The organism is Geodermatophilus sp. SYSU D00703 (genome assembly GCF_054050155.1).
Window position 1 is genome coordinate 1 of record NZ_JBJGYU010000014.1, and the last position, 111,856, is coordinate 111,856.

At 75.2% G+C, this 111,856-nt stretch carries 116 protein-coding genes, 3 tRNA genes, 1 rRNA gene and 1 pseudogene (1 of these 121 cut by a window edge); 28 read left to right on the forward strand and 93 right to left on the reverse strand.

Features of this window, described 5'->3' with window-relative positions; all coding sequences use genetic code 11:
• The 9 genes from ACI782_RS14610 to ACI782_RS14650 all read right to left on the reverse strand — a co-directional run.
• Positions 1–75: ribosomal RNA gene (locus tag ACI782_RS14610) — 16S ribosomal RNA — on the reverse strand; the annotation flags it as partial.
• Between the two features lie 447 nt (positions 76–522).
• Positions 523–1,272 (reverse strand): 4-hydroxy-tetrahydrodipicolinate reductase, encoded by a 750-nt coding sequence (gene dapB, locus ACI782_RS14615; protein WP_456910394.1) that lies wholly within the window; start codon positions 1,270–1,272, stop codon positions 523–525.
• Between the two features lie 108 nt (positions 1,273–1,380).
• Positions 1,381–1,749: a VanZ family protein gene (locus ACI782_RS14620; protein WP_456910396.1), complete on the reverse strand. Its 369-nt coding sequence runs from the start codon at positions 1,747–1,749 to the stop codon at positions 1,381–1,383.
• On the reverse strand, positions 1,749–3,128 hold the full coding sequence (locus ACI782_RS14625; protein WP_456910398.1) for a M16 family metallopeptidase: 1,380 nt from the start codon (positions 3,126–3,128) through the stop codon (positions 1,749–1,751). Before ACI782_RS14625 ends, ACI782_RS14620 begins: the two co-directional genes overlap by 1 nt.
• Positions 3,125–5,401 (reverse strand): polyribonucleotide nucleotidyltransferase, encoded by a 2,277-nt coding sequence (locus tag ACI782_RS14630; RefSeq protein WP_456910400.1) that lies wholly within the window; start codon positions 5,399–5,401, stop codon positions 3,125–3,127. The genes ACI782_RS14625 and ACI782_RS14630 overlap by 4 nt, the downstream gene beginning before the upstream one ends.
• 243 nt (positions 5,402–5,644) lie before the next feature.
• Complete coding sequence (rpsO, locus tag ACI782_RS14635; protein WP_456910401.1) at positions 5,645–5,914, reverse strand: 30S ribosomal protein S15; 270 nt, start codon at positions 5,912–5,914, stop codon at positions 5,645–5,647.
• 222 nt (positions 5,915–6,136) lie between these two features.
• Positions 6,137–7,120 (reverse strand): bifunctional riboflavin kinase/FAD synthetase, encoded by a 984-nt coding sequence (locus ACI782_RS14640; protein ID WP_456910403.1) that lies wholly within the window; start codon positions 7,118–7,120, stop codon positions 6,137–6,139.
• Positions 7,121–7,123: 3 nt separating this feature from the next.
• On the reverse strand, positions 7,124–8,263 hold the full coding sequence (locus tag ACI782_RS14645) for a branched-chain amino acid aminotransferase (protein ID WP_456910405.1): 1,140 nt from the start codon (positions 8,261–8,263) through the stop codon (positions 7,124–7,126).
• Between the two features lie 118 nt (positions 8,264–8,381).
• Positions 8,382–8,711 carry an antibiotic biosynthesis monooxygenase family protein gene (locus ACI782_RS14650; protein ID WP_456910407.1) on the reverse strand — a complete coding sequence of 110 codons (330 nt, stop codon included), beginning with the start codon at positions 8,709–8,711 and terminating at the stop codon, positions 8,382–8,384.
• A 50-nt stretch (positions 8,712–8,761) separates the two neighbouring features.
• Between ACI782_RS14650 and larB the strand changes: the two genes are divergently transcribed.
• Positions 8,762–9,436 carry a nickel pincer cofactor biosynthesis protein LarB gene (larB, locus tag ACI782_RS14655; protein WP_456910409.1) on the forward strand — a complete coding sequence of 225 codons (675 nt, stop codon included), beginning with the start codon at positions 8,762–8,764 and terminating at the stop codon, positions 9,434–9,436.
• On the opposite strand, the gene larE is transcribed toward larB, so the two are convergent.
• Positions 9,427–10,287, reverse strand: coding sequence for an ATP-dependent sacrificial sulfur transferase LarE (gene larE / locus ACI782_RS14660; RefSeq protein ID WP_456910411.1), 861 nt, complete (start codon positions 10,285–10,287; stop codon positions 9,427–9,429). The two genes, larB and larE, sit on opposite strands and share 10 nt — an antisense overlap.
• Before the next feature lie 30 nt (positions 10,288–10,317).
• Here larE and ACI782_RS14665 point away from each other — a divergent pair, with 30 nt between their 5' ends.
• A complete protein-coding gene (locus ACI782_RS14665; RefSeq protein WP_456910413.1) occupies positions 10,318–11,130 on the forward strand; it encodes a hypothetical protein in 813 nt (270 codons plus the stop codon).
• 1 nt (position 11,131) lies between these two features.
• Here ACI782_RS14665 and truB read toward each other — a convergent pair whose 3' ends face one another.
• The 11 genes and pseudogenes from truB to rimP all read right to left on the reverse strand — a co-directional run bounded on the left by truB (position 11,132) and on the right by rimP (position 21,030).
• Entirely contained in the window at positions 11,132–12,067 is a 936-nt protein-coding gene (truB, locus tag ACI782_RS14670) for a tRNA pseudouridine(55) synthase TruB (RefSeq protein WP_456910415.1), read from the reverse strand.
• A 65-nt stretch (positions 12,068–12,132) separates the two neighbouring features.
• On the reverse strand, positions 12,133–13,386 hold the full coding sequence (locus ACI782_RS14675; protein WP_456910417.1) for an MATE family efflux transporter: 1,254 nt from the start codon (positions 13,384–13,386) through the stop codon (positions 12,133–12,135).
• 161 nt (positions 13,387–13,547) lie between these two features.
• Positions 13,548–14,549, reverse strand: a complete 1,002-nt coding sequence (locus ACI782_RS14680) for a DHH family phosphoesterase (protein WP_456910419.1) — start codon at positions 14,547–14,549, stop codon at positions 13,548–13,550.
• A complete protein-coding gene (locus ACI782_RS14685; RefSeq protein WP_456910421.1) occupies positions 14,546–14,788 on the reverse strand; it encodes a hypothetical protein in 243 nt (80 codons plus the stop codon). Before ACI782_RS14685 ends, ACI782_RS14680 begins: the two co-directional genes overlap by 4 nt.
• On the reverse strand, positions 14,785–15,288 hold the full coding sequence (gene rbfA, locus ACI782_RS14690; RefSeq protein WP_456910423.1) for a 30S ribosome-binding factor RbfA: 504 nt from the start codon (positions 15,286–15,288) through the stop codon (positions 14,785–14,787). The genes ACI782_RS14685 and rbfA overlap by 4 nt, the downstream gene beginning before the upstream one ends.
• A 122-nt stretch (positions 15,289–15,410) precedes the next feature.
• Positions 15,411–15,707 carry a DUF503 domain-containing protein gene (locus ACI782_RS14695; protein WP_456910425.1) on the reverse strand — a complete coding sequence of 99 codons (297 nt, stop codon included), beginning with the start codon at positions 15,705–15,707 and terminating at the stop codon, positions 15,411–15,413.
• 136 nt (positions 15,708–15,843) lie between these two features.
• Complete coding sequence (gene infB, locus ACI782_RS14700) at positions 15,844–17,676, reverse strand: translation initiation factor IF-2 (RefSeq protein ID WP_456910606.1); 1,833 nt, start codon at positions 17,674–17,676, stop codon at positions 15,844–15,846.
• 1,020 nt (positions 17,677–18,696) lie between these two features.
• Positions 18,697–18,837 (reverse strand): annotated as a pseudogene (locus tag ACI782_RS14705) (translation initiation factor IF-2 N-terminal domain-containing protein); the annotation flags it as partial.
• A gap of 74 nt (positions 18,838–18,911) precedes the next feature.
• Complete coding sequence (locus tag ACI782_RS14710) at positions 18,912–19,301, reverse strand: YlxR family protein (RefSeq protein ID WP_456910427.1); 390 nt, start codon at positions 19,299–19,301, stop codon at positions 18,912–18,914.
• An 8-nt stretch (positions 19,302–19,309) separates the two neighbouring features.
• Positions 19,310–20,449, reverse strand: a complete 1,140-nt coding sequence (gene nusA / locus ACI782_RS14715) for a transcription termination factor NusA (protein ID WP_456910429.1) — start codon at positions 20,447–20,449, stop codon at positions 19,310–19,312.
• Positions 20,446–21,030: a ribosome maturation factor RimP gene (rimP, locus tag ACI782_RS14720; protein ID WP_456910431.1), complete on the reverse strand. Its 585-nt coding sequence runs from the start codon at positions 21,028–21,030 to the stop codon at positions 20,446–20,448. The genes nusA and rimP overlap by 4 nt, the downstream gene beginning before the upstream one ends.
• Before the next feature lie 218 nt (positions 21,031–21,248).
• On the opposite strand from rimP, the gene ACI782_RS14725 reads away from it, so the two are divergent.
• Both ACI782_RS14725 and ACI782_RS14730 read left to right on the forward strand, forming a co-directional pair.
• Positions 21,249–21,761, forward strand: a complete 513-nt coding sequence (locus ACI782_RS14725) for a hypothetical protein (RefSeq protein ID WP_456910433.1) — start codon at positions 21,249–21,251, stop codon at positions 21,759–21,761.
• 27 nt (positions 21,762–21,788) lie between these two features.
• Positions 21,789–22,250: a ferritin-like domain-containing protein gene (locus ACI782_RS14730; protein WP_456910435.1), complete on the forward strand. Its 462-nt coding sequence runs from the start codon at positions 21,789–21,791 to the stop codon at positions 22,248–22,250.
• 21 nt (positions 22,251–22,271) lie between these two features.
• Here the strand turns inward: ACI782_RS14730 and ACI782_RS14735 are convergent, their stop codons facing one another.
• On the reverse strand, positions 22,272–23,108 hold the full coding sequence (locus ACI782_RS14735) for a DUF899 family protein (protein WP_456910436.1): 837 nt from the start codon (positions 23,106–23,108) through the stop codon (positions 22,272–22,274).
• 254 nt (positions 23,109–23,362) lie between these two features.
• Between ACI782_RS14735 and ACI782_RS14740 the strand changes: the two genes are divergently transcribed.
• Complete coding sequence (locus ACI782_RS14740; protein WP_456910438.1) at positions 23,363–24,004, forward strand: hemerythrin domain-containing protein; 642 nt, start codon at positions 23,363–23,365, stop codon at positions 24,002–24,004.
• On the opposite strand, the gene ACI782_RS14745 is transcribed toward ACI782_RS14740, so the two are convergent.
• From ACI782_RS14745 to dxr, 5 genes are all read right to left on the reverse strand, one after another.
• On the reverse strand, positions 23,893–25,761 hold the full coding sequence (locus tag ACI782_RS14745; RefSeq protein WP_456910440.1) for a penicillin-binding transpeptidase domain-containing protein: 1,869 nt from the start codon (positions 25,759–25,761) through the stop codon (positions 23,893–23,895). The genes ACI782_RS14740 and ACI782_RS14745 overlap by 112 nt on opposite strands.
• A gap of 89 nt (positions 25,762–25,850) precedes the next feature.
• Entirely contained in the window at positions 25,851–26,702 is an 852-nt protein-coding gene (locus ACI782_RS14750) for a GNAT family N-acetyltransferase (RefSeq protein WP_456910442.1), read from the reverse strand.
• A gap of 9 nt (positions 26,703–26,711) precedes the next feature.
• Entirely contained in the window at positions 26,712–27,884 is a 1,173-nt protein-coding gene (gene ispG / locus ACI782_RS14755) for a flavodoxin-dependent (E)-4-hydroxy-3-methylbut-2-enyl-diphosphate synthase (protein ID WP_456910444.1), read from the reverse strand.
• Between the two features lie 60 nt (positions 27,885–27,944).
• Entirely contained in the window at positions 27,945–29,312 is a 1,368-nt protein-coding gene (locus ACI782_RS14760) for a M50 family metallopeptidase (RefSeq protein WP_456910608.1), read from the reverse strand.
• 1 nt (position 29,313) lies between these two features.
• Positions 29,314–30,510 (reverse strand): 1-deoxy-D-xylulose-5-phosphate reductoisomerase, encoded by a 1,197-nt coding sequence (gene dxr, locus ACI782_RS14765; protein ID WP_456910446.1) that lies wholly within the window; start codon positions 30,508–30,510, stop codon positions 29,314–29,316.
• Positions 30,511–30,587: 77 nt separating this feature from the next.
• Here dxr and ACI782_RS14770 point away from each other — a divergent pair, with 77 nt between their 5' ends.
• Positions 30,588–30,914: a DUF2631 domain-containing protein gene (locus ACI782_RS14770; protein ID WP_456910448.1), complete on the forward strand. Its 327-nt coding sequence runs from the start codon at positions 30,588–30,590 to the stop codon at positions 30,912–30,914.
• A 53-nt stretch (positions 30,915–30,967) separates the two neighbouring features.
• Here the strand turns inward: ACI782_RS14770 and ACI782_RS14775 are convergent, their stop codons facing one another.
• Positions 30,968–31,696: a VIT1/CCC1 transporter family protein gene (locus tag ACI782_RS14775; RefSeq protein ID WP_456910450.1), complete on the reverse strand. Its 729-nt coding sequence runs from the start codon at positions 31,694–31,696 to the stop codon at positions 30,968–30,970.
• A complete protein-coding gene (gene rlmN, locus ACI782_RS14780; RefSeq protein ID WP_456910452.1) occupies positions 31,693–32,919 on the reverse strand; it encodes a 23S rRNA (adenine(2503)-C(2))-methyltransferase RlmN in 1,227 nt (408 codons plus the stop codon). The genes ACI782_RS14775 and rlmN overlap by 4 nt, the downstream gene beginning before the upstream one ends.
• Positions 32,920–32,952: 33 nt before the next feature.
• Here rlmN and ACI782_RS14785 point away from each other — a divergent pair, with 33 nt between their 5' ends.
• The 3 genes from ACI782_RS14785 (at position 32,953) to ACI782_RS14795 (ending at position 35,595) form a co-directional block, all read left to right on the forward strand.
• Positions 32,953–33,600, forward strand: a complete 648-nt coding sequence (locus ACI782_RS14785; protein ID WP_456910454.1) for a TrmH family RNA methyltransferase — start codon at positions 32,953–32,955, stop codon at positions 33,598–33,600.
• A gap of 136 nt (positions 33,601–33,736) precedes the next feature.
• On the forward strand, positions 33,737–34,513 hold the full coding sequence (locus ACI782_RS14790) for a polyphosphate kinase 2 family protein (protein ID WP_456910456.1): 777 nt from the start codon (positions 33,737–33,739) through the stop codon (positions 34,511–34,513).
• Positions 34,510–35,595 (forward strand): GNAT family N-acetyltransferase, encoded by a 1,086-nt coding sequence (locus ACI782_RS14795; protein WP_456910458.1) that lies wholly within the window; start codon positions 34,510–34,512, stop codon positions 35,593–35,595. The genes ACI782_RS14790 and ACI782_RS14795 overlap by 4 nt, the downstream gene beginning before the upstream one ends.
• Positions 35,596–35,603: 8 nt before the next feature.
• Here the strand turns inward: ACI782_RS14795 and ACI782_RS14800 are convergent, their stop codons facing one another.
• From ACI782_RS14800 to rpsB, 5 genes are all read right to left on the reverse strand, one after another.
• The gene (locus ACI782_RS14800) at positions 35,604–36,644 is read right to left on the reverse strand and encodes a phosphatidate cytidylyltransferase (protein WP_456910460.1); all 1,041 of its coding nucleotides are present in this window, start codon (positions 36,642–36,644) and stop codon (positions 35,604–35,606) included.
• 22 nt (positions 36,645–36,666) lie between these two features.
• Positions 36,667–37,224 carry a ribosome recycling factor gene (gene frr / locus ACI782_RS14805; protein ID WP_456910462.1) on the reverse strand — a complete coding sequence of 186 codons (558 nt, stop codon included), beginning with the start codon at positions 37,222–37,224 and terminating at the stop codon, positions 36,667–36,669.
• A gap of 73 nt (positions 37,225–37,297) precedes the next feature.
• Positions 37,298–38,083, reverse strand: a complete 786-nt coding sequence (gene pyrH / locus ACI782_RS14810; protein WP_456910464.1) for a UMP kinase — start codon at positions 38,081–38,083, stop codon at positions 37,298–37,300.
• Positions 38,084–38,281: 198 nt separating this feature from the next.
• Positions 38,282–39,097, reverse strand: a complete 816-nt coding sequence (tsf, locus tag ACI782_RS14815; protein WP_456910466.1) for a translation elongation factor Ts — start codon at positions 39,095–39,097, stop codon at positions 38,282–38,284.
• Positions 39,098–39,214: 117 nt separating this feature from the next.
• Positions 39,215–40,141: a 30S ribosomal protein S2 gene (gene rpsB, locus ACI782_RS14820; RefSeq protein WP_456910468.1), complete on the reverse strand. Its 927-nt coding sequence runs from the start codon at positions 40,139–40,141 to the stop codon at positions 39,215–39,217.
• Between the two features lie 309 nt (positions 40,142–40,450).
• Here rpsB and ACI782_RS14825 point away from each other — a divergent pair, with 309 nt between their 5' ends.
• Positions 40,451–40,945 (forward strand): M23 family metallopeptidase, encoded by a 495-nt coding sequence (locus ACI782_RS14825; RefSeq protein WP_456910470.1) that lies wholly within the window; start codon positions 40,451–40,453, stop codon positions 40,943–40,945.
• 10 nt (positions 40,946–40,955) lie between these two features.
• Here ACI782_RS14825 and ACI782_RS14830 read toward each other — a convergent pair whose 3' ends face one another.
• From ACI782_RS14830 to rpsP, 16 genes are all read right to left on the reverse strand, one after another.
• Positions 40,956–41,405: a thiol-disulfide oxidoreductase DCC family protein gene (locus ACI782_RS14830; RefSeq protein WP_456910472.1), complete on the reverse strand. Its 450-nt coding sequence runs from the start codon at positions 41,403–41,405 to the stop codon at positions 40,956–40,958.
• A gap of 121 nt (positions 41,406–41,526) precedes the next feature.
• On the reverse strand, positions 41,527–42,327 hold the full coding sequence (whiG, locus tag ACI782_RS14835; RefSeq protein WP_456910474.1) for an RNA polymerase sigma factor WhiG: 801 nt from the start codon (positions 42,325–42,327) through the stop codon (positions 41,527–41,529).
• A 110-nt stretch (positions 42,328–42,437) separates the two neighbouring features.
• Positions 42,438–43,373 carry a tyrosine-type recombinase/integrase gene (locus tag ACI782_RS14840; protein WP_456910476.1) on the reverse strand — a complete coding sequence of 312 codons (936 nt, stop codon included), beginning with the start codon at positions 43,371–43,373 and terminating at the stop codon, positions 42,438–42,440.
• Between the two features lie 105 nt (positions 43,374–43,478).
• The gene (gene dprA / locus ACI782_RS14845) at positions 43,479–44,741 is read right to left on the reverse strand and encodes a DNA-processing protein DprA (RefSeq protein ID WP_456910478.1); all 1,263 of its coding nucleotides are present in this window, start codon (positions 44,739–44,741) and stop codon (positions 43,479–43,481) included.
• Positions 44,738–46,258, reverse strand: a complete 1,521-nt coding sequence (locus ACI782_RS14850; protein ID WP_456910480.1) for a YifB family Mg chelatase-like AAA ATPase — start codon at positions 46,256–46,258, stop codon at positions 44,738–44,740. Before ACI782_RS14850 ends, dprA begins: the two co-directional genes overlap by 4 nt.
• Positions 46,255–46,614, reverse strand: a complete 360-nt coding sequence (locus ACI782_RS14855; RefSeq protein WP_456910482.1) for a YraN family protein — start codon at positions 46,612–46,614, stop codon at positions 46,255–46,257. Before ACI782_RS14855 ends, ACI782_RS14850 begins: the two co-directional genes overlap by 4 nt.
• 132 nt (positions 46,615–46,746) lie before the next feature.
• Entirely contained in the window at positions 46,747–47,067 is a 321-nt protein-coding gene (locus ACI782_RS14860; protein ID WP_012949990.1) for a DUF2469 domain-containing protein, read from the reverse strand.
• Positions 47,064–47,840, reverse strand: coding sequence for a ribonuclease HII (locus tag ACI782_RS14865; RefSeq protein WP_456910483.1), 777 nt, complete (start codon positions 47,838–47,840; stop codon positions 47,064–47,066). Before ACI782_RS14865 ends, ACI782_RS14860 begins: the two co-directional genes overlap by 4 nt.
• Positions 47,841–48,179: 339 nt before the next feature.
• Entirely contained in the window at positions 48,180–48,884 is a 705-nt protein-coding gene (locus ACI782_RS14870; RefSeq protein ID WP_456910484.1) for a LuxR C-terminal-related transcriptional regulator, read from the reverse strand.
• Between the two features lie 261 nt (positions 48,885–49,145).
• Positions 49,146–50,087 (reverse strand): signal peptidase I, encoded by a 942-nt coding sequence (gene lepB, locus ACI782_RS14875; protein WP_456910486.1) that lies wholly within the window; start codon positions 50,085–50,087, stop codon positions 49,146–49,148.
• Between the two features lie 66 nt (positions 50,088–50,153).
• The gene (rplS, locus tag ACI782_RS14880) at positions 50,154–50,510 is read right to left on the reverse strand and encodes a 50S ribosomal protein L19 (RefSeq protein ID WP_456910488.1); all 357 of its coding nucleotides are present in this window, start codon (positions 50,508–50,510) and stop codon (positions 50,154–50,156) included.
• Positions 50,511–50,653: 143 nt separating this feature from the next.
• Positions 50,654–51,154 carry an NUDIX hydrolase gene (locus ACI782_RS14885; RefSeq protein ID WP_456910490.1) on the reverse strand — a complete coding sequence of 167 codons (501 nt, stop codon included), beginning with the start codon at positions 51,152–51,154 and terminating at the stop codon, positions 50,654–50,656.
• Positions 51,147–51,917: a tRNA (guanosine(37)-N1)-methyltransferase TrmD gene (gene trmD, locus ACI782_RS14890; RefSeq protein ID WP_456910492.1), complete on the reverse strand. Its 771-nt coding sequence runs from the start codon at positions 51,915–51,917 to the stop codon at positions 51,147–51,149. The genes ACI782_RS14885 and trmD overlap by 8 nt, the downstream gene beginning before the upstream one ends.
• Positions 51,914–52,447, reverse strand: a complete 534-nt coding sequence (gene rimM / locus ACI782_RS14895) for a ribosome maturation factor RimM (protein WP_456910494.1) — start codon at positions 52,445–52,447, stop codon at positions 51,914–51,916. The genes trmD and rimM overlap by 4 nt, the downstream gene beginning before the upstream one ends.
• 27 nt (positions 52,448–52,474) lie before the next feature.
• On the reverse strand, positions 52,475–52,711 hold the full coding sequence (locus tag ACI782_RS14900) for an RNA-binding protein (RefSeq protein WP_456910496.1): 237 nt from the start codon (positions 52,709–52,711) through the stop codon (positions 52,475–52,477).
• Positions 52,712–52,714: 3 nt separating this feature from the next.
• On the reverse strand, positions 52,715–53,164 hold the full coding sequence (rpsP, locus tag ACI782_RS14905) for a 30S ribosomal protein S16 (RefSeq protein WP_456910498.1): 450 nt from the start codon (positions 53,162–53,164) through the stop codon (positions 52,715–52,717).
• A gap of 158 nt (positions 53,165–53,322) precedes the next feature.
• On the opposite strand from rpsP, the gene ACI782_RS14910 reads away from it, so the two are divergent.
• A complete protein-coding gene (locus ACI782_RS14910) occupies positions 53,323–53,730 on the forward strand; it encodes a VOC family protein (protein ID WP_456910500.1) in 408 nt (135 codons plus the stop codon).
• A gap of 72 nt (positions 53,731–53,802) precedes the next feature.
• Here ACI782_RS14910 and ACI782_RS14915 read toward each other — a convergent pair whose 3' ends face one another.
• A complete protein-coding gene (locus ACI782_RS14915) occupies positions 53,803–55,551 on the reverse strand; it encodes a proline--tRNA ligase (RefSeq protein ID WP_456910502.1) in 1,749 nt (582 codons plus the stop codon).
• Between the two features lie 193 nt (positions 55,552–55,744).
• Positions 55,745–56,380 (reverse strand): hypothetical protein, encoded by a 636-nt coding sequence (locus ACI782_RS14920; RefSeq protein ID WP_456910504.1) that lies wholly within the window; start codon positions 56,378–56,380, stop codon positions 55,745–55,747.
• Between the two features lie 120 nt (positions 56,381–56,500).
• On the opposite strand from ACI782_RS14920, the gene ACI782_RS14925 reads away from it, so the two are divergent.
• Both ACI782_RS14925 and ACI782_RS14930 read left to right on the forward strand, forming a co-directional pair.
• Positions 56,501–57,187 carry a response regulator transcription factor gene (locus ACI782_RS14925; protein WP_456910506.1) on the forward strand — a complete coding sequence of 229 codons (687 nt, stop codon included), beginning with the start codon at positions 56,501–56,503 and terminating at the stop codon, positions 57,185–57,187.
• Complete coding sequence (locus ACI782_RS14930; RefSeq protein WP_456910508.1) at positions 57,184–58,437, forward strand: HAMP domain-containing sensor histidine kinase; 1,254 nt, start codon at positions 57,184–57,186, stop codon at positions 58,435–58,437. The genes ACI782_RS14925 and ACI782_RS14930 overlap by 4 nt, the downstream gene beginning before the upstream one ends.
• Here the strand turns inward: ACI782_RS14930 and ACI782_RS14935 are convergent.
• From ACI782_RS14935 to ACI782_RS14960, 6 genes are all read right to left on the reverse strand, one after another.
• Positions 58,431–59,513 (reverse strand): amidohydrolase family protein, encoded by a 1,083-nt coding sequence (locus ACI782_RS14935; RefSeq protein ID WP_456910510.1) that lies wholly within the window; start codon positions 59,511–59,513, stop codon positions 58,431–58,433. The two genes, ACI782_RS14930 and ACI782_RS14935, sit on opposite strands and share 7 nt — an antisense overlap.
• Before the next feature lie 19 nt (positions 59,514–59,532).
• Positions 59,533–61,116: a signal recognition particle protein gene (gene ffh, locus ACI782_RS14940; RefSeq protein ID WP_456910512.1), complete on the reverse strand. Its 1,584-nt coding sequence runs from the start codon at positions 61,114–61,116 to the stop codon at positions 59,533–59,535.
• 192 nt (positions 61,117–61,308) lie between these two features.
• Complete coding sequence (locus ACI782_RS14945; RefSeq protein ID WP_456910514.1) at positions 61,309–61,527, reverse strand: hypothetical protein; 219 nt, start codon at positions 61,525–61,527, stop codon at positions 61,309–61,311.
• 84 nt (positions 61,528–61,611) lie between these two features.
• Positions 61,612–63,975 (reverse strand): [protein-PII] uridylyltransferase, encoded by a 2,364-nt coding sequence (locus ACI782_RS14950; protein WP_456910516.1) that lies wholly within the window; start codon positions 63,973–63,975, stop codon positions 61,612–61,614.
• A 143-nt stretch (positions 63,976–64,118) separates the two neighbouring features.
• Positions 64,119–64,457 (reverse strand): P-II family nitrogen regulator, encoded by a 339-nt coding sequence (locus ACI782_RS14955; RefSeq protein WP_456910518.1) that lies wholly within the window; start codon positions 64,455–64,457, stop codon positions 64,119–64,121.
• Entirely contained in the window at positions 64,454–65,839 is a 1,386-nt protein-coding gene (locus ACI782_RS14960; RefSeq protein WP_456910520.1) for an ammonium transporter, read from the reverse strand. Before ACI782_RS14960 ends, ACI782_RS14955 begins: the two co-directional genes overlap by 4 nt.
• Before the next feature lie 343 nt (positions 65,840–66,182).
• Here ACI782_RS14960 and ACI782_RS14965 point away from each other — a divergent pair, with 343 nt between their 5' ends.
• The 4 genes from ACI782_RS14965 to ACI782_RS14980 all read left to right on the forward strand — a co-directional run bounded on the left by ACI782_RS14965 (position 66,183) and on the right by ACI782_RS14980 (position 68,811).
• Positions 66,183–66,884: an energy-coupling factor ABC transporter permease gene (locus ACI782_RS14965; protein ID WP_456910522.1), complete on the forward strand. Its 702-nt coding sequence runs from the start codon at positions 66,183–66,185 to the stop codon at positions 66,882–66,884.
• Entirely contained in the window at positions 66,881–67,207 is a 327-nt protein-coding gene (locus ACI782_RS14970; protein WP_456910524.1) for a PDGLE domain-containing protein, read from the forward strand. The genes ACI782_RS14965 and ACI782_RS14970 overlap by 4 nt, the downstream gene beginning before the upstream one ends.
• Position 67,208: 1 nt before the next feature.
• Positions 67,209–67,991 (forward strand): cobalt ECF transporter T component CbiQ, encoded by a 783-nt coding sequence (cbiQ, locus tag ACI782_RS14975; RefSeq protein ID WP_456910525.1) that lies wholly within the window; start codon positions 67,209–67,211, stop codon positions 67,989–67,991.
• Between the two features lie 73 nt (positions 67,992–68,064).
• Positions 68,065–68,811: an energy-coupling factor ABC transporter ATP-binding protein gene (locus ACI782_RS14980; RefSeq protein WP_456910527.1), complete on the forward strand. Its 747-nt coding sequence runs from the start codon at positions 68,065–68,067 to the stop codon at positions 68,809–68,811.
• A 31-nt stretch (positions 68,812–68,842) separates the two neighbouring features.
• On the opposite strand, the gene ACI782_RS14985 is transcribed toward ACI782_RS14980, so the two are convergent.
• The 3 genes from ACI782_RS14985 to ftsY form a co-directional block, all read right to left on the reverse strand.
• The gene (locus ACI782_RS14985) at positions 68,843–68,998 is read right to left on the reverse strand and encodes a hypothetical protein (protein ID WP_456910529.1); all 156 of its coding nucleotides are present in this window, start codon (positions 68,996–68,998) and stop codon (positions 68,843–68,845) included.
• 1 nt (position 68,999) lies between these two features.
• The gene (locus ACI782_RS14990; RefSeq protein ID WP_456910530.1) at positions 69,000–70,088 is read right to left on the reverse strand and encodes a glycosyltransferase; all 1,089 of its coding nucleotides are present in this window, start codon (positions 70,086–70,088) and stop codon (positions 69,000–69,002) included.
• A gap of 540 nt (positions 70,089–70,628) precedes the next feature.
• Positions 70,629–71,849: a signal recognition particle-docking protein FtsY gene (ftsY, locus tag ACI782_RS14995; protein WP_456910531.1), complete on the reverse strand. Its 1,221-nt coding sequence runs from the start codon at positions 71,847–71,849 to the stop codon at positions 70,629–70,631.
• Between the two features lie 72 nt (positions 71,850–71,921).
• Between ftsY and ACI782_RS15000 the strand changes: the two genes are divergently transcribed.
• Together ACI782_RS15000 and ACI782_RS15005 are read left to right on the forward strand one after the other, a co-directional pair.
• On the forward strand, positions 71,922–73,601 hold the full coding sequence (locus ACI782_RS15000) for an alkaline phosphatase D family protein (protein WP_456910532.1): 1,680 nt from the start codon (positions 71,922–71,924) through the stop codon (positions 73,599–73,601).
• Positions 73,602–73,605: 4 nt separating this feature from the next.
• Positions 73,606–74,409, forward strand: coding sequence for an endonuclease/exonuclease/phosphatase family protein (locus ACI782_RS15005; RefSeq protein ID WP_456910533.1), 804 nt, complete (start codon positions 73,606–73,608; stop codon positions 74,407–74,409).
• A gap of 62 nt (positions 74,410–74,471) precedes the next feature.
• Here ACI782_RS15005 and smc read toward each other — a convergent pair whose 3' ends face one another.
• The 12 genes from smc to ACI782_RS15065 form a co-directional block, all read right to left on the reverse strand.
• On the reverse strand, positions 74,472–78,044 hold the full coding sequence (smc, locus tag ACI782_RS15010) for a chromosome segregation protein SMC (protein WP_456910534.1): 3,573 nt from the start codon (positions 78,042–78,044) through the stop codon (positions 74,472–74,474).
• Between the two features lie 77 nt (positions 78,045–78,121).
• A complete protein-coding gene (locus ACI782_RS15015) occupies positions 78,122–78,313 on the reverse strand; it encodes a hypothetical protein (RefSeq protein ID WP_456910535.1) in 192 nt (63 codons plus the stop codon).
• 148 nt (positions 78,314–78,461) lie between these two features.
• Positions 78,462–78,731, reverse strand: coding sequence for an acylphosphatase (locus tag ACI782_RS15020; protein ID WP_456910536.1), 270 nt, complete (start codon positions 78,729–78,731; stop codon positions 78,462–78,464).
• Positions 78,728–79,642: a bifunctional DNA-formamidopyrimidine glycosylase/DNA-(apurinic or apyrimidinic site) lyase gene (gene mutM, locus ACI782_RS15025; RefSeq protein ID WP_456910538.1), complete on the reverse strand. Its 915-nt coding sequence runs from the start codon at positions 79,640–79,642 to the stop codon at positions 78,728–78,730. The genes ACI782_RS15020 and mutM overlap by 4 nt, the downstream gene beginning before the upstream one ends.
• Positions 79,643–79,648: 6 nt before the next feature.
• The gene (rnc, locus tag ACI782_RS15030) at positions 79,649–80,404 is read right to left on the reverse strand and encodes a ribonuclease III (RefSeq protein WP_456910540.1); all 756 of its coding nucleotides are present in this window, start codon (positions 80,402–80,404) and stop codon (positions 79,649–79,651) included.
• Positions 80,405–80,466: 62 nt separating this feature from the next.
• On the reverse strand, positions 80,467–80,646 hold the full coding sequence (gene rpmF, locus ACI782_RS15035) for a 50S ribosomal protein L32 (RefSeq protein WP_456910542.1): 180 nt from the start codon (positions 80,644–80,646) through the stop codon (positions 80,467–80,469).
• Between the two features lie 3 nt (positions 80,647–80,649).
• Positions 80,650–81,222, reverse strand: coding sequence for a YceD family protein (locus ACI782_RS15040; RefSeq protein WP_456910544.1), 573 nt, complete (start codon positions 81,220–81,222; stop codon positions 80,650–80,652).
• Between the two features lie 249 nt (positions 81,223–81,471).
• On the reverse strand, positions 81,472–82,161 hold the full coding sequence (locus ACI782_RS15045) for a hypothetical protein (protein ID WP_456910546.1): 690 nt from the start codon (positions 82,159–82,161) through the stop codon (positions 81,472–81,474).
• Entirely contained in the window at positions 82,158–82,643 is a 486-nt protein-coding gene (gene coaD, locus ACI782_RS15050) for a pantetheine-phosphate adenylyltransferase (RefSeq protein WP_456910548.1), read from the reverse strand. The genes ACI782_RS15045 and coaD overlap by 4 nt, the downstream gene beginning before the upstream one ends.
• Positions 82,640–83,194 carry a 16S rRNA (guanine(966)-N(2))-methyltransferase RsmD gene (rsmD, locus tag ACI782_RS15055; RefSeq protein WP_456910550.1) on the reverse strand — a complete coding sequence of 185 codons (555 nt, stop codon included), beginning with the start codon at positions 83,192–83,194 and terminating at the stop codon, positions 82,640–82,642. Before rsmD ends, coaD begins: the two co-directional genes overlap by 4 nt.
• A 151-nt stretch (positions 83,195–83,345) precedes the next feature.
• Positions 83,346–85,532: an ATP-dependent DNA helicase RecG gene (gene recG / locus ACI782_RS15060; RefSeq protein WP_456910552.1), complete on the reverse strand. Its 2,187-nt coding sequence runs from the start codon at positions 85,530–85,532 to the stop codon at positions 83,346–83,348.
• On the reverse strand, positions 85,532–87,133 hold the full coding sequence (locus tag ACI782_RS15065; RefSeq protein ID WP_456910554.1) for a DAK2 domain-containing protein: 1,602 nt from the start codon (positions 87,131–87,133) through the stop codon (positions 85,532–85,534). The genes recG and ACI782_RS15065 overlap by 1 nt, the downstream gene beginning before the upstream one ends.
• Positions 87,134–87,334: 201 nt before the next feature.
• Here ACI782_RS15065 and rpmB point away from each other — a divergent pair, with 201 nt between their 5' ends.
• Positions 87,335–87,517, forward strand: a complete 183-nt coding sequence (rpmB, locus tag ACI782_RS15070; protein WP_446423268.1) for a 50S ribosomal protein L28 — start codon at positions 87,335–87,337, stop codon at positions 87,515–87,517.
• Between the two features lie 197 nt (positions 87,518–87,714).
• Here the strand turns inward: rpmB and ACI782_RS15075 are convergent, their stop codons facing one another.
• Genes ACI782_RS15075 through ACI782_RS15085 form a run of 3 tightly spaced genes read right to left on the reverse strand, consistent with a single transcriptional unit; the run spans position 87,715 to position 89,853 of the window.
• A complete protein-coding gene (locus ACI782_RS15075; protein WP_456910556.1) occupies positions 87,715–88,335 on the reverse strand; it encodes a cytidylate kinase-like family protein in 621 nt (206 codons plus the stop codon).
• Complete coding sequence (locus ACI782_RS15080) at positions 88,323–88,829, reverse strand: GNAT family N-acetyltransferase (RefSeq protein ID WP_456910558.1); 507 nt, start codon at positions 88,827–88,829, stop codon at positions 88,323–88,325. The genes ACI782_RS15075 and ACI782_RS15080 overlap by 13 nt, the downstream gene beginning before the upstream one ends.
• Entirely contained in the window at positions 88,813–89,853 is a 1,041-nt protein-coding gene (locus ACI782_RS15085; protein ID WP_456910559.1) for a thiamine-phosphate kinase, read from the reverse strand. The genes ACI782_RS15080 and ACI782_RS15085 overlap by 17 nt, the downstream gene beginning before the upstream one ends.
• A 92-nt stretch (positions 89,854–89,945) precedes the next feature.
• On the opposite strand from ACI782_RS15085, the gene ACI782_RS15090 reads away from it, so the two are divergent.
• Together ACI782_RS15090 and ACI782_RS15095 are read left to right on the forward strand one after the other, a co-directional pair.
• Entirely contained in the window at positions 89,946–90,179 is a 234-nt protein-coding gene (locus ACI782_RS15090) for an Lrp/AsnC ligand binding domain-containing protein (protein WP_456850141.1), read from the forward strand.
• 92 nt (positions 90,180–90,271) lie between these two features.
• The gene (locus ACI782_RS15095) at positions 90,272–90,790 is read left to right on the forward strand and encodes a DUF3515 domain-containing protein (protein WP_456910561.1); all 519 of its coding nucleotides are present in this window, start codon (positions 90,272–90,274) and stop codon (positions 90,788–90,790) included.
• Positions 90,791–90,794: 4 nt separating this feature from the next.
• On the opposite strand, the gene ACI782_RS15100 is transcribed toward ACI782_RS15095, so the two are convergent.
• Both ACI782_RS15100 and ACI782_RS15105 read right to left on the reverse strand, forming a co-directional pair.
• Positions 90,795–91,475, reverse strand: coding sequence for a hypothetical protein (locus tag ACI782_RS15100; RefSeq protein ID WP_456910563.1), 681 nt, complete (start codon positions 91,473–91,475; stop codon positions 90,795–90,797).
• Positions 91,472–92,623, reverse strand: a complete 1,152-nt coding sequence (locus ACI782_RS15105) for a D-alanine--D-alanine ligase family protein (RefSeq protein ID WP_456910564.1) — start codon at positions 92,621–92,623, stop codon at positions 91,472–91,474. Before ACI782_RS15105 ends, ACI782_RS15100 begins: the two co-directional genes overlap by 4 nt.
• A gap of 99 nt (positions 92,624–92,722) precedes the next feature.
• Here ACI782_RS15105 and ACI782_RS15110 point away from each other — a divergent pair, with 99 nt between their 5' ends.
• Positions 92,723–93,529: a CDP-alcohol phosphatidyltransferase family protein gene (locus ACI782_RS15110; protein WP_456910566.1), complete on the forward strand. Its 807-nt coding sequence runs from the start codon at positions 92,723–92,725 to the stop codon at positions 93,527–93,529.
• 34 nt (positions 93,530–93,563) lie between these two features.
• Here ACI782_RS15110 and ACI782_RS15115 read toward each other — a convergent pair whose 3' ends face one another.
• The 4 genes from ACI782_RS15115 to ACI782_RS15130 form a co-directional block, all read right to left on the reverse strand.
• Positions 93,564–95,222 (reverse strand): TIGR03767 family metallophosphoesterase, encoded by a 1,659-nt coding sequence (locus ACI782_RS15115; protein ID WP_456910568.1) that lies wholly within the window; start codon positions 95,220–95,222, stop codon positions 93,564–93,566.
• Positions 95,219–96,352, reverse strand: coding sequence for a cystathionine gamma-lyase (locus ACI782_RS15120; protein ID WP_456910570.1), 1,134 nt, complete (start codon positions 96,350–96,352; stop codon positions 95,219–95,221). Before ACI782_RS15120 ends, ACI782_RS15115 begins: the two co-directional genes overlap by 4 nt.
• An 86-nt stretch (positions 96,353–96,438) precedes the next feature.
• The gene (locus ACI782_RS15125; protein ID WP_456910572.1) at positions 96,439–97,434 is read right to left on the reverse strand and encodes an NAD(P)H-dependent glycerol-3-phosphate dehydrogenase; all 996 of its coding nucleotides are present in this window, start codon (positions 97,432–97,434) and stop codon (positions 96,439–96,441) included.
• Entirely contained in the window at positions 97,431–98,240 is an 810-nt protein-coding gene (locus ACI782_RS15130) for a lysophospholipid acyltransferase family protein (RefSeq protein WP_456910574.1), read from the reverse strand. The genes ACI782_RS15125 and ACI782_RS15130 overlap by 4 nt, the downstream gene beginning before the upstream one ends.
• A gap of 140 nt (positions 98,241–98,380) precedes the next feature.
• On the opposite strand from ACI782_RS15130, the gene cofC reads away from it, so the two are divergent.
• From cofC to ACI782_RS15145, 3 genes are read left to right on the forward strand one after another with little or no spacing between them, the layout of a single operon-like run.
• The gene (gene cofC, locus ACI782_RS15135; protein WP_456910576.1) at positions 98,381–99,028 is read left to right on the forward strand and encodes a 2-phospho-L-lactate guanylyltransferase; all 648 of its coding nucleotides are present in this window, start codon (positions 98,381–98,383) and stop codon (positions 99,026–99,028) included.
• A 40-nt stretch (positions 99,029–99,068) separates the two neighbouring features.
• Positions 99,069–101,138 (forward strand): RNA degradosome polyphosphate kinase, encoded by a 2,070-nt coding sequence (locus tag ACI782_RS15140; protein WP_456910578.1) that lies wholly within the window; start codon positions 99,069–99,071, stop codon positions 101,136–101,138.
• Positions 101,138–102,043, forward strand: a complete 906-nt coding sequence (locus ACI782_RS15145) for an NUDIX hydrolase (RefSeq protein WP_456910580.1) — start codon at positions 101,138–101,140, stop codon at positions 102,041–102,043. Before ACI782_RS15140 ends, ACI782_RS15145 begins: the two co-directional genes overlap by 1 nt.
• An 82-nt stretch (positions 102,044–102,125) precedes the next feature.
• Here the strand turns inward: ACI782_RS15145 and leuD are convergent, their stop codons facing one another.
• Both leuD and leuC read right to left on the reverse strand, forming a co-directional pair.
• On the reverse strand, positions 102,126–102,725 hold the full coding sequence (gene leuD, locus ACI782_RS15150; protein ID WP_456910582.1) for a 3-isopropylmalate dehydratase small subunit: 600 nt from the start codon (positions 102,723–102,725) through the stop codon (positions 102,126–102,128).
• A 5-nt stretch (positions 102,726–102,730) separates the two neighbouring features.
• Positions 102,731–104,158, reverse strand: coding sequence for a 3-isopropylmalate dehydratase large subunit (gene leuC / locus ACI782_RS15155; protein ID WP_456910584.1), 1,428 nt, complete (start codon positions 104,156–104,158; stop codon positions 102,731–102,733).
• 98 nt (positions 104,159–104,256) lie between these two features.
• On the opposite strand from leuC, the gene ACI782_RS15160 reads away from it, so the two are divergent.
• Both ACI782_RS15160 and ACI782_RS15165 read left to right on the forward strand, forming a co-directional pair.
• Positions 104,257–104,934, forward strand: a complete 678-nt coding sequence (locus tag ACI782_RS15160) for an IclR family transcriptional regulator (protein ID WP_456910586.1) — start codon at positions 104,257–104,259, stop codon at positions 104,932–104,934.
• Positions 104,935–104,976: 42 nt separating this feature from the next.
• Entirely contained in the window at positions 104,977–106,083 is a 1,107-nt protein-coding gene (locus ACI782_RS15165; RefSeq protein ID WP_456910588.1) for a sulfite oxidase, read from the forward strand.
• Here ACI782_RS15165 and ACI782_RS15170 read toward each other — a convergent pair whose 3' ends face one another.
• The 9 genes from ACI782_RS15170 to ACI782_RS15210 form a co-directional block, all read right to left on the reverse strand.
• Positions 106,084–106,233: a hypothetical protein gene (locus tag ACI782_RS15170; protein WP_456910590.1), complete on the reverse strand. Its 150-nt coding sequence runs from the start codon at positions 106,231–106,233 to the stop codon at positions 106,084–106,086.
• Positions 106,234–106,265: 32 nt separating this feature from the next.
• Positions 106,266–107,423, reverse strand: coding sequence for a galactokinase (galK, locus tag ACI782_RS15175; RefSeq protein ID WP_456910592.1), 1,158 nt, complete (start codon positions 107,421–107,423; stop codon positions 106,266–106,268).
• On the reverse strand, positions 107,420–108,514 hold the full coding sequence (galT, locus tag ACI782_RS15180) for a galactose-1-phosphate uridylyltransferase (protein WP_456910594.1): 1,095 nt from the start codon (positions 108,512–108,514) through the stop codon (positions 107,420–107,422). Before galT ends, galK begins: the two co-directional genes overlap by 4 nt.
• A 136-nt stretch (positions 108,515–108,650) precedes the next feature.
• Positions 108,651–108,723, reverse strand: a tRNA-Glu gene (locus ACI782_RS15185).
• A 115-nt stretch (positions 108,724–108,838) separates the two neighbouring features.
• Positions 108,839–108,911: transfer RNA gene (locus ACI782_RS15190), tRNA-Glu, on the reverse strand.
• Between the two features lie 33 nt (positions 108,912–108,944).
• Positions 108,945–109,016 (reverse strand) — tRNA-Gln (locus tag ACI782_RS15195).
• Complete coding sequence (locus ACI782_RS15200; RefSeq protein WP_456910596.1) at positions 109,002–110,261, reverse strand: CPBP family glutamic-type intramembrane protease; 1,260 nt, start codon at positions 110,259–110,261, stop codon at positions 109,002–109,004. Before ACI782_RS15200 ends, ACI782_RS15195 begins: the two co-directional genes overlap by 15 nt.
• A 10-nt stretch (positions 110,262–110,271) precedes the next feature.
• Positions 110,272–111,759 carry a glutamate--tRNA ligase gene (gene gltX / locus ACI782_RS15205; protein ID WP_456910598.1) on the reverse strand — a complete coding sequence of 496 codons (1,488 nt, stop codon included), beginning with the start codon at positions 111,757–111,759 and terminating at the stop codon, positions 110,272–110,274.
• Positions 111,756–111,856, reverse strand: partial view of a fumarylacetoacetate hydrolase family protein gene (locus tag ACI782_RS15210; RefSeq protein ID WP_456910600.1) — the final stretch only. It continues 712 nt past the right edge of the window; the window shows 101 of its 813 coding nt (coding positions 713–813); the start codon falls outside the window, past its right edge; the stop codon is at positions 111,756–111,758. Before ACI782_RS15210 ends, gltX begins: the two co-directional genes overlap by 4 nt.

Sequence of the window (111,856 nt, forward strand, 5' to 3'; positions counted from 1 at the left end):
AGTTCACCGTTCGACTTGCATGTGTTAAGCACGCCGCCAGCGTTCGTCCTGAGCCAGGATCAAACTCTCCGTAGATGAATTCGATACCAGGCGAAAGGACCGAGAGTTGGCACTCTCCATGTCCATCAACCCAAAGAAACCCACAAAGGGGTTGTTACTTGGCACTGACTTTCGGCACGCTGTTGAGTTCTCAAGGAGCGGACGCGCAGGAAACCCGGCCTCACGGGCCCTCGCTCCTGGCGGCTTTTCCTACGTTACGCCGTGCACGGCTCGCTGTCACACCCGGGGGTCTGACCAGCGGCTCCCGGGTCTCGGACCCGGTCTCGCTCGGCGCAGAGAGAAAGTTACGCGGCGTGGAGGGCCGCGTCAAACCGAGGTGGCGCTCCGGAGTGCCCGAGAGGCTGTCCCAGAACGCCTCTGACAGCGAATGTGCAGGTCAGGCGCGTGCCACCGTCCCCCGAATGCGAGGCAGGTCACTCTCCGTGACGCCACATCCGTCCCACCGGGGGGCCTCCGAGGCGCTCAGAGCCCGAGGAACCCCTCGATCCCGACGGTGAGCCCGGGACGCCGGCTGATCTCCCGGACCGCCAGGAGCACGCCCGGCATGAACGACGCCCGGTCGTAGGAGTCGTGGCGGAGGGTCAGGGTCTCCCCCGCCGCGCCCATGAGCACCTCCTGGTGCGCGACCAGACCCGTCAGGCGCACGGCGTGCACGGGGACGCCCTCGACGGCGGCTCCCCGAGCGCCGGGGAGGGAGTCGGTGGTCGCGTCCGGCGCGGGCGGCAGACTCGCCGCGCGCCGGGCGGCGGCGACCAGCCGGGCGGTGCGGACGGCGGTACCCGAGGGCGCGTCGACCTTGTTGGGGTGGTGCAGTTCGACCACCTCGACCGACGGGAAGAAGCGCGCGGCCTCCTGGGCGAAGCGCATGAGGAGCACCGCGCCGATGCCGAAGTTCGGCGCGATGACGACGCCGAGATGGGGCTTGGGCTCCAGCCACTCGGCGACGGTGGCGAGCCGCGCCTCGTCGAATCCGGTCGTGCCGACGACGCAGTGGATGTCGTTGTCGATGCAGAACCGGATGTTGTCCATGACGACGTCCGGGCGGGTGAAGTCGACCGCCACTCGGGCGCCGGTGTTGGCGAGGTCGAACAGCCAACTCCCGGAGTCGACCATCGCCACCAGCTCGAGGTCTTCCGCGGCGTTCACCGCCTTGACCACCTCCGTGCCCATGCGGCCACGGGCACCCAGGACGCCGACGGCGAGGCGGGGCACTCCCGCCTCCTCCTGATCGGGCGAGGTCTGCTGCTCGGACGGAGGGCTGCTCGTGGTCACCGGGTCAGGCTTCCGGGCACCGACTCCGGATGCAAGGCAGCCCGCAGGTCAGGGGCGGGAGCGACGGGCCTGGCGCGCCCACAGGAGCACGCCCAGCAGCACACCGGCGGCGTCGGCCAGCCAGTCGGCGACCGACGCGGAACGCTCGAGCGGCGAGAGCCCCTGGACGACCTCGCTCGCGGCGGCGTACAGCAGGAGCCCCACCGTGAGCGCGCCGGCCCGGACACCGGCCCACCGCCCGGTCAGCGCGAGCGCGGCGAAGAGCATCAGGTGCACGAGCTTGTCGACGCCGGGCGGCACCAGGGGCACGTCGTCCGCAGGGGCGAAGAGCACGGCCAGCGACACCAGGACGGTGACGGCGAACGCGCCGCGCGACAGCGCGCCGTGGACGGCGAGCGCGGGGTGCGGACGGCGCATCAGAGCCGGTCGAGATCGGACTCGCGGTAGGGCCCGACCACCGCCAGGCACGTCTCCCGGGACAGCAGCTCCGCCGCCACCTCGCGCACCTGGCCCTCGTCGACGGCGTCCAGCCGGGCGAGCACCTCCCGCACCGGCAGGTACTCCCCGTAGGACAGCTCGCTCTTGCCCAGCCGGCTCATCCGGGAGCCGGTGTCCTCCAGGCCCAGGACCAGGCCGCCCTTGAGCTGCCCCCGGCCGCGGGCGACCTCCTCGGCCGTGAGCCCCTCCGCGGCGACCCGGGCGAGCTCCTCCCGCACCAGGCGCAGCACCTCCGGGACCCGCTTGGGCGAGCAGCCGGCGTAGACGGAGAACGACCCCGTTCCCGCGTAGTGGGTCAGGGACGAGCCGACGCTGTAGACCAGCCCGCGCTTCTCGCGGATCTCCTGGAACAGCCGCGAGCTCATCCCCCCGCCCACGGCGGTCTCCATGACCGCCGCCGCGTAGCGCCGCTCGTCGAGCCGACCGAGGCCGACCGAGCCGAGCAACAGGTGGGTCTGCTCGGTCTTCCGCCGGATCAGGCCGGTCGGCCGGGCGGGTCGGGTGCCGGCGCCCTCGTCGCCGCGCCGCAGGGGCGCGGGCCGGCCGGGCCCGGACAATCGGGGCCCGAAGGCCGCCGTCACCAGGTCGAGCACCTGCCGGTGGTCGACCCGGCCCGCGGCGGTGACCACGATGGAGGGGACGACGTAGCGCCGCCGGTACCAGCCGTCGACGTCGTCCCGCGTCAGGGACTCGATCGACTGGACCGTGCCCAGCACCGAGCGGCCGAGGGCGGTACCCCCGAACAGCGTCTCGGCGAACAGGTCGTGCACGGCGTCGGAGGGCTCGTCGTCGCGCATGGCGATCTCCTCGAGCACCACCGTGCGCTCGGACTCCAGGTCTGCCGCCGTGTTGAGCGCGTCGGTCACCAGGTCGCCGAGCAGCGTGACCGCCAGCGGCAGGTCGCTGGCGAGCACGTTCGCGTAGTAGCAGGTGTGCTCCTTGGCGGTGAAAGCGTTCATCTCACCACCGACGGCGTCCATCGCCGTCGCGATCTCCAGCGCGGTGCGGCTCCGGGTCCCCTTGAAGAGCAGGTGCTCGAGGAAGTGCGAGGAGCCGGCGACGTCGTCGGTCTCGTCGCGCGCCCCGACGCCGACCCAGATGCCGACGGTCGCCGACAGCACCCCTGGCATCACCTCGGTGAGGACCCGCAGGCCGCCGGGCAGCTCGGTGCGCTCCACCCGCCCGCCGAACTCGTCGACGTCGAGGACGACGGTCTCCCCCACACCGGCCGGGGCCGGGACGGACGTCAGCGCGTCCGTCCCGGCCCCGGTCAGAGCCTGCTCGCTGTCCGTGGTCATGCCTCCGAGGGAGTCACGGCCTCGGCGACGTCCGCGGGAGCGGTGTCACCGGAGTCCGCGCTCTCGGCGGCGACCGGCACGAGGCTGATCTTGCCGCGGGCGTCGATGTCGGTGATCTCGACCTGCAGCTTGTCGCCGACGTTCACCACGTCCTCGACCTTGCCGATCCGCTTGCCGCCACCGAGCTTGCTGATGTGGACCAGGCCGTCCTTGCCCGGGAGCAGGGAGACGAAGGCGCCGAACGGCGTGGTCTTCACGACCGTGCCGAGGAAGCGCTCGCCGACCTTGGGCATCTGCGGGTTGGCGATGGCGTTGATGCGGTCCACCGCCGCCGAGGCCGAGGGACCGTCGGAGGCGCCGACGTAGATCGTGCCGTCGTCCTCGATGGTGATGTCGGCGCCGGTCTCGTCCTGGATCGCGTTGATCATCTGACCCTTGGGGCCGATGACCGCGCCGATCTTGTCGACCGGGATGCGCACCGTGGTCACCCGCGGGGCGTGCGGGCTCATCTCGTCGGGGCCGTCGATGGCCTCGTTCATGACGTCGAGGATGTGCAGCCGGGCGGCGCGGGCCTGGGTCAGCGCCTGGGCCAGCACGTCGGACGGGATGCCGTCGAGCTTGGTGTCCAGCTGCAGCGCGGTGACGAAGTCCCGCGTGCCGGCGACCTTGAAGTCCATGTCACCGAACGCGTCCTCGGCGCCGAGGATGTCGGTCAGCGCGACGTACTCGGTCTTGCCGTCCACCTCGTCGGAGACCAGACCCATGGCGATGCCGGCGACCGGCGCCTTCAGCGGCACACCGGCGTTGAGCAGCGCCAGGGTCGAGGCGCACACCGAGCCCATGGACGTCGAGCCGTTGGAGCCCAGCGCCTCCGACACCTGCCGGATGGCGTAGGGGAACTCCTCGCGGTTCGGCAGCACCGGCAGCAGCGCCCGCTCGGCGAGCGCGCCGTGGCCGATCTCCCGGCGCTTCGGCGAGCCCACGCGGCCGGTCTCGCCGGTGGAGTACGGCGGGAAGTTGTAGTTGTGCATGTACCGCTTGCGCGTCTCGGGCGAGAGCGTGTCCAGCTGCTGCTCCATGCGCAGCATGTTGAGCGTGGTGATGCCCAGGATCTGGGTCTCGCCGCGCTCGAACAGCGCCGAGCCGTGCACGCGGGGCACGACCTCGACCTCGGCCGACAGCGGCCGGATGTCGGTGACGCCGCGGCCGTCGATGCGGACCTTGTCGCGCAGGATGCGCTGGCGGACGACCTTCTTGGTGACGGCGCGGAAGGCGGCCGAGATCTCCTTCTCGCGGCCCTCGAACTGGCCGGAGAGGGCGGCGACCGTCTCGTCCTTGAGCGCGTCGGTGGCGTCGTTGCGCTCCTGCTTGCCCGGGATCGCCTGGACCTCGGTGAGCCGGCCCAGCGCGGCGGACTCGACGGCGGCGTAGACGTCGTCCTGGTAGTCGAGGAACCGCGGGAACTCGGCGACCGGCTTGGCGGCCTTCTCGGCCAGCGCGCTCTGCGCCTCGCACAGCGCCTTGATGAACGGCTTGGCCGCCTCGAGACCCTGGGCGACGACCTCCTCGGTCGGGGCGGTGGCGCCGCCAGCGACGAGCTGGATGGTCTGCTCGGTCGCCTCGGCCTCGACCATCATGATCGCGACGTCGCCGTCCGGGAGCACCCGGCCGGCCACGACCATGTCGAACACGGCCTCCTCGAGCTGGGCGTGGGTCGGGAAGGCGACCCACTGGCCGTTGATCAGGGCCACGCGGGTGCCCCCGACCGGGCCGGAGAACGGCAGGCCCGACAGCTGGGTGGAGGCCGAGGCGCCGTTGATCGCCAGCACGTCGTAGAGGTGGTCGGGGTCCAGCGACAGGACCGTGATGACGACCTGGACCTCGTTGCGCAGGCCCTTGGCGAAGGTCGGGCGCAGCGGGCGGTCGATCAGCCGGCAGGTGAGGATCGCGTCCTCGGAGGGACGGCCCTCCCGGCGGAAGAACGAGCCGGGGATGCGCCCGGCCGCGTACATGCGCTCCTCGACGTCCACCGTCAGCGGGAAGAAGTCGAAGTGCTCCTTGGGCTGGCGGCTGGCCGTGGTGGCCGACAGCAGCATCGTGTCGCCCATGCTGACGACGACCGAACCGGCGGCCTGCTTGGCCAGGCGGCCGGTCTCGAAGGTGATGCTGCGGGTGCCGTAGGTGCCGTTGTCGATGACCGCGGTGGCGGTGGTGACGCCGTCCTCGGGGTCGAACTCGGCAGCGGTGCTGCTCTGGGTGGTGGGTGCGGACACTGCGTCCTCTTCCTACGTCGCATGCGGCGACGTCCTCTTGTGGCGCCCTGCGCCGAACTGCGCCCGGGTGACCGGTCTTCGATCGAAGCCCGCGGGAGACGTTCCCCTCCGGAGAGGGAGCCATGCCCGGGGGCCACTACCGAGGACCGACCAACTGCGGGGTCGGCGCAGGGGGCCGGGGACCCGTGGGGCGGGTGCCCCACGAGAGAGGGGACCGTCCCGGTGGGACGGCCCCCTCCGGGGTCAGCGGCGCAGACCGAGCCGCTCGATGAGCGAGCGGTAGCGGTTGATGTCGGTCTTGGCCAGGTAGTTCAGCAGCCGGCGACGACGGCCGACCAGCAGGAGCAGGCCCCGCCGGCTGTGGTGGTCGTGCTTGTGCTGCTTGAGGTGCTCGGTCAGGTCGCTGATCCGGCGGGTCAGCATCGCGACCTGGACCTCGGGCGAGCCCGTGTCCTTCTCGACCGTCGCGTACTCGGTCATGATCTGCTTCTTCGTCGCGCTGTCGAGCGCCATGGACGGCCTCCTGGGGCAGGTCGCGTGTGGCCCCCGGTCTGGGTCACGGGGGCAGCCTTCACACACGTCGGGGAACCCGACGTCGCCCCAAGGTTACACACCGCCTCGGGAGGGTCCCCGGGAGCGGGGGGCCGGAGGCTCCCCCGAGCAGGGACGGGGGTCTGGGGCTCAGCTCGCCTGGGACGGCACCTGGCGGCGGTCGTCGTCCGGAGGACGACCGTGTCAGAGCCCCAGGACCTCGCGGGTCCGGGCGACGTCGCGGTCCATCGCCGCCACCAGCTCGGCCACGTCGGCGAACGCCGTCATCGGCCGCAACCGCTGGACGAACTCGACGCCGACGTGCTCCCCGTAGAGGTCGCCCTCGAAGTCGAGCAGGTACGCCTCGACGGTGCGGCGGGTGCCCTGGAAGGTCGGGTTGGTGCCGACCGAGATGGCCGCCGGCGAGCTGCTGACCGTCGTCCCGCTGCGGGGGTCCCGGATGACCAGCGCCCCGGCGTACACGCCGTCGGCGGGGATGGCGGTGTACGGCGGGGACTCCACGTTCGCCGTCGGGTAGCCGAGGTCGCGGCCGCGCCGGTCGCCCCGGACGACGACCCCCTCGACGCGGTGCGGGCGCCCCAGCGCCCGGGCCGCCGAGACCATGTCCCCCGCCGCCACACAGGCGCGGATGTAGGTGGAGGAGATGGTGATCTCGTCGCCGTCCGCGCCGGTGCCGGGGCCGGGCGACATCGTGACGTTGGCCAGCGGCACGCCCTCCACCGTGAAGCCGAACCGCCGTCCCTCCTGGGTGAGGGTCGTGACGGTGCCCGCCGCCCGGTGGCCGTAGGTGAAGTTCTCCCCCACGACCACCGAGGCCACGTGCAGGTGCTCGACGAGGACCGTGTGCGTGAACGACTCCGGCGTCAGCCGCATGAAGTCCGGGGTGAACGGCAGCACGCACATGGCGTCCACCCCGAGACCGGCCACCAGCTCGGCCTTGCGGTCCATCGAGGTGAGGATGGCCGGGTGCGAGCCGGGGCGCACCACCTCCGACGGGTGCGGGTCGAAGGTGACCAGCAGGCAGGGCCGGTCCATGGCGCGGGCGCGGGCCACGACGGTGCCGATCAGCAGCTGGTGCCCGCGGTGGACACCGTCGTACATCCCGATGGTGACCACCGTGCGGCCGAGGTCACCCGGGGTGGCCTCCAGCCCCCGCCACCGGAGCACGGGTCAGGCGACCCGGTGCAGCCAGCCGTGGGTGTCCGCCACCCGGCCGTGCTGGATGTCGAGCAGGTGCTCGCGCAGCCGCATCGTCAGCGGGCCGGGCTTGCCGTCGCCGACGGTGAAGTCCCCGGTGCGCGCCTTCACCTCGCCGACCGGCGTGATGACGGCGGCGGTGCCGCACGCGAAGGTCTCGGTGACCGTGCCGTCGGCCACGCCGGAGCGCCACTCGTCGACGCTGAACTTCCGCTCGGTGACGCGGTGGCCCATCTCCCGGGCGACGGTGATCAGCGAGTCGCGGGTGATGCCCGGCAGCAGGGTGCCGGTCAGCTCCGGGGTCACCAGCTCGGCGTCGTCCCCCTCGCCGAGGACGAAGAACAGGTTCATCCCGCCCATCTCCTCGACGTAGCGCTTCTCCACGGCGTCGAGCCACACGACCTGGTCGCAGCCGGCGTCGATCGCCTGCTCCTGGGCCAGCAGGCTGGCGGCGTAGTTGCCGGCGCACTTCACGTCGCCGGTGCCGCCGGGGGCGGCGCGGATGTAGTCCTCGGAGAGGTAGACCGACACCGGGTGGACGCCGCGCGGGAAGTAGGCGCCGGCCGGGCTGGCGATCACCAGGAACATGTACTCGTGCGCCGGCCGCACGCCCAGGAACGGCTCGGTGGCCAGCTGGTACGGGCGCAGGTAGAGCGTCTGGTCCGGCCCCGTGGGCACCCAGTCGCGGTCGGCGTCGACGAGCGCGTCGACGGCGGCGAGGAAGGCCTCCTCCGGCACCGGCGGCATGGCCAGCCGCTTGGCGCCCCGGACGAACCGGGCGGCGTTGGCCTCGGGGCGGAACGTGGCGACGCTGCCGTCGGGCTGCGCGTAGGCCTTGAGCCCCTCGAAGATCGACTGGGCGTAGTGCAGCGCCGCCGTGGCCGGGTCCATCTGCAGCGGCGCGTAGGCGGTGAGCCGGGCGTCGTACCAGCCCTGCCGGGCACGCCAACGAGCGACGAACATCGAGTCGGTGAAGTACCGGCCGAAGCCGGGGTCGGCCAGGAGCTCGGCGCGCTCGGCCGCCGGGCGCCGCCGCACGTCCTCCACGACCACCGGCACGCCGTCGGTGAAGACCCGGGAGGAGGTGCGGCTGTCGGCGAGCGTGTCGGTCATGGCTCCCACCTTGCGGCGTGCAGGGATACAGAGGGGCCCGGCGGCAGCCGGACCCGCCCGCTCACCCTAGCCCCGCCGCCGCGGGGGCCGACGACGACCGTCCCCGGCCCCGCTCCGCTCAGGCCTGGCCTGCGTTCGGTCCGGCGGACTCGATGACCTCGTAGCTCCACAGGTGGGAGGAGTCGGCCGCGGCCGGTGCCAGGTCGGAGCCGCCACCGGAGTGCGCGCGGGCGAAGTCCTGCCCGGACTCCCACTCCCGGTAGGCCTCCTCGCTGCTCCACCGCGTGTAGACCAGGTACTGGTCGGTGCCCTCTTGGGGGCGCAGCAGCTCGAACCACTCGAAGCCGGGGGTGTCCTCCACCGCTCCGGCCCGGCCGCGGAACCGCTCCTCGAAGCGCTCCTGCTTGTCCTTCGGCACGCTGATGGCGTTGATCTTCACGACGCTCATGCGCTCCCCCTTCCCGGCGCGGCCGACGGCCAATCCCCCATGCTGGCCGCGTGGACCAGCAGCGCACCGCCGACCTCGGCTTCGCCCGGCTCGACCTCGACCGGGCCGCCCGGACCGGCACCCCCGAGGTCGTCTACGCCGCCGGCAAGACGCCGGAGCAGACGGTGGCCTGCCTGGCGGCGCTGCGCGACGGCGGCGCGCCGATGGCGTTCGCCACGCGGGTGGACGACGCCACCGCGGCCGCGGTGCGCGAGCGGTGGCCGGACGCCACGGTCGACCCCGGCTCGCGCACCGTCGTCGTCGGGGAGCCGCCGGCGCCGGTCGGGCAGGTCCTCGTCCTCACCGCGGGCACGTCGGACGGGCCGGTGGCCGCCGAGGTGGCCGCGACCCTGGCCGCCTGCGGAGTGGGCTGCCGCCGGGTCGACGACGTCGGCGTGGCCGGCGTGCACCGCGTGCTGGCGGTGGCGCCGGACGTCGCCGCGGCCGACGCGGTGGTCGTCGTCGCCGGGATGGACGGCGCGCTGCCGAGCGTCGTCGCGGGGCTGACCGATCGGCTGGTGGTCGCGGTGCCGACGTCGGTCGGCTACGGGGCGGCCTTCGAGGGGCTGGCCGCCCTGCTGACGATGCTCACCGCCTGCGCGCCGGGCGTGCTGGTGGTCAACATCGACAACGGCTTCGGCGCGGGGGTGGCCGCCGCGCGGATCGTCCGCTCGGCTCAGCGGTAGCGGACGGGGTCGGGCAGCAGCTCGTTCATCGACCCGGACCGGAACCCGCGGGGGTCGACCTCCACCCGGGCGAAGCCGGTCACCGCGGCGAGCACGTCCGGCCGGGCGGTCAGCGAGGGGACGGCGGCGCCGTCGACCTCCACCCGCGCGACGTCGTCCCCCATGTCGCGCACCCGCAGGTCACGCACGGTCAGCCCGGCGGCGGCCAGCCCGGCCCGCAGCGACGCCTCGGCCGACTCCACGCGGGCCAGCCGCTCCGCCGACACCGGGACGCCGTACGCGATCCGGCTGGCCAGGCAGGCCGCCGCCGGCTTGTCGGCCAGGGGCAGGCCCCAGCGGCGGGCCGCCGCGCGGACGTCGTCCTTGGTCAGGCCGGCGCGGGCCAGGGGCGCCCAGGCGCCGCGCTGGGCGGCCGCGCGGATGCCGGGACGGAAGCCGGCCCGCAGGTCGTCGGCGTTGGTGCCGGTGACCACGTCGACGACGCCGAGCCGGGCGGCCAGCGGCACGAGGACGTCGACCAGCTCGGTCTTGCAGAAGGCGCAGCGGTCGCCCCCGTTGGCGCGGTAGCCCTCGCGCGAGAGCTCGTCGGTGCGGGGCAGCTCGTGCCGCACGCCGAGGGACGCCGCGAACGCCAGCGCCCCCTCGCGCTCGGCGGTGGGCAGGCTCGGCGAGACGGCGGTCGCGGCGACCACCCGGCCGGGGCCGAGCGCGCGCACGGCGGCGGCCAGCAGCGTTCCGGAGTCGACCCCGCCGGAGAAGGCCACGACGACGCCGGGCAGCGGTCGGAGCAGGGCGTCGAGGAGGTCGAGCCGCCCGTCGAGGTCCGCATGCGGTGGGATGGCGCCGGCCATGGGGCCGAGGCTGCCACACCGGGAGGGGCGATGACCGCGCTGGCGCTGCTCGCCGCCGTCACGGCGATGCTGGCCAACAGCGGAACCTCGCTGCTGGAGGCCGCGGGCGCTCAGCGGGCGCGGACCGGCTCGCCGGTGTGGCGGCAGCCGCGCTACCTCGCCGGGCTGGCCTGCGACGGCCTGGGCCGGCTGCTGTCGGTCGTGGCCCTGCGGGCGCTGCCGGTCTTCGCCGTGCAGTCGGTGCTCGCCGGCACGGTCGCGGTGACCCCCGTCGCCGCCCACGGCGGGGACCCGCGCCGGCTGGGCCGGCGAGAGCGGGCCGCGGTGGCCGCCGTGCTCACCGGCCTGGTGCTGGTCGCCGGCAGCGCCGCGCCGGGGCGGGCCGACCGCCTACCGGCTGCGGCCGTGCCCGTGCTGCTGACGGCGACGGCGGTCCTGCTGGTGGCGCTGCCGGTCGTGCTGCGCGGCGGCCGGCCGCTGCTGATGACGGTGCTGGCGGGGCTCGCCTTCGGCGCGCTGTCCCTCTGCGTGCGGGCGCTGCACGTCGCCTCGTCGGTGTGGAGGTCGCTGCGCGACCTGCTCGGCGAGCCCCTGGCCTACGCCGTCCTCGTGCTGGGCGCCACGGGGACGGTACTGCTGGCGCGGGCGATGCGGCGCGGCCGGGTGGACACGGTCGTCGGCGTCCTCGCCGTCACCGAGGTGCCCGTGCCCGGGCTGGTCGGCCTGGTGCTGCTGGGCGACCGGGTGCGGCCGGGATGGGCGCCCGTGCTCGCCGTGGGCCGGGCGCTCACCCTCGCCGGCGTGGTGCTGCTGGCCCGGGCGCCGGTGCGGACCCGCGCCTGAGTCAGCCCGGTGGGAAGCCCACGGCGACGCGCGCGGTCGGGCCGGCGTCCTCGACCAGGGCGACCAGCCGACCCTCGCCGTCCACCGCGGCGTGCAGGCCGGCCAGGCCGGTCGCGGCGATCCGCTGCCCGAAGGACAGCGCCCGCGCCTCCTCGGGGGTGAGGAGCCGCTCCGGGAAGACCGTGCGGGCGGCCTCTGTGAGGGCCAGCACACCCGGGCCGCCGCCGGCAACCAGCGCGGCGGCGGCGTCCTCCACCGGCGCCGCCTGCGCGACGTCGAACGGCCCGGAGGCGGTGCGGCGCAGCGCGGTGAGGTGACCACCGACGCCGAGGGCGACCCCGGCGTCGCGGGCGATCGCCCGGACGTACGTGCCGGCGGTGCACGCGACGGTCACCTCGGCGTCGACCAGGTCGGGCGTGGGCCGGACTACCCGGTGGACGTCGAGCCGGTGCACGGTGACCGCCCGCGGCTCGAGCACGACCTCCTCGCCGGCGCGCACGCGGTCGTAGGAGCGGCGCCCGGCGACCTTGACCGCGCTCACCGAGGAGGGCACCTGCCGCAGCGGCCCGGTCTGCGCCGCCAGGGCGGCCCGGACCGCGGCGTCGTCCAGGTGCGCGGCCGACGTCGTGGTGAGCACCGCGCCCTCGCGGTCGTCGGTCACCGTGGTCTTCCCGAAGCGCATCGTCGCCTCGTAGGTCTTGTCGTGCCCGCCGACGTACCCGAGCAGGCGGGTGGCCGAGCCGACCCCCAGGACGAGCAGCCCGGTCGCCATGGGGTCGAGGGTGCCCGCGTGCCCCACCCGGCGGACCGACAGCGCCCGGCGGGCCCGCGCGACGACGTCGTGCGAGGTCATCCCGCCCGGCTTGTCGACCAGCAGCAGAGCGGGCAGGACGTCGGCGTCGGAACGGCGGCGGCCCTGCTTCGCTCCACTCCGCACTCGCTCCGCTCCTCGGTCGCTGGCGCTCCCTGCGGTGCTCGCTCGCGCGTCGTCGTCGCTGTAGCTCACGCCGCCACCGTCTCAGGTGCCTCCAGCCACCGGTTCCCCGCCACCCGCACCAGGACCGCGACCAGGCGCAGGGCGATGAACAGGGTGAGGCCGGTCCACACGCCGGCCAGCCCCCAGCCGAGCGGGAGGGCGAGCAGGGACAGCGGGAGGAAGCCGACGAGAGCCGACCCGATGGTGACCGTGCGCAGGTAGCCGACGTCCCCGGAGCCCATGAGCACGCCGTCGAGCGCGAAGACGACGCCGGCCAGCGGCTGCAGGGCGGCGAGGAGCAGCCAGGCGACGGTGGCCTGCTCCTCCACCGCGGGGTCGTCGGTGAACAGGGGCAGGGCGACCGGGCGCAGCGTCGCCAGGAGGACCCCGACGACGACGCCGGTGCCCAGGCCCCACAGCGTGACGCGGCGGGCGGTGGCGCGGGCGTCGTCGGGGCGGCCGGCACCGAGGGCCTGGCCGACGAGGGTCTGGGCGGCGATGGCGTAGGCGTCCAGCACGAGGGCGAGGAAGAAGAACAGCTGGATGGCGATCTGGTGCGCGGCCAGCTCCGCGGTGCCGGCCCGGGCGACGACCCCGGTGGCGACGAGGAAGGCGATCTGCAGGACCGCGGCGCGCAGCAGCAGGTCGCGGCCGATGACCATCTGGGCCCGGATGGCCCGCGGGCGGGGTCGCCACGGCACCGCCTCGCGCAGCAGCGCCCGGACGAACAGCGCGGCCGACAGCGCCTGCCCGGTCACGTTGGCGACGGCGGACCCGGCGAGCCCGAGTCCGGCCGGGTGCACCAGCAGCGGGCAGAGCACCAGGCTCAGCGAGCTCCCGGCGAGCACGTAGTACATCGGCCGCCGCAGCTCCTGCACGCCGCGCAGCCAGCCGTTGCCGGCGAGCGACACCAGCAGCAGCGGCGCGCCGAGGGAGGCGATGCGCAGCCAGGTCTCCCCCGCGGCGGCGACCGGGCCCGCGCCGCCGGCCAGGGCGCGGGTCAGCGGGCCGGCCAGCAGCTGGAAGAGCGCCAGCACCGCCAGGCCGAGGGCCAGCGCCAGCCAGGTCGCCTGCACGCCCTCGCCGACCGCGCCGTCCCGGTCCCCCGCACCGGCCCGCCGGGCAGCCCGGGCGGTGGTGCCGTAGGCGAGGAAGTTCAGCAGCGCGGCGGCCCAGGCCAGCAGGCCCCCGCCGACGGCCAGCCCGCCCAGCGCCACCGTGCCGAGGTTGCCCACGACCGCGGTGTCGACGAGCAGGTACAGCGGCTCGGCGGCCAGCACGACGAGCGCCGGCGCCGCCAGCGCCAGGACACCGGGAGCCCTCGCAGGAGCGCGGTCGCCGTGGCGCGGGGGCCGGGGGCTCCCCGACGCGGTAGCCAGGTCCGGCTCAGCGGCGCCGGGGGACGCCTCGTGGCCGCGGTGCGGTCCGCAGGACCGCGATGTCATGGTGCGAGCTGGGTGCGGATGCGGGTGACGGTCGTCTCACGGTCCTCGTACGAGGTGAAGCCCGCCGCGGCACGGTGCCCACCGCCGCCGAGCGCCATCGCCACGCGGGCGACGTCCGTGGCACCGCGCGAGCGCAGCGACACCGACCACGAGCCGTCGTCCTGCCCCTTGAGCACGCAGGCCACGTCGGCCTCCTCGGTGGAGCGGACGACGTCCACCAGCGCCTCCAGCTGCTCCCCCGGCAGGCCGTGCTCGGCGGCCTCGGCGGTGCTCGACCAGGTCCACACGAGACCGGCGCCGACCTCGGGCTCGAGCACCGCCCGGCCGGTGACCACCGAGAGCAGGCCGAGCCAGCCGAACGGCGCGGTGTCGAACAGCCGCTGGCTGATCGACGCGTGGTCGATGCCGGTCGCGAGCAGCCGGGCGGCGAGGTCGTGGGTGTCGGGGCGGGTGTTGCCGAAGCGGAAGGAACCGGTGTCGGCGGCCAGCCCGGCGTAGAGGCAGGTGGCCAGGCGCTCGTCGAGGGCGACGCCCAGGCCGTCGAGCAGGTCGGCGACCAGGACCACGGTGGCCGGCGCCGCGGGGTCGACCACCTGCACGTCGCCGAAGCCGGGGTTGCTCGCGTGGTGGTCGACCACCACGGAGGTCGAGGCCCGTTCCAGCAGCGGGGCCAGCTCTCCCAGCCGGCCCGGGGAGGCGGCGTCGAGGCTGACGAACACGTCCGGTGAGGCGGGGACGGCGTCCGAGGGCACGAGCCCCTCGGCGCCGGGCAGCCAGGCCAGCGACGCCGGTAGGACGAACGGGTGCGGGAAGGTGGCCAGCACCCGCGCCCCGCGGCGGCGCAGCCCGTCGGCGAGGGCCAGCGTGCTCCCGAGCGCGTCGGCGTCGGGCTGCACGTGGCCGGAGACCACCACGGTGGCCCGGGCGTCGGCGGCCTCGGCCAGGACGGCGGCCGCGCGGCCGGTCAGGCCGGTACCCCTGGGGAGGGAGACCGTCATGCGTCCGGGCCGGGATCGGCCACCGGCGGGGCGTTCTCCTCCTCGGAGACGTCGCCGCCACCGACCGGGAACTGCGTCCCGTCGTCCGGCTGGTCGGCGGCGATGCTCGGCGCCTCGCCGATCTCGCCGCGCTTGCCGCCCTGCGTGGGGTCGCCGGCGTCCGGCTCGGGGCGGCCGCCCAGCACGGAGCGGCCCTGTCCCTCGTCGGGCAGGTGCGGGTCGGGGTCGTTCTCACTCACAGCGAGCTCCTCGTCCGGGTCGGGGCCTCGGCACCGTCATCGGCAGTCCCGGGCTCGACCGTGTCCTCGTCCTCGTCGTCCTCCGCGGGCCGGCGGTAGGGGTCGGCGTCCCCGGCGTAGGCGGCGCCCTCCCGCATCCGGGCGAGCTCGGCGTCGGCGTGCCGGACCCGCTCCAGCGCCGCGTCGAGCTCCCGGGCGGTGTCCGGGACGTGGTCGGCGACGAAGGTCAACGTCGGCACGAACTTGATGCCGGTCTGCTTCCCGACCGTGGACCGCAGCACGCCGGTCGCCGAGGTCAGCGCCTTCGCGGAGTCCTCGACCTGGGTCGGGTCGCCGTACACCGTGTAGAAGACCGTCGCCTCGCGCAGGTCGCTGGTCACCCGGGCGTCGGTGATGGTGACCATGCCCAACCGGGGGTCCTTGATCTGCGTCTCGATCGCGGCGGAGACGATCTGTCGGATGCGCACCGCGAGCTTGCGGGCGCGGGCCGGATCGGCCATCGGACCTCCTGGTGCAGGGCGCCCCTGGTTGCCGGGCGCGGGTCGTACGGGACACAGGCCCCGGTGGCCCCCTGCAGGGCCCCGCCGCGAGCCTGCGAGCGGCGGGGGCAGAGGGTCCTCTCTCAGTCGTCCGAGTCGGAGAACAGCTGTCGGTGCGTCGAGAGCAGCGTCACCTCCGGCCGCTCGGCCAGCAACCGCTCGCAGGCGTCGAGCACGTCGGTCACCTGGCCGGCGTCGGCCGCCACCGTGGCCACGCCCACCTGCACGCGGCGGTGCAGGTCCTGGTCGCCCACCTCGGCGGCGGCCACGGCGAAGCGCCGCCGCAGCTCGGCCACGATCGGCCGGACGACGGCGCGCTTGCCCTTGAGCGAGTGGACGTCGCCCAGCAGCAGGTCGGCGTTCAGCGACCCGGTGAACACCGTTGGAGGACTCCCTTCCACCCACTCCTCGCACGCTCGCCGTGGGACCCGGGAGGGGACCTCCGTCCTGCTGCGGGGGCGGCGGACCGCTCCGCGGGCCCGGACGGGGTGCCCGGGCCCGCGGAGTGGGATCCGCCTACTCGCGCGGCTTCTCGCGCATCTCGAAGGTCTCGATGACGTCCTCGACCTTGATGTCGTTGAACGCGCCGAGGCCGATACCGCACTCGAAGCCCTCGCGGACCTCGGTCACGTCGTCCTTGAACCGGCGCAGCGACTCGACGGTGAGGTTGTCGGCGATGACCACGCCGTCGCGGATCAGCCGGGCCTTCGAGTTCCGGTTGATCGTGCCGCTGCGGACGATGGAGCCCGCGACGTTGCCGATCCGCGGCACCCGGAAGACCTCGCGGACCTCCGCCGTGCCGAGCTGGACCTCCTCGTACTCGGGCTTGAGCATGCCCTTGAGGGCCGCCTCGATCTCCTCGATCGCCTGGTAGATGACCGAGTAGTACCGGACGTCGATGCCCTCGCGGTTGGCGAGCTCGGTGGCCTGGCCCTCGGCCCGGACGTTGAAGCCCAGGACGATGACGTCGTCGGCCAGCGCCAGGTCGATGTCGCTCTTGGTGATCGCCCCGACGCCGCGGTGGATGACCCGCAGCGAGACGTCGTCGCTCACCTCGATCTTCATCAGGGCCTCCTCGAGCGCCTCCACGGTGCCCGAGTTGTCGCCCTTGATGATCAGGTTGAGCTGGCGGTTCTCCTTGAGCGCCGCGTCGAGGTCCTCCAGGCTGATCCGCTTGCGCATCTGCGCGTTCTGCGCGTTGCGGATACGGGCCTGGCGGCGGTCGGCGATCTGCCGGGCCACCCGGTCCTCCTCGACGACGAGGAAGGTGTCACCGGCACGCGGCACGGAGGTGAGGCCGACGACCTGCACGGGGCGGGCCGGCAGCGCCTCCTTGAGCTTGTTGCCGTACTCGTCGAGCAGCGACCGGACCCGCCCGTAGGCGTCGCCGGCCACGATCGAGTCGCCGGTCCTGAGCGTGCCGCGCTGGACCAGCACCGTGGCGACGGGGCCACGGCCCTTGTCCAGCTTGCCCTCGATGACCACACCCTGCGGGTCCTGCTCGGTGTTGGCGCGCAGGTCCAGCGAGGCGTCGGCGGTCAGCAGGATCGCCGCGAGCAGGTCGTCGATGCCCTGACGGGTGGTCGCGGAGACGTCGACGAACATCGTGTCGCCGCCGTACTCCTCGGCCACCAGCCCGTACTCGGTGAGCTGCTGGCGGATCTTGCTGGGGTTGGCCCCCTCCTTGTCGATCTTGTTGACCGCGACGACGATCGGCACGTCGGCGGCCTGGGCGTGGTTGAGCGCCTCGACCGTCTGCGGCATGACGCCGTCGTCGGCCGCCACGACCAGGACGACGATGTCGGTCACCTTCGCCCCACGGGCACGCATCGCGGTGAACGACTCGTGACCCGGGGTGTCGATGAAGGTGATCGGCCGCTCCTCGCCCTCCAGCTCGGTGACGACCTGGTAGGCGCCGATGTGCTGGGTGATGCCGCCGGCCTCCCGGGCCACCACGTTGGTGTTGCGGATGGCGTCCAGCAGCTTGGTCTTGCCGTGGTCGACGTGACCCATCACGGTGACGACCGGCGGGCGGGCCTCCCAGTCCTCCTCGTCACCCTCGTCGCCGAAGGTGAGGTCGAAGGACTCGAGGAGCTCGCGGTCCTCGTCCTCGGGGCTGACGACCTGGATGTTCCAACCGATCTCGGCGCCGAGCAGCTGCAGCGTCTCGTCGTTGACCGACTGGGTCGCGGTGACCATCTCGCCCAGGTGGAACAGGGCGGTGACCAGGGCGGCCGGCTGGGCGCCGATCTTCTCGGCGAGGTCGGTCAGCGAGGCGCCGCGCGGCAGACGGACGACCTGCCCGTTGCCCCGCGGCAGGCTGACGCCGCCCATGCTGGGCGCCGCCATCTGGTCGAACTCCTGGCGCCGCTGCTTCTTGCTCTTGCGCCCGCGGACGGGACCGCGCCCGCCGGGACGGCCGAAGGCACCCGCGGTACCGGCACCGGAGCCACCACGGCCGCGGCCGCGGCCACCGCCGCCGCCACCACCGCCGCCGCCGGGACGGAAACCACCGCCGGCGGGAGCACCGCCGCCGCCACCGCCGGGACGGAAGCCGCCGCCACCGCCACCGGGGCCACCGCCGGGGCGGCCACGGCCGGCGCCACCGGGCCCACCCGGTCGGCCGGCACCGGCCGGCCGCGGCGGCATCATGCCGGGCGAGGGCCGCGGCGGCATCATGCCCGGGTTCGGGCGCGGACCGCCGGGACCGGCCGCCGGACGCGGACCACCGGCACCGGGAGCCGGGCGGGGACCGCCGGGACCGGCCGCGGGACGTGGACCACCCGCACCGGGGCCCGGGCGGGGACCGCCGGGACCGGGGCGCGGACCGGCGCCGGGACCGGGACGCGGCCCGCCACCGGCCGGCGCCGGGCGCGGAGCGCTGCTGAAGGGGTTGTTGCCCGGCCGCGGAGCCGGACGGGGGCCCGGACGCGCACCGGCACCCGGGGCACCCGGACGGGGCGCACCGGGACGCGGCGCGCCGGGAGCGGCTCCGCCGGCCGGGGCGGGACGCGGACCCGGCCGCGGGCCGCTGGGCGCGGCGGGCGGCTGCTGGGCCGGCGCGCTCGCCGCCGGGGCCTCGGGTGCGGTCGGCCGCGGGCCGGGGGTGGGAGCGCCGGGACGCGGCGCACCCGGACGGGGGCCCGGGCTGGGCGCACCGGGGGCGCGGGTCACCGGGGCCGGGGCGGCGGGAGCCTGCGGGGCCGGAGCAGCCGGCGCCGCCGGAGAGGCCGGGGCCGGCGCCGGCGCGACCGGAGCGGACGGCGCCGCGGCGGCCGGGGCCGACGGGCCCGGACGGGGTGCGGGCTTGGGGGCGGGGGCGGCCGAGCCGCCACCGTTGCCGCCGGAACCGGCGACGAACGCCTCGCGCAGCCGCCGGGCCACGGGGGCCTCGACGGTGGAGGACGCGGACTTCACGAACTCGCCCTGCTCCTTGAGCTTCGCGAGCACGGTCTTGCTGTCGACACCGAACTCCTTGGCGAGTTCGTGTACGCGGGCTTTGCCTGGCACGGATCTCCTCTTGTGAGGCCGGCGGCTGGCCCGCTCGACCTCGTCGTCAGTACTGCATGGTCATCGTGGGGACTTCACGGCTTGCTCATCCGACGACGTCCTGACTCGACTGCGGACCGGCCGGTTGCCGGTCCGTCTGTGTTGTTGCGGTTGTCGTTCGTACTCCCGCCCGCCTCGGCTCCGCTCCCCGGGAGCGCCGCGGACGGCGCACCGAGGACGTGGACCCGGAGCGGACCGGCCTCCACCGGGGTGCTGCAGCGCAGCGCCCGGACGAAGGCCCGGCGTCGTTCCGCTGCGCGCAGGCACTCCGGTGTGGGGTGCAGTGACGCTCCCCGGCCGGGGAGCCTCCGTCGCGGATCGGGGACGAGGGCCCCGTCCGAGACGACGACACGCAGCAGGTCTGTGGCCGGAGCGCGTTTCCGGCAGCCCACACAGGTGCGCACCGGGATCGACGTTTCGGCCACCCTGCACTCTAGCGCGCGGCGGGCCCCGGGTGTTCCGCACTCCGGGAGTTGCCCGGTCGTCCGGGGCGTGATCCACCTCCCGATGCGCCGGGACGCCCGCCAGGCCGCCCCGCCGGGGCACCCGAGCGCAGCGGCGCACGCCCCTCCCCCGGCGAGGGCGCGGCGTCGTCCTCGGGCTGGGCGTCGCTGCGGATGTCGATGCGGCAGCCGGTCAGCCGGGCGGCCAGGCGGGCGTTCTGCCCCTCCTTGCCGATGGCCAGCGACAGCTGGAAGTCGGGCACCACCACGCGCACCGCCTTGGCGTGCGCGTCGACGACGCGGGCGCTGCTCACCCGGGCGGGGCTCAGCGCGGAGGCGACGAAGGTGGCGGGGTCGTCCGACCAGTCGACGATGTCGATCTTCTCGCCGTGCAGCTCGCTCATCACGTTGCGGACCCGCTGCCCCATCGGGCCGATGCAGGCGCCCTTGGCGTTGAGCCCCGGCACCTTGGTGCGGACGGCGATCTTCGAGCGGTGCCCGGCCTCGCGCGCCACCGCGACGATCTCGACGCTGCCGTCGGCGATCTCGGGCACCTCGAGGGCGAACAGCTTGCGGACCAGGTTCGGGTGGGTGCGCGAGACGGTGACCTGCGGGCCGCGGAAGGTGCGGGCCACCGACACCACGTAGGCCTTGACGCGGCTGCCGTGCGGATAGCTCTCGCCGGGCACCTGCTCGGCGGGCGGGAGGACGGCCTCCACCTTGCCGATGTCGATGAGGACCGTGCCCTGCACGTTGCGGCGGTCGTGCGCCTGCACGATGCCGCTGACGATGTCGCCCTCCTTGCCGGCGTACTCGCCGAAGGTCTGCTCGTGCTCCGCGTCGCGCAGCCGCTGGACGATGACCTGCTTGGCGGTGCTGGCCGCGATCCGGCCGAAGTCCCCGGGGGTGTCGTCCCACTCCCGGACGACCTCACCGTCGGGCCCCAGCTCCTGGGCCAGCACGGCCACCTCGCCGCTCTTGCGGTCCACGTGCACCCGCACGTGCTTGGCCGCGCCGTCGGCGTGCCGGTACGCCGTCACGAGCGCCGTCTCGATCGCCTCGATGACGGTGTCGGCCGGGATGCCCTTCTCCCGCTCGACCGCCTTCAGGGCGGTCACGTCGATGTTCACTGTCCTCCTCCGTCGTCGTCCGCGGGATCCGGCTGCGCGTCCGTCTCGGCCTGCGGCTCGGGATCGGGCCGGCCGAACTCGACCTGCACCCGTCCGGTACCCAGCTCCTGCCACGGCACGTGCCGCTGGGTCGGGGGCCGCTTCTTCGCCCCCGGCTTGCCCTTCGCCTCGACCGCGAGCGAGACGCCGCTGTCGCCGACCGCCAGGACCCGGGCGGTGACCTGCTCGACCGCCCCCTGCGGGCCCACGCCCACGGTCACCAGCCGGCCGGTGTTGCGCCGCCAGTGCCGCACCTCGGTGAGCGGCCGGTCCACCCCGGGGCTGGTCACCTCCAGCACGTACGGCGCGCTGCCGAACTCGCCGTCGTGGTCGTCGAGGGCCGTGGACACCGCCCGGCTCACCTCGGCGATGTCGTCGAGGGTGACGCCCTCGTCCCGGTCGACCACCACCCGGACGACGCTGCGCCGGCCGGCGGGGGTGACCACCAGCTCCTCCAGGTCGTACCCGGCGGCCTCGACCACCGGCCCGATGAGCCCGGCCAGCCGGGTGGCGACGGGGCTGGTGCGAGAAGCGGCGGACACGGGCTCCCTCCCTCTCCTGGCTCGGTCGGCGCACCTGCGCGGCGGGCCCTCCTCCGGGAGGGGGCTCGTGCGGGCGACGGCGCGCACGCCGTCGGAGCCCGGTACCGGGCGAAGGGCCAGGTTACCGCCCGGCGGCGGACCCGGAGACCCGGCGCCGGACGGGACCCGCCCACCGGTGCTGCCCGCGCCCGCCGGGCACCCCTGCGAGGATGGAGCCGATGTCCCCGTCCTCTCCCCCCGCCCCTCGGGGCCTCTCCCGGCGCGCCTTCCTGGCGGCCTCGGCGGGCCTGGCACTGGCCGCCGCGGGGTGCACCGGCGGGTCGGACGACCCGGCGGTGGACGCCGAGCGGGCCGACCGGCTCGCGGCGCAGGTCCCCGTCCAGGAGGCCGTGGTCGCCGCCTACGCCGCGGCCACCGCCGCGGACGCCGTGCTCGCCGGTGAGCTGGGCACGCTCGCCAGGCAGGCCACCGAGCAGCTGGACCGGCTGCGCGCCGCGGCGCCGTCGGCGACGTCCTCGGCCGCCGCGTCGTCCTCCCGCGCTCCGGCGTCCGCCTCCGCCGCGGCCCCCGCACCGCCGCCGGGCGCCGACGTCCGCGGCTGGCTCCGCGACCAGGTGGCGGCCGCCGCCGGCTCGCACGCCGACGCGAGCGTCGACCAGAGCGGTGCCGCGGCAGCGCTGCTGGGCTCGATCGCCGCCGGGCTGCTGGGCCACGAGGCGGCGCTGGCGTGACCGGCGTCCACCCGAGAGGGACCGCACATGGCTGACGACGGCGTCCTCGACGAGGGCACCGAGACGACCGCGCTGCGCGAGGCGCTGGCCGCGGAGCACGCCGCCGTCTGGGGCTACGGCACCGTCGGTGCGGGCCTGGCCCCGCAGTCGCGGAGCCGGGCCACCGACTCGGAGAACGCCCACCGCGACGTCCGCGACCGGCTCGCCGCCCTGCTGGAGGAGCGCGGCGACGAGCCCGTCCCCGCGGAGGCGGGCTACGCGCTGCCGTTCCCGGTCCTCTCCGCGGTCGACGCCGCGGCGCTCGCCGTCGTCCTCGAGGACGGCGTCGCCGCGGCCTGGGTGCGCGTGCTCGACCAGGCCGTGCAGTCGTCGGTGCGGCGGCTGGCCGCCGACGAGCTCGGCGCCGCGGAGGTGCGCGCGGTCGGCTGGCGCGGTCAGGCCGGCCGGGCGGAGCTGACCTCCGCGTTCCCAGGGCTGCCGGAGGACTGACCGCCCCGCCACCTGACCTCGTCAGTGGGCGTCGCCGCGCCGGCCGAGGGTCTCCACGGGGGTCGCGCCGGGCCGGGTCCACTGCGGCACGGGCCGGCTGGTCGGGCCCCAGCCGGCGTTCCCGTTCGCGTCCGAGCGCCAGTACCAGCAGATCGGCGCGCCGTGCCCCCCGACCGGCGCCCCGACGTCGGGGGCCTCGGGCCAGCCCTCGGGGTCGTCCTCCCACGCCTCGCGGCGGCCGTAGGGCGTCATGTCGAGCAGGCCGAGGGACCCGTCGGCCGGCTCGTTGCCACGGCCGGTCGTGGAGTAGGTGAGGAACACGCGGTCACCGTCGCGCAGGTAGCAGACGATGTGCCCCTCCTCCGCGGCGATCGGCGCCTCCACGCCCCGCACGGAGTACCAGGGCTGGGTGTACCCCATGAACTCGACGAAGGGGGCCACCTCGTCCCACGGGCCCGAGGTCAGGACGGCGAACGAGACACCCCGGGCGTTGAGGTAGACGGCGTCCCTCATGTGCCAGAGGTTGAACGTGCAGCCCTCGCACTGCCCCTGGTGCGGCGCGCCGTCGTACCACATGGAGTGGTAGACCACGAGCTCGTCGCGGCCCTGGAACAGGTCCCGGAACGGGACGGGGCCGTCGCGACCGACCACCTCGACGGTCCCGTCGAGCTCCACCATCGGCAGCCGGCGGCGGGCCGCGGCCAGGGCGTCGCCCTCGCGGGTGTGGGCCTTCTCGCGGACCAGGAGCTCGTCCCGGGCGGCCTGCCAGGTGGCCCGGTCGACGACGGGCGGGCGGCCGTGCAGCGCGGTGGTCGGGTGGTCCGGCGTGGTGGTCGGGTGGTCCGGCGTGGTCGTCATGGTGTCCTCCGCGGGATCTCGTGCCGGACGGCGTCGTCCGTCGTCCGACGACGGTCACCAGGAGGGACCCGCGACCCGGCCGGAACTCATCGCGGCGGAGGGGCCTCGGCCGGGCCGGCACGGACCGCGTCCGGTCTGCGGAGCGCTCCGACACCGCTCGCCAGCGGACTGCAAGCCGGCTGCAAGCGGCGGGCGCGACGGTGGCGCGGCGCCGGAGCGAGTGCCCGGCCCCGCCTCCCAGGAGAGACCCCGCGATGAGCACGCCCACCGCCGCCCGCCCCCGCACCCAGCTGGACCTGCCCGGCCAGGCCGCCGTGGCGGACGGCCCCCACGACCTCGGCGGCATGTACGTCATGCACCACGCGTTCCGCCGCGACCTGGACCGCTTCGCCACCGCCGTCCGGCGGACGCCGCTGGAGGACCGCGCCGCCTGGCGGGCGCTGGCCGCCCGCTGGGAGCGGTTCGGCACGACGCTGCACCACCACCACACGATCGAGGACACGGCCATCTGGCCGCAGCTGCTGGCGCACGTGGACGCCGCGAGCGACGCCGCCGCGCGCGCGACGCTGGAGGCCATGGAGGTCGAGCACGAGCAGATCGACCCGCTGCTCGACGCCTGCGGCACCGGGTTCACGGCGCTGGCCTTCGTGCCGGACGCCGCCACCCGGGACCGGTTGGCCGACCGGGTGGCCGCCGCCCGCGACTGCCTCGCCGAGCACCGAGCGCACGAGGAGACCGGGGCGCTCCCGCTGGTCCAGCAGCACCTGTTGGGCCCCTGCCGGCGTCAGAGTCCGCCGAGGAAGGCGTCGGTCACCCCGACGGCGGCGCTGCTGGACTGCCCGCCCTCGACCAGGACGGCGAAGGCGATGTCGCCCTGCGGCCCGGCCAGCTGGTAGCCCATGAACCAGCCGTGCGCGTCCGGCGGGGTGTTGCTGCCGAACTCGGCGGTGCCGGTCTTGCCGTACACCTCACCGCGGTCGCCCAGGGCGGTGGCCGTCCCCGACAGCACGACCTCGCGCATCATCGGGCGCAGCGCGTCGAGCACCGGGGCGTCGGGGCCGGCCGGGGCGGGGCCGGCCGGCTCGGCGCCCACGACCTCCACGGGCGCCGCCGGGGTGCCGCTGGCCACGCCGGCGGCGACCAGCGCCAGCTGCGCGGGGCTCATCAGCACCTCTCCCTGACCGATGGCGTCGGCCGCCTTGGTCGTCCCGGTGCTGTCGGCCGGGACGCTGCCGCTGAAGACGTCGACCGGCAGCTGCCAGTCGGTCCCGACCCCGTACGCGGCGGCCGCGGTGGCCAGGGCGTCGTCGGGCAGTTGCAGCGCCTGCTCCATGAAGGTGGTGTTGCAGGACCGCGCGAACGCCTCGGTGAACGGCACCGTGCCCAGGTCGAACTGGTCCTGGTTCTCGAACTCGCGGCCCTCGACGCCGAAGGTGCCCGGGCAGGGCACCGGCGTCTCCGGCGTGAGTCCCTTGCCCAGCAGCGCGGTCGCGGTGATCGTCTTCATGCTCGAGCCCGGCGGGAACCGGCCGGCCAGCGCGTTGCCCGCGGCGGCGGCCTCGTTGGAGGAGACGGCCAGGATCTCGCCCGTGCCGGGCCGGACGACGACGAGGTGGGTGGGCAGGGACTGGCCCGCGACGGCGGCGTCCGCGGCGGTCTGGACGGCCGGCACCAGCGGCGTCTGCACGGGCTCGCCGGGGACCGGGTCGACCGCGTCGAGCTCCCGCCCGGTGTCCCCCGTGCTCTCGTCGGTGCTGGCCGCCGAGACGGTGAAGCCCGGCGTGCCGGTCAGCTGCTCCTGGAAGGCGCGCTGCAGGCCGGAGAGCCCCAGCTGGTCTCCCGCGGCGTACACCGGGGCGCCGTCCTGCTCGGTCTCCTCCAGCACCTCGGCGGTGGCCGCGCCGACCCGTCCCAGCAGCGCGGAGGCGAACCGCGAGCTCGGGGCCAGCAGCCGGGTCTCGGGGGGGAACACCGCGCCCGGGAGGTCGAAGACCTCCCCGCGGATCGCCTCGAAGTCCGGCCGACGCAGGGTGATCACCGGGACGAACTGCCCGGGCTGCGCGGCCTGGACGTCGGCGACGACCTCCTCGGCGGCGATGCCGGTGGCCGCGGACAGCGCCGCGGCCAGGGCCGGCAGGTCAGTGACCTGGCCCGGGTCGACGCCGACGTTGACCACCTCGGTCGGCGTGAACAGCGGCCGGCCGTCCGCGTCGGTGATCGCCGCCCGCTCGGGCAGCTCCCGCTGCAGGACCAGGTGCTGCCCCTCCCCCAGCTCCGGGTGGACCAGGGCGGGCTCGGCGACGACGTCCCAGCCCTCGTCGGCCTCGCGCAGGGTCAGGGTCGCCGGGTAGCTCCAGTCGGGTGCGGCGGCGAGGTCCCAGGTGGCGGTCCAGTCGACGGTGGCGGTGCCGTCCTCGACGGTGACCGTGCCGAGTTCCGGGGTGAGGGCGGCGTCGGGCAGGTCCGCCGCGGTCTGCTCGAGCAGCGCACCGGCCGCGTCGGGATCGGTCGTGGCGCCGGCGGCGGCGGCGGTGTCCCCGGCGGCCCAGTCCTCGAGGAAGGCCTCGGCCGCGGCCCGGACGTCGTCCTCGGCGTTGCCCGAGCAGGCCGCCAGCACCGGAACGGCGAGCAGCGTCAGCGTGGTCCCCAGCACCGCTCCACGACGAGTACGCACGGGGACACAGCGTTCCAGACGCCCGCGTCCGGTCCGCGGCGGCACTCCGTGACCACCGGGCAGGGCGGTCAGAAGAGGACGCTGGCGTACTGCCCGACCTCCCGGAACCCCACCCGGGCGTACGCGGCGCGGGCGGGGGCGTTGTAGTCGTTGACGTAGAGGCTGACCACCGGGGCGATCGCCGTGCGGGCGTACTCGACCACCGCGGCGGTGCCTGCGGTGCCGATGCCGCGTCCCCGGTGGGCAGAGGCCACCCACACGCCCTGGACCTGGCAGACCGTCCGCGACACCGCGCCGATCTCGGCCTTGAACAGGACCTCGCCGTCCTCGATCCAGGCCAGCGACTGCCCGGCGCGGACCAGGTCGGCGACCCGTGCGCGGTAGCCGGCGCCGCCGTCGACCCGCAGCGGGCTGACCCCCACCTCCTCGGTGAACATGGCCACCGCGGCCGGCAGCAGGACCTCGAGCTCCGCGGGGCGCACCGGCCGCACGCGGGGCTCGGGCGTCACCGCCGGCGGCCCCTCGATGGCCATGAGCGGCTGCCGGGGGCGGTGGTCACGGGGCGGTCCCCAGGACGGCTGCAGCAGCTCCCACAGGGGGTCGACGGCGGCCGCCGGCCCCACGATCGTCGAGCACCGCCGGCCGGCCCGCCGGGCCCGCTCGGCGAAGGCGGCCGCCGCGGCCCGCTCCGCGCCGGGCAGGGCGAACGGGATGAGGTTGGCCCCGGCCAGGCAGACCGCATCCAGGGTGCGGCCGGCCCCGAAGCCCCACAGCGGGGCGCCCAGCGCCCGGGCGGCGGTGCCGGCGACCTCGACCCGCCCGGCGATGACGCACGCGGCCACGGGGTCGGTCCCCAGCAGGCGTCGGACGGCCGGCTCGTCGGTCTCGTCGAGGACCCGGGCGGTCGGGGTGCGCAGCACCTGCGTCGGTCAGCTGACGGTGACGACGGGGCCTGCGGGGACGCCGTCCTCCGCCTGCTCGCCGGCAGGCATCTGGGCGGCCAGGTGCATGGCCTCCTCGATGAGCGTCTCGACGATCTGCGACTCGGGCACGGTCTTGATGACCTCGCCCTTGACGAAGATCTGCCCCTTGCCGTTGCCGGAGGCGACCCCGAGGTCGGCCTCGCGGGCCTCCCCCGGGCCGTTGACGACGCAGCCCATGACCGCCACGCGCAGCGGCACCTCCAGCCCGTCGAGCCCGGCGGTGACCTCGTCGGCCAGCCGGTAGACGTCGACCTGGGCCCGGCCGCAGGACGGGCAGCTCACGATCTCCAGGCCCCGCTGGCGCAGGTTGAGCGACTCGAGGATCTGGGTGCCGACCTTGACCTCCTCCACCGGCGGGGCGGAGAGGGAGACGCGGATGGTGTCGCCGATGCCCTTGCTGAGCAGGGCGCCGAAGGCGACGGCGGACTTGATCGTGCCCTGGAAGGCCGGCCCGGCCTCGGTGACGCCGAGGTGCAGCGGGTAGTCGCACTGCGCGGCGAGCAGCTCGTAGGCCCGCACCATGACGACCGGGTCGTTGTGCTTGACCGAGATCTTGATGTCGCGGAAGCCGTGCTCCTCGAACAGCGAGCACTCCCACAGCGCCGACTCCACCAGCGCCTCGGGGGTGGCCTTGCCGTACTTGGCGAGCAGCCGCTTGTCCAGCGAGCCGGCGTTCACGCCGATCCGGATGGGGATGCCGGCGTCAGCGGCGGCCTTGGCGATCTCGCCGACCTTGTCGTCGAACTTCTTGATGTTGCCGGGGTTCACGCGGACGGCGGCGCAGCCGGCGTCGATCGCGGCGAACACGTAGCGCGGCTGGAAGTGGATGTCGGCGATCACCGGGATCTGCGACTTCGCCGCGATCGCCGGCAGCGCCTCGGCGTCGTCGGTGTCGGGGACGGCGACCCGCACGATCTGGCAGCCGGCGGCGGTGAGCTCGGCGATCTGCTGCAGCGTGGCGTTGATGTCGGCGGTCTTGGTCGTCGTCATCGACTGCACGCTGACGGGGAAGTCGCTGCCGACCCCGACGCCGCCGACGTCGAGCTGGCGGGTCTGCCGCCGGGGGGCGAGGACGGGCGGGGGCGCAGCGGGCATGCCGAGACTGACGGGGGTCGCCATGACACCCAGTATCGCCCGGCGTGCACCGTGGTGCCGCCGCCGCGGCTGTGACCCGCGCCGTTACTGCAGCGTGATGGGGTTGACGATGTCGGCCACGAGCAGCAGCCCCGAGAGCACGATGAACAACCCCGCCACGACGTAGGCCACGGGCATGAGCCGGGCGATGTCGAACGGTCCGGGGTCGGGGCGTCCGCGCAGCCGGGCGACGGTCGCCCGGGCCTTCTCGTAGAGCGCGCCGGCGATGTGCCCGCCGTCCAGGGGGTAGATCGGCAGCAGGTTGAACAGGAACAGCACCAGGTTGACGCTGGCCAGCAGGCTCAGGAAGAAGCTGACCTTCTCCGCGCCGGAGAACTCCTGGATGGCGAAGACCTCACCGGAGATCCGGCCGACGCCGACGACGCCGATCGGCCCGTTCTCGTCGCGCTCCTCGCCGAGGAAGGCCGCCCGGAACAGCTGTGGGACCCTCTCGGGGATCTCGACCAGCCGCTCCACCGAGTTGACGACGATCTGGCCGAAGTAGCCGGGGACGGCGCTCCACGACTGGCGGGCCAGCTCCACGGTCGGCGAGACCCCGAGGTAGCCGGCGGTCGTGGTCTCCTCGCTGCCGGCCTCGACGTAGACGGTGTTGGCGATCGGGGTGACGGTGAGGTCGCGCCGCTCGCCGTCCCGCTCGATGGTCAGCGCCAGCTCCTGGCCGGGGTGGCTGCGGATCGCCTCCTGCACCGCCGTCCAGCTGTCGTAGGCCGTGCGGTCCAGCTGCTGGCCGCCGATGGCCACGATCGTGTCGCCCGGGCGCAGGCCCGCGGCGGCCGCGGGGCTCTGCTGCGGCTCCGCGCAGCCGCTCGCGCCGGCCTCGCACAGCTGCCCGTCGGCGGTGATCGGGACCGAGCACGGGTCCTCGGCGGTGGCGCTGGCGGCCCCGGCGGGCAGCACGCAGGCCGGCACGTCGCGCACCGTCGTCGTCAGCACGCTGGTGCCCACGGCGGTCAGCGTGACCGTGAAGAAGACGACCGCCAGGACCAGGTTGTGGAACGGCCCGGCGAACATGACGATGACCCGCTGCCACCAGGGCTTGGCGTAGAACACCCGCCCGGCGTCGCTGGGGCGGACGTCGTTGAGCGCCTGGCCGCGGACCTCGGCGATGAAGCTGCGCATCCGGGTGGCGCGCTTGCTCTCGCCCTCCTCGGCCGGCGGGATCATCCCGACGATCCGGATGTAGCCACCGAGCGGGACGGCCTTGATGCCGTACTCGGTCTCGCCGCGGCGCCGCGAGAACACCGTCGGACCGAAGCCGACCATGAACTGCGGCACCCGCATGCCGAACCTGCGGGCCCAGTGGAAGTGGCCGTACTCGTGGAAGCCGATGGAGAACAGCAGGCCGATCGCGAACGCGACGATCCCGAGGACGGTCAGGAGGAACCCGCTCAGCTCAGCCTCCGGCGATGACTCCCCGGGCGTGCTCCCGGGCCCACTTCTCCGCCGCCAGGACGTCGTCGACGGTGGTGGGGGCGCCGAGGTCCGGCGCGTCGTCGAGGGTACGCGCGACGAGGTCGACGATGCCCCGGAACGACAGGCGACCCGCCAGGAACGCGGCGACCGCCTCCTCGTTGGCCGCGTTGTACAGCGCCGGGACCACGCCACCCGCCTCCCCCGCCGACCGGGCCAGCGCCACGGCGGGGAACGCCTCGTCGTCCAGCGGCGCGAACTCCCAGGTGCTGGCCGTCGCCCAGTCCAGCGCCGGCTGCACGTGCGGCAGCCGGTCGGGCCAGGCCAGCGCGAGCGCGATCGGCAGCCGCATGTCCGGCGGGCTGGCCTGCGCGATGGTGGCGCCGTCGGCGAAGGTCACCATCGAGTGCACGATCGACTGCGGGTGCACGACGACGTCGACGTCGGCGTAGGGGACGTCGAAGAGCAGGTGCGCCTCGATCAGCTCGAGGCCCTTGTTGACCAGCGTCGCGGAGTTGATCGTGACGACCGGCCCCATGTTCCACGTCGGGTGGGCCAGCGCCTGCTCCACGGTGACGCCGTCGAGCTCGGCGGCGCTGCGGCCGCGGAACGGCCCGCCGCTGGCGGTGAGCACCAGCCGGGCGACCTCGCTGCGGGCGCCGCCGCGCAGGCACTGCGCCAGCGCCGAGTGCTCGGAGTCCACCGGCACCAGCTGGCCCGGCGCCGCGGCCGCGGTCACCAGCGCCCCGCCGGCCACCAGCGACTCCTTGTTGGCCAGCGCGACGGTCCGCCCGGCGGCGAGCGCGGCGAGGGTGGGACCCAGGCCGATGGAGCCGGTGATCCCGTTGAGGACGACGTCGGCGGGCCGGGCGGCGAGCTCCTCGGCCGCGCGCGGTCCGGCGAGGATCTCGGGGAGGGCGAACCGGCCGGTCGACCAGCCGCGCTGGGAGGCGGCGGCGTAGAAGGCCAGCTGGAGGTCCTGGGCGGCGGTGGCCCGCGCGACCGCGACCGTGCGGACGCCGAGGGTGAGGGCCTGCTCGGCCAGCAGTCCGACGTCCCCGCCCCCGGCGGCCAGCCCGGTGATCCGCAGCCGGTCGGGGTTCTGCTCGGCCACGGCGATCGCCTGCCGGCCGATCGAGCCGGTGGACCCGAGCACGGTCACCTCGCGCAGGTCGCTCACAGGTGCATCCTCCCCGAGGTCGGCGCGCCGCCCTCCCTCGGGCGGTGCGCGGGAGACCCTCCTGCCAGAATGGGCCCGTGAGCGAGCAGACCCACCGCGAGCGCATCGCGACGGACCACCCCGCGACCGAGCGGGTCAACCAGCCCGGGCGCGAGGAGGCGGTCGTCCGCCACGACGCACACGCGGTCGAGCACGAGCGGCCGGAGGAGTGGGGCTGGCACGGCGAGACCGGCCGCGCCGGCCGGATCGCCTCGTGGGTCGCGATCCTGTTCCTGGCGGCCTACCTGATCGGCAACCACGAGGGCCGGATGGAGGACTACTGGCTCGTCGCGCTGGTCGCGATCATGATCATCATCAAGGTGATGGACTACTTCCGCCGGAAGAACGCCTGGCGCAGCCAGTAGGGGGAACCCGTCCTTCTCACGCCTCGCGCGGTCGGCGCGAGCCTCGAGCCGACTCAGGAGACGGTGACGCCGATCGCCACGCCGATCGCGTAGGTGATCCCGGCGGCCAGCGCCCCGAAGAGGAACTGGCGCGCGGCGGCGGACCACCACGGCCGCGGGGTGAAGCGGGAGGACAGGGCCCCGGCGGAGGCCAGCCCGATCCCGCCGCACAGCAGCGCCACCCACAGCAGCGAGGCGCCGAACAGGTACGGCAGCAGCGGCACCGCTGCGCCGGTCGCGAAGGTGAGGAACGACGAGACCGCCGCCGTCCTCGGCGAGGGCTTCTCCTCGGGGTTGAGCCCGATCTCGGCGACGACGTGCAACCGCAGCGCGACGTCGGGGTCCCGGTGCAGTTGGACGGCGACACGCTGCGCGAGGTCGGCGTCGACGCCGCGCACCCGCAGCATCTGCACGAGCTCGGCCAGTTCCCCACGGGGGTTGCGCTCCATCTCGCGGCGCTCCTTGGCGACCTCGAGGTCGAGCTGCTCGTTCTGCGTCTTCACGGAGGTGTACTCGCCCAGCGCCATGGAGATGGCGCCGGCCACCAGGCTGGCCGTCCCGGCGAGCACGATGGCCCGCGGTGCCGCCCCGCCGCCGCCGACGCCGGCGACGAGCGCGGTGTTGGTCACCAGCCCGTCCATGGCGCCGAAGACGGCCGCCCGCAGCCAGCCGCCGGAGACGTCGGCGTGGATGTGCTCGTGGGCCTCCGCCGACGGCGCCGTCGGCTCGGCCCGGTCGCTCACTCGTCCGCCTCGTCCGCCTCGGCGCCCAGCTCGACCGGCGGCTCCAGCGACGGCTGCGGCACCGCGACACTCGGGACGCCGAGAAGGACCCCGTTCTCCTCATCCCTCGCACGCTCGGGACGGGGCCTCAGATCCGCCGCGGCCAGCTGGCCGCAGGCGCCGTCGATGTCCTGCCCGCGGGTGTCGCGGACCGTCGTCGGCACGCCGGCGGCACGCAGCCGCCGGACGAACTCCCGCTGCGCCGGCAGGGGGCTCGCGTCCCACGGGCTGCCCGGCGTCGGGTTGAGCGGGATGAGGTTGACGTGCGCGCGGCGCCCGGCGAGCAGCCGGCCGAGCAGGTCGGCCCGCTCCGGCTGGTCGTTGACGTCGCGGATGAGGGCGTACTCGACCGAGTACCGGCGGCCGGTGCGCTCGGCGTAGGCGTCGGCGGCGGCGACGACCTCCTGGACCTTCCAGCGGGTGTTGATCGGCACGAGGGTGTCGCGCAGCTCGTCGTCCGGTGCGTGCAGGCTGACCGCCAGGGTGACGTGCAGGCCCTCCTCGGTGAGCCGCCGGATCGCCGGGACGACGCCCACGGTCGAGACGGTCACCGAGCGCTGCGAGAGCCCCAGCCCGTGCGGCGCCGGCGTCACCAGGGCGTCGACGGTCTTGCGCACCCGCGCGTAGTTGGCCAGCGGCTCCCCCATGCCCATGAAGACGACGTTGGACAGCCGCCCGGGCCCGCCGGGGACCTCCCCGCTCGCCATCGCCGCGGCGGCCGCGACGGCCTGGCCGATGATCTCGGCGGCGGACAGGTTGCGGGTGAGCCCGCTCTGACCGGTCGCGCAGAAGGGGCAGGCCATGCCGCAGCCGGCCTGGCTGGAGATGCAGACGGTGGCGCGGTCCGGGTAGCGCATGAGCACGCTCTCGACCAGCGCGCCGTCGTGCAGCCGCCACAGCGTCTTGCGGGTGCGCCCGCCGTCGGCGGACTGGTGGCGCACCGGCGTGAGCAGCCCCGGCAGCAGCGCGCCGGTGAGCGACTCGCGGACGGCGGCGGGCAGGTCAGTCATCTGCGCCGGGTCGGTGACGCCCCGGTAGAAGTGCCGGGACAGCTGGTCGGCGCGGAAGGCCGGCTGGCCGAGCTCGGTCACCGCCGCGCGCGCCTCCTCGCGGGTGAGGTCGGCGAGGTGGCGGGGCGGCTTGCCCCGGCGGGGGGCGTCGAAGACCAGGGGCAGGGCAGTCATGGCGTCCTCCATGGTCCCACTAGCGTCGGCCGGGTGACCGAGGCCGAGAGGGAACTCACCCCCGTCGACGGCGTGGGGGTCGGCCCGTGGGAGGGGCCCTGGCCCGAGGACCCGCGCTACGACCCCGAGCTGCTGGCCGGCGGCGACCGCCGCAACGTCGTCGACCGGTACCGGTACTGGACCGTCGAGGCGATCGTCGCCGACCTCGACCAGCGCCGGCACCCCTTCCACGTGGCCATCGAGAACTGGAAGCACGACCTCAACATCGGGACCGTCGTCCGGACGGCGAACGCCTTCCTCGCCGAGGCCGTGCACGTGGTCGGACGGCGTCGCTGGAACCGGCGGGGGGCGATGGTGACCGACCGCTACCAGCACGTGCGGCACCACCCCGACGTGACAGCGCTCGCCACGTGGGCGCGGGCGGAGGGGCTGCCGCTGTTGGCCGTCGACAACCTGCCCGGGGCGCGGCCGCTGGAGACCGAGCCGCTCCCCCGCGCCTGCGTCCTGCTCTTCGGCCAGGAGGGCAGCGGGCTGACCGACGAGGCGCGCGCGGCCGCGGACGGGGTGCTGTCGATCGCGCAGTTCGGCTCCACCCGCTCGATCAACGCCGGCGTCGCCGCCGGGATCGCGATGCACGCCTGGATCCGGCTGCACGCGATGACATCGTCATCCTCCGGATGACACCGCGGCCGGGTGCCGTCCCCGGCCGCCGCTGAGCCCACCCGGCCGCTCGTCGGGGGCCCTCCGGGCCCACTCCTCCCGCCCACCTGCCACCTCGTCTCGTGCCGCACCGGCGCTGTCGTGCCAGGCTCCGGCCATGAGCCGTCTCGCGGAGGTCGACCTCGACGCCCGTCTGTCCAAGGGCGACGCCAAGGAGCAGCTCGCCCAGGCCCAGCGGCGGCTGGTGCACCTGCGCCTGCTGCTCGGCGGGCAGATCGGCATGGGCGACCTCGGCCCCCCGCTGTGCGTGCTCTTCGAGGGGTGGGACGCCTCGGGCAAGGGCGGCGCGATCAAGCGCCTGGTGGAGCCGCTCGACCCCCGGCACGTCCGGGTGGCGCAGTTCGCCGCGCCCAGCCACGACGAGAAGCGGCACCACTTCCTGTGGCGGTTCTGGCCGGTGCTGCCCGGCTGGGGCGGCATGGCCGTCCTGGACCGCACCTGGTACGGCCGCGTCCTCGTCGAACGGGTGGAGGGGTTCGCCACCGAGGAGCAGTGGCGCCGGGCCTACGCCGAGATCGTCGACCTGGAGACCACGCTGGCCGCCGAGGGGATGGTCCTGGTCAAGTTCTGGATGCACGTCTCCCCCGACGAGCAGCTGCGCCGCTTCGAGTCCCGCCGCGACGACCCCTACCGCGCCTGGAAGCTCACCGACGAGGACTGGCGCAACCGCGAGAAGCGGCCGGCCTACGAGGCCGCCGTCGAGGAGATGCTCCAGCGCACCGACCACCCCGGCGGCCCGTGGCACGTCGTCCCCGCCGACGACAAGCGCACTGCCCGGGTCGCGGTGGTCCGCACCGTGTGCGAGGCGGTCGAGGCGGCACTGGCCGAGCACGGCATCGACCCCGACCCGCCGCTCGACGGTCCCGGCTGGTGACCGTCCTCCTCCACCTGACCGAGGCCGCGGCGTGGCGTGCCGCCCTGGACGCCGGTGCCCTGCGCCCGCCGTCGCTGGCCGACGCCGGCTGCGTCCACCTGTCGACTCCCGAGCAGGTGCACCTGCCCGCGCAGCGGCTGTTCCCGGGCCGCCGCGACCTGGTGCTGCTCGCCGTCGACCCCGCGCGCCTGGCCGACCCCCTGCGCTGGGAACCGGGGCACCCCGAGGACCCGCCCGGCACGCGCTTCCCCCACCTCTACGGACCCCTGCCGACGTCGGCCGTGGTGGCGGTCGTGCCGTGGCGGCCGCCGGCCGAGCCGGTGTTGCCGACGCCGGACGACGCGCTCGGCCGCGCCGTGGCGCTGCAGACCTCCCTGGCGGTCCGCCGGGCTCCCGAGGTGCGCGACGTGCCCGGCGGGGTGCTGGTGGCCGATCCGCGCTATCCCCACTCCCGCGACGACAACACCCTGCTCCTGACCGCGCCGGTGGACGCCGCGGCCGTCGAGCGGGCGGCCTTCGAGTCCGGGTTGCCCATCCCCGCCGCCGTCCTGCGCTGGCCCGACGCGGGGAGCGTCGCCGCCGAGCTGGCCGGCCGCGGCTGGGAGGTCTCCGAGCTGCTGGTCATGGGCCGCCCGGCCGCCCCCCTGGACGGTGGCGCCCGGGCCGAGGTGGTGGACCAGCGGGAGCTGCACGAGCTCTGGGACCGGTCCTGGCGACGCGACCTGCCCGCCCTGCCGGAGCTCGACGAGGTCGTCGCCCAGCTCGTCGGGCGTGAGCACCGCACCGGGGCGGTGGTGGCGGTGACCGACGTCGCGGTCCGCGAGGAGGGACACCTGGTGGCCGCCGGTCAGTTGCGGGTCGACGGCGCGACGGCCGCGATCGAGTCGGTGATGACCGAGCCGCACGCCCGCGGCCGCGGGTACGGCGACGCCGTCCTGGCCCGGCTGGTCACGCTGGCCGCCGAGGCCGGCTGCGACCTCGTCGTCCTGGAGGCGCACGCCGGGGACTGGCCGCGGCACTGGTACGCCCGCCGCGGGTTCGCCGTGCTCGGGTCCACCTGGGACGTCGGCCGCGGCGGCTGAGCGCGGGCTCAGACGGGGGCGACCCAGGACAGCAGCAGGTAGGCGACCGCGGCCGAGGGCAGCAGGGAGTCCAGCCGGTCCATGATGCCGCCGTGGCCGGGCAGCAGCGTGCCCATGTCCTTGATGCCGAGGTCCCGCTTGATCAGCGACTCCCCCAGGTCGCCGACCGTGGCCGTGACCGCCAATGCCGCGCCGAACAGCACGCCGCCCCACCAGGGGCCGTCGAGGGCCAGGGTGACGATCGGCGTCGCGATCACCACGCAGGCGAGGATCGACCCCGCCATCCCCTCCCAGGACTTCTTCGGGCTGACCGACGGCGCCATGGGGTGCTTGCCGATCAGCACCCCGGCCGCGAAGCCGCCGACGTCGTTGCCGACCACTGTGGCGATGAACGCCAGCACCCGCGCCACGCCGTCGTCGGGCACGAGCAGCAGGACGGCGAACCCGGCCAGCAGCGGCACGTAGGCGGCGACCAGGACGCCGGCGGAGGCGTCCCGGAGGTAGCCCTCGGGGCCGTCGCCGAGCCGCCACAGCAGGACGGCGAGGACGGTCAGCAGGAACCCGACGACCAGCCCCGCCGCGCCGCGGGTCCACGCCAGCCCCAGCATCGCCACCGCGCCGACGACCACGGGGGGCAGCGGCGCGCGGGCCCCGCCGGCCTCCACGGCGCGGGTGAGCTCGACGATCCCGACCAGGATCGCCGCGACGAGGACCAGCAGGAACGCCGGTCGGTAGACCAGCAGCGAGCCGACGATGACCGCGCCGAGCCCGACGCCGACGCCGACGGCGGCCACCATGTCCCGGCCGGCCCGGCCCTGCTTCCGCGCCGGGGCGGCGGGAGCGTCGGGGTCCGGTGCGTCAGGGGCCGGCGCGCCGGGGTCCGGAGCCGGACCCGGGGCGCCCGCCGCCGGGGCCTCTACGGTCGCCGGCTCGGCGACCGGCACCTGCGCCGTCCGCCTCTCGCGGGCCGGGCGAGGCTGCGGCGGCGCGGGCGGGGTGGGGCGCGGGCCGGCGACGGGGATCGGCCCGGTGTCGGGGTCGGGTGTCATGAGCGGGAGGACCCGGGCGAGCTCAGACCTCGAGCAGCTCGCCCTCCTTGTGCTTGACCGCCTCGTCGATCGAGTGCACGTGCTTGGCGGTGAGGTCGTCGAGCTCCTTCTCCGCGCGGCGCACCTCGTCCTCGCCCGCCTCGCCGTCCTTGGCGATGCGGTCGAGCTCCTCCTTGCTGCGTCGCCGGATGTTGCGGATGGCGACCTTCGCGTCCTCACCCTTGGACCGGGCCATCTTGACCAGGTCGCGGCGGCGCTCCTCGGTCAGCTGCGGGAAGACCACGCGGATGATCTGGCCGTCGTTGGTCGGGTTGACGCCCAGGTCGCTGTCGCGGATGGCCTTCTCGATGGCCGACAGCTGCCCGTTGTCGTAGGGCTTGATGACCGCCATCCGCGCCTCGGGCACGGTGATCGACGACATCTGCGGCACCGGGGTCGGCGCGCCGTAGTAGTCGACCAGGATCTTGTTGAACATCGCCGGCGCGGCCCGTCCGGTGCGCACCGAGCCGAGGTCCTCCCGCGCGACCGACAGGGCCTTGTCCATCCGCTCCTCGGCATCGAGCAGGGTGTCGTCGATCACGGGTCTCTCCTCCTGGGGCGGCGTGTGCTGCATCGCCGGTGTCACGGGGGTCTGCTGGCTGGGTGTGCGCCGGTCAGGCCGGGTCGCTGATCAGCGTCCCGATCTTCTCACCTGCGACGGCACGGGCGATGTTGCCGTCACGCAGCAGGTTGAAGACGACGATCGGCATGCGGTTGTCCATGCACAGGCTGATCGCGGTCGCGTCGGCCACCTTCAGCTGCTTGGCCAGCACCGTCGCGTAGTCGAGGTGGTGGTACATGACCGCCTCGGGGTTGGTGCGCGGGTCGTCGTCGTAGACGCCGTCCACCCCGTTCTTGGCCATCAGCAGCACCTGGCAGCCGATCTCGAGCGCCCGCTGCGCGGCCACCGTGTCGGTCGAGAAGTACGGCATGCCGGCCCCGGCGCCGAAGATGACCAGCCGGCCCTTCTCCAGGTGGCGGACCGCCTTGCGGGGGATGTAGGGCTCGGCGACCTGTCCCATGGTGATCGCGGTCTGGACCCGCGTCTCCAGGCCCACCTGCTCGCAGAAGGCCTGCAGCGCCAGGCAGTTCATGACGGTGCCGAGCATGCCCATGTAGTCGGCGTGCCGGCGGTCCATGCCCGCCTGCGACAGCTCGGCGCCGCGGAAGAAGTTGCCGCCGCCCATGACGACGGCCACCTGGGTGCCGCCGTGGACGACCTTGGCGAGCTGCTCGGCGATGCTCTGCACGGTGGCCGAGTCGACGCCCACCTTGCCGTTGCCCATGGCCTCGCCGGAGAGCTTCAGCAGGACCCGCTTGTAGCCCGTGTCGTCGGCGGGCTCGAAGGCGGAGGGGGCGGACAGCGGCACGGTGTCGTTCGGCGCGGCGGTGTCGGTCAACGGTTCATCCCTCGCTCGGCGGCGTTCCCCTGATCCTGCCGCATCGGCTCAGCGGCTCTCTCTCGGGCAGGGGTACCCACGGTGCCACCCCGGACAGACCACTGGCCCCGTCCCGGGGTCGGGACGGGGCCAGTGGGAGAGGACGCTCCTGCCCTCCGCCGCTCGCGTGCTCGCGGCGGGACCCTGCAGGAGGGCCGGCTAGGCCTGGCCGACCTCGAAGCGGGCGAACCGCTCAACGGTCAGGTCGGCCTCGTCGAGGATCTGCTTCACCGTGCGCTTGGGCTCGGTGATCGACGGCTGCTCGAGCAGGACGAAGTCCTTGTAGAAGGCGTTGACGCGGCCCTCGACGATCTTGACGATCGCCTGCTCCGGCTTGCCCTCCTCCTTGGCGGTCTGCTCGGCCACGCGGCGCTCGGTCTCGACCGTCTCGGCGGGGACCTCGTCGCGGGACAGGAAGCGCGGGCGCGCGGCGGCGATGTGCATCGCCAGGCTGCGGGCGGCGTCCTCGCTGCCACCGGAGTACTGCACGGCGACACCGATGGCCGGCGGCAGGTCGGTGGCCCGCTTGTGCAGGTAGGTGGAGGTGGTGCCCTCGAAGACGGCGAACCGGCTCAGGACGAGCTTCTCGCCGATGCGGGCGGACTCGCCCTCGACGAGCGCGGCGACGGTCTGGCCGTCGACCTCGGTGGCCAGCAGCGCCTCGACGTCGGCCGGCTTGTGCTCCAGGACGATGTCCAGCAGCCGCTCGGCGAGCTTGACGAAGTCGGCGTTCTTGGCGACGAAGTCGGTCTCGCAGTCGAGCTCGAGCAGCGCGCCGTCCTTGCTGACGACGACACCGTTGGTCGTCGAGCGCTCGAGGCGCTTGCCGACGTCCTTGGCGCCCTTGATGCGGAGGAGCTCGACGGCCTTGTCGTAGTCGCCCTCGGCCTCGGTCAGCGCCTTCTTGCAGTCCATCATCCCGGCGCCGGTCGCGTCGCGGAGACGCTTGACGTCGGCAGCGGTGAAGTCAGCCATGTCACTTCCCTCTGGGGTCTGGGTGGCGGTGGTGCGGAGAGTCAGTGAGGTGCCGGACGGCAGGCCCCGTCCCGGGTCTCACCCCGAGCGTGCGAGAGGTGAGGGACGGGTCCTTCCTCAGCCGTTCTGGGCGCCCTGCGTGCCGGTGGCGGTGTCGCCGGTGGCGGGCACGCCCTCGACCGGGGCGACGTCGCCGGCGGTGACCGTGGGCGCGGCGGCCGGGGTCTCGGGCAGCTCGGTGGCCGCGGCCTCACCCTGCTGGCCGGTGAGCAGCTCGCGCTCCCAGTCGGCCAGCGGCTCGTCGCCGCCGATGACCTGCTCGCCGCCGTCCGCACGACCGGCGTTGGCCTGCGCGGCCGAGCGGGCCATGAGGCCCTCGGCGACGGCGTCGGCGACGACGCGGGTCAGCACGGTGATGCTGCGGATGGCGTCGTCGTTGCCCGGGATCTTGTAGTCGACCTCGTCGGGGTCGCAGTTGGTGTCGAGGATCGCGACGACCGGGATGTTGAGCTTGCGGGCCTCGCCGACGGCGATGTGCTCCTTCTTGGTGTCCACGATCCAGATGGCGCTGGGCACCTTCTGCATGTCGCGGATACCGCCGAGGCTGCGCTCCAGCTTGGCCTTCTCGCGGGTCAGGCCCAGCTGCTCCTTCTTGGACAGGCCGGCCATCACGCCGGTCTGCTCCATGTCCTCGAGCTCCTTGAGGCGCTGCAGCCGCTTGTGGACGGTCGAGAAGTTGGTGAGCATGCCGCCCAGCCAGCGCTGGTTGACGTAGGGCATGCCGACGCGCCGCGCCTGCTCGGCGACGACCTCCTGCGCCTGGCGCTTGGTGCCGACGAACAGGATCGTCCCGCCGTGCGCGACCGTCTGCTTGACGAACTCGTAGGCGTTGTCGATGTACCCGAGCGTCTGCTGCAGGTCGATGATGTAGATGCCGTTGCGCTCGGTGAAGATGAACCGCTTCATCTTCGGGTTCCAGCGACGGGTCTGGTGCCCGAAGTGGACGCCGCTGTCGAGCAGCTGCTTCATGCTGACGACTGCCATGGCCGCAGCCCTTCTGTCGCGCGCGGTCGCCCGGCGGCCGCGCTCCTCGGTTGTCGCGGGCACCGGGTGGTGCGCCGCCCTGGCGTCCACGGGCGCCACACCACCCCGCGGGGACTCCCACGGGGACCGAGGTGGCGACCGACCCACTGGCTGCAGCGGGTGCGAGGACGCGCGAAGTCGACCCGCGTCGAGGCGGATCGCGCCCCACAGCATACGCCTCGCGCGGAGGCGCCTTCCCCAGCAGCCGGGACCGTCCACAGCCCGCCGTCGCACCGCCCGTGCGCGCCGCTCCGGGCGCAGGCTCCCGCCGTGCGCCGCCTCGCCCTCCTGCTGCTCGCCGTGGCCCTCGTGGTCGGCCCCGCTCCCGCCCTCGCCGAGCCGTCGCCTCCTCCGTCCCCCGCGCTGTGGGTGCGGCCCCTCGACGGCGCGGCAACGCGGCCGTTCGAGCCGCCGCCGGGCCCGTACGCCGCCGGTCACCGGGGCGTGGACCTCGCCGGGGGGTCGGGCTCGGTCGTCCTGGCCGCCGGGGACGGCGTCGTGGCGTTCGCCGGGGTGGTCGCCGGCCGGCCGGTGGTGAGCGTCGACCACCCCGGCGGCCTGCGGACGACGTACGAGCCGGTCGCGGCGACCGTCGGCGCGGGCCAGGCGGTGGCCCGGGGCTCGCCGCTGGGCACGCTGGCCGCGGGGCACGCCGGCTGCCCGGTCGCCGCGTGCCTGCACTGGGGGCTGCGCCGCGGCGAGACCTACCTGGACCCGATGGGGCTGCTGGAGCCGCCGGAGGTGCGGCTGCTGCCGCTCGGGTGACCGGCCGCGGTCACGGGGCCGGGTTGCTGCCGTCGCGCCGCGGCCGGTCGGCCTCCGGCTGCGGGACGGCGCAGGCCGCGGTGCCGCCCGGCAGCCGCATGCGGTTGGCCGCGACCAGCCGGTAGACGCCCCGGGCCAGCCAGGACAGCGGGGGCACGCGCAGGGCGACCCCGATCAGGGCCCACGGTCCGCCGGCCGCCCGGAGGGCCTCGGCCACGGCACGGGCACCCCCGGACACCCGGCCGGACCGGGACACCCAGAGGACCTCGCGCCGCGCACGCGCCGGGGTGACGCCGATCGCCGCCAGGTCCGTGGTCTGCCACGGGGTCACCGCGGCGTCCCGCGGCAGGAGGCGGCGGGCCACCTCGGCGGCGCGGGTGCAGAAGCCGCAGTCGCCGTCGTAGACGAGGGCCGGCGCGGGCACGGGGTGCGTCAGGCCATCACTGCGGCGCGACTCCATGCCCTGGGAAGCTCCTCGCTGCGATGCTCCCCGGGCCGTCGTCACGCGACTGCCATGACGTGGCTCCGCGCCCGGGTCCGCTCCTCGCTCGTTCCTCGCTGCGATGCTCCCCGGGCTGGCGTCACGCGATGTCGGCGAGCTTGGTCCGCAGGTGCAGCACCGCCTTCGTGTGCAGCTGGCAGATGCGGCTCTCGGTGACCCCGAGCACGCGGCCGATGTCGGCCAGGGTCAGGCCCTCGAAGTAGTACAGGCTGACCACGACCTTCTCCCGCTCGGGCAGCTGCTCCACGGCCCGCGCGAGGAGCTGGCGGGCCTCGCCGTGCTCGGCCATCGCCTGCGGGTCCAGGGCGCTGGGGTCCTGCAGCGTGTCGACCAGCCGCGGCGCGCCGCCCTCGTCGTCCGAGAGCAGCTCGTCGAGGGCCACGACGTTGACCAGGGAGAGCTGGCCGAGGAACTTGCGGACCTCCTCGACGTCCATGTCCATCTCGGCGGCCACCTCCTCGTCGGTGGGGCTGCGCCGCAGGCGGCTCTCCAGCGTCGCGACGGTGCGCTCGAACTGGCGGGCCTTCATCCGCACCGACCGCGGGATCCAGTCGGTGCTGCGCAGCTCGTCGATGATCGCGCCGCGGATGCGCGCCATCGCGTAGCTCTCGAACTTCACCTCGCGGGAGGGCTGGTAGCGGGTGATCGCATCGATCAGACCGAAGGTGCCGTAGGAGACGAGGTCGGCCTGTTCGACGTGCGCGGGCAGGCCGCTGCCCACCCGCCCGGCGACGTACTTCACCAGCGGTGCGTAGTGCAGGATCAGCCGGTCCCGGAGGGCGGGGTCGCGATCGGTGACGTAGGTGACCCACAGCTCGGCCAGCGCGGCGTCGGCGTCGTCGTGGGCCCCGTCGAGCCGGTGGATGGTGGCCTCGGGCACGGTCTGCGCTCCCGATGGTTCGGAGGCCGGCCAGGGCCGCCTCGGGGTGGGCAGGGTGGGCGATTCGATCGCGGGCACGACAACTGTGTCAGACACGTCGGGGACTCCCGTCAGGCGCGCGGATGGGCCTGGGCGTGGACCGCCCGCAGCCGCTCGACCGTCACGTGGGTGTAGATCTGGGTGGTGGCGAGGCTGGCGTGGCCCAGCAGCTCCTGAACGGAGCGCAGGTCGGCCCCGCCCTCGAGCACGTGGGTGGCCGCGGAGTGCCGCAGGCCGTGCGGGCCGACGTCGGGGGCCCCGGGCGCCGCGGCCACGGCCGCGTGGACGGTGCGGCGCACCTCGCGGGGGTCCAGCCGTCGTCCGCGCCGCCCCAGCAGGAGCGCCGGGCCGGAGTCGGCCGTCGCCAGGGCGGGCCGACCGCGGGTCAGCCAGGCGTCCAGAGCGCGCTCGGCCGGGACGCCGTAGGGGACGCTGCGCTCCTTGCGGCCCTTGCCGAGGACCCGCAGGAGCCGGCGGCCGCGGTCGACGTCGTCCACGTCGAGGCCCACGAGCTCGCTGACCCGGATGCCGCTGGCGTAGAGCAGTTCGAGGGCGACGGCGTCGCGCAGCCCGATCGGCTCCTCCGCGCCGGCGGCCGACTCCACGACGGTCCGCGCCTGGTCCGGCGCGAGTACGTCGGGGAGGACGCGGTGCGCCTTCGGGCTGACCAGCCGCTGGCCGACGTCCTCGGCGGTCAGGCCGGCCCGCCGCAGCCAGCCGGTGAACGACCGCGCCGCCGCGGCCCGCCGCGCGGTGGTGGCCCGACCGGCGCCGCGGGTGCGGCCCTGCGCCAGCCAGCTGCGCAGCGCGGCCAGGTCGAGGTCGTCGACGCGGGTGCCGCCGCGCCGGGTGAGGTGGTCGAGCAGCCAGACGGCGTCCCCGACGTACCCGCGGACGGTGTGCTCGGACAGGTCCCGTTGAGTGCGCAGGTGGTCCTCGTACCCGGCCAGCGCCTCGGCCAGCTGCCGCGGCAGCGCAGCGCGCGCGTCGGCGGTCCGGGCGGTCACCCCGGAACGGTCCGACGGCGCCCGCCGCCGGTCAAGCAGCCGCGCCGACCCCTGGACCCGCCAGTTCCGTTCCTCCCCGCTGGCACCGGGCTCCCCGCCCGTCCCTCACCGCGCACCGCGCTCCGGCCGGTCCGGCGGCTTGAGCCGCCACCCTGCGCCGGTCCGCTCCACCAGGTCCGCGAGCTCCAGCGCCGGCAGCACGCGCAGCACGTCGAGCACGTCGCAGCCGGCGGTCGCGGCCAGCCGCTCGGGGCTGACCCCGGCGCGCACCGGGCAGGCGTCCAGGACCCGGACGGCGACGTCCGACAGCCCGTCCCGCGGTCCGGTCGGCCGCACCGGCGGGTCGGCGAGGTCCTCCCCCAGCCGGCCGACCTCCTCGAGCACGTGCGCCGCGTTGGCGACGAGCGCCGCGCCCAGCTCCGCGTCGCGCAGCAGTTCATGGCAGCCGACCGACATGGCGGAGGTCACCGGGCCGGGCACCACGAGCACCCGCCGGCCGAGCCGGCCCGCCCGGCGCGCGGTCGCCTGGGCCCCGGATCGGGCGGCGGCCTCCACGACGACGGTGCCGCACGTCAGCGCGGCGATGAGCCGGTTGCGGACCAGGAAGCGGTGCTTGTGCGGCGCGGCTCCGGGTGGCCACTCGCTGACCAGCAACCCCTCCTCGGCGATGCGGTGGAACAGTGCTCCGTGCGCCGCCGGGTAGGCCCGGTCGACCCCGCACGCCAGGACCGCGATGGTCGGCGCCTGCGCGGCGAGAGCGCCCCGGTGCGCGGCCGCGTCGATCACGAAGGCCCCGCCGGAGACGACCGTCCAGCCCCGCTCCCCCAGCTGGTGCCCGAGCTCTCCGGCCACGTGCTCCCCGTAGGCGGTGGACGCGCGGGCGCCGACGACGGCGACCGACCGGTCGGCCAGCTCGGCGAGCCGCCCCGGGCCGCGCAGCCACAGGGCCAGCGGCGGCACGGGAGCGGTCGTGCGCGGCGACTGCTGGCGGGCGTCGTCCGGCTCCGCGCTCGTCGCGAGGGTCAGCGCGTGCAGCAGCAGGGCGGGCCACTCGTCGTCCTCGGGGACCACGAGCCGGGCACCGCAGCGCTCGGCCCGGGCCAGGTCGGCCAGCGAGGCGTCCTGCTCGGCCCGGGCGCCCACGAGGGCACGGACGGCGTCGGGTGCGCGACCGCTCCGCAACCGGCGCACGGCCTCCACGGGACCCAGGTCGTCGACGAAGCGCCAGAAGGAGACGCTCCCCGGCTCCGCCGCCCGGCTCAGCCACGCCCGGGCCCGGCGCACCGAGGGCGACGCGCCCCCGTCAACGCCGGCGGACGAGGCCAGGCCCTCCTCCATGTCCTCGTCGAGGCTGGGCACGGCGGTCATGCCGCCACCCGCTGCAGCCGCAGACCGAGAGCCTCGGCCACGTCGTCGGCCGCGGGCACCACCCGTCCGGCGAGGTCGGCGAGGGTCCAGGCCACCCGGAGGACGCGGTCGTAGCCGCGCACCGACAGAGCTCCGCGCTCGAGGGCCCGGTCGACGAGCCGCAGCGCCGGCCGGGGTGGTGACCAACGTTCCCGCAGCATCCGGCCGGGCACCTGGCTGTTGAGCGTGAGCTCCGTCCCGGCGAGCCGCTCGGCGGCCGCGCCGCGCGCCGCGAGCACCCGCTCGGCCACGGCCGCGGTCGACTCCGGCGCGGTGCCGACCTCCAGCCACGCCGCACGGGTGACCGCGGGCAGGTCGACGCGCAGGTCGATGCGGTCCAGCAGCGGACCGGACAACCGTGACTGGTAGCGCCGCCGCTCCAGGGCACTGCAGGTGCAGGCGGCCTCGCCCGCGGCGCTGGCGCAGGGACAGGGGTTGGCGGCCAGCACCAGCTGCGCCCGGCACGGGAAGGTCGACGCTCCGCTGGCCCGCGAGATCGTCACCTGCCCGCGCTCCAGCGGCTGGCGCAGCGTGTCCAGGACCGCGCGCGGGAACTCCGGGGCCTCGTCGAGGAAGAGCACCCCGCGGTGGGCCCGGCAGAGCGCTCCCGGACGGATCAGCCCGGACCCGCCGCCGACCAGCGCGGCCATCGTCGCCGAGTGGTGCGGCGCCTCGAACGTCGGGCGGGTCACCAGCGGCGCCCCGGGCGGCAGGGTGCCCGCCACGGAGTGGATCGCGGTCACCTCGAGGGCCGCCTGCTCGTCGAGCGGCGGCAGCAGCCCGGGCAGCCGCTCGGCGAGCATCGTCTTGCCGGCACCCGGAGGCCCGGTCAGGAACAGGTGGTGACCACCGGCGGCCGCCACCTCGACCGCGCGGCGCCCGACGGCCTGGCCGACGACGTCCCCCAGGTCCGGGCCCGGGGGCAGCGGCGGCAGCGGGCCGCGGGTGTACCGCGGCAGCACCGCCCGCCCCTGGAGGTGGGTGACGAGCTCGGCGAGGGTGCCGGCGGCGAGCACCTCGACGCCGTCGACCAGCGCGGCCTCCTCCGCGTTGCCTGCGGGGACCACGACCGTGCCGTGTCCGGCCCGGGCCGCGGCGAGCACGGCGGGCAGCACCCCGCGGACGGCGCGGACGGAGCCGTCCAGGCCCAGCTCCCCGACCAGCACCAGCCGGCCCACCGACTCCGCGGGGACGGCTCCGTCCGCGGCGAGCACCGCGGCGGCCAGCGCCAGGTCGAAGCCGCTCCCCTGCTTGGGCATCGACGCCGGGGACAGGCCGATGGTGATCCGGCGCAGCGGCCAGCGGCCACCGGCGTTGACCACGGCCGCCCGCACACGGTCCACGGACTGCCGGACGACCGCGTCGGGCAGTCCGACGAGCACCACCTGCGGGACCCCGGCCGACATGTCGACCTCGACGTCGACCATCGCGCCGTGCACCCCGGCCAGCCCGACCGACCAGGTGCGGGCGAGCGTCACGAGAACGCCGCCCGGAGGTGCGTGACCAACGCCGGTTGCGCGGGCCGGAGCAGCACCCCGACCACGTCGAACCGGAGCTCGGGAGCGTGCTCCTCGTGGGCGGCGAGCCACCGCTGGGCCAGCGTCCGCAGCCGGCGCTGCTTGCGCGCGTCGACCGCCTCCACGGGGTGGCCGAAGCCGACGGCGCGGCGGGTCTTCACCTCGCAGAAGACGAGCGCGTCGCCCTCGCGGGCGACGATGTCGAGCTCACCGTCGCGGCAGCGCCAGTTCCGGTCGAGGACCCGCAGGCCCCTGTCGGTGAGGTAGGCGGCGGCGATGCGCTCGCCGTGGATGCCGAGGTCCGATGTCCTGTGCACCCGGCGACCGTCGATCGCCCGCGGTCGCCCGCGCCATGCCCGGCAGCGGTCTGTGGACGGACGAGGGGCCTGTGGACGGCCAGGCCGTCGACGACGACGGGTGGGGGCAACCTGGGCGTCGTGGTGCGGGAGTCAGGTCAGCCGGGGGCCGTCGGGCAGCTCGAGGTCGGGCTTGTCCAGCTCCTCGACGTTGACGTCCTTGAAGGTCAGCACGCGCACGTTGCGCACGAACCGCGCCGGCCGATACATGTCCCACACCCAGGCGTCGGAGAGCTTGAGCTCGAAGTACACCTCTCCCCCGGCCTCCCGGACCTGCAGGTCGACGGAGTTGGCCAGGTAGAAGCGCCGCTCGGTCTCCACCACGTAGGTGAACTGCCGGACGATGTCCCGGTACTCGCGATAGAGCTGCAGCTCCATCTCGGTCTCGTACTTCTCCAGGTCCTCGGTGCTCATCGCGACTCTCCGGACACAGGGCGCATGGCCCCATCATCGACCATGGCGGCGGAGCCGGTCAGCTGGAGTACCCGCTCGGCGTGTGCATCGCGGGCGCGGGCGACGTTGACGAAGCGCATGCGGTGCTCCGGGCAGGGGCCGTGACGGTCGAGGGCGGCGCTGTGCGCGTCGGTGATGTAGCCCTTGTGGACGGCGAAGTCGTACTCCGGCCACCGCTCGTGCAGGTCGAGCATGATCCGGTCTCGGGTGACCTTGGCGAGCACGGACGCGGCGGCGACGCACGCCGCCACCCGGTCGCCCTTCCACACCGCCAGGGTGGGGCGGGCCAGGCCGGACACGGGGAACCCGTCGGTGAGGACGTAGTCCGCGCCTGGGTCGAGGGTCCACACCGCCCGGCGCAGGGCCTCGATGTTGGTCACGTGCATGCCCCGGGCGTCGAGGTCGGCCACCGGCATGACGACGACCGACCAGGCGACGGCGCGGTCGACGACCTCCTCGTAGACGCGCTCCCGCGCCGCGGCGGTCAGCAGCTTGGAGTCCGCCAGTCCGGGGACCCGGCCCCGGCGGCCGGCGGGGAGCACGCAGGCGGCGGCGACGAGGGGTCCGGCGCAGGCACCCCGGCCGGCCTCGTCGGCACCGGCGATCGCCTCGAACCCACGACGGCGCAGGGAGCGCTCCATGTCCCACAGCGCGTCGGGCCGCTCCTCGCCGGACGGCACCCGCCGGACGCGGGAAGCCGGCTCGACGGCGGCGGAGGTGGTACGGGGAGGCATCGCGGTCCGACAGTACGACGCGACGGTGACCGGATCACGACTCCCGGCGGCTCCGGCGGACGTCCGCACGCGGGGCGCCCGGCGGACGTCGGCACGCGGGGCGCCGGGGGCCGGAGAGGCCCGGACCCGGAACGCCAGGGGCCGGAAACGCCAGGGGCCGGTCCCCGGGATCAGAGGGGACCGGCCCGTGGACCGGCGGGCCGGCGACGGCCCGAGCGGTGGGCCGGCGAGCGGCCCGGTCGGCGCCCGGGCGGACCGCCGAGGAGGCGGACGGTCCGGACGGGCGCCCCGGGGGCCGGTGACGGCGGCGAGGCCACCGACGCCCCGGAGTACGGGAGGTCAGACCTCGGCGGAGGCGAGGCTGTGGGCGCCGCAGGTGCACCCACCGTTGCGCGAGGAGAGCACCAGGGAGACCGCGTGAGCCCGGTCGCGGGCGCCCAGCTTGCGCAGGATCGCCTTGACGTGGGACTTGACGGTGTCCTCGCTGATGAACAGGTTGCGGCCGATCTGCCGGTTGGACTGGCCCTGGATCAGCTCGTCGAGCACGTCGGACTCGCGCCGGGTCAGCGGCACCTCGGGCGTCAACGGCTTGGCCGTCGGGGTGGCCGAGGGCTCGACGCGGCGGATCTGGGGGTCGACCACGGTCCGGCCGGCGCGGGCGGCGAGGATCGCCCACCCGAGCAGCGTCGGCGACGTGTTGATCATGAGGTAGCCGCGGACGCCGGCGGCCAGCGCCTCGTTGACCACGGCCGGGTCCTCGGACGTGCCCAGGGCCACGATCGTCACGCGCGGGTACCGGCGGCGCAGGTCGCGGCAGGCGTTCAGCGTGGCGGCGCGGCCGGGGCCCAACTCGACGACGACGGCGTCCGGGCGGGCGGTCTCGACCAGGGTCAGCGCCCTGCGCAGTTCGCCGGGTGTCCCGACCGACTGCATGCCGGCGGTCTCGTTGATCATGCTCACCAGACCCCGCCGCAGGACGGGGGCATCGGCGAGGATGAGCACGCGGGTGACGCCGCGGGCGGCGCTCGCCATGGGTGCAGACACAGCAGACTCCGTTTCACGCATTCGGTGGCTTACACCATGTCCATCGGATGGGTGAGACGGTTGCTTGAACGTTTTTCGAGAAATTCTCGGAAGAATTCTCGGAGCCCCCACTCAGCCATTGTCGAGTCCCACGGGGAACACGGGAATGGGGACCGGTCCATTCGTGTCGACATGACGACGCCATTTCCGCCCGGATCCACCCGGAGACGACGAGACCCGCGCACGCCCTGGGCGTACGCGGGTCCGGTCGAGTTGCGGCGGTCAGGTCCGCCGGCGGTCGGGTGCTCTCCGTCGTCGTCGCCACGCGGTCAGGGGAACTGCGCCCACCAGGCCCAGCGCGTACGGGGCGGCCACGGCGGCGGCCCCGGACGTCGGCTCCCCGGCCGCCTCCACACCCTGGATGTCGGGCGAGTCCAGCAGGTCGAACCGGTCCAGCGGCCAGACGATGAGCGCGGCCTTGCCGATGACGTCGTCCACCGCGATGGTCCCGGAGTACTCGTCGCCCGCGTGGGAGCGCGAGTCCGCGGACGCCGACCGGTGGTCACCCATCACCCAGAGCCGGCCGTCCGGAACGGTGACGGGAGCGAAGGCCCGCGTCTCGAGCGGCGTGTTCTCATAGATGTAGGGCTCGTCGAGTGGCTCGCCGTCCACCGTGACGCGGCCCTCCGCGTCACAACAGGCCACGGTCTGGCCCTCGGTGGCGATCACCCGCTTGACGAAGTCGTCCTCGCTGGGCGGCGCGACGCCCACGGCGCGCCCCAGCCACAGCAGCGCCCCGGTGAACCAGTTGCTGGGCTCGGCGACGTCGACCTCGGGCGACCACGTGTCCGGCCCCCGGAAGACGACGATGTCGCCGGGCTCGGGCTCGCCGAACCAGTAGGGCACCTTGTTGACCAGGACGCGGTCGCCGGTGCAGCCCGGACAGCCGTGCAGCGTCCGCTCCATCGACCCGGAGGGGATGAAGAACGCCTGCACGAGGAAGGTCTTCACCAGGAGCGCGAGCACGAAGGCGACGACCAGGAGCACCGGGAGCTCACGCAACAGCGAGCCCTTCTTCTGCTCCTCCTTGCGCTCCCGGCGACGTTGGCGGCGCGAGACGGACCCGGTCGCGTGCGATCGCGGCTGCCCGGGAGAGGTGGCCGGTCGGGGCTCCTCGCCCTCCGGAACGACGTCGGCGGGCCTCCCGGGCCGGTCACTGGTCATCGGAGCCAGCGTACGGCCGTGGGAGACCCGCCGCGGTCAGGCCGGTCACCCGGCCGAGGGGGCGTGTCAGCGAGAGACGGTCTCGCGCTTCTCCTTGATCTTGGCGGCCTTGCCGCGGAGCTCGCGCAGGTAGTACAGCTTGGCGCGACGCACGTCACCGCGGGTCACGACCTCGATCTTCTCCACGACCGGGGTGTGCACGGGGAAGGTGCGCTCCACGCCGACACCGAAGCTGACCTTGCGGACGGTGAAGGTCTCGCGGATGCCCCCGCCCTGGCGGCGGATGACCACACCCTGGAAGACCTGGATGCGCGAGCGGTTGCCCTCGATGACGCGCACGTGCACCTTGACGGTGTCGCCCGGGCGGAACTCGGGGATGTCGTCGCGCAGCGAGTCGGCGTCGAGTACGTCCAGGGTGTTCATCGCGGCAGTCCTGTCCTAGCGGTTACGTCGTTCACGTGCGGACAGCGAGCGGCCCGGGCTGTCCGATCCGGGGAGCTGCACTCCGGGAGGAGCTCCCGTCGACGTGCCGACGGTCCGCAGCAGTCCTCTACTGTGCCACATCTTCAGCCGACGAAGCGCGGCGGCCCCGTCCACGGTCCCCGCAACAGCTCCGGCAGGAGGGTGGCGAGCTCCCGCGGGGCGAACTCCACGGCCTCCGCCGCGACCTCCTCGGCGCTCCACCAGCGGTGCGGCTCCTCGCCGAGGAGCTCCAGCTCGGTGCGCCCGCGCAGGTCGACCTCGTGGACGACGTCGCGCAGCACGAAGAAGGTCTCCCGGGAGTCGATAGGGACGCCGGCGAAGGGACCGACGTGTCGCCGGAACCACACCGGGCCCTCGAGCGCGGCGGGCGCCACGAGCAGCCCGATCTCCTCCGCCAGCTCGCGGGCGGCGGCGTCGCGCACGCTCTCCCCGGGCTCCACTCCCCCGCCTGGCGTGTACCAGAACAGCACGTCGCCGGGCGGTACCGCGGGGTCGGTCAGCCGCGCGCCGAGCAGCAGCACCCGCCCGGCGGGGTCCAGCACGACCACGCGCGCGGTCGGGCGCACCCACGCGCGCTCAGGCATCGCCGAGGACGGCCCGATCGGCAGGCGTCAGCGCGTCCTCCGGAAGGGACGCCAGCAGGTCGGGGCGGCGGTCCGCCGTCCGGCGCAGGGACTCCGCCCGGCGCCACCGGGCGATCGCGGCGTGGTCGCCGGACAACAGCACCGGCGGGACGTCGTGGCCGCGCCAGGACGCCGGCCGCGTGTAGGAGGGCCCCTCGAGCAGCCCGTCGGCGTGGGAGTCGAACTCGACCGACTCGCGGTTGCCGACCACGCCGGGCAGCAGCCGGGTGACCGCCTCGACCATCACCAGCACCGCGGACTCCCCGCCGGCGAGCACGTAGTCGCCGATGGAGACCTCCGACACCGGTCCCGCCCCGGCGGCCCAGTCGGCGACCCGCTGGTCGATGCCCTCGTAGCGGCCGCAGGCGAAGACCAGGCCCGGTTCCCGCGACCACTCCGCCGCCACCGCCTGGGTGAACGGGCGCCCGGCGGGCGTGGGCACGACGAGCCGCGTACCGGGCGGGCGGACGGCCTGCAGGGCGCGAGCCCACGGCTCCGGGCGCATGACCATGCCGGGCCCGCCGCCGTAGGGGGCGTCGTCGACGGTGCGGTGGACGTCGTCGGTCCACTGCCGCAGGTCGTGTACGCCGATGCTGACCAGGCCGCGCTCGGCGGCCTTGCCCAGCAGCGACTGGCGCAGCGGCGCCAGGTACTCGGGGAAGATCGTGACGACGTCGACGCGGAAGCCGGTACCCTCGCGCTCGTCGGGCCCGTGTCCGCTCACAGGTCCAGCAGCCCCTCGGGCGGGTCGACGACGACGAACCCGCCGAGGACGTCCACGGTGGGCACGATCGCCGCCACGAACGGGACCAGCAGCTCCCCGCCCTCGCTCCGGCGGACGACGAGCAGGTCGGCGCCCTCGTGGCGCACGGCCGCCACCTCGCCGAGGACGGTCTCGTCCGGCAGGCGGGCGGTGAGGCCGACCAGCTGGTGGTCGTAGAAGACGTCGGGGTCGTCGAGCTGCGGCAGGTCGGCGACCGGGACGTGCAGCTCGGTGTTGCGCAGCTCCTCGGCCGCCTCGCGACTGTCGACGCCGTCCAGCTGGAGCAGGAGCACGTCGCGGTGCCAGCGGCGAGCGGCGACGGTGAGCGGCCCGCGCGCGGCGGGCTCGGTGCGCAGGGCGGTGCCCGGGGCGAAGCGGAGGTCGGGGTCGTCGGTGCGGACCTCGACGGTCACCTCACCACGCACACCGTGGGGCCGGCCGATGCGGCCGACCACCACGGTGTCGGTGAGGTCGTTGGCGGCTGGGTCCATCGAAGAGCGAGCCCTCCGAGGGAGGGCTCAGCGCCCGTCGGTGTCGACGACGTCGACCCGCAGGCCCCGCCCGCCGACGCCGGTCATCACGGTGCGCAGCGCCTTGGCGGTGCGGCCGCCCCGGCCGATGACCTTGCCCAGGTCGTCGGGGTGCACCCGGACCTCGAGGGTCTTGCCGCGGCGACTGCTGAGCAGGTCGACCGTGACGTCCTCGGGGTGGTCGACGATGCCCTTGACCAGGTGCTCGAGCGCCTCTTCGAGCACGTCTTACTCGGCGGGCGTCTCGGCGGCGGCGTCCCCGGTGGTGGCCGCGGCGGCGTCGTCGGCCTTGGGGGCGGCCTTCTTCCTCGGGGTGGTGGCGCCGGCAGCCGGCTCCTCACCGGCGTTGCGGACGGCCTCCTCGTAGAGGGCCTTCTTGTCCGGCTTCGGGGCGGCGACCTTCATGGGCGGCGGGGCCGGCTCGCCCTTGAACTTCTGCCAGTCACCGGTCACCCGGAAGATGGCGGCGACGGCCTCGGTCGGCTGCGCGCCGACACCCAGCCAGTACTGCGCCCGCTCGGAGTCGACCTCGATGAAGGACGGGTCCTCCTTCGGGTGGTACTTGCCGATCGTCTCGATCGAGCGGCCGTCCCGCTTGGTGCGGGCGTCGGCGACGACGATCCGGTAGTACGGGGCGCGCATCTTGCCCAGGCGCATGAGCTTGATCTTGGTGGCCACGGTGGCTCGTGTTCTCCTCGAACGCTTTCGTCGGTTGCTCGCCGGACGGACGCGTGGGGTACGCCGGGGCGGAGCCAGGGACACGGCAGTCGGGGGTGAGAGGGCCGCCCGTCGCCGTGTTCGACCGACCATCATGCCAGATCCCGCAGGATGACCCCATGCCGAGGCGAGGCCTGCTGCACCACATCGAGCTCTGGGTCCCCGACCTGGCCCGCGCCCACCGCTCCTGGGGCTGGCTGCTGACCGCGCTCGGCGCGGAGCCGTACCAGTCCTGGTCCCACGGGCGGTCCTGGCGGTCGGGCGAGGTCTACGTCGTCGTCGAGCAGTCCCCCGCCATGGCCTGCGGCCGGCACGACCGGTGCGCCCCGGGCCTCAACCACCTGGCGTTCCACGCGGGCTCGCCCGCCGAGCTCGACCGCCTCGTCGCCGAGGCGCCGTCCCACGGCTGGCGGCTGCTCTTCCCCGACCGGCACCCGTTCGCCGGCGGCCCGGAGCACCGGGCCGCCTACCTCGAGGACGCCGACGGCTACGAGGTCGAACTCGTGGCCGATCCGGACCCCTGCTGAGCTACGTCCGGCCCCTCTGCACGGTCCGTCGCGAGCTTGCGAGCGGCGGGGGGCAGAGGGATCCGTCTCCCTTCACCCCCGGACGGCGGCCAGCACGCGCGCGGCGGCCTCGCCGACCGGCACCTGCTCGCGCTCGCCGGTCGCGCGGTCCCGCAGCTCGAGGACGCCGTCGGCCAGCCCGCGGCCGACCGTGACGATCGTCGGCATGCCCAGCAGCTCGGCGTCCTTGAACTTGACCCCCGGCGAGACCTTCGGCCGGTCGTCGTAGAGCACGGTCACCCCCGCGGCGACCAGCTCCTGGGCGAGGGTCTCGGCGGCCTCGAAGACCGCGGCGTCCTTGCCGGTGGCGACGACGTGCACGTCGGCCGGGGCGATCTCCCGCGGCCAGACCAGGCCGAGCTCGTCGTGGGTGGACTCGGCGATCGCCGCCACGGCCCGCGAGACGCCGATGCCGTAGGAGCCCATGGTCACCGTGACCAGCTTGCCGTTCTCGTCGAGGACCTTCAGCTCCAGGGCCTCGGCGTACTTGCGGCCCAGCTGGAAGATGTGGCCGATCTCCACGCCGCGGGCCAGCTCCAGCGGGCCGGAGCCGTCCGGGGCGAGGTCGCCGGGCAGCACCTCGGCCGCCTCGACGACGCCGTCCCAGCCGAAGTCGCGGCCGGCGACCAGGTCGAAGACGTGCTTGCCGGGTTCGTTGGCCCCGGTGATCCACCGGGTGCCGGGCACGACGCGCGGGTCGACCAGGTAGCGGATCTTCGAGTCGCTGCCGGCCCCGAGCACCTGCGGGCCGATGTAGCCCTTGACCAGCGCCGGGTGCCGGTCGAAGTCGGCGAAGGGCTCGACCTCGGCCGGCGCGACCTGCGCCTCCAGGCGCTTGAGGTCGACCTCGCGGTCGCCGGGGATGCCGATGACGAGCGGCTCGCGGCTGCCGTCGGGGTGGACGAGGAGCACGACGACGTTCTTCAGCGTCGACGCGGCGGTGTACCCGGCGCCCGGGAACAGCTGCTGGGCGACGGCTACGAGGGTCTCGATGGTCGGGGTGTCGGGGGTGTCCTCGACGTGCGCCTCGGGCAGTCCCTCGAGCGGGATCTCGTCCGGGACGACGGTGGTGACCGCCTCCACGTTCGCCGCGTAGCCGCCCGCTGAGCGGACGAAGGTGTCCTCGCCGACCTCGGTCGGGTGCAGGAACTCCTCGCTCTTCGACCCGCCCATGGCACCCGACATCGCCGAGACGATGACGTACTCCAGGCCCAGCCGATCGAAGATCCGGATGTAGGCGTCGCGGTGGGCGGCGTAGCTCTTGTCCAGGCCGGCGTCGTCGACGTCGAAGGAGTAGCTGTCCTTCATCGTGAACTCGCGGCCGCGCAGCAGGCCGGCCCGCGGCCGCGCCTCGTCCCGGTACTTGGTCTGGATCTGGTACAGCGACAGCGGGAGGTCCTTGTACGACGAGTACAGGTCCTTCACCAGGAGGGTGAACATCTCCTCGTGCGTGGGGCCCAGCAGGTGGTCCACGCCGCGGCGGTCCTTGAGCCGGAACAGGTTGTCGCCGTACTCGGTCCAGCGGCCGGTGGCCTCGTAGGGCTCGCGGGGCAGCAGCGCCGGGAAGTGCACCTCCTGCGCGCCCATCCGGTCCATCTCCTCGCGGATGACCCGCTCGACGTTTCGGAAGACCCGGTAGCCCAGCGGCAGCCAGGTGAACCCGCCCGGCGCGGCCCGCCGGATGTAGCCGGCCCGGACCAGCAGGCGGTGGCTCGGGACCTCGGCGTCGGCCGGGTCGTCGCGCAGGGTGCGCAGGAACAGGGTGGACATCCGCAACAGCACGAAGACATTGTCGGCCTACCGGCCGACACCGCCTCCAGGTGCCCCCTCTCGCCGCGCCGAGCCCGAGACGCCCGTCCCTGCTCGGGAGGGCCCGGCCTCCAGGCGGGCCGGTGGGGTCGCTCGCGGGTCTGCCCCCGCGCGGACACGAGACCGCCGGGTTCCGTACCCGGAGCCCGGCGGGTGCACCGGTTCCTCAGTCGTCGCCGCCGCGGCCGCGGCCGGAGTCGTCGTCCGACCCGGAGTCGTCCCCGCGGCCCGCAGAGTCGTCGCCGGGCGGGTCGTCGGACCCGTGCCCCCCACCGACCCGGCCGGCGGAGTCGTCGACGGGCGCACTCGACGCCGTGGCGCCCGACGACGGGCTCGAGGACGCCGGGCCGGAACTGCGCGAGGAGTCCTCCGGCTCGTTGTCGTCCACCCGGACGCCCTCGTCGAGGAACGCGGGGCTGCCGTCGGCGCAGGAGACGTGCACCTCGACCTTCTGCGTCGGGCTCTCGAACTCCACCTCGCCGGTGACGTCCTGGTCGTCGAGCCACCAGCCGGCGGCCGGGGCGGCGGCCACCTCGAGCACGTCGGAGTCGCAGGAGGCGTAGACCGTGCCCCCCACGGTCACGTACTCCCCCGAGGGCGCGGCCGGCGGCTCCGGCGACGGCGTGGCCGGGTCCCCCTGGTCCGACGGGGCGGGGACCGACGTCGTCACCGCGGTGGCCGCGGCCGGCCGGGTGCCGGGTGAGGCGTCCGCGTCGACGAAGGACACGGCGAGGAAGCCGAGCCCGACGGCCGCGGCCGCCGAGGCGGTCCAGAGGGCTCCGAATGCGGCGGTTCGCTTCATGGCGCGAACAGTCCCGCCGGGTGGGTCAAGGCCACGTTAAGACGATGCCAAGGGACGGCACGTGATCACACCCCTCGGCTGGGGGACGCCGTCGGCGCGCGGCGGCGCTAGCGTCCGGCCGTGGCCCAGCTCCTGGTGGTGGAGGACGACGAGCGCATCCGTACCGCGCTGATCCGTGCGCTGCGCGAGCGCGGCCACGCGGTGAGCTCGGCCGGCACCGCCCTGACCGGCCTGCAGTCGGCCGTGGAGGACCGCCCCGACCTCGTCGTCCTCGACCTCGGGCTGCCCGACCTCGACGGCGGCCAGTTGCTGCGCATGCTGCGCGCCGTCTCCGCCGTCCCGGTGATCGTCGCGACGGCGCGGGACGACGACGGCAGCGTCGTGGCCGCCCTGGACGCCGGCGCCGACGACTACGTGGTCAAGCCCTTCTCCGCGGGCCAGCTGGAGGCGCGCATCCGGGCGGTGCTGCGGCGGGCCGCCGGCGCCGACAGCGGACCGCCCGCGGTGACCGTCGGCGACCTCACCGTCGACCCCCGTACCCGCCGGGTCACGCACGCCGGGGCGCCGGTCGAGCTGTCGCCGAAGGAGTTCGACCTGCTCGCCTACCTCGCGGCGCGGGCCGGCACGGTGGTGCCCAAGCGGGAGCTGCTCACCGAGGTCTGGCAGCAGCCCTACGGCGGCTCGGACAAGACCGTCGACGTCCACCTGTCCTGGCTGCGCCGCAAGCTGGGCGAGTCCGCCGCCGAGCCGCGGCTGCTGCAGACCGTCCGCGGCGTGGGCGTCCGGCTGGCCGAGCCGGGTTCGTGAGGCGGCAGATCACGCTGCTGGTCGCCGCGACCACGTCGGTGGTGCTGCTGGCCTTCCTCCTGCCGGCGGCGGCCCTGGTGGTCCGGGTCGCGGAGGGCCGCGCGCTGGACGCCGCCCGCGTGCAGCTGCAGCTGCTCATCCCCGTCGTGGGCCTCGACGAACGCGCGGAGGTGGCCGCCGGACTGCCGGTCTCCGACGTCCGGACGGTGGCGGTGCGCTGGACCGACGGCGGCTGGCTGGGCGAGGTCGGCGCACTGGGCGACGACCCGGCGCCGACGAGCGCCGAGGTCCGCGAGGGCGAGGACGGCACGAGCCTGGTCCAGCCGGTGCGCCGCGACGACGGGACGGCGGTCGTCGAGGTGTTCGTCCCGGCCGCCGAGCTGCACGCGGGCGTGACCCGCACCTGGCTGGTGCTGACCGCGCTGGGCGTCGTCCTGCTGCTCCTGGCGCTGCTGGTCGCCGACCGGCTGGCGCGCTCGCTCACCCGGCCGGTCACCGACCTCGCGACGACCGCGCACCGGCTGGGCAGCGGCGACCTGGCGGCTCGGGTGACGCCGGCCGGGCCGGACGAGGTCCGCGAGGTCGGCACCGCGATGAACCGGCTGGCCGGTCGCATCGGCGAGCTGCTCGCCGCCGAGCGGGAGGCCGCCGCCGACCTCGCGCACCGGCTGCGCACGCCGCTGACCGCGCTGCGGCTGGACGTCGAGGCGCTGCCGCCGGCCGACCGGGAGCGACTGCTCGGCGACGTCGACGCGCTCAGCCGCGGCGTCGACGAGGTGATCAGCGAGGCGCGGCGGACCGTCCGCGAGGGCCTGGGGGCCGGGTGCGACGCCGCGGCCGTCGTCGGCGAGCGGGTGCGCTTCTGGTCGGTGCTGGCCGAGGAGGAGCGCCGCGCCGTGGACGTCGACCTCGCCGCGGGACCGCTGCCGGTCCGCGTGGCCGCCGCCGACCTGGGCGCGGCCGTCGACGCGCTGCTGGGCAACGTCTTCAGCCACACGCCCGAGGGCACCGGGTTCCAGGTCGCCGTCCGGCCGCGGACCGGGGGCGGCGCGGAGGTCACCGTGGCCGACGGCGGGCCGGGCCTGCCGCCGTCCGCCGTCGACCGCGGGAGCAGCGCGGGCGGCTCGACCGGTCTGGGGCTGGACATCGCCCGCCGGACCGCGGAGGGCTCCGGCGGTGCCCTGCGGGTCTCCTCCTCGCCCGCGGGCGCCGAGGTCACCCTCGAGCTGGGCCCACCGACCGGTCAGTAGACGCGGCCCCGCAGGACGGTGAGCTGCGGGCGGGCCAGGGCGTCGAGGTCCGCGCGCGGGTCGCGGTCGTAGACGACCAGGTCGGCCCGCGCGCCCTCCTCGAGGCAGGGCAGGCCGAGCCAGTCCCGGGCGGCCCACGACGCCGCGGCCAGCGCCGCCTCGGCCGGCAGCCCGGCCGCGGCCAGGGCGCGCACCTCGTCGGCGATGCGGCCGTGGTCGATCCCGCCGCCGGCGTCGGTGCCGGCGAACACCGGGACCCCCGCCTCGAATGCCGCCCGGACCACCGCGCCCGAGGACGCGTACAGCCGCCGCATCGTGCTGGCGTAGGCGGGGAACCGTGCCTCCCCCGCGGCCGCGAACGAGGGGAAGTTCTCCACGTTGACCAGCGTCGGGACGACCGCGGTGCCGCGGGCGGCCATCTCGCCGATCAACTCCTCGGTGAGGCCCGTGCCGTGCTCGATGCAGTCGATGCCCGCGCGGATGAGGTCGGGCAGCGCGTCGGTGCCGAAGGTGTGCGCGGTGACCCGCGCCCCCTCCCCGTGCGCGACCGCGATCGCGGCGGCGATGGCCTCGGCCGGCCACTCGGGCGCCAGGTCACCGGCACCGCGGTCGATCCAGTCGCCGACGAGCTTCACCCAGCCGTCGCCGCGGCGGGCCTGCACGCGCACCTCGGCCGCGAGGTCGTCGGGCGCGAGCTCCACCGCCAGCCCGGGGATGTAGCGCCGCGGTGCCGCCAGGTGCCGGCCGGCGCGGACGATGCGCGGCAGGTCCGGCTCGCCGTCCAGCGCGCGGGTGTCGACCGGTGAGCCGCAGTCGCGCAGGGCCAGCACCCCGGCGTCCCGCTCGGCGACCGCCTGCTCGCGCAGGCCGGCGAGGTCCTCGACGTGCACGCCGCCCCGGCCGATGCCCACGTGGCAGTGCGCGTCGACCAGCCCCGGCAGCAACCAGCCGCCGCGGCTGACGGTCTCCGCGCCGGGGACCGGGTCGAAGGTCAGCCGCCCGTCCCGGACCCACACGTCGCGGTGCTCGGCCTCGGGCAGCAGGACGCCGGCGAGGTGCAGAGCCGGCGCCGTCACCGCCGGATGCGGGCCGGGGTCACGGCCGGTCGTCCTTGAACTGGTCGAAGTTCAGCTTGGTGAGGTCGGGCAGGCCCTGACCGGGCGGCAGGGTCGGCATCCCGCCAGGGATCCCACCGGGCATCCCGCCTGGCAGTCCGCCGGGGAAGCCCGCGCCGGGCGGCAGGCCGGGAGCGCCCATGGGCCGGCGGGCGGGACCGCCCTTGCCCTTCCCCTTGCCCTTCTTGCCCTTCTTCGACTGCGCCTGCATCTGCCGGCCGCGGGCCTTCTTCGACATCGGGCCCATGCCGGGCAGCCCCATGCTGCCGGCCATCTGGCCCATCATCTTCTGGGCCTGCGCGAACCGCTCCAGCAGTTGGTTGACCTCGGTGACGGTCACGCCGGAGCCGTTGGCGATGCGCACCCGCCGCGACGCGTTGATGATCTTGGAGTTGACCCGCTCCTCGGGGGTCATCGACCGGATGATCGCCGCGGTGCGGTCCAGGTCGCGGTCGTCGACCTGCTTGAGCTGCTCCTTCATCGCCCCCGCGCCGGGCAGCATGCCCAGCAGGTTGGCGATCGGACCCATCTTGCGGATGGCCATCATCTGCTCGAGGAAGTCCTCGAGGGTGAAGCCCTCCCGCGAGGCGAGCTTGCCGGCCATCTTCTCCGCCTGCTCGGCGTCGAAGGCCTGCTCGGCCTGCTCGATGAGCGTGAGGACGTCGCCCATGCCGAGGATGCGCGAGGCCATCCGCTCGGGGTGGAAGACGTCGAAGTCGGTGAGCTTCTCGCCGGTGGAGGCGAACATGATCGGCTGGCCGGTCACGTACCGGACCGACAGCGCGGCACCACCGCGGGCGTCGCCGTCGAGCTTGGTGAGGACGACGCCGGAGAACCCGACGCCGTCGCGGAAGGCCTCCGCGGTCGTGACGGCGTCCTGGCCGATCATCGCGTCGACGACGAACAGCGTCTCGTCCGGCTGCACGGCGTCGCGGATGCCCGCGGCCTGCGCCATCAGCTCGGCGTCGATGCCCAGCCGGCCGGCGGTGTCGACCACCACGACGTCGTGCATGGTGCGGCGAGCGTGCTCGATGGAGTCGGCGGCGACGCGGATCGGGTCGCCGACGCCGTTGCCCGGCTCGGGCGCGAAGACGTCGACCCCCGCCTGGCCGGCGACGATCGAGAGCTGGTTGACCGCGTTGGGCCGCTGCAGGTCAGCGGCGACCAGCAGCGGGGTGTGGCCCTGGGCCTTGAGCCAGCGACCGAGCTTGCCGGCCAGCGTCGTCTTACCGGACCCCTGCAGACCGGCGAGCATGATGACTGTCGGCGACTGCTTGGCGTAGCGCAGCCGGCGGGTCTCGCCGCCGAGGATCTCGATGAGCTCCTCGTTGACGATCTTGATGACCTGCTGGGCCGGGTTGAGCGCCTGCGAGACGTCGGCGCCGCGCGCCCGTTCCTTGACCGCGGTGATGAAGGCCCGCACCACCGGCAGGGCGACGTCGGCCTCCAGCAGCGCGATGCGGATCTCGCGCGCGGTCGCGTCGATGTCGGCGTCGGTGAGCCGGCCCTTGCCACGCAGGCCGCTGAAGACCTTGTCGAGGCGATCGGAGAGGGTCTCGAACACAGCACGTCCTCGCAGAACTCGCGGGCGCGGCCGGCCGGTCGGACCGACCGGCTGCTCGGCTGCCGGCACCCGGGACCCCGGGACCGTCGCGCCACCTCCCGACCAGCCTAACGAGCGCAGCGCCCGAGACGGCGGCCCACACTGATGACCCCGCCAGGGCGCCGCCCCGAGCCTGCAGCGAGCGAGGGCTCCTCAGGCGGCGCGGCGCGCGGCGACCGCCACGACGGCGACCGGGACGGCGGCGAACACCGCCGTCCCGCAGTCGGCGCAGGCCCACTCGGGGCACTCGCCGCCGTCGGCGGTGTGGCCGTCGACACACGGGGGCTGCACGAACTCCCGGTCGTCCCCGCAGGCCGGGCAGTGCCACACGCGCGCCTCGGCCGTCGCGACCCCGAAGGACCGGTGGTGCATGCGCAGTCCCCTCCCCGGACGACGGGACCGTTCCGCCCTCCTCGCCCGCGAGGGTGACACGGGGGTCCGACAGATCCGGGGACCTCAGCCCGGCGTGTCCCCCGGCGCGGTCACCGGATCGGGCACCGCGCCGCGCACGGCGGCCGCCAGCGCGGCGTCCACGCGGGCCCGCTGCTCGCCGTCGATCGGCTCGCCCGACGGGTTGCACACGTAGAAGTGGTCGGCCGCGTCGGCGCCGAGGGTCTCGATCCGCGCCGACGTCACGTCCAGGCCCTCGGCGGCGATCGCGGCGGTGAGCCGGTACAGCAGGCCCGCCCGGTCCCCGGCGCGCACCTCTACGATGCCGGTCGCGTCGCCGGTCACCTCGCCGTTGTGCCACGCGATCCGTGGCCCCGCGGTCCGGGCGGCGTCCTGGCGGTAGTCGGCCTCGCGCTGCCGCAGCCGGTCGGCCAGCGGCAGGGTGCCCTCCAGGGCCGCCCGCACGGCGTCCGCCAGGATCGACGGGACCGGCACCCGCCCGAACCGCGGCCGGACGGCGAACACCGCGGTGGCCCGCCCCGCGACCACGTTGACCTTGGCGGCCCGGACGTCGAGCTGGTTGAGGGCGAGCACGCCGGCCAGGTTGCTGAACAGCCCGTGCCGGTCGGGCGCGGTGAAGGTGACCTGCTGGCCGTCGGCGACGTCCTCCACGCCGACGCTCACCCCGTGCGTCCCCTCGGAGCTGACCTGGGGCTCGACGGCCTGCAGCACCGGCTCCGGCTCGTGGACCGGGGCGCCGCCGAGCCTGGCCTGGACGCGGGCGACGAGGGCGGCCACCAGGTGGGCCTTCCACGGGCTCCACGCCGAGCTGCTCGTGGCCGCGCCGTCGGCCTGGGCCAGGGCGTGCAGCAGCTGCAGCAGCGCCGGGTCGTGCCCGATGGTCGCCGCGACCCGGTCGACGGTGGTGGGGTCGTCGATGTCGCGGCGGGTGGCGGTGTCGGGCAGCAGCAGGTGGTGGCGCACCATCGCGGCCAGGGTGGCGACGTCGGCCTCGGAGAAGCCCATCCGGGTGGCGATCTGCGCCGCGACCGGCTCCCCGACCTCGCTGTGGTCGCCGGGCCAGCCCTTGCCGATGTCGTGCAGCAGCGCGCCGACCAGCAGGAGGTCGGGACGGTCGACGTCGTGGGTCAGCTCGGCCGCGGCCGCGGCGGCCTCCACCAGGTGCCGGTCGACGGTGAACCGGTGCCACGGGTGGCGCTGCGGCAGCGACCGCACGCGGTCCCACTCGGGCAGCAGGCGGGACAGCAGGCCCTCCTGGTCGAGCTGCTCGAGCACCGCGACGGCGGAGCGGCCGCTGGCCAGCAGGCGGAGGAACGACCAGCGCACCTCGGCCGGCCACGGCTCCGGCACGGGCGGCGAGTGCACCGCGAGCACCTTGAGCGTGTACGGGGACAGCAGCAGGTCTGCGCGGGCCGCGGCCGCGGCACCGCGGAGCACCAGGCCGGGGTCGGCGGCCGGGCGGGCGTCGCGGGCGAGCACGACCTCGTCCCCCTGGCGCACCACGCCCTCGGCCAGCGGTTCCCGGCGCACCCGGCGGTAGCGGCCGCGGGGACGGCGGACCAGGGACGCCTCGACCCGCCGCCAGGTCTCGTCGGCGACGAACGCGAGCCGGCGCCCGGCCAGGCTCACCTCGCGCAGCAGCGCGTCCTCGTCGGCCAGCCCCAGCGCGACCGCCACCGGGCGCTGCTCCTGACGGACCAGCACGTCGCTGGGCCGGCCGGACCGCCGGCGCAGCTCGTCACGGACGGCGAGCAGGAACGCGTAGGCCTCCTCGGCCTCGGCCGCGGGTTCGTCGGCCAGCTGCGCGGCGGCCACCGCGCGCAGCACCTGCCCCTCCCGCAGCCCGCCGTAGGCCTCCTTGAGGTCGGGCTCGAGCAGGAAGGCCAGCTCGCCGACCTGCCGGGCGCGGCCGCGCCGCAGGTCGCGCAGCTGCGGCAGCAGCCGGGACGCCGACTGCCGCCAGCTGGCCAGGGTCGCGGTACGGAGCGCGGCCGCGAGGTCGGCGTCGCCGGCCACCAGCCGGGCGTCGAGCAGCCCGAGTCCGGCCTTGACGTCGGTGGAGGCCACGCCGACGGCCTCCGAGACGGTCCGCACCGAGTGGTCCAGGCGCAGGCCGGCGTCCCAGATCGGGTACCAGACGGCGTCGGCGAGGGCGGCGATCTCCGGGCGGCCGTCGTGCACCAGGACCAGGTCGAGATCCCCGTGCGGCGGCGGCTCCCGGCGGCCCAGGCTGCCGACGGCGACGAGCGCGACCCCGTCGATCCCGGTGCGTGGCGGCGCACCGCCACGGCGCGGGCGGGGCGGCGGGGTCCCCGCCACGGCCTCGTCGAGCAGGCCGGTGAGCCAGTCGTCGAGGACCGCCACCCGCTCCGCCCGCGACAGTGCGGGCAGCGACCCGGTGTCCAGCACGTCTCCCCCTCCGCTCGGTTCCGTCTCGAGACTCGGTTCCGTCTCGAGACTCGGTTCCGTCTCGAGACTCGGTTCCGTCTCGAGAAAGGCACCGGCCGGGGTGGCGGGTCCTCCCACCACCCCGGCCGGCAGTCGTGCTGGCCCTAGAGGGCGTCGGCGCCGCGTTCACCGGTGCGGACGCGGACGATCTCGTCGATCGTCGTCACCCACACCTTCCCGTCGCCGATCTGGCCGGTGCTCGCGGCCTCGACGATGGCGTCCACGACCCGGGCAGCGTCGAACTCACTGACGACGACCTCGATGCGGACCTTGGGCACGAAGTCCACCTGGTACTCCGCGCCGCGGTAGACCTCGGTGTGGCCCCGCTGGCGGCCGAAGCCCTGGACCTCGCTGACGGTGAGCCCCGCGATCCCGATCAGCTCGAGGGCGTTCTTGACGTCGTCGAGCTTGAACGGCTTGACGATGGCGGTGACGAGCTTCATGCCCGGATCCCTTCCGTGTTGCGGGCCGTCTCCCGGTGCGCCGGGTCCTGCGTGGCGGCGTGTGCCTGGGCAGAGAGTGTGGCAGCGCTGCCGCCCCCGCCCCCGAGCGAGGCGAGGTCGTAGCCGGTCTCAGCGTGCACGGCGCCGTCGATGCCGCTGACCTCCTCCTCCTCGGTGATCCGGAAGCGCATCGTCTTGGCGATGGCGAACCCGATGACCAGCGTGAGGACGAACGAGTAGACGAGCACCGCGAGGGCCCCTGTGGCCTGCCGCCACAGCTGGTCGAGACCGCCGCCGTAGAAGAGGCCGTCGACACCGGCCGTCGTCGCCGCGGAGGCGAACAGTCCGACCGCGAGGGTGCCCCACAGGCCACCGACGAGGTGGACGCCGACGACGTCGAGGGAGTCGTCGTAGCCCAGCTTGTACTTGAGGCCCACTGCCAGGGCGCAGACGATGCCGGCGATCGCGCCGACGAAGAGGGCGCCGACCGGGGTGACCGAGGAGCAGGCCGGGGTGATGGCCACCAGGCCCGCGACGACGCCGGAGGCGGCGCCCAGCGAGGTGGCGTGCCCGTCGCGCAGCTTCTCCGTGAGCAGCCAGCCCAGGGTGGCCGCACCGGTGGCGGCCAGCGTGGTCACGAAGACCTCGGCGGCCTGCCCGTTGGCCGACAGCGCCGAACCGGCGTTGAAGCCGAACCAGCCGAACCACAGGATGCCGGCGCCGATCATGACCAGCGGCAGGTTGTGCGGGCGCATCGGGTCGCGGCCGAAGCCCCGCCGCTTGCCCAGCACGAGGGCCAGCGCCAGGCCGGCGGCACCGGCGTTGATGTGCACCGCGGTCCCACCGGCGAAGTCGATGGCCAGCAGGTCGTTGGCGATCCAGCCACCCGTCTCGGACTCCGCCCCGTCGAAGGCGAACACCCAGTGGGCGACCGGGAAGTAGACGACCGTGGCCCAGATGCCGGCGAAGACCATCCACGGGCCGAAGCGGGCGCGGTCGGCGATGGCGCCGGAGATCAGCGCGACGGTGATGATCGCGAAGACCGCCTGGAAGGCGACGAAGGCCAGCGACGGGATGGTGAAGACCAGGTTCTCCGGCGCGAAGGCGGCGTCGAGGCCGCCGGTGCCGATCAGCGAGGACAGACCGAAGAACTCGAACGGGTCGCCCAGGAGGCCACCGCCGACGTCGTTGCCGAAGGCGATCGAGTAGCCGTAGAGCACCCAGAGCACGCCGATGAGGGCGAGCGCGCCGAAGCTCATCATCATCATGTTGAGGACGCTCTTCGCGCGGACCATGCCGCCGTAGAAGAGCGCCAGACCCGGGGTCATGAACAGCACCAGGGCGGCGCTGGCGAGAACCCAGGCGGTGTCGCCGGTGTCCACGGCAACCTCCTGTCGGGATCGGTGTGGCGGAGCCACGGGGCGGCTCGGAGCGTGGGATCACCCCGGGCCGAGGGGCTGGAGCGGCGCTCCTCCGGGGAGGGGCGACGTGGCGTTCACGGTGCCGCCCGCCTGTTTCGCCCGGCGGCACGGCACTGTTTCCGGACGGTGAACTCCGGTCCGCGTGTCCAGCCGTCGTGTTCCAGCCGTGTTGCGCGCCCCCTCCCGGTGGCCTCCGCCACAGGTCCGCAGGCTTGTTGCAAGCCATGTGCACCTGCCAACGACGTGCAATAAGGTCGGGGCCGGCCGTCCGATCCTGGGCGGCCTCCGTCCGCGAGGAGGCAGCGTGCACGTCCCCGACGGGTTCCTCGACGCACCCACGTCCGTGGCGACCGGCGCCGTGGCCGCGGGCGGGGTGGCACTGGCCCTGCGGGGTGCGCGCAACGAACTCGACGAGCGCACCGCTCCCCTCGCCGGGCTCACCGCGGCCTTCGTCTTCGCCGTCCAGATGATGAACTTCCCGGTCGGTGCCGGCACCAGCGGACACCTCATCGGCGGCGCGCTCACCGCCGTCCTCGTCGGCCCCTGGACGGCGGTGCTGTGCATGACCGTCGTGTTGCTGGTGCAGGCCGTGCTGTTCGCCGACGGCGGGCTGACCGCGCTCGGCACCAACGTGACCCTGATGGCCCTGGTCGCGGTCGGCGTCGCGTACGGCGTCTTCCGGCTGCTGTCCGCCGTCCTGCCGCGGACCCGCACCGGGGTGCTCGCCGCCGCGGGCGTGGGCGCGTTCCTCTCGGTGCCCGCAGCGGCGCTGGCGTTCGTCGCGCTGTTCGCGGTGGGCGGCGTCGCCGACGTCCCGGTCGGCACCGTCGCCGGTACGATGGGTGGCATCCACGTGCTCATCGGCATCGGCGAGGCGCTGATCACCGTCGCGGTCCTCGCCGCCGTCCTCGCCGTCCGGCCGGACCTCGTGCGGGGCGCGCGCTCGCTGCGCGCCGCCACGGTGCTGGCCCCCCGTCCCACCACGCCCGCCGGAGGTGTCCGATGACCACGTCGCGGCGGACCCGCGGCCTCCTGCTCGTCGGCCTGCTGGTCGCGCTGCTCGTGGCCGGGGTCGGGAGCTTCTACGCGAGCTCGCACCCCGACGGCCTGGAGTGGTCGGCCGAGCAGGAGGGCTTCCTCGGCACGGCCCGCGACAGCGCCACGGCGGACTCCCCGCTGGCCGACTACGCCGTCGCCGGCGTCGACGACGGCCGGCTCTCCGGCGGGCTGGCCGGGGTCATCGGTGTCACCGTCACGCTGCTGGTCGCCGGCGGGCTGACCCTGGTGGTGCGCCGGCGCGGCCGGGACACCGCCGACACGACCGCCTGACGTGGGCGCCGGGCACGGCGGCGCGCTGGGCGCCGCCTACGTCGCCGGGGACAGCCCGGTGCACCGGCTCGAGCCGCACCTGAAGCTGGTCGCGGTCCTCGGCTTCGCGATCGTCGTGGTCGCCACGCCGGTGCACGCGGGGTGGGCGTGGGCCGCCTACGCGGGCTACCTGGTGCTGGTGCTGGGGGCCGCGGCCGTCGCCGGCGTGCGGCCGGGACGGCTGGCCCGCGGCCTGGCCGTGGAGACCCCGTTCGTGCTGTTCGCCCTGCTCCTGCCGGTGGTGGCGCAGGGGCCGCGGATCGAGGTCGCCGGCCTCTCCCTGTCGCAGAGCGGGCTGGTGGCCGCCGGTGGGCTGCTGGCCAAGGCGACGCTGTCGGTCCTGGCCGCGACCGTCCTCGCGGCGACCACCGAGCCGCGGGCGCTGCTGCGCGGGCTGGAGCGGCTGCGGCTGCCGTCGGTGCTCGTGCAGATCCTCATGTTCATGTTCCGGTACGCCGACGTGGTCGGCGGCGAGCTGCGGCGGATGCGCGTGGCCCGGGAGTCCCGCGGGTTCCGCGGCCGGCACCTCGGCGCGCTGCGGGTGCTGGGCCCGGCGGCCGGCTCGCTGTTCATCCGCTCCTACGAGCGCGGCGAGCGGGTGCACCTGGCGATGCTGTCGCGCGGTTACACCGGCCGGATGCCGACGGGCCCGGACGCCGCGGTGCCCGCGCAGGCGTGGGTGGCCGCCCTCGCCCTCCCCGTGGCTGCCGGCGCCGTCCTGGCGTCTGGTCTGCTGCTCGGGTGAGCGAGCTCGCGAGCGAACCAGTGGGCACGACAGCGCCGGTCACGCGACCGAGCAGCGCCGGCGAGGCGGGCCCGTGAGCGCACCGCCGTCCCTCCTCGTGGACGACCTCGCCTTCGCCTACCCCGACGGCCACCAGGCCCTGTTCGGGGTGGACCTGCGGATCGAGCAGGGCGAGCGGGTGGCCCTGCTCGGCCCGAACGGCGCGGGCAAGACCACGCTGGTGCTGCACCTCAACGGCATCCTGCGGGGCGGGCGGGGCGCGGTGACCGTCGCCGGGCTGCCGGTCGGCCAGCGGCACCTGCAGGAGATCCGGCGGCGGGTCGGCATCGTCTTCCAGGACCCCGACGACCAGCTGTTCATGCCCACCGTCGGCGAGGACGTCGCGTTCGGCCCGCGCAACCTCGGCCTGCCCGAGGCGGAGGTCGCCGCCCGGGTGGCCGCGGCGCTGGAGCAGGTGGGGATGACCGGCGCCGCCGACCGCCCGCCGCACCACCTCTCGTTCGGGCAGCGCCGGCGGGTCGCCGTGGCCACGGTGCTGTCGATGCACCCGGAGATCCTGGTGCTCGACGAGCCGTCGTCCAACCTCGACCCGGCCGGCCGCCGGGAGCTGGCCGAGGTGCTGGAGTCCCTGCCGGTGACGATGCTGATGGTCACGCACGACCTGCCCTACGCCCTGCAGCTGTGCCCGCGCTCGGTCGTGCTGGACGGCGGTGTCGTGGTCGCCGACGGGCCGACCCGCGAGCTGCTCGCCGACGCCGACCTGCTCAACCGCCACCGGCTCGAGCTGCCCTACGGGTTCGACCCCCGCGCGGTGCCCTGACCCGACCCCTGCCCGGCGCGACCGGCCCGGGTCAGGGGCGGGCCGGCCCCCGCCGGCGCACCAGCTGCACCAGCGTGAACGCCGCGAAGACCAGCCCGATGGCTGCGGTGACGTACCAGGCCGCGTTCAGGCCGGAGTAGGCCATCACCGCGGTCCCGCCGGCGGCGGTCGTCTGCTGTCCGTACACGTCATGCTCCTTCGGCTCGGTACTGCAGGGCCCACCGGTCCCGTGAGCGGTGGGTGACGCGTCCGACCAGCACCTCGAACCAGGCGGCGGTGAACCAGCCGGCGCGCATCCAGGCGAACAGCTCCTGCGGCAGCAGGAGCAGGGCCAGGACGACGTCGAGACGGTCGCGGTGCGGGATCAGCAACGACTGGCGGACGTCGTTGGCGACGAACAGCGCCGTCAGGAGGAGCCACACGGGGTGGAACGTGAAGACGCCGAGCGCCAGGGCCACGATGGTGACCCCGATCCAGCCGACGCGGCAGACAGCGGCCGCGAGCCCGGCGAACTGCTGGCGCCAGTCGAGCAGGGTGCGCCGGTTCAGCCCGAAGGCCATGAGGTCCTCGACCGTGCCGACCTGCCACTTCATCCGCTGCCCCCACAGCGCGCGCAGCGTCTTCATGCTGTCGGTGTAGGCGCGCACCGTCGGCGACACGTGACACCGCCACCCCCGCTGCCGGATGCGGTAGGTCAGCTCGAAGTCCTCGACCTGCGAGCGGTAGGACCAGGGTCCGTCCCGGCCGTCGCTCTCCACGACCGCGCGGAGGGCGTCCTGACGGACGGCGCACCCCGTTCCGGCCAGCACCGAGGTCCAGCCCCGGCGCAGCGACGTGTCGGTCCACCGGGCGAACTCCGCCCGCTGCAGCCGGGTGAGGAGGTCCCTGCCCGGCATCGTGAACTTCGAGCTGGACCCGGCGAGGGTGGGGTCGGCGTGGAACTCGGCGACCCAGTCCCCGATGGCGTTGCGCGGCAGTGCGGTGTCCGCGTCCAGGCACACGACGACGTCGGCGTCCTGGCAGTGCTCGCGCCAGGCCAGGTTCAGCGCTCGCGACTTGCCGTGCGAGCGAGGCACCGTCACGTCGAGCACGAGGACGGGCGCAGGGAAACGGGCCGCGATCTCGGCGGTGTCGTCGGTGCAGTTGTTCGCGACGACGACCACCAGGTCGGGCACGCGCTCCTGGTCGAGGACGCAGCTGAGGGTCTGGGCGATCGAGGCCGCCTCGTCGTGCGCCGGCACGAGGACGACGACCCTCTCCCGGCCGGGTTCCGGCATGCGGCCGGGCACCCGCGCCCACGGGCCGCCGGCGCGTTGCCGGCTCGGTCGACCGGCGCCGTCCGAGCGGACGGGCGCAGGTTGCAGCGTTGCTGTCACGGTGGTGTTTCCCCCGGGTCCGGTCACCGGCCTCTCGGACCGGTGACGGTGCGTTACGGGGGCGGCCAGACGCCGCGCTACTCACCGTGACCGTCGACGTTGACGCGACAGCTCGTGCACTGCTCGATCGAGCATCCCCCGTGCTGGGGGTGACGCTATGTAGTCATCGAGGTCGGTCGGTATCGCCTGACCGGGGGACGCCGGCCACGAGGGGGTGACGGTCGACCGCTACCGCTTCGCCCGGTCGCGATCACTCGACGTCACGAAACACGGCAGTCGACGGACGTCACAGGGAGGGTCCGGCACGGTCGGGTGAGGGACCCCTCCGGTCGGGGGGCCCAGGCGGCGGGACCGCGACGTGTGCACCGGTCCAGGTGCGGGCCCGTCAGACGGCGGAGGCCCGGACCGCGGGTGCGGGCCGGGCCTCCGTGCTCACCAGGGTCAGTCGGCGCCGCCGACCAGCGCCTCGGCGAACGCCTCCGGCTCGAACGGCGCCAGGTCGTCGGCGCCCTCCCCCAGCCCGACCAGCTTCACCGGGATGCCCAGCTCGCGCTGCACGGAGACGACGATGCCGCCCTTGGCCGTGCCGTCGAGCTTGGTCAGGACGACGCCGGTGACGTCGACGGCCTCGGTGAACACCCGGGCCTGGACGACGCCGTTCTGACCGGTCGTCGCGTCCAGGACGAGCAGCACCTCGGTGACCGGGCACACCTTCTCCACGACCCGCTTGATCTTGCCCAGCTCGTCCATGAGGCCGCCCTTGGTGTGCAGCCGGCCGGCGGTGTCGACCACCACGGTGTCGACCTCGGCCTCCACACCGGTGCGCGCCGCCTCGAAGGCCACCGACGCCGGGTCGGCGCCCTCGCGGCCCCGCACGGTCAGGACGCCGACCCGCTCGCCCCACGTCTCGAGCTGGTCGGCCGCGGCGGCGCGGAAGGTGTCGGCCGCCCCTAGCACCACGCTCCGGCCGTCGCCGACGAGCACCCGGGCGATCTTGCCGACGGTGGTGGTCTTGCCCGCGCCGTTGACGCCGACGACCAGGGCGACGCCGGGCCGGCCCTCGTGCCGGTCGACGTGCAGCGTGCGGTCCAGGTCGGGGCCGAGGACGGCGGTCAGCTCCCGGACCAGCAGCTGACGCAGCTGCGCGCCCGACGCGGTGGCCAGCACCATCGACTGCGTCCGCAGCCGGTCGACGATCTGCTGGGTCGCGGCGACGCCGACGTCCGCGGCCAGCAGGGTCTCCTCGATCTCCTCCCAGTCGTCCTCGGTCAGCCGCTCGCGGGCGAGGACGGTCAGCAGGCCGCGGCCGAGCGAGGACTGCGAGCGGGCCAGCCGTGAGCGCAGCCGGACCAGGCGGCCCGCCGACGGCGGCGGGGTCTCGAAGACCAGCCCCGGCTCGGGCTCGGCCGGCGGCAGGGGCGTGGGCGGCGCCTCCGGCTGCACCGTGTCCGGCTGGGTCTGCTCGGCGGGCGCGGTGGTGTCGACGGGTGGAGCGGGCTCGGCCGGGCGCGGCGGTGCCGGCGGGCGCGGCCGGGTCAGCGTCGTGCCGGCGGCGGCGTCCTCGTCCAGGCGGGTGGTCCGCCGGCCGCGACCGACCAGGAGGCTGATCCCGAGGACCAGGGCGACGACGACGATCGCGACCGCGATCAGCACGAACTCCATGGCTCCCAGTCTCCCAGCACCCGTGCGGGCCGGGGTGGGCGATGCGCAGGTCCGTGGGCCACCCTGTCCGGCATGCCCCTGCCCGGCCGGGAGTCCCCGGTCCTCCTCCTCGGTCCGCTGCTGCGCCACGTCGACCCGGTGTCGGCGACGGTCTGGGTGGAGACCGACCGTCCGTGCGAGGTGGAGGTCCTGGGCCGGCGGGCCCGCACCTTCGCCGTGAGCGGGCACTACTACGCCCTGGTCGTCGTCGAGGGCCTCGAGCCGGGCAGCACGACGCCCTACGAGGTGCGCCTCGACGGCGAGCGGGTGTGGCCGGAGCCGACCTCGCGCCTCCCGGCCAGCCGGATCCGCACCCCCGGCCGGCCCGGTCCCTTCCGGATCGCCTTCGGCTCCTGCCGGTACGCCACGCCCAGCACCGTCGACGCGAGCGAGGGCATCCCGCCCGACGCCCTGGACACCTACGCCGCGCGACTGGCCGACGAGCCGGAGGACACCTGGCCCGACGCCCTGGTCCTGCTCGGCGACCAGGTGTACGCCGACGAGCTCACGACGGCGACCCGCAGGTGGCTGGCGCTGCGCCGCAACGCGCACACCCCCGAGGGCAGCCAGGTGGCCGACTACGAGGAGTACACCCGGCTCTACGCGGAGTCGTGGAGCGATCCCCAGGTCCGCTGGCTGCTGTCGACGATCCCGTCGTCGATGATCTTCGACGACCACGAGATGATCGACGACTGGAACACCTCCGCCGCCTGGCGCCGGGAGACCACCGGCGAGGACTGGTGGGAGGGGCGGATCGCGGGCGGGCTGGTCAGCTACTGGGTCTACCAGCACCTGGGCAACCTCAGTCCGCAGGAGCTGGCGGAGAACCGGACCTGGCAGGCGGTGCAGAACTCCGTCGGCGACGCCGACCCGGAGCTGCGGGCGATGGCGCGCGCCGCCGACACCGACCCGCGGTCGGTCCGCTGGAGCTTCGTGCGCCACTGGGGCGAGGCGCGGATGATCATGGTGGACAGCCGCGCCGGCCGGGTGCTCGACGAGCGCGACCGCAAGATGCTCGACGACGACGAGTTCGCCTGGGTGGAGGCGGCGATGCGCCGCGCCGTCGACGAGGGCGTCGAGCACCTCGTCCTCGGCACCTCGCTGCCCTGGCTGCTGCCGCACGCCATCCACGGGATCGAGCGGTGGAACGAGACGCTCAACCGGCGGCACCTCGGCGGTCCGGTCGGCCGGCTGTCGGAGAAGCTGCGGCAGGCCGCAGACCTCGAGCACTGGGCGGCGTTCGGCGACTCCTTCGAGCGGCTGGGCCGCGCGGTGGTGGCGATCGCCCGCGGGGAGCAGGGGCGCGCGCCGGCGACCACGCTCGTGCTCTCCGGCGACGTCCACCACGCCTACGCCGCCGAGCTGGTGCAGCCGGGCGGGCTGACCACCCGGGTGCACCAGCTGACCGTCTCCCCGCTGCACAACCAGGCACCGCACCCGATCAAGGTGGGGTTCCGGATGGGCTGGAGCCGCTGGGCGCGACGGCTCACCACCGGGCTCGCCCGGCTGGGCCGGGTGCAGCCCTCCGAGCTGGACTGGGCCAAGGTGACCGGCCCCTGGTTCGGCAACCAGCTCGGCGAGCTGGTGCTCCACGACCGCGAGGCGCACTTCCGGCTGTTCGTGGCCGAGCGCGACCGGAACGGGCACGACTCCCTGCGCGAGGTCGCCGACCTGCCGCTGTCCGGCCCCGTTCCCGCGGAGGTGACAGGCTGAACGGGTGACCCGACCCGCGCCCGGCCCCGGACGGTCCCCGATCCGGCTGCGGCTGGCCACCTTCAACACCCACCACGCCGTCGGGGACGACGGCCGGCACGACCTCGCCCGGCTGGCCAAGGTGATCGCGGCGGTCGACGCCGACGTCGTCTGCCTCCAGGAGGTGGACCGGCACTTCAGCGACCGCAGCGAGGACGTCGACCAGGCGGTGCTGCTGTCGCAGGCGCTGGACATGGAGCTCGCCTGGGGCCCGGCCATCGACCAGCCGCGCGGCGACGAGAAGACCATGCGCCGGCAGTACGGCAACGCGCTGCTGTCGCGGCGGCCGATCCGGTCCAGCGCCGTCCACCGGCTGCCGGGGGACGGCGAGCCGCGCAGCGCCCTGCGCGCCCGGGTGGCCCTCGGCGGCGGGGCGCTGTGGGTGACCACGACGCACCTGTCCACCCACCCGGCCGAGCAGCGGGCGGCGCAGGCCAAGACGCTCGCGGGCCTGCACACCGACCCACAGGAGCCGGCCGTCCTCGTGGGTGACTTCAACGCCGAGCCCGACGCCCCCGAGCTGGCCGTCCTGCGCGAGCGGTTCGCCGACGCCTGGGAGCTCGCCCGCGACCGCGACGACCGGGCCGGGTGGAAGTTCTGGCAGCACGACGAGGGCCACACCCACCCGGCGCGCAGCCCGCACAAGCGGATCGACCACGTCTGGGTCACCCCGGGGATCGCCGTCGCCGCGGCGCGGGTGCTCGACGGTGCCGGCGCGTCGGACCACCTGCCGCTGGTCGTCGACCTGGAGATGCCGACGGACAGCTGACCTTCGAGGCCCCGTCCCGGGGCCCGCCCTGAGCCTGCGAGGGGTGGGGAGGACGGGGTCCGTCAGGCGGGTTCGGCCTCGGCCTCGCGGAGGCGCTGGCTGATCACGCCGGTGATCCCGTCGCCGCGCATGCTCACCCCGTACAGGGCGTCGGCGATCTCCATCGTCCGCTTCTGGTGGGTGATGACGATCAGCTGCGAGGTCGCCCGCAGCTGCTCGACGAGGGTCAGCAGCCGGCCGAGGTTGACGTCGTCCAGCGCCGCCTCCACCTCGTCGAGGACGTAGAACGGCGAGGGCCGGGCGCGGAAGATCGCCACCAGCAGGGCGACGGCGGTCAGCGACCGTTCACCGCCGGAGAGCAGGGACAGCCGCTTGACCTTCTTGCCCGGCGGGCGCGCCTCGACCTCGACGCCGGTGGTGAGCAGGTCCTCCGGGTCGGTCAGGTACAGCCGGCCCGAGCCGCCGGGGAACAGGGTCGCGAAGACCTGCTCGAACTCCCGCTGCACGTCGGCGAAGGCCGAGGCGAAGACGTCGTGGATCCGCTCGTCGACCTCGCGGACGACGGTGAGCAGGTCGCGGCGGGTGGCCTTGAGGTCCTCCAACTGCGTCGCCAGGAAGGAGTGCCGCTCCTCCAGGGCCGCGAACTCCTCCAGGGCCAGCGGGTTGACCTTGCCGAGGGTGGCCAGGTCGCGCTCGGCCTGGGCGGCCCGGCGCTCCTGCGCGGCGCGGTCGTAGGGCACGGGCTGCGGCTCCGGCTCGCCCGCCGCCTGCGCCGCGGCGACCTGGGCGGGGGTGGGCGGCACCGGCGCGGCCGGGCCGTACTCGGCGAGCAGCGTGGGCAGGTCCACGCCGTACTCCTCGGCGGCCCGACCCTCGAGCGCCTCGATCCGGTAGCGCTGCTCTGCGCGGGCGACCTCGTCGCGGTGCACCTCGTCGGTCAGCCGCTCCAGCTCGGCGGTGGCCGCGCGGACCGCGGTCCGGACCTCGAGGAGCTCGGCCTCGCGGGCGGTGCGGACCCGGGCCAGCTCGTCGCGCTCGGCGGCGGCGCGGGCGAGGCTGGTCGCCAGGGCGGTGAGCGCGGCGTCGGCCCCGGCACGCACGCGGGCGGCCACCTGCGCGCCCCGCTGCCGGGCCAGCCGGGCGGCCGCGGCCCGCTCGCGCGCGGCCCGCTCCTGGCGGGCCTGGCGGCGCAGCGACTCGGCGCGGCCGGTCAGCGCCCGCGCGCGCTCCTCGGCCGTGCGCACCGCCAGCCGCGCCTCGGTCTCCGCCTGCCGGGCAGCGGCGGCCTCCAGGCGGAGCCGGTCGCGCTCGGTGGGGTCGGGCTCCTCCTCCACCGGCGCGGCCTCGGCGTGCGCCAGCCGCCCCTCCAGCTCCGTCAGCGCCGCCTGCGCCTGCTCCAGCGCCTGCTCGGCCCGGACGCGGGCAGCGGCGGACCGCTCGGCCTCGGCGGCGGCCGACCGGGCGGCGGCACCCAGCTCGGCCAGCTGCGCGGCCACGGCGGAGCGGGTGCGGTCGGCGGCCTGGCGCGCGGCCAGGGTGGCGTCGACGTCGGCGGACCGCGCCCGCGCGGTCTCCCGCGCCGCGGCCAGGCGGTCGGCGAGGTCGGCCGCGCGCGCGGCGGCCGTGGTCAGCTCTCGCTCGGCCTCGTCGACCCGGGCGCGGAGCTCCAGGCCGGAGGGCGCGTTGGCCTGACCGCCGACGGTCCAGTCGGCGCCGACCAGGTCGCCGTCGGCGGTCACCGCCCGCACCCGGGGGTGGGTGCCCACGAGCGTCACGGCGGCGGCCAGGTCCGGCACGACCGCGACCCGGTCCAGCGCCCGGGCCAGCGCAGGGCGCAGCTCCTCGGGCGCGGTCACGAGGTCCAGCGCCCAGCGGGTGCCCCCGGGCAGCTGCGGCCAGCCCTCGCGGGGCAGCGCCGGCGGACCGCCCACGACCAGGAGTCCGGCCCGGCCGCCGTCGGCGTCCCTGAGGTGGGCGAGCACCGCGGCCGCCTCGGCGACGCCGTCGACGACCAGGGCGTCGGCCATGCCGGCCAGCGCGGCGGCCAGCGGCACCTCGGCGCCGGGCTCGACGGTGAGCCGCTCGGTCACCGGACCCAGCACGCCCGGCAGGCCGGCCGCCAGCGCCGCCGCCGAGCCGTCGGCGGGCGCGAGGCCCAGGGCCAGCGCGTCGCGGCGGGCCTGCCAGGAGGCACGGTCCCGCTCGGCGGCCCGTTCGGCCGCGGCCAGCTCGCTGACCGCCGTCGCCGCCTCGGCGTGCGCGGCGACGGCGTCCTGGTGAGCGGTCACCAGGGCGACGTCGGTGTCCTCGGCGTCGGCGACCTCGTCGCGGCGCTCGGCCAGCCGCTCGGCGGCCACCTCGGCGCGGTCGGCGGCCTCCCCGGCGGTCAGGGTGAGCCGCTCGATCTCCGCCTCGCCGGCCGCCACCCGCGAGCGGGCGGCGGCGACCTGCCCGGACAGCCGCGCCAGGCCCTCGCGGCGGTCGGCCAGCGCCCGCGCGGCGGCGACCCACGCGCGCTCCGCGTCGGCCAGGGCGGTCTCCCCCTCGGTGCGGGCGGTCACCGCGGCGGCCAGCCGGCCCCGCTCGGCGTCCAGCCCGGCGGCGAGCTCGGCCTCGGTGGAGGCCACCCGGTCGGCCTCGGCCTCCAGCTGGTCGGGGTCCCGGCCGACGGTGGTCGCGGCCGGCCCGGCCGACAGGTGGCGGTGCCGCTCGGCGGCGAGCTGCGCGACGCCGCGGAAGCGCTCGGTCAGCGCGGACAGCCGGTACCAGGTCTCCTGGGCCGAACTCAGCAGCGGGGCGTCGGCGGCCAATTCGGCCTCCAGTGCCGCCTCCCGGCGGGCGGCGTCGCCGAGCTGGGCCTCGACGACGGCCCGCCGCTGCCGCGCGGCGGCCTCGTCGGCGACGTCCTTCGCCAGGGCGTCGCGCAGCTGCACGAGGTCGTCGGCCAGCAGCCGCAGGCGGGCGTCGCGCAGGTCGGCCTGGACGCCGGCCGCGCGGCGGGCCACCTCGGCCTGCCGGCCCAGCGGCTTGAGCTGGCGGCGCAGCTCCGCGGTGAGGTCCCCGAGCCGGTCGAGGTTGGCCTGCATCGCGTCGAGCTTGCGGAGCGCCTTCTCCTTGCGCTTGCGGTGCTTGAGGACGCCGGCGGCCTCCTCGATGAAGGCGCGGCGGTCCTCCGGGCGACCGGAGAGGACGGCGTCGAGCTGCCCCTGCCCCACGATGACGTGCATCTCTCGGCCGATGCCGGAGTCGCTGAGCAGCTCCTGGACGTCGAGCAGGCGCACCTTGTCGCCGTTGATCTCGTACTCGCTCTCGCCCGAGCGGTACATGCGGCGGGTGATCGAGACCTCGGTGTACTCGATCGGGAGCGCGCCGTCGGCGTTGTCGATGGTGAGGGTGACCTCGGCCCGGCCGAGCGCCGGGCGGCCGGCGGTGCCGGCGAAGATGACGTCCTCCATCTTGCCGCCGCGCAGGCTCTTGGCCCCCTGCTCACCCATGACCCAGGCGAGGGCGTCGACGACGTTGGACTTCCCGGAGCCGTTGGGACCGACGACCGCGGTGATCCCCGGCTCGAGGCGCAGGGTCGTCGCAGACGCGAAGGACTTGAAGCCCTTGAGCGTCAGGCTCGACAGGTGCACGAGTGGAAGGACCCCGTCCCCCTCACCCCTCGCAAGCTCGGGGTGAGCCTCCGGACGGGGCCGACGGGTCTACGAGATCAGGCGAGGGCGGGCTCGGCGTTGTCTCCGGCCAGGCTCAGCAGCTCGTGGGCGATGGACGCGTCGCGCTGGGCGCGCAGTTCCTGCAGTTCCTGCTCCAGCCGACGCACCTTGGCCCGCAGGACGGCGTTCTCCTCGACTGCTCGGAGTTCCGCGGAGGGCACTACGTGACCGAACAGGGCCTTGGCCATGGCGATAACGGCCTTTCGACTGCGTTGAGGGATGACCTGCGCCCCGGTCGACGGTCGGCGCGGTCCGTGTGTTCCAGGGTGACAGGCCAGGTCACGCAGGTCAACGGCGACTCTGCACAGGTCACGTGTCGGGGAGGTGTCGCGTTCGTCACGCCGTGGTGAAGCCGGTACTCCCGCGCGTCGGCTCGTCCCGGACGTCGACCCGCGTCACCGCTCCGGGCGCCCGCGGACCGTCCAGATCGGCCAGGACGGCGGCCACCGCGTCGTCCGCCCCCTCGAGCACGACCTCGACCCGGCCGTCCGGGAGGTTGGTCGCCGAGCCGGCCAGCCCGGCGGCCTCGGCCCGACCGCGCACGAACCAGCGGTAGCCGACCCCCTGCACGGAGCCGGACACCACGGCGACGGCGCGGCGCGTCACGACCGGCCCGCCCCGGCCGCCGGACGGCGTGGGCGGGCGGGGGACGTGCGAGGCCGCGGCTGGCAGGAGGGGCAGCTGTAGCTCGACCGGTTCATGAACGACTCCCGGACCACCGGCGTCCCGCACCGCGGGCAGGGCCGGTCCCTTTGGCCGTAGACGGCGAGGAACCGGGAGAAGTACCCGCTCTGGCCGTTCACGTCGACGTACAGCGAGTCGAAGGAGGTCCCGCCCTGCGCCAGGGCCTCGCCCAGGACGTCGCGGACGCCGGCGAGCAGGTCCTCGACCTGGCCCCGGGTCAGCTTGTCGGTGGGGCGGGCGCCGTGCAGGCGCGCCCGCCACAGCGCCTCGTCTGCGTAGATGTTGCCGATCCCGCCGATCAGCGTCTGGTCCAGCAGGGCCCGCTTGACCTCGGTCCGGCGGCGCCGCAGCGCCGCGCTGAAGCCGGCGGTGTCGAAGGAGTCGTCGAGCGGGTCGATGGCGATGTGCGCCAGCCGCGGCGGCAGCCCACCGTCCGCAGCACCGTCTTCGACGGCCAGCCCGCCGAACGTGCGCTGGTCGACGAAGCGCAGCTCGCGGCCGCCGTCGGTGAAGGTGACGCGCGCCCGCAGGTGCGTCTCGCCGGGCTGGGAGGGCTTCTCGACCAGCAGCTGCCCGCTCATCCCCAGGTGCGCGACGAGCGCCGCGCCGGACGGGGCGCCGTCCGGCTCGGCCAGCGGCAGCCACAGGTACTTGCCGCGGCGGCGGGCGGCGGTGAGCGTGCGACCGGTCAGCGCCGCGACGAAGTGCTCGGTGCCCTCGAGGTGCCGGCGCACCGCGCGGGGGTGGTGGACCTCGACGGTGGCGACGGTGCGCCCGGCGACCCAGCGCTCCAGGCCGCGCCGCACCACCTCGACCTCGGGCAGCTCGGGCACGGCGGGTCAGTCCTCGGTCGACGACTCGGTGGCGTCGTCCGCGGACGCCGACAGCGCCCGCCACGCGGCCTCGGCGGCCTCCTGCTCGGCGGCCTTCTTCGTGCGGCCGGAACCGCTGCCCCGCACGGTGCCGTCGAGGACGACGGCCGCGCTGAACGTCTTGGCGTGGTCGGGGCCGGTGTCCTCGACCACGTAGGTCGGTGCCCCGAGGCCGAGCGCGGCACCGAGCTCCTGCAGGCTGGTCTTCCAGTCCAGGCCGGCGCCGCGGGTGGCGGCCTGGTCCAACAGCGGGTCGAACAGCCGGTGCACGATGGCCGCCGCCACGTCCAGGCCGAGCCCGACGTGCACCGCACCGATCAGCGCCTCCACCGCGTCGGCGAGGATCGAGTCCTTCTCCCGGCCGCCGGTGGTCTCCTCACCGCGGCCCAGCAGCAGGTGCGGGCCCAGCCCGCCGGCTCCCAGCCGCCGCGCCACCCCGGCCAGCGAGGTCATGTTGACCACCGAGGCGCGCAGCTTGGCCAGCCGGCCCTCGGGCAGCTCGGGGTGGCGGCGGTACAGCTCGTCGGTGACGACCAGGCCGAGCACCGAGTCCCCGAGGAACTCCAGGCGCTCGTTGGTCGGCAGCCCGCCGTTCTCGTAGGCGTAGGACCGGTGGGTCAGCGCCAACGCCAGGAGGCCGCCGGGCAACTCGACGCCCAGGGCGTCGCGGAGCCAGGCGGCCGACCGTTCGGCGTGCGCCTGCCCGGCGGGCGAGCCGGGCACCCCGCCCGGGGCGGGCGGAGTACCGGTGACCGGCGTCGCCACGGCGGGTCGACTCGGAGAGCTCAGACCGAGAGGACCTGGCGGCCCTGGTACTGACCGCAGTTCGGGCAGGCCGCGTGCGGCGGCTTGAGCTCGCCACAGGCCCGGTTGGGGCACGGCGAGAGCGTGGGAGCGGACGCCTTCCACTGCGAGCGACGCATGCGGGTGTTGGCGCGGGACATCTTCCGCTTCGGGACGGCCACGGGTCAGTTCTCCTCTGGGTTGTCCGTACCGGGGGTGCCCGGTGCGGAGTCGGAACGGTCGGCCTGCGAGGCACCGAAGCGCTGAGCCAGCCCGGCCCACCGCGGGTCGAGCACCTCGTGGGTGTGGTCGGCCGGCAGGTCGTCGAGCCGCTGTCCGCAGTCCACGCACAGCCCCGAGCAGTCCTCGGTGCACGTGGGCGCCAGCGGCAGGCTGAGGACGACGAGGTCGCGGACCATCGGCTCGAGGTCGACGTGGTCGCCCTCGACGTGGCGGACCTCGTCCTCGTCGCTGGTGGCCTCGGTCGTGCTGCCCTCGTAGGCGAACAGCTCCTGGACGCCGAGCGCGAGGCTGTCCTCGACCGGCTCCAGGCAGCGGGCGCACGAGCCGACGACGGGGACGTCGACGTCCCCCGAGACGAGCACGCCCTCCATCACCGACTCCAGCCGGAGGCGCAGGTGCACCTCGGCGCCCTCGGGGACGCCGATGAGCTCCACCTTCCAGTCCGCGGGGGCCGGGACGGTCAGGTCCAGCTCCTGGAGAGAGCCGGCCCGCCGGCCGAGCTCCCGCAGGTCCACGCGCCAGGGGTTGGCGGCGGGACGCCGGGCGTCCGGGGACGCGGCGCCTGAGCGGGGCGGCTGAGCGGCAGGCATGTCGGTACTCGCGGTAGGCAACGGGGAGGTGGCCGGCCGGGGCGCGGAGCCTGGAGGCGGTCGGACCGGAGGACAAGCCTACCCGATGCCCGGACCACGCCGTCCGGGCCGACCGGGTGAGGCCACCCACCCGGCGGCGGCCCCGTCCCGGGCCGCGGACGGCGGGCGGTCCTGCTACTCCCGGAGCGCGGAGCGGGCCTTGTCCACCGAGCGCAGCATCCGCTCCAGGGTGGTGCCGAAGTCGGCCAGCCGGGTGTCGACGTACTCGTCGACCTCGGCGCGCACGCGGGCGGCGTCCGCGGTGCTCTGTGCCCCGAGCTCGTCGGCGCGGGCGAGAGCGCTGCGGTAGACCTCGGTCTCGCTGACCAGCTGCTCGTGCTCGGCCTGGGCGGTGACGAGGACCTGGGCGTGCTGGGCCTGGGCGTCGGCCAGGACGGCCTCGGCGTGCTGCTGGGCCTCCGCCACGATCCGCTCGGCCTCCGCCTCGGCCTGCGCGAGCAGGTCCTCGGCTTCGGCCTGCGCGCGGGCGAGCAGTTCGTCGCGCTGCCGGCGGGCGGTGCCGAGGATCTCCTCCCGCTGCCGTCGCGCGGAACCGACCGCCTGCTCGCTCTCGCTGCGGGTGCGCCCGGTCAGCCGCTCGGCCTCGGCCTGGGCCTGCTGGAGGATCTCGGTGCGCTGCTCGACGATGGCGCCGGCCTTGTGCACCTCCTCGGGGAGGTTCTCCCGGAGGTCGTCGAGCAGGTCGAGCAGGACGTCGCGCGGCACGATGCACGAGCCGCCGGACATCGGCACGTTGCGGGCGTTCTCGATGACGCTGCTCAGCTCGTCGACGGTCTCGTACAGCCGGTACACGACCTCGGTCACGACATCCCCCGCTCACGGTGGGCCAGCAGCCGCGTGTGCACGGCCTTGGGGACGAGGCTGGAGACGTCCCCGCCGAAGGTGGCGATCTGCTTGACCAGGCTCGAGGACAGGTGCCCCACCTGCGGCGCGGTGGGCACGAACAGCGTCTCGACGCCGGCCAGCTCCCGGTTCATCTGCGCCATCTGCAGCTCGTACTCGAAGTCGCTGACCGCCCGCAGCCCCTTGACGATCACCGGGATGTCGTGGCTGCGGCAGTAGTCGACGAGCAGGCCCTGGAAGCTGTCGACGGTCACGGTGGGCAGGTCGGCGACCGCGTCACGGAGCAGCTCCATGCGCTCCTCGACGGTGAACAGGCCGGCCTTGCCGGGGTTGACGAGCACGGCGACGACCAGCTCGTCGTAGAGCGCGGCCGCCCGCGTGATGACGTCGACGTGGCCGTTGGTGACCGGGTCGAACGAGCCGGGGCAGACCGCGCGCCTCACGGACAGCGACCGTACCGGAGCACGGCCTCCCCGTAGCGGCGGTCGCGCAGTCCGCGCAGGGGTGTCGGCCACTCCCAGGGCTCCTCGCGGGCCGGGCGCTCCACCACGACCACGGCGTCCTCGGCCAGCCAGCCGCCCCCGACCAGCGCCTCGAGCACGCCGAGCACCTCCGCCGCCGGCGTGGCGTAGGGCGGGTCGGCGAGCACGAGGTCGAAGCGGGCCGGCGGCGGCCCCTGCACGACGGTGGGCACGGAGCCCGCGACCACCCGGCCGCCGGGCAGCCCGACGGCGGCGAGGTTGGCCCTCAGCACAGGCAGCACCCGTGGCCCCGACTCGACGAAGACCACCTGCTGCGCGCCGCGGCTGAGCGCCTCCAGGCCGAGGGCGCCCGACCCCGCGTAGAGGTCCAGGACCGCGGCCCCTTCGAGGTCCAGCAGCGTCGAGAGGCTGTTGAACAGGCCCTCGCGGGCGCGGTCGCCGGTGGGCCGCACCCCCGACGCCGGCACCTTGAGCCGCCGTCCGCGGGCGACCCCCGAGATCAGGCGGGTCATGGCGCCGTCCCGAGGCTCGGCCCGAGCCTGCGAGGCGGCCCCTCCCAGGGGCCCGCCGCGAACGTCGAGCGGCCCTCCTGCAGGATCCCGCCGCGAGCGTGCGAGCGGTGGGGGGCAGGAGGGTCCTGCTCGGGGGGCGAGGAGTCCTCTCTCATGCCTTCTCGAGGTACTCGGCGCGCTCGTCGGTGGCCAGCGCGGCGACCTCCATCGCCAGGCCCGGGTGGTCGGCCAGGCCGCGCTCGGTCGCCAGCAGCCCGGCCGCCTCGGTGCGGGCCTCGGCGATGAGCTCCTCGTCCTCCAGCAGCGACAACAGCTTGATGCCCGAGCGGCGGCCGGACTGCGCGGCGCCGAGGACGTCGCCCTCGCGGCGGGTCTCGAGGTCCAGGCGGGCCAGCTCGAAGCCGTCGGACGTCGACGCGACCGCGGCCAGCCGCTGCCCGGTGGCCGAGGCGATCGCCGCCTCGCTGACCAGCAGGCACAGCCCCTCGTGCTCGCCCCGCGCGACGCGGCCGCGCAGCTGGTGCAGCTGGCTGACGCCGAAGCGGTCGGCGTCCACCACGACCATGACGGTGGCGTTGGGGACGTCGACGCCGACCTCGACGACCGTGGTGGCGACCAGGACGTCGACGTCCCCCGCGGCGAAGGCCCGCATCCGGGCCTCCTTCTCCTCGGGGGTCAGCCGGCCGTGCAGCACCTCCAGGCGCAGCCCGGCCAGCGGCCCGTCCCGCAGCGCCTCGGCGACGTCGAGCACCGCCAGCGGCGGGCGCCGGTCCGACGCCGCGGCCTCCTCGGCGGGGGCGCCGTCGACGTCCTCGGGCTCCTCCTCGGAGCCGGCGTCCTCGCCGATGCGCGGGCAGACGACGTAGGCCTGCCGGCCGGCGGCCACCTCCTCGCGCAGCCGCTCCCAGGCCCGGTCCAGCCAGGCCGGCTTCTCCCGCACCGGGACCACGGAGCTGCGCACGCCGCCCCGCCCGCTGGGCAGCTGGCGCAGCGTGGAGGTCTCCAGGTCGCCGTAGACGGTCATCGCCACGGTGCGCGGGATGGGGGTGGCGGTCATGACCAGCACGTGCGGCGGCCGGTTGCCCTTGGCCCGCAGCGCGTCGCGCTGCTCGACGCCGAACCGGTGCTGCTCGTCGACGACGACCAGGCCGAGGTCGGCGAACTCCACGGTCTCCTGCAACAGCGCGTGGGTGCCGACGACGATGCCGGCCTGCCCCTCGGCGACCTCGGCCAGGGCCGCGCGCCGGGCCGCGGCCTTGAGCGAGCCGGTGAGCAGGGTGACCCGGGTGCCGGCCGGGTCGCCGTCGAGCTCGCCGGCGCGGCCGAGCGGGCCCAGCAGGGCGCGGATGCCCCGGGCGTGCTGGGCGGCGAGCACCTCGGTCGGTGCCAGGATCGCGGCCTGGCCGCCGGCGTCGACGACCTGGGCCATCGCCCGCAGCGCGACGACGGTCTTGCCCGACCCGACCTCGCCCTGCAGCAGCCGGTGCATCGGCTGCTCCCGGGACAGCTCGGCCGAGAGCTCCTCCCCCACCTCCCGCTGGCCCTCGGTGAGCGCGAACGGCAGCGCGGCGTCGACGGCGTCGAGCAGCCCGCCGGCGCGGCGCGGCCGGGCGATCCCGGGTTCCAGCGCGGCGGCGCGGCGCCGTCCGGCGAGGGTCAGCTGGAGGGTGAGCGCCTCGTCCCACTTGAGTCGGTGCTCGGCCTGCTCGACGTCCTCGGCCGAGGTCGGGCGGTGGATGTCGAGCAGCGCCGCCGCCAGGCTCGGCAGGCCGTGGCGGGCGCGGATCTCCTCGGGCAGCGGGTCGTCGACGAAGCCGAACCCGCCGCCCGCGTCGAGCAGCAGCTTCACCGAGCGCTGGACCACCCAGCTGGAGACGTCCTTGGTCGCCGGGTAGATCGGGATGAGCGCGCGCGCCCAGTCCTCGTCGTCGTCCCCGGTGATGAGGTGGCAGTCGGGGTGCGCGAACTGCTTGGCGTTGCGGTACTCGCCGACGGTGCCGGCGAACAGGCCCCACGCGCCCTCGCGCAGGTTGGCGTGCTTGCGGTTGAAGAAGACCAGCTGCATCGAGCCCGCGCCGTCGCCGACGGTCACCTCGGTGAGCGTGCCGGGGCGGTTGCGCATCTTCCGGCTGGTGACCTTGCGCACCTGGGCGAGCACGGTGACGCGGTCACCGACCTGGAGGTCCTCCAGCTTGGTCATCTCGCCGCGGCGGGCGTAGCGGCGGGGGTAGTGCCGCAGCAGGTCCCGGACGGTGTGCAGCCCCAGCTGCTCCCCCATCGCCTTCGCGGTCTTCGCCCCGAGCACCCGGTCCAGCCGGGTGGTCATGTCGACCGCCATCACTCCACCCCCACCTGGAGCGGGACCGCACCGGGTCCGTCGTCGTACCGGGTCACCTCGACCAGCGGGTGGGTCGCGGCCAGGTGGGCGCAGACGGCGTCGCCGAGCGCCCGGTCGGGGCCGACGACGAGGGTCACCAGCTCCCCGCCGGCCGACAGCATGCGGTCGAGCAGCTCGCAGGCGACCCCGGCGAGGTCCGCCCCGACCAGCACCACGTCACCCTCCGCGGAGCCGAGGACGTGGCCGCGCCGGCAGGGCCCGACGCTGGTCAGCCCCTCCTGCTCGGCCACGGTGACCTCGGCCCAGCGGGTCGCCGCGGCGGCCTCGGCCATCGTGATGACGTCGTCGGAGAAGCGGCGCGCGGGGTCGGCGACAGCGATCGCGGCCAGCCCCTGCACCGGCGAGCGGGTCGGGACCACGGCCACGTCGCGGCCGGCCTCCCGGGCGCGCTCGGCGGCGCGCGCGGCCGGTGCGGTCAGCTCGGCGTCGTTGGGCAGGACGACCACGGTGGCGGCGGCCGAGTCGAGGACCGCGGCGAGCACGTCGTCCTCGGTGACGCCGTCCGGGCCGCACGGGACCACCCGGGCGCCCTCCCCGGCGAACAGCCCGGCCAGCCCGTCGCCGGCGACGAGGGCGACGACCGCCCGCGCGCCGGGTGCCGGGGCTGGCGGGGGCAACGGCGCCAGCGGGGTCACCGAGATGCGGTACGGCCGGCCGGCCTCGATGCCGGCCTCGATCGCGGCACCGACGTCGGTGGTGTGGACGTGCACGTTCCACTCGCGGCCCGACGGCGTGTCGACGCCGACCACCACGAGGCTGTCGCCGAGCGCGGCGAGCCGGTCGTGCAGCCAGGCGACGGTGGCCTCGTCGCTGTCGGCAAGCAGGTACTGCACCTCGCTGCCGGGGCCGGCCGGTGGCTGGTGCGGCCGCCCCCCGCCGTGGTCGTGCGTGCCGGCGGGCGTGCGAACCAGCGGCGGACGGGCCGGCTCGACCCCGGTCACGGTGGCGACCAGCGCGTCGAGGACCAGGCACAGCCCGGCCCCACCGGCGTCGACGACGCCCGCGTCGCGCAGCACGGCCAGCTGGCCCGTGGTCTCCGCCAGCGCCGCCCGGGCGCCGTCGGCCGCCGCCCGGACGACGTCGGCGAGCTCACCGCGCCCCTCGGCGACCGCCGCGACCGCGGCCTCCCCGCCGGCGCGGGCCACGGTGAGGAAGGTGCCCTCCTCCGGGTCGGCGACCGCGGCATAGGCGGCGTCGGCGGCCTTCTGCATCGCGGCGGCGACCGTCGGGCCGTCGGCCGGGCCGGCGTCGATCAGCTGGTCGGCCAGCCCGCGCAGGAGCTGGGCGAGGATCGTGCCGGAGTTGCCCCGGGCGCCGAGCACCGCGCCGCGGGCGAGCGACGCCCACGCCGGCTCGGCCGTCCCCCGCTCCTGCATCTCGGCCAGGGCCGCCTGGGCGGTCAGCAGCAGGTTGGTGCCGGTGTCGCCGTCGGGGACGGGGAACACGTTGAGGTCGTCCAGCCGGCTCCGGGACGCGGACAGCCCGGCCACCGCGGCCCGGCACCACTGACCGACCGCGGCGTCGTCCAGCGCCCGCAGCACGGCCGGAGGGTACCCACGCCGGGCGACAGGGCCGGGGCAGCGACCCGGCCGCCCCCGGCGCGGGCCGCGACGGCGGTCACCGACGGACTCCGCGACGGCGGTGGCGGAGAGCGGTTAGACTGGTCGACGGTCTTTGTGCGGGCGCGTCGCGCGCACCGCTCGTCTGAACGATTTCTCTGGGAGTGATCCGCCGTGGCTGCCGTGTGCGATGTCTGTGGCAAGGGGCCCGGTTTCGGTATGTCGGTGTCGCACTCGCACCGCCGCACGCCGCGCCGTTGGAACCCGAACATCCAGTCCGTGCGGGCGCTGGTCGCCCCGGGCAACCGTCGCCGGATCAACGCCTGCACCTCGTGCATCCGCGCCGGCAAGGTCGTCCGCGGCTGACGCCGCACGGTTGAGCTGAGCACCCCGGCCCCGGCCGGGAGAGGACCCCGGAGGTCGACGACCTCCGGGGTCCTCGGTGTTCCCTGAGGGACGGGTCCCAGGGCGCTCCCGCGGTCCTCCTCCTGCTCGTGCGGTCGTGCAGCACCGCAGCAGCAGGAACAAGACGCCGGAGCAGCGGCCCCCGGGATGGGCTCTCGTCAGATGCCGCGCGCCCGGGCGGCGGTGACGACCAGGTCGACGACGGTGTCCAGCGGCAGCGCGGTGCTGTCGACCACCAGGTGGTAGAGCGTCGCGGAGGCGGGGTCGCACCGGTAGAAGTGCCGCACGTACGCCTCCCGCGCGGTGTCGTTGGCCGCCATCTCCCGCCGCACCTCCTCGCGCGGCCGGCCGCTGCGCGCCACCGCGGCCGCCAGCCGGCGGTCGGCCGGGCCGTCCAGCCGGACGTGCAGGGCGTCGGCGCGGTCGCCGAGGACCAGTGCCGCGGCCCGGCCGAGGACGACCCCGCCGGGACCGGCGGCGATCTCGCCGAGCACGCGCTCGGTCTGCTGCCGGAAGGCCCGCTCGTCGGGCACCTGCGTCACCGGCACCACGCCGCCGACCGGGTCGGGCATCGTCCCGAGGGAGGCCACGAGGCGCCACAGCCCGCGGGCGACCTTCTCGTCGTTGGCCTCGGCCTCGCTCAGCGGCACGCCCAGCCGGCCGGCCACCTGCGCCGGGATCGCCCGGTCGTGGAAGGTCAGCCCCAGCCGCTCGGCGACCGCCGGCCCCACGTCCGCGCCGCCGGCCCCGTAGGCGGCCGAGATCGTCACGATGCCCACGCCCGCTCCTCCCCTGCCGGTCGCGGCAGCTCCTTGCCCAGGAAGACCGCCCCGGGCGCCTCGGCGTAGACGCCGTAGCCGGCGACCGGTGTGTACCCCAGCGCGGCGTAGAGGGCCAGCGCCTCGGGCTGCCGCCTGCCGGTGTTCAGCACCACCGCCCGGTGCCCGGCCGCGGCCGCGGTCCGCTCGAGCTCGGCCATCAGCTGCTGGGCCAGCCCGCGGCGGCGGTACGCCGGCTCGACGTACACCCGCTTGACCTCCACCGTGCCGTCGGCGTGCACCCGCCAGGCACCGCAGCCCGCGGGGACGCCGTCCACCTCGGCGACGAGGAACAGCCCGGCCGGCGGGGCGAACTCCGCGGGGTCGACGACGGCCTCGTCCGGCCCGCCGTAGCGGACGACGTACTCCTGCTGGACCCGCGCCACGAGCGCGCGGGCGACCGGGTCGTCGTAGGGCACCGCCCGCAGCGCGACCGGCTCACCGGAAGTGGACATGCCCGGTCCCTCCCGCCCCGACGGCCTCGGCGACCTCGGCGGCCGGCACGCCGTCCACCCGCACGCCCGGGCGCCCCGGCGCCGCGGCGACCGACCCGATGGGCGTCCACCCCGCGGGCAGCGTCGTCCCGGCCGGGAAGGTGGCCAGGAGGGCGTGGTCCTCGCCGCCGGTGAGGACCCACGCCATGGGGTCCCCGCCGAGCGCCGCGGCGACCTGCTGCAGCGGCCCGGGCGGCTCGAGGGTGGCCCGCACCAGCGCGGCGCGGTCGACGTCGACGACCACGCCGCTGTCGTCGGCGAGGTGCCCGGCGTCGGCGAGCAGCCCGTCACTGACGTCGCACATCGCCGTCGCGCCCGCGTCGGCCGCCGCCGGGCCCGCGGCGTACGGCGGCGTCGGCCGCCGGTGCGCGGTGACCGCCACCGCGGGGCTGGTGAACCCGCGCCGCAGCACCGCCAGCCCGCACGCCGACCAGCCCAGCCGCCCCGCCAGGGCCAGCACGTCCCCGGGCCGGGCGCCGGAGCGCAGCACCGGGGCGCGGCCGCCCAGGTCGCCCAGCGCCGTCACCGACAGGACGACGCCGTGGCTGTCCGGGGCCGAGGAGACGGTGTCCCCGCCGACGACGGCCGCACCCAGCGGCGCGCACTCCTCCGCCAGCCCGGTGGCCACCCCCTCCAGCCAGGCGGTCGACGTGTCGGGCGGGCAGGCCAGGCCCACGAGCAAGGCGGTGGTCACGCCGCCCATGGCCGCCACGTCGGCGAGGTTGGCCGCCGCCGCCTTGTGCCCGACGTCCTCGGCGGAGGACCAGTCGCGGCGGAAGTGCCGCCCCTCGACCAGGACGTCGGTGGTCGCCACCACCCGGCCGTCGGGGACGCGCAGCACCGCCGCGTCGTCCCCCGGCCCGACCTCGGCGAGCCGCGCCGTGCCCGACCGGGACAGCACCCGGGCGATCACCCCGAACTCGCCGACGACCCGCACGCTGTCGGCCGGGTCGTCCCGGGGCACCAGGGGACGGGGACGAGTCACCGGTCACCCTCCCCCGCTGAGGTAGGTTGCCGAACTGTCCGCCCACCGGCGCGGACGCCGCATCGGCAGCGCTGCCCGAGGAAAGGTCTCCCGTGGTCCACGCCTACATCCTCATCCAGACCGAAGTCGGCAAGGCCGCCCAGGTCGCGACGACGATCAGCCAGATCTCGGGCGTGACCAAGGCCGAGGACGTCACCGGTCCCTACGACGTGATCGTGCGGGCCGAGGCCGAGACCGTCGACGAGCTGGGCCGCCTGGTGGTCGCCCGGGTGCAGTCGGTCGACGGCATCACGCGCACGCTCACCTGCCCCGTCGTCAACATCTGAACGCGCTGACCGAGAACCCCCCGACCGACGGGCCGGCCCCCGAGCGGCGGCCGGCCCGGCCCGACGACCCCCTGCGGCGGATCGCGCTGCTGGTGACGGCCGTCGCCGTCCCGCTGGTCGTCGTCCTCCTGGTGTTGACCCGGGTCCTCGGCGACGACGGCGGGGACGGCGGGTCCCCCGTGGCCGAGGTCGGGGGCAGCCCGGCGCCGGAGCGCGCGGACCTGCCGCCGCTGCCGGTGGAGGTCCCGCCGGTCACCCCCGAGGCCGACGCGTCCTGCCCGGCGCTGATGAGCGCGCTGCCGCTGGAGCTGGCCGGGGAGCCGTCCCGCCCGGTGCAGTCCGACAGCCCCTTCGCCTACGCGTGGGGCGATCCCCCGGTCGTGCTGGTGTGCGGGGTCGACCGCCCCGCGGGGCTGGAGCCGACCTCCCCGCTGATCCAGATCAACGGCGTGAACTGGTTCGTCGACACCAGCGACCCCGACGTCGTCGTCTGGACCACGGTGGACCGCCCCGTGTACGTCCGGGTCACCGTCACCGCCGACACCGACAGCGCGCCGGTCACCGCGCTCGGGCCGGTCGTCAACGACGCGCTCCCGGCGCAGCAGCCCTGACCGGTCAGGACGGCGGCAACCGCTCCAGCTGGGCCTCGAGGACGGCGTGGACCTCCTGGGAGGCCGCGCCGACCGTCTCGGCGACCGCGGTGACGCCGACGCTGTAGACCCCGTGGCCGCACCAGGCGGACGCCGCCGGTGCGGACAGCCCGGACGCGGGGTGGGCCGCCTCCACGGTGAGCAGCCGGCAGCCGCCGGGCAGGTGCGGCGGGTCCTCCCGCAGCACCCCCTCGTAGAGCTCCGCCTCGTTCTCGGCGAGGTCGCGCGCGTAGTCCCCGGCGCCCGAACGGGTGGTGAACTGGTTGACGAAGACGCTGGTCACCGGGCCGGTTCCCGCGCTCCAGACCCGCTCCCAGCCGAAGCGGTAGCCGTAGTCCTCCAGCACCTCGCGCTCCCGGTCGGGGTCGTCCCCGTAGGAGGCGACGTCCTCGGCCGACTTCTCCCCCGCCGGCGGCGTGAGGTCGTCGTCGGGGACCCGCGGCAGGCCCGAGGGCACGGTGGTCACCACCAGCGCCTCGAGCTCCTCCGGTGCGGACGGCGTCGGGTCGGCGGGCACGGCGGTGGCCGCGCCCTCGACGGTCGTGACACACCCGGGAAGCGCCGCGACCAGGCCGAGCAGGGCCGCCCGGACCAGCCGGGCCGGCAGCAGGGCCGCCCGGACCGGCCGGGCCGCCGCCGGGGTCACGCCCCCGCGCCGCCGTCCAGGGCGGGCGCGACCGCCGGGCGGACCGTGGCCAGGGCGGCCGCGACGAGCCGGTCGACGAGGTCGGCGAAGCCCACGCCGGTCGCCGCCCACATCCGGGGGTACATCGAGATCGGGGTGAACCCGGGCATCGTGTTCACCTCGTTGACGACGAGGCGGTCGGCGCCGTGCGGGCCGCTGCCGAGGAAGAAGTCGACGCGGGCCAGGCCCGTGCAGTCCAGCGCGAGGTAGGCGCGGCAGGCGGCCTGCTGCACCGCGCGCGTCTGGTCGGGCGTGAGGTCGGCCGGGACGTCGAACTCGGCGGCGTCCTCGAGGTACTTGGCGCTGAAGTCGTACCAGTCGGTGCCGGGGCGCAACCGGATCTCGGCGGGCAGGCTCGCCTCGGGCGGTCCGCCGTCGCGGCCGGCCAGCACGCCGCACTCGATCTCCCGCCCGGGGACGGCGGCCTCGACGACGACCTTCCCGTCGACCTCGGCGGCCGCCGCCACGGCCGCGGGGAACTGCGCCCAGTCGGTGACCCGGCTGATGCCGATGCTCGACCCCGCCCGGGACGGCTTGACGAACACCGGCAGGCCGAGCCGCTCACGGGCCGCGGCGTCGAGCAGGTCCGGGTCGGCCGAGAGAGCACCGGTGGCGTCGCGGAGCACCACGTGGTCGCCCTGCGGCAGCCCGGCGGCGGCCAGCAGCTTCTTGGTGAACTCCTTGTCCATCGACGCGGCGCTGGCGAACACGCCCGAGCCGACGTACGGGATCCCGCTCATCTCCAGCAGGCCCTGGATGGTGCCGTCCTCGCCGTAGGCGCCGTGCAGGACCGGGAAGACGACGTCGAGCCCGATGCGCGGGCCGCCGCCGTCCAGGCGGACCAGGCCGCGGCCGGCGGGGTCGCCGACCAGGGTGACCGCCGTCCCGCCGGTGACCTCGGGCAGCACGCCGTCGACGATGGCCGGCCGCAGCTCCGGATCGGTCAGCACCCACCCGCCCTCGCGGGTGATGCCGACGGGGACCACGTCGTACCGGTCGGGGTCCAGCGCCGCGAGGACGGCCCCGGCGGAGACGCAGGAGATCGAGTGTTCCGCGCTGCGACCGCCGAAGACGACCGCGATGCGCAGCTTGCCTGCCTGTCCGCTCATCGCGGCCGACACTAGTGGAGCCCGCCCGCGCTCCCCCGGCGACGGGCGGACCGCGTGCGGCGGCGCCGCCGTCCCGGCGGTGTGGGAGCCTCGTGTGCGATGCGCGAGAACGTGGCCTCCCCGCCCGGCGGGGGCCTCCCCGGGACGCCTGCCGGCGACGGCCGGCCCGCGGCGCACCCGCGCGGGCTGCGGCTGGCCGGCGCCGCCGTCCACCTCTACACCGCCAGCGGCTCGGTGCTCGCGCTGCTCATCGTGCTCGCGGCGTTCGACGGCAACGCGGTCACCGCGCTCTGGGTGGGCCTGGTCGCGCTGGTGGTCGACGGCACCGACGGGATGCTGGCGCGGCGGGCGCGGGTCAAGGAGACCATCCCCTGGTTCGACGGCGCCCGGCTGGACGACATCGTCGACTACCTGACCTACGCCTTCGCCCCGGTGGTCCTGCTCTGGACGACCGGCTCGCTGCCGGCCGGTGCCGCCGGGTGGATCGTGGCCGCGCTGCCGCTGCTGGCGTCGAGCTACCAGTTCTGCCGGGTCGACGCGAAGACCGACGACCACACGTTCCTCGGGTTCCCCAGCTACTGGAACGTGGTGGCCTTCTACGCCGTCGTCCTGGACCTCGGGCCCGCGACGATCGCCGCGGTGCTCGTCGTCTGCTCGGTGCTGGTGTTCGTGCCGGTGCGCTACCTCTACCCCTCGCGCACGCAGGTGCTGCAGGGGCTGAACCTGGCGCTGACCGCCGTCTGGCTGGGCACCTACGCCCTGCTGCTGGTCCAGTACCCCGACCCGCACCCGGTGGTCGTCGCGCTGTCGCTGGCCTACCTCGTGTACTACGTCGCCGTGAGCCTCTGGCTGACCGCACGGGCGGCACACCGGCGCCGCCAGCAGGAGCGCACGGCGGCGCTCTGAGCTCGCTGCGATGCCCCTCGAGGAGCGGCTGTCGTCAGGCGTGCACCAGCGGCGAGCGCAGCACCAGTTCCACGTTCCGGTCCCCCGGCCCGCCGGCCAGCCCGGCGTCGAGGCCGGCCCACGGCACGTTGGCCGACAGCTCGCGGTGCAGCGACGCCAGCGCGGCGGGGTGCCGCGCGGCCGGGTCCAGCGGCGAGGGCGGCCGGGCCGGGCTGTCGTGGTCGACCATCGTGCAGACCAGCGACAGCGTCCCGTCCCCGTTGTCCAGGAACTCCACCAGCCGCGCCTGCCCCGGCCAGTCGACGACCGCGCAGGTGGTGACCTCCCAGAAGCCCCGGCCGGCCTCCTCCGGGTGCGCCCACGGGCGCACCTCGCTGACGTGGGTGTGCCCGTTGAGCCACAGCACCACGTTCGGGAACCGGTGCAGCAGCGCGACCAGCTCCGGGCCGCCCAGGACGCCGGCGTCCGCGGCCGGCCGCGGGCGCCAGGGGTCGTCCCGGTGCATCGTGGAGGACCCGTGGTGGGAGGTGACGACGACCAGCCGGTCGGGGTTGCCGGTGGCCACCCGGGTGCCGTCGGGCTCGACGACCACCGAGGAGACCTCGGCCAGGCGCTCGGCCAGCCAGCGGCCCTGGACGGCGTCCAGCGAGCCGTCGCCCCCTCCGGTGACCCGGGTGGTGTCCAGGCACACGACGCGGACGCCGGGCAGCCCGTCCCACGCGTAGTAGGCGGTGCCGTCGCGCAGGTTGGCCTCGGTGAACCCGTGGCCGGCCGGCTCCCCGCCGTCGGCCAGGTGGGCGGCGACGAAGTCCCGGCGGTCGATGAACCGGCGCTCGGCCAGCGGGGTGACGGTGCGCGCGCCCGCCGTCGTGAAGACCTCCGAGGAGTGGGTGAACAGCCGCAACGCGTCGTCCAGCGGCACGTCCGGCGCGAAGTCGACCGGCTTGCGGTCGGCGAGCAGCAGCCCCTCCAGGGCCGGGGTCGGGACGCCGACCCCGGCGATGAGCGCCTCGTGGTTGCCGTGGCAGCCCAGCCAGGGGATCCGCAGCCCCTCCGCGGCGAACGCGGCGAAGGCCGCGGCGAGCAGCCCCGGCCGGTCGGGGAAGCCGTGCCACGCCCGGTAGACGTCCGGCTCGGGGTCGTCCCCCTCGGGGCGCCAGAACAGGTCGTGCGGCCAGCCCGCGGCCTGGACGCCGTCGTAGGCGGACAGCCCCGCCCCCGGCCGCACCGGGCCGCCGCGGAGGACGGCGAGGAAGAGCTCGAGCTCGTTCCACTGCGCGTTGTCGATGGCGTCCCCGGTGGTGACCACGACCTCCAGGGGGACACCGGTGCGCGGACCGCCGGGGAGCCCGTTGAGCGTTCGGATCAGCGCGTCGACCGCGTGTGCGGTGATCGCCTCCTGCGGCCGGTGCATCGGCACGAGGGCCCGCATCCGCGGGTCGGCGAAGTGCCCGTTGAAGAACTCGAAGCGGGCCGGGGAGCAGACGTCGGCCAGTTGCACGTCGGTGACGTGCGCCAGGCAGGCCAGCGGCCGGACCCCGGTGCGCGGCGGCTCCCAGGTGGGCCCGACCAGCTCCCGGCGGGTGCGGTGCGGCTCCCCCGGCTGCCAGGCCAGCGCGTGGTAGTCGGTGTCGCGTCCCCGGCGCAGCACCGGGCCGGTGCCCAGCACCCGCTCCAGCGTCGTGCGGCTCACAGGCGGTCGAGTGCGGCGCTGAGGTCGGCGACGAGGTCGGCGGTGTCCTCGATGCCGCAGGAGAAGCGGACGAAGCCCGGCGCGACGGCGTCCCCGCCCCACTGCGCCCGCCGGTCGACCGTGCTGTGCACCCCGCCGAAGCTGGTCGCCGCCGTCCACAGCCGGCTCGTGGCCAGCAGCTGCCGCACCGCCTCCTCGCCGGCCAGCTGCGCCGACAGCACCCCGTTCGGGCGCAGCATCTGCCGCGCGGCCAGGTCGTGCGCCGGGTCGCCGGGCCGCCACGGCCAGCGGACGCCGGTCACCGCCGGGTGCGCGGCCAGCAGGTCGGCCACGGCCGCCGCGGTGGCGGCCTGCCGGGCCAGCCGCAGGTCCAGCGTGCTCATCGAGCGGTGCCCGAGCCACGCCTCGAACGGTCCCGGCGTGCCGCCGGTGTGGTCGCGGAAGGCCTTGAGCCGGGCCCACAGCTCGTCGTCGTCGGTGCTCACGTGGCCGAGCAACAGGTCGCTGTGGCCGGTCAGCGCCTTGGTGTCGCTGCCGACGGTGAGATCGGCGCCGAGCGCCAGCGGCCGCTGCCCGAGCGGCGTGGCGGTGGTGTTGTCGACGGCGAGCACGGCCCCGGCGGCACGGGTGGCGCGCGCGACGGCGGCGATGTCGCAGACGTCCAGCTGCGGGTTGCTCGGCGTCTCCAGCAGGACCAGCCGGGCGCCCTCGAGGTCCCCGCGGGCCGCGACCGCCTCGATCTCCGGGGTGGGCACGTACTCGACGCGGACGCCGAACCGCTCGAGCTCCTCACGGGCCAGCAGCCGGGTCGTGTAGTAGCCGTCGGAGGGCAGCACCACGCGGTCCCCCGCGCGCGCCACGGCCAGGACCGCGGCGCCGATCGCGGCCATGCCGGTGGCGAAGGACAGGCAGCGGCCGCCGTCGAGCTCGCCGACCGCGGCCTCGAACACCCGCAGCGTGGGGTGCTCCGTGCGCGCGTACGCGTCGGCACCGCCGGCGCGGGGCGGGGAGTCGCCGAGGTGGTACGGCGCGGCGAAGACCGGGGAGGGCCGCAGCGGTGCGCCGGGGACGGCGTCGGGCTCACCGGCCCGGACCGACCGGGTGCCGTCGCCCCAGGCGGGTCCGCTCACCCGGGCTCCGCTCGGGCTCCCGTCGGTCACTCGGGCTCGGCCGTCGGTCGCCTCGCTCACTCGGGCTCCGCTCGGGCTCCCGTCGGTCACTCCGGCTTCGCCTCCCGGGACATGATCTCCTTCACCATCTGCGCCGCCGGGACGTTCTCGTGGCACACCCGGACGACGGCCTCGGTGAGCGGCATGTCGACCCCGTGCGCGCGGGCCAGGTCGAGCACCGGGCGGCAGCTCTTGACGCCCTCGGCGACCTGGCGGGAGGTCTGCTGGACCTCCTCCAGCGTCATCCCGCGCCCCAGCTTCTCCCCGAAGGTGCGGTTGCGCGACAGCGGAGAGCTGCAGGTGGCGACCAGGTCGCCGAGGCCGGCCAGCCCGGCGAACGTGGTCAGCTCCGCACCCAGTGCCGTGCCCAGCCGGGCGGTCTCGGCCAGCCCGCGGGTGATGAGCGACGCACGGGTGTTGTCCCCGAACCCCATCCCCTCGGTGATGCCGCACGCCAGCGCGATGACGTTCTTCACCGCCCCGCCGATCTCGCAGCCGACCAGGTCGCGGTTGGTGTACGGCCGCAGGTAGGGCGTGTGGCAGGCGGCCTGCACCTGCGCCGCGCGCCGCTGGTCGGTGCACGCGATGACGGTCGCGGCGGGCTGCTCCTCGGCGATCTCCCGCGCCAGGTTGGGGCCCGACAGCGCCGCCACCCGCTCCGGCCCGGCGCCGGTGACCTCGCAGATGACCTGGCTCATCCGCTTGGTGCTGCCGAGCTCGATGCCCTTCATCAGCGACAGCAGGACCGCGTCGTCGGGCAGCAGCGGCGCCCACTCGACGAGGTTGGCCCGCAGCGACTGGGAGGGGACGGCGAGGACGACGATCTCCGCGCCGCGCAGCGCCTCCTCGGCGTCGGCGGTCGCGCACAGCCGCGCGGGCAGCCGGATGCCGGGCAGGTAGTCCGGGTTCTCCCGCGTGTCGGTGATGACCCGCGCCAGCTCCGGCCGCCGGGCGTGCAGGGTGACCGTGCACCCGGCGTCGGCGAGCACCTTGCCGAACGTCGTCCCCCAGGACCCGGCGCCGAGGACCGCCGCTCGCGTCACGCGGCGCTCCCCGGCAGGTCGCCGGGCAGGCGGCGCTGCGGGCGCGGCGCGAACGTCGCCGGGGCCGGCTCGCCGCGCAGCTCGGCCAGCTGGTCCCGGACGGCGCTCATCATCCGGTCGGTGACCTCGCGCAGCAGCTCCGCGGTCACGGGGCGGCCGGCGCGGACCTCGGCGCGCAGGTCCGCGAGGTCCAGCGGCTCGCCGACCAGGTAGTCGGCCGGCACCCGCAGCCGCCAGTGCAGCTTCTTGGCGTGGTAGTCGTGCAGCCGCTGCGGCCCCCACTGGGCCACCGGCAGCACGATAGCGTCGGTGCTCAGGGCCAGCCGGGCAACGCCGGTGCGCGCCTCCATCGGCCACCAGTCGGGGTCGCGGGTGACCGAGCCCTCCGGGTAGATGACGACGACGTTGCCCCGGGCGAGGTCGGTCTCCGCGGCGGTCAGCGAGCTGCGCGCGTCGGCCGAGCCGCGGGCCACCGGGATCTGCCCGGCGCCGCGGAGGATCGTGCCGACGACGCCCTTGAACACCGAGGCCTTCGCCAGGAAGTGCGGCACGCGACCGCAGTCCCACACCAGCCGCGCGCAGGCCAGCGGGTCGAGGATCGAGACGTGGTTGGCCACCACGAGCACCGGCCCGGTGCGGGGGAACCGCTCGGCGTGCCGGTAGCGCAGCCGGAACAGCAGCGAGACCAGCGGGTAGACCAGGACGACGCACAGCCACAACGCCGCCGGGAGCCGTCCGCGCGTCCGCCACCGCGACGGCGGACCTCCCGCTCGGCGCGCGCCCCCCGGGGGCCGGTCCTGGCTCACCGGCGCCCTCCCTCCTGCCGCTCCCGCGGCTTGGCGCCGTGGGATGGTGTCTGCGCCCATGATCGGGCCTGGGCCGGTCCCGGCGCTGCACCGGGTCCTCGTGCGGGCGACCCGGCCCCTCTCCGGGCCGGTGTGGTCACATGGGACCCGTGTCCCGGTGGTCGGTCGTCGTCCCGGCGAAACGGCTCGCCGTCGCCAAGACGCGGCTGACCCCGCTGACCGACTCCCTCGGCGGCCCGCCGGGCACCGCCCACGCCGAGCTCGTGCTGGCGCTGCTGGCCGACACGGTCTCGGCCGCGCTCGCCTCGGCCGCCGTCGCCGACGTCCTCGTGGTCACCGACGAGCCGCGGGCGGCCGCGCTCGTCACCGTGCTGGGCGCCCGCACCGTCCCCGACGAGCCCGACCGTGGCCTGAACCCGGCCCTCGCCCACGGCGCCCGCGCCGCCGGCAGCCGCGCCGTCGCGGCACTGTCCTCCGACCTCCCGGCGCTGCGCCCCGAGGAGCTGGCCGCCGCGCTGGCCGCGGCCGGGACGGCGCCGCGCTGCTTCGTCGCCGACGCGCAGGGCACCGGGACGACGCTGCTCACCGCCGCCGGCGTCGACCTCGCCCCCGCCTTCGGGGCCGGGTCCGCGGAGCGGCACCGCGCCGGCGGCGCGGTCGAGCTCACCGGGCGCTGGCCGGGGCTCTCGCGCGACGTCGACACGGCGGCCGACCTGGCCGCGGCCGTGGACCTGGGGGTGGGGCGACACACCGGCGCCCTGCTGGCGGGGGCGTCCGAGACGCCCTGACCGTCGCCCGCCGTTCACCTTGCTGCGGCACGATGTCGGCGTGCCCTCCACCCGATCCGGTGCCCCGGCCGACCGCTACATCAACCGCGAGCTGTCCTGGCTGGACTTCAACGCCCGCGTCCTGGAACTGGCCGAGGACGACTCCCTGCCCCTCCTGGAGCGGGTGAAGTTCCTCGCGATCTTCGCCAGCAACCTCGACGAGTTCTTCATGGTGCGGATCGCCGGGCTCAAGCGCCGGCAGAGCACCGGGCTGACCGTCCGCTCCCCCGACGGGCTGACCATCCGCGAGCAGCTGGCGCGGGTGACCGAGCGGACCCGCGAGCTGGTGCACCGGCACGGCGACGTCTTCACCAAGGACATCACCCCGCGGCTGGAGGACGCCGGGATCCGCATCGTGCACTGGGAGGAGGTGGCCGAGGGCGAGGCCAAGCGGCTGCGCGAGTACTTCCGCGACCAGGTGTTCCCGGTGCTCACCCCGCTCGCCGTCGACCCGGCCCACCCGTTCCCCTACATCAGCGGGCTCTCGCTCAACCTCGCCGTCTCGGTGCGCGACCCCGACACGGGCGGGTCGCGGTTCGCCCGGCTCAAGGTGCCCAACAACGTGCCGCGCTTCGTGCCGGTGGGCGCGGTCGACTCCGAGGCGACGTTCCTGCCGCTCGAGGACCTCATCGCCGCGCACCTGCCGCAGCTGTTCCCCGGCCTCGACGTGCTCGACCACCACCTGTTCCGGGTCACCCGCAACGCCGACCTCGAGGTGGAGGAGGACCGCGACGAGGACCTGCTGCAGGCGCTGGAGCGCGAGCTGGCCCGCCGCCGCTTCGGCCCGGCGGTGCGGCTGGAGGTCGCCGAGTCGATGGACCCGCGGATCCTCCAGGTGCTGATCAACGAGCTGGAGGTCGACAAGGAGGACGTCGTCCAGGTGCCCGGCCTGCTCGACCTGGCCGCGCTGTGGGCGCTGTACGACCTCGACCGGCCGGAGCTCAAGGACGACCCGTTCGTGCCGGCCACCCACCCCCGGCTGTCGGAAGGCGAGACGCCCAAGAGCGTGTTCGCCACGCTGCGGGAGGGGGACGTGCTCGTCCACCACCCGTACCACTCGTTCGCGACCAGCGTGCAGCGGTTCATCGAGCAGGCCGCCGCCGACCCGAACGTCCTCGCGATCAAGCAGACGCTGTACCGCACCTCCGGCGACTCCCCGATCGTCAACGCCCTCATCGACGCGGCCGAGGCCGGCAAGCAGGTCGTCGTCCTCGTCGAGATCAAGGCGCGCTTCGACGAGGAGGCCAACATCAGCTGGGCCCGCTCGCTGGAGCGCGCCGGCTGCCACGTGGTCTACGGGCTGGTCGGGCTGAAGACGCACTGCAAGACGGCGCTCGTCGTGCGGCGCGAGGGCAGCGTCATCCGCCGCTACTGCCACATCGGCACGGGGAACTACAACCCGAAGACCGCCCGCCTGTACGAGGACCTCGGCATCCTGACCGCCGACCCGCGGGTGGGCGCCGACCTCACCGACCTGTTCAACACCCTCACCGGGTACTCGCGGCAGACGACCTACCGCCGGCTGATGGTGGCGCCGCACGGGGTCCGCGCCGGGCTGGTGGAGAAGATCCGCCGCGAGGCCCGCCACGCCCGCGAGGGCCGCCCGGCCGGCATCCGGATCAAGGTCAACTCCCTGGTCGACGAGCAGGTGATCGACGCGCTGTACGAGGCCTCGGCGGCCGGCGTCCCGGTGGAGCTGTTCATCCGCGGCATCTGCTCGCTGCGCCCCGGCGTCCCGGGCCTGTCGGAGAACGTGCGGGTGCGGTCGATCGTCGGGCGCTTCCTCGAGCACTCGCGGGTCATGAACTTCCGCAACGCCGGCGAGGGCGAGTGGTGGATCGGCAGCGCCGACCTCATGCACCGCAACCTCGACCGCCGGGTGGAGGTGCTGCTGCAGGTCTGCGACGAGCAGGCGCACCGCATGCTGGAGAACGTCTTCGACCAGGCGATGGCCGACGACGTCCGCTGCTGGGAGCTGGGGCCCGACGCCACCTGGACCCGCCGGGATGGGCGGGACTACCAGGCCGGGCTCATGGGGATGGTCGTCGAGCACGCGAACGGCGCCGTCTGATGGTCATCCGCGCCGCGGGCGGGGCGCTGTGGCGGCCGGCCGCCGGCGGGGGCGTCGAGACGGCGGTGGTGCACCGGCCGAAGTACGACGACTGGTCGCTGCCCAAGGGCAAGCTCGACGCCGGGGAGCACGCGCTGACCGCCGCCGTCCGGGAGGCCGTCGAGGAGACCGGGCTGGACGTCGTCGCCGGCCGGCGCAGCGTGCGCACCGAGTACGAGGTCGCGGAGGGTCCCAAGCGCGTCGACTACTGGCTGATGCGGGTGGTCGGCGGGGAGTTCGTCGCCAACTCCGAGGTCGACGACCTGCGCTGGCTGTCCCTGGACGACGCCGCGGAGCTGGTGAGCCACGAGGCCGACCGCGCGGTGCTGGCCGACCTCGCGCGCACCGACGTCCCCCGCGAGCCCGCGCTGCTGCTGGTGCGGCACGGCCGCGCCGGAGACAAGTCGCAGTGGGACGGCCCCGACGAGCTGCGGCCCCTGGACGGCAAGGGACGCCGGCAGGCCGCGCGGCTGGCCGAGGTGCTGCCGCTGTTCGCCCCGACGGCGGTGCTGACCGCCCGGCGGACCCGCTGCCGGGAGACCGTGGAACCCCTGGCCGAGCGGCTCGGGCTCGCGGTCGAGGACTGCTCGGAGCTCGGCGAGGAGGAGTTCTCCGACGACCCGCAGGCGGGCCTGGCCGTCGTGCAGCGGCTGCTCGAGTCGCCGGGCGTCACCGTCGTCTGCAGCCAGGGCGGGGCCATCCCGTCGGTGCTGCTCGACCTGGGCGTGCGCTGGGCCGGCGTGGCCGGACGGCTGCACCCGCCGGCGGCCAAGGGCAGCACGTGGGCCCTCGGCGGCCGGCCGGGCGCGCTGGCCGCGGACTACTACCGCGACTTCGACCCCGACGCCGACGACGCCCCCCGCTGAGGCGCCCCTCGAACGGCCTTTGTGGCCACTTTGGCCGCTGGATCAGCGGCCAAAGTGGCCACAAAGGCCGGATTCGCCCGGCTCAGAGGGCGGGCTGGGCCTTCGGCAGCCAGGGCTTGCGGCCGGCCTCGTACGCCTCGATGTGGTCCAGGTGCCGCTCGGTGAGGCCGACGTCGTCGAGACCCTCCAGCAGCCGCCAGCGGGTGTAGTCGTCGATCTCGAACGGCACGGTGACGCCCGCGTAGCGGACCTCCTTGGCCTGCAGGTCGACGGTCACCTCGGTGGCCGGGTCGGCCTCGATCGCCTTCCACAGCGCCTCGACCTCCGGCTGCGGCAGCAGCACGGTGAGCAGGCCGGCCTTGGTCGAGTTGTTGCGGAAGATGTCGGCGAACCGCGAGCTGATGACCACGCGGAACCCCCCGTCCATCAGCGCCCAGACGGCGTGCTCACGGGAGGAGCCGGTGCCGAAGTCCGGACCGGCGACCAGGACCGAGGCGTTCGCGTACTCCGGCTTGTTGAGCACGAAGTCCGGCTCGTTGGTGCGCCAGGCGACGAACAGTCCGTCCTCGAACCCGGTGCGGGTGATCCGCTTGAGGTACTCGGCCGGGATGATCTGGTCGGTGTCGACGTTGGTCCGCCGCAGCGGGGCCGCAGTGCCGGTGTGCGTGGTGAAGGCGTCCATGGGGGTCAGACTCCAGCCGTCTGCAGGTCGGCGGACTCGAGGTCCGCGGGGGCGGTCAGGTGGCCGGTCAGCGCGGTGGCCGCGGCGACGGCGGGGCTGACCAGGTGGGTGCGGCCGCCCTTGCCCTGCCGGCCCTGGAAGTTGCGGTTGCTCGTGGAGGCCGAGCGCTCCCCCGGCTTCAGCTGGTCGGGGTTCATGCCCAGGCACATCGAGCAGCCCGCGCCCCGCCACTCCGCGCCGGCCTCGACGAAGACCTGGTCCAGGCCCTCGGCCTCGGCCTGGGCCTTGACCGCGACCGACCCGGGGACGACGAGCATCCGGGTGTGCGCGTCGATCCTCTTGCCGCGCAGGAGCTCCGCGGCGACACGCAGGTCCTCGATCCGGCCGTTGGTGCAGGAGCCGAGGAAGACGGTGTCGACCTCGATCTCGCGCAGCGGCGTGCCCGGGGTCAGGCCCATGTAGGCCAGCGCCCCCTCGACGTCGCGCCGGTCGTTCTCGTCGGCGAAGTCGGCCGGGTCGGGCACCCGCTCGGAGATCGGCAGGCCCTGGCCGGGGTTGGTGCCCCAGGTGACGAACGGCGTGAGCGTCGCCGCGTCGATGTGCACCTCGCGGTCGAACACGGCGTCGTCGTCGGTGCGCAGCGTCGTCCAGTACTCGACGGCGGCGTCCCAGTCGGCGCCCTTCGGGGCGTGCGGCTTGTCCCTCAGGAACGCGAACGTGGTCTCGTCCGGGGCGATCAACCCGGCCTTGGCGCCGGCCTCGATCGACATGTTGCAGATCGTCATCCGGGCCTCCATCGAGAGCTTCTCGATGGCGCTGCCGCGGTACTCGATGACGTGCCCCTGGCCGCCGCCGGTGCCGATCTGGGCGATGACCGCCAGGATGACGTCCTTCGCGGAGACGCCGGGGGGCAGCTCGCCGTCGACGGTGACCGCCATCTGCTTGGGCCGGTACTGCGGCAGCGTCTGCGTGGCCAGCACGTGTTCGACCTCGCTGGTGCCGATGCCGAAGGCCAGCGCGCCGAACGCCCCGTGGGTGGAGGTGTGGCTGTCGCCGCACACGATCGTCATGCCCGGCTGGGTCAGCCCGAGCTGCGGGCCGATGACGTGCACGATGCCCTGGTCGCGGTCGCCCATCGGGGCCAGCCGGATGCCGAACTCGGCGGCGTTGCGGCGCAGCGCCTCGACCTGCGCGCGGCTGACCGGGTCGGCGATCGGCTTGAGGATGTCCAGCGTCGGGACGTTGTGGTCCTCGGTGGCCATCGTGAGGTCCGGACGGCGGACGGTGCGCCCGGCCGCCCGGAGGCCGTCGAAGGCCTGGGGGCTGGTCACCTCGTGGACGAGGTGCAGGTCGATGAAGAGCAGGTCCGGCTCGCCCGCGGCGCTGCGCACGACGTGGGCGTCGTAGACCTTCTCCGCCAGGGTCTTCGGCACGGCTGGTCCCTCCTGGGTGCGGTCTCGCTGCGGCCTGCTGGCCATCCCATGCAGTGGGATGCGAGTATTGCTGTGTGGGACAGCCTAACCCCGTCGCCGTGCTGGACAAAGCAGTGGCCATCCTCCGCGCCGTCGCCGCGGAGCCCGCGACCCTCGCCGAGCTGGTCGAGCGCACGGGTCTGCCCCGCGCGACCGCCCACCGGCTGGCCGTCGCCCTCGAGGGGCACCGCCTGGTCCGCCGCACCACGGCCGGGGCGTGGGCGCCCGGTCCCGGGCTGGCGGAGCTGGGCCGGGGCACCGCCGACCTCGCCGGGATCGCCGGTCGGCACCTGGCCACGCTGCGCGACCAGAGCGGGGAGAGCGCGCAGTTCTACGTGCGCGACGGCGCCACCCGGGTGTGCGTGGCCGCCGCCGAGCGCTCCTCCGGGCTGCGCGACACCGTCCCGGTCGGGGCGCGGCTGCCCATGACCGCCGGCTCCGCCGCCCACGCGCTGCTGGCCTTCGCCCCGGCGGACGAGGTCACCCCGCTGCTGCCGTCGGCGAGCTTCACCGCGCGCACGCTGCTCGACGTCCGCCGGCGGGGGTGGGCGCACAGCATCGCCGAGCGCGAGCCCGGCGTGGCGTCGCTGTCGGCGCCGGTGCGGGACGCCGCCGGCGGGGTGCTGGGCGCCGTCTCGATCTCCGGGCCGGTGGAGCGGCTGGGCCGCCGTCCGGCCCCCGAGATCGTCGGTGCCGTGCTGGAGGCGGCGGGCGCCATCTCCCGCGCCGCCCGCTGAACGACCCTTCCCCGGGCCGACCGGCGGGCGTACACACCTGTCATGAGCCTGACCGACGTGTCCACCCGCGGCCGCTTCCGCATCGCCGAGCCCGGGGAGGGCATCGGCCTGGACGAACTGGCGCTGGCCACGCGCAACCACGGCATGCCGTTGGAGGCCCTGCGCTACGACGTCACGCCGCCCGGCCTGCACTACGTGCTCACCCACTACGACATCCCGGCGGTCGACCCCGCCGGCTGGCGGCTGGAGGTCGGCGGCGCGGTCGAGCGGCCGCTGTCGCTGGACATCGACGACCTGCGCGCCCGGCCGGCGGTCACCTCCCGCGTGCTGCTGGAGTGCGCCGGCAACGGCCGCGCCCGCCTGGAACCGCGGCCGGTCAGCCAGCCGTGGCTGCTGGAGGCGGTCGGTTCCGCGGAGTGGACCGGGACGCCGCTGGCCCCCGTGCTCGAGGAGGCGGGCCTGCGGCCGGACGCCGTCGACGCCGCCTTCACCGGCGCCGACCACGGGCTCGAGCGCGGCGTCGAGCAGGACTACGCCCGCGGCCTGCCGCTGGCCGAGGCGCTGCGCCCCGACGTCCTGCTGGTGTGGGCGATGAACGGCGCCCCGCTGCCGCCCCAGCACGGCGCTCCCCTGCGGCTGCTGGTCCCCGGCTGGTACGGCATGGCCCAGGTCAAGTGGCTGACCCGCGTCGACGTGCTCGACCGGCCCTTCGACGGCTTCCAGAACGCCACGGCCTACCGGCTCAAGGTCGACGCCGACGACGACGGCGAGCCGGTCACCCGGATCGCCCCGCGGGCGCTCATGACCCCGCCCGGCTTCCCGGACTTCATGACCCGGGAGCGCTTCTGCCGCGCCGGGCCGGTGATGCTGACCGGGCGGGCCTGGTCCGGCCGGGCGCCGGTGACTTCCGTCGAGGTCAGTCCCGACGGCGGCGCGAGCTGGCTGGCGGCGGACCTGGCGCCGCCGGACCCGGCGCACCCGTTCGCCTGGCGGGCCTGGGTGCTGCCGTGGACCGCCGAGCCGGGCAGCTACGAGTTCGTCGTCCGGGCCGCCGACGAGGTGGGCCCGCAGCCCACCCAGCAGCCGTGGAACCGGCAGGGCATGGCCAACAACCTGGTGCAGCGGGTGCCGGTCACCGTGCTCGACTGATCAGTCGGCCGGGCGACGGCCCGACAGGAAGAAGTGCAGGCTGTCGGAGACGCTGCGGCGGGCCGCGAACCCGATGAGCAGGACGACGGCGAAGTACAGGACGACGAGGGCGTGGTCGAGGAACGAGGCGTCCAGGCGCAGCGCGTCCACGGCGGGTGGCCTCCGGTCCCGGGTCGGGGCGATCAGGCGATGCGGCGGGCCCCCGGAGACGGGACGACGGCGAAGGTCCGCGGCGGGCTGTACCCCTCCTGCGCGAAACGATCCGTGATCGTCATCGCGACCTCGCTGGTCAGTGCGGCGTCGACGAGGACGATCGCGCTGCCGCCGAAGCCGCCGCCCACCATGCGCGCCCCGGCGGCCCCGGCCTCGAGCGCGGTGGCCACGCAGGTGTCGAGCTCGGCCGTGGAGATCTGGAAGTCGTCACGCAGGGACGCGTGCCCCGCGGTGAGCACCGGCCCGATCGCCGCCGGCCCGTCGCTGCCGCGCAGCACGCGGACGACGTCGAGCACGCGGGCGTTCTCGGTGACGATGTGCCGGGCGCGCCGCAGCAGCACCGCCCCCTCCGGCGTGCCGTCGTCCAGCACGGCGAGGGCGGCGACGTCCGGGACGTCGCGCAGCGCGGCCACCCCGAGCCGCCCGGCGGCCTGCTCGCACTCCCGCCGCCGGTCGCCGTACCCGCCGGTGGCGTGGTCGTGGGTCGTCCCGGTGTCGACGACGAGCAGCTCCATCCCCGCCGCCGCCAGGTCGAAGGGCACCTGCTCGCAGCTGCGGTCGCGGGTGTCGAGGAACAGGGCGTGCTCGGCGGTGCACAGCAGCGACGCGGACTGGTCGAGGATCCCCGTCGGGGCGCCGACGAAGTCGTTCTCCGCCCGGCGGGCCACGTCGACCAGGTCACCGGGGGCGAGCTCGGGCGCGGCGAGGTCGCGCAGCGCGAGCGCGACGGCGCACTCCAGCGCTGCCGAGGAGGACAGCCCGGCGCCGGAGGGCACGTCGCCGTCCACCACGATGCTCACCCCGCCGGGCAGCCGGTCCCGCAGCTCCGCCACGACGCCGGCCGGGTAGCCGGCCCACCCGCCGGGACGCCCGGGCGCCAGCTCGCCGACCGGCACCTCGACGCGGTCCCCGGGGTGCTGGAGGGAGACCAGCGCGACCCGGCCGTCGTCGCGCCGGGCGACGCCGGCGCGGGTGGTGTGCGGCAGGGCCACCGGCAGCACGAAACCGTCGTTGTAGTCGGTGTGCTCGCCGATGACGTTGACCCGGCCCGGCGCCGCCCACACGCCCTCGGGCTCGCCGCCGAACGCCTCGGCGAACGCCGACCGCACCCGCGCCACGTGGCTCACGGCAGCACCACGTGGCGCAGCTGCTCCGCCACGTCCTCCGGCGTCGTGTCGCTGATGAACGCGCCCATCCCGGACTCCGAGCCGGCCAGGTACTTGAGCTTCCCGGGCGCCCGGCGCAGCGAGAACAGCTGCAGGTGCAGCCACCAGTCCTCGCGGCCGCGGGTGACCGGCGCCTGGTTCCAGGCGGCGATGTAGGGCATCGGGGTGTCGAACCGGTGCGCGAACCGGCCCAGGACGTCGAGGTAGACCTCGGCCAGCGCGTCGCGCTCCTCGTCGATGAGCGCCGGGAGGTCCGGGACGCGGCGGTGCGGGAACAGCTGCAGCTCGTAGGGCCAGCGGGCCGCGGCCGGGACGAACGCCGTCCAGTGCTCGTTGGCCGCGACCACGCGCGGGCCGCTGCGCTCGGCGGCGAGGACGTCGGCGAACAGCTCCCCGCCGGTCTCCCTCCGGTGCCGCTCGATCGAGCCGAGCACCTTCTCCAGCCGCGGCGTCACGAACGGGTAGGCGTAGATCTGCCCGTGCGGGTGGGAGAGGGTCACCCCGATCTCCTCACCGGAGTTCTCGAAGACGAAGACCTGCTCCACGCCCTCGATCGCGGACAGCTCCGCGGTGCGCTCGGCCCAGACGTCCACCACCAGCCGCGCCCGCTCGCGCCCCAGCGTGGCGAAGGAGCGGTCGTGGTCGCTGGTGAAGACCACCACCTCGCAGCGGCCGAAGCCCGGCCGCAGCTCGGTCAGCGGCGCGCCCGGCGCCGTCGGCGGGACGTCGCGCTCCACCGCGGTCGCCAGCGACGGGAAGCGGTTCTCGAAGACGACGACCTGGTAGTCGGCCTCCGGGACCTCGGTGGGCTCCCGGCCGGGCCGGGTCGGGCACAGCGGGCACAGGTCGGCCGGCGGGAGGAAGGTCCGCGTCTGCCGGTGCGAGGCCAGGACGACCCACTCGCCGAGCAGCGGGTCCCAGCGCAGTTGCGACCGGGTGCTCACCGCGGGCAGCTCGCGGGTGTCCTCCGCCGTCCGGTCCGGGGCCTGGGACCCCGCGTCGAAGTAGAGGACCTCCCGGCCGTCGGCCAGCCGACGACTCGTCCGGATCACGTGCACTCCCGCCTTCCCGCCGCCCGTCACGGACCGTGAGCAGCGCCCAGACGCTAGTCCTGCGGCGATCGGCCCGGTCAGCCACCCCGGGACGACGAGAGCCCCCGGCCGGATGGCCGGGGGCTCTCCCCTGCTGTAGCCCCGAAGGGATTCGAACCCTCGCTACCGCCGTGAGAGGGCGGCGTCCTGGGCCGCTAGACGACGGGGCCGCGCAGAGCCCATCCTGCCATGCCCGCCGACGGGGCTCCCCACCCGCCCCCGGGTCGCCTCCGCCGGGAAAGGAAGAGACCCCCTGGCCGGATGGCCAGGGGGTCTCCCCTGCTGTAGCCCCGAAGGGATTCGAACCCTCGCTACCGCCGTGAGAGGGCGGCGTCCTGGGCCGCTAGACGACGGGGCCGTGCGGTGGTGCGAGAGGAACCAGGCTTCCTCGCTGGGGTACCAGGACTCGAACCTAGACTAACGGAGCCAGAATCCGTCGGGCTGCCAATTACCCCATACCCCAAGGGTCGTGCTGCACCTCGCGGCGCTGCAGACCACCATACCCGACGCTCTGCGGCCGCTCCGCCACCCCCCGGGGTGACCCTGGTCGCAGGTCCAGGGCGGGGGTGACCGTCTCCGGCCGCAGCCGCTGCCGGGCCCGGGCCACGAGCGCCACGTAGGCGGCCATAGCCAGCAGGTCGATCGCGACCACCAGCACACCGGTGCCGGCCGACACCGAGTCGGTGGTCACCCCCTCGCCGAGCCCGCCGGCCAGCACGAAGACCAGCACGTTGTTGACCGCGTGCAGCACGATCGCCGCCTCCAGCCCGCCGGTCAGCCACACGACCGCGGAGGCGGCCAGGCCGAAGGCGAACCGGTCGAGGAAGGTCCAGACGTCCGGCGGGGCGTGCGCCGCGGAGAACAGCGCGGCGGTGAGCACGCCCGCGACGACGGCCCCGGCCCGCGCGTCGCGGAACCACGCGGCGATCGCCTGGCTCAGGTACCCGCGGAAGACGTACTCCTCCGCCGCCGACTGCAGCGGCGTGGTGAGCACGACGACCAGCAGCAGCCAGCCGTAGGACGCCACCGGCCCGGTCATCTCGCCGCCCCCGGCGAGGAAGCCCAGCAGGACGGTCAGCAGGATGCCCGCGCCGAGCGTGGGCAGGGACAGCAGCGTGTACGGCAGGAACAGCCGGCGGCGCAGCCGGCCCAGGACCGACGACGACCAGCCCGGCCGCATCCCGTGCGCGACGACCCAGGCCAGCCAGACGATCGGGATCGCCACGACCAGCGACAGGTTGGTGATCAGCAGGACGCCGGGGTCGACCAGGTCCAGCAGCTGCAGGTCGGGGAACGCCCCGGTGACCAGCGCGGCCAGGACCACCACGGTCGCCGCCACGGTGTAGACGACGACCACCAGCAGCAGCCCCAGCAGCGGCCGCCACCAGCGCCAGTCGCGCGAGCGCATCACGTGCGGGTACGGGACGGGGACGTCGTGCGGCGGCGTGCCCGGCGGCGGCGCCCAGCGCAGTCCGGGCGGGAGGTCCGGCGGGGCCGTGTGCGGTCCGGCCTGCAGGGGCACCGGCCCGAGCGGCCAGGGCACCGGGCCGGCCGCGGCGCCGGTGGCCGGCAGCGAGTGCACGCCGTGCACCGCCCCGGGGACGTACGGCGGCGCGCCGTAGGGACCGGTGGGCGGCGGCCCGGTGTAGGGCTCGTCGTCCGACGGTCCGGGCGGGCCGGGGAGCCACCCCGGCGGCACCGTGGTCATCGGCGTCCGGTCACCCGGGGACGGCCGCCCGCGCCGCGGCCAACCGGTCCAGCGTGCGGTCCCGGCCGAGCAGCTCGATCGACTCGTAGAGCGGCGGGGACACGGTGCGGCCGCTGACCGCCACCCGCACCGGCCCGAAGGCCTGCCGCGGCTTGCGGCCCAGGCCGTCGACGAGCGCGGTCTTGAGCGCCTCCTCGACCGCGGCGGCGGTCCACTCGGGCAGGTCGCGCAGCGCCGTCGTCGCGGCGTCGAGGACCTCGGCCGCCTCCGGGCCGGCCAGCTGCTTGGCGGCGGCCGCCGGGTCGATGGCGACGTCCTCGGTGAACAGGAACCGCAGCAGCTCGACGGCGTCGGAGAGCACGACGACGCGCTCCTGCGCCATCGGCGCGATGGTCCGCAGCACCCGGTCGTGCTCGGCCGTCGGCGGGTCGCTGACCAGGCCGGCGCCGGCGAGGAAGGGGACCACGCGGGCCACGAACTCCTCGACCGGCAGCGCCCGCAGGTGCGTGGCGTTGATCGCCTCGGCCTTCTTCACGTCGAAGCGGGCGGGGTTGGCGCTGACCCGCGTGACGTCGAACGCCTCGGCCATCTCCGCCATCGAGAAGACGTCCCGGTCCTCGGCGATCGACCAGCCCAGCAGCGCCAGGTAGTTGGCGAACCCCTCGGGGACGAAGCCGCGCTCGCGGTAGACGTCGACGTTGGACTGCGGGTCGCGCTTGGAGAGCTTCCTGTTCCCCTCCCCCGTCACGTAGGGCAGGTGGCCGAAGCGCGGGGTGCCGCGCGCGACGCCGATGTCGGTGAGCGCCGCGTAGAGGGCCAGCTGCCGCGGCGTGGAGGGCAGCAGGTCCTCCCCGCGCAGCACGTCGGTGACCTCCATCAGCGCGTCGTCCACGGGGTTCACGAACGGGTACAGCGGGACGCCGTTGCCGCGGACCAGGACGAAGTCGGGCACCGACCCCGCGGCGAAGCGCACCTCGCCGCGCACCAGGTCGGTCCAGGCGAGGTCCTCGTCGGGCATGCGCAGCCGCAGCACCGGCTGGCGGCCCTCGTCGCGGAACGCCGCCTTCCGCGCGTCGGTGAGGAAGCGGTCGGCGTTGTCGTAGCCGAGCTTGGGGTCCTGCCCGGCGGCCAGGCGGCGGGCCTCGACCTCCTCGTTGGTGGAGAACGACTCGTAGGCGTGCCCGGCCGCCAGCAGCTTGGCGGCCACCTCGCGGTAGACCTCGTGCCGCTCGGACTGCCGGTAGGGCCCGTGCGGGCCGCCGACCTCCGGGCCCTCGTCCCAGTCCAGGCCCAGCCAGCGCAGGCTGTCGAGCAGGTGCCGGTAGGACTCCTCGGAGTCCCGGGACGCGTCGGTGTCCTCGATGCGGAAGACGAACGTGCCGCCGGTGTGCCGGGCGTGCGCCCAGTTGAACAGCGCCGTGCGCAGGAGGCCGACGTGCACCGTCCCCGTCGGGGACGGGCAGAAGCGGGTGCGGACGCCGGTCGCGCGAACGGTCACCGGGCGCCCCCGGCGGTCGAGGCGGTGTCGGCGCCGGCCACGGGGTTGGCGAGCGTGCCCAGCCCCTCGACGGTGACCTCGACCCGCTGGCCGGGGC

Excerpts from the sequence above, each read along its gene's own strand:
- ACI782_RS14665 (WP_456910413.1), top strand. The coding sequence starts at position 10,318 with ATGACCGCGCTGGCGCTGCTCGCCGCCGTCACGGCGATGCTGGCCAAC.
- ACI782_RS15145 (WP_456910580.1), top strand. The coding sequence starts at position 101,138 with ATGGTCATCCGCGCCGCGGGCGGGGCGCTGTGGCGGCCGGCCGCCGGC.
- cofC (WP_456910576.1), top strand. The coding sequence starts at position 98,381 with ATGGGACCCGTGTCCCGGTGGTCGGTCGTCGTCCCGGCGAAACGGCTC.
- rpsO (WP_456910401.1), bottom strand. The coding sequence starts at position 5,914 with ATGGCGCTCGACAGCGCGACGAAGAAGCAGATCATGACCGAGTACGCG.
- rplS (WP_456910488.1), bottom strand. The coding sequence starts at position 50,510 with ATGAACACCCTGGACGTACTCGACGCCGACTCGCTGCGCGACGACATC.
- ACI782_RS14945 (WP_456910514.1), bottom strand. The coding sequence starts at position 61,527 with ATGCACCACCGGTCCTTCGGGGTCGCGACGGCCGAGGCGCGCGTGTGG.
- ACI782_RS14860 (WP_012949990.1), bottom strand. The coding sequence starts at position 47,067 with ATGAGCACCGAGGACCTGGAGAAGTACGAGACCGAGATGGAGCTGCAG.
- ACI782_RS15080 (WP_456910558.1), bottom strand. The coding sequence starts at position 88,829 with ATGTCCACTTCCGGTGAGCCGGTCGCGCTGCGGGCGGTGCCCTACGAC.
- ispG (WP_456910444.1), bottom strand. The coding sequence starts at position 27,884 with ATGGCGACCCCCGTCAGTCTCGGCATGCCCGCTGCGCCCCCGCCCGTC.
- ftsY (WP_456910531.1), bottom strand. The coding sequence starts at position 71,849 with ATGGAGTTCGTGCTGATCGCGGTCGCGATCGTCGTCGTCGCCCTGGTC.
- ACI782_RS15165 (WP_456910588.1), top strand. The coding sequence starts at position 104,977 with ATGAGCCTGACCGACGTGTCCACCCGCGGCCGCTTCCGCATCGCCGAG.
- ACI782_RS14650 (WP_456910407.1), bottom strand. The coding sequence starts at position 8,711 with ATGAGCGTCGTGAAGATCAACGCCATCAGCGTGCCGAAGGACAAGCAG.
- ACI782_RS14625 (WP_456910398.1), bottom strand. The coding sequence starts at position 3,128 with ATGACCACGGACAGCGAGCAGGCTCTGACCGGGGCCGGGACGGACGCG.
- ACI782_RS14920 (WP_456910504.1), bottom strand. The coding sequence starts at position 56,380 with ATGAAGCGAACCGCCGCATTCGGAGCCCTCTGGACCGCCTCGGCGGCC.
- ACI782_RS14620 (WP_456910396.1), bottom strand. The coding sequence starts at position 1,749 with ATGCGCCGTCCGCACCCCGCGCTCGCCGTCCACGGCGCGCTGTCGCGC.
- ACI782_RS14955 (WP_456910518.1), bottom strand. The coding sequence starts at position 64,457 with ATGAAGCTCGTCACCGCCATCGTCAAGCCGTTCAAGCTCGACGACGTC.
- rlmN (WP_456910452.1), bottom strand. The coding sequence starts at position 32,919 with ATGACTGCCCTGCCCCTGGTCTTCGACGCCCCCCGCCGGGGCAAGCCG.
- leuD (WP_456910582.1), bottom strand. The coding sequence starts at position 102,725 with ATGGACGCCTTCACCACGCACACCGGCACTGCGGCCCCGCTGCGGCGG.
- ACI782_RS14910 (WP_456910500.1), top strand. The coding sequence starts at position 53,323 with ATGCCGAGGCGAGGCCTGCTGCACCACATCGAGCTCTGGGTCCCCGAC.
- ACI782_RS14830 (WP_456910472.1), bottom strand. The coding sequence starts at position 41,405 with ATGGAGTCGCGCCGCAGTGATGGCCTGACGCACCCCGTGCCCGCGCCG.
- dprA (WP_456910478.1), bottom strand. The coding sequence starts at position 44,741 with ATGACCGCCGTGCCCAGCCTCGACGAGGACATGGAGGAGGGCCTGGCC.
- rsmD (WP_456910550.1), bottom strand. The coding sequence starts at position 83,194 with ATGACCCGCCTGATCTCGGGGGTCGCCCGCGGACGGCGGCTCAAGGTG.
- ACI782_RS14740 (WP_456910438.1), top strand. The coding sequence starts at position 23,363 with ATGAGCACGCCCACCGCCGCCCGCCCCCGCACCCAGCTGGACCTGCCC.
- recG (WP_456910552.1), bottom strand. The coding sequence starts at position 85,532 with ATGGCGGTCGACATGACCACCCGGCTGGACCGGGTGCTCGGGGCGAAG.
- ACI782_RS15000 (WP_456910532.1), top strand. The coding sequence starts at position 71,922 with ATGCCCCTGCCCGGCCGGGAGTCCCCGGTCCTCCTCCTCGGTCCGCTG.
- ACI782_RS14730 (WP_456910435.1), top strand. The coding sequence starts at position 21,789 with ATGGCTGACGACGGCGTCCTCGACGAGGGCACCGAGACGACCGCGCTG.
- ACI782_RS14990 (WP_456910530.1), bottom strand. The coding sequence starts at position 70,088 with ATGCCGGAACCCGGCCGGGAGAGGGTCGTCGTCCTCGTGCCGGCGCAC.
- ACI782_RS14790 (WP_456910456.1), top strand. The coding sequence starts at position 33,737 with ATGAGCCGTCTCGCGGAGGTCGACCTCGACGCCCGTCTGTCCAAGGGC.
- ACI782_RS14735 (WP_456910436.1), bottom strand. The coding sequence starts at position 23,108 with ATGACGACCACGCCGGACCACCCGACCACCACGCCGGACCACCCGACC.
- ACI782_RS14645 (WP_456910405.1), bottom strand. The coding sequence starts at position 8,263 with ATGACCGACACGCTCGCCGACAGCCGCACCTCCTCCCGGGTCTTCACC.
- ACI782_RS14865 (WP_456910483.1), bottom strand. The coding sequence starts at position 47,840 with ATGCCTCCCCGTACCACCTCCGCCGCCGTCGAGCCGGCTTCCCGCGTC.
- ACI782_RS15105 (WP_456910564.1), bottom strand. The coding sequence starts at position 92,623 with ATGAGCGGACAGGCAGGCAAGCTGCGCATCGCGGTCGTCTTCGGCGGT.
- ACI782_RS14970 (WP_456910524.1), top strand. The coding sequence starts at position 66,881 with ATGACCACGTCGCGGCGGACCCGCGGCCTCCTGCTCGTCGGCCTGCTG.
- ACI782_RS14885 (WP_456910490.1), bottom strand. The coding sequence starts at position 51,154 with ATGCCTGAGCGCGCGTGGGTGCGCCCGACCGCGCGCGTGGTCGTGCTG.
- rbfA (WP_456910423.1), bottom strand. The coding sequence starts at position 15,288 with ATGGCCGATCCGGCCCGCGCCCGCAAGCTCGCGGTGCGCATCCGACAG.
- ACI782_RS15200 (WP_456910596.1), bottom strand. The coding sequence starts at position 110,261 with ATGACCACGGTGCCGCCGGGGTGGCTCCCCGGCCCGCCCGGACCGTCG.
- rimM (WP_456910494.1), bottom strand. The coding sequence starts at position 52,447 with ATGGACCCAGCCGCCAACGACCTCACCGACACCGTGGTGGTCGGCCGC.
- rpsB (WP_456910468.1), bottom strand. The coding sequence starts at position 40,141 with ATGGCAGTCGTCAGCATGAAGCAGCTGCTCGACAGCGGCGTCCACTTC.
- ACI782_RS14800 (WP_456910460.1), bottom strand. The coding sequence starts at position 36,644 with ATGACACCCGACCCCGACACCGGGCCGATCCCCGTCGCCGGCCCGCGC.
- larE (WP_456910411.1), bottom strand. The coding sequence starts at position 10,287 with ATGGCCGGCGCCATCCCACCGCATGCGGACCTCGACGGGCGGCTCGAC.
- ACI782_RS14725 (WP_456910433.1), top strand. The coding sequence starts at position 21,249 with ATGTCCCCGTCCTCTCCCCCCGCCCCTCGGGGCCTCTCCCGGCGCGCC.
- ACI782_RS15110 (WP_456910566.1), top strand. The coding sequence starts at position 92,723 with ATGCGCGAGAACGTGGCCTCCCCGCCCGGCGGGGGCCTCCCCGGGACG.
- ACI782_RS15015 (WP_456910535.1), bottom strand. The coding sequence starts at position 78,313 with ATGGCCAAGGCCCTGTTCGGTCACGTAGTGCCCTCCGCGGAACTCCGA.
- tsf (WP_456910466.1), bottom strand. The coding sequence starts at position 39,097 with ATGGCTGACTTCACCGCTGCCGACGTCAAGCGTCTCCGCGACGCGACC.
- ACI782_RS14680 (WP_456910419.1), bottom strand. The coding sequence starts at position 14,549 with ATGACGGTCTCCCTCCCCAGGGGTACCGGCCTGACCGGCCGCGCGGCC.
- lepB (WP_456910486.1), bottom strand. The coding sequence starts at position 50,087 with ATGACCAGTGACCGGCCCGGGAGGCCCGCCGACGTCGTTCCGGAGGGC.
- infB (WP_456910606.1), bottom strand. The coding sequence starts at position 17,676 with ATGGCGGCGCCCAGCATGGGCGGCGTCAGCCTGCCGCGGGGCAACGGG.